This is a genomic window from Pedobacter duraquae (assembly GCF_004362245.1).
GTDB lineage: Bacteria > Bacteroidota > Bacteroidia > Sphingobacteriales > Sphingobacteriaceae > Pedobacter > Pedobacter duraquae.
Genome location: NZ_SNWM01000008.1, coordinates 1 through 115,343, shown reverse-complemented (window position 1 = coordinate 115,343; position 115,343 = coordinate 1). Strand labels below are relative to the sequence as shown.

87 protein-coding genes (1 of these 87 running past the window's edge) are annotated in these 115,343 nt (G+C 41.2%); 24 read left to right on the top strand and 63 right to left on the bottom strand.

All coding sequences use genetic code 11. The annotated features are described in order from the left end of the window. The 7 genes in view from CLV32_RS22895 to CLV32_RS22865 are tightly spaced (at most 55 nt apart) and all read right to left on the bottom strand, a layout consistent with a single transcriptional unit that may run on beyond the window. Window positions 1-343: the beginning of a tetratricopeptide repeat protein gene (locus CLV32_RS22895; RefSeq protein WP_133559305.1), read on the bottom strand. Its footprint begins 1,028 nt before the window's first position; 343 of the gene's 1,371 nt are visible here — the first part of the coding sequence; its start codon is at window positions 341-343; its stop codon lies beyond the left edge, outside the window. Between the two features lie 20 nt (window positions 344-363). Next, on the bottom strand, window positions 364-798 hold the full coding sequence (gene dut / locus CLV32_RS22890; RefSeq protein ID WP_133559304.1) for a dUTP diphosphatase: 435 nt from the start codon (window positions 796-798) through the stop codon (window positions 364-366). Between the two features lie 9 nt (window positions 799-807). Continuing rightward, window positions 808-2,313 (bottom strand): oligosaccharide flippase family protein, encoded by a 1,506-nt coding sequence (locus tag CLV32_RS22885; protein WP_133559303.1) that lies wholly within the window; start codon window positions 2,311-2,313, stop codon window positions 808-810. Window positions 2,314-2,315: 2 nt separating this feature from the next. Beyond that, window positions 2,316-2,588, bottom strand: coding sequence for an acylphosphatase (locus CLV32_RS22880; RefSeq protein ID WP_133559302.1), 273 nt, complete (start codon window positions 2,586-2,588; stop codon window positions 2,316-2,318). A 55-nt stretch (window positions 2,589-2,643) separates the two neighbouring features. Beyond that, window positions 2,644-3,585 (bottom strand): NAD(P)H-dependent flavin oxidoreductase, encoded by a 942-nt coding sequence (locus CLV32_RS22875; RefSeq protein ID WP_133559301.1) that lies wholly within the window; start codon window positions 3,583-3,585, stop codon window positions 2,644-2,646. A 4-nt stretch (window positions 3,586-3,589) separates the two neighbouring features. Next, complete coding sequence (locus CLV32_RS22870) at window positions 3,590-4,759, bottom strand: amidohydrolase family protein (protein WP_133559300.1); 1,170 nt, start codon at window positions 4,757-4,759, stop codon at window positions 3,590-3,592. 37 nt (window positions 4,760-4,796) lie between these two features. After that, entirely contained in the window at window positions 4,797-5,465 is a 669-nt protein-coding gene (locus CLV32_RS22865) for a cupin domain-containing protein (RefSeq protein WP_133559299.1), read from the bottom strand. Between the two features lie 109 nt (window positions 5,466-5,574). On the opposite strand from CLV32_RS22865, the gene CLV32_RS22860 reads away from it, so the two are divergent. From CLV32_RS22860 to CLV32_RS22830, 7 genes are all read left to right on the top strand, one after another. Then, window positions 5,575-6,912 (top strand): M23 family metallopeptidase, encoded by a 1,338-nt coding sequence (locus tag CLV32_RS22860; protein WP_133559298.1) that lies wholly within the window; start codon window positions 5,575-5,577, stop codon window positions 6,910-6,912. Window positions 6,913-6,963: 51 nt separating this feature from the next. Further along, on the top strand, window positions 6,964-7,653 hold the full coding sequence (locus CLV32_RS22855; RefSeq protein WP_133559297.1) for a helix-turn-helix transcriptional regulator: 690 nt from the start codon (window positions 6,964-6,966) through the stop codon (window positions 7,651-7,653). A 10-nt stretch (window positions 7,654-7,663) separates the two neighbouring features. Then, a complete protein-coding gene (locus CLV32_RS22850; RefSeq protein ID WP_133559296.1) occupies window positions 7,664-8,536 on the top strand; it encodes an FkbM family methyltransferase in 873 nt (290 codons plus the stop codon). 73 nt (window positions 8,537-8,609) lie between these two features. After that, on the top strand, window positions 8,610-9,110 hold the full coding sequence (locus CLV32_RS22845; protein WP_133559295.1) for a DinB family protein: 501 nt from the start codon (window positions 8,610-8,612) through the stop codon (window positions 9,108-9,110). Between the two features lie 80 nt (window positions 9,111-9,190). Next, the gene (gene rluF / locus CLV32_RS22840) at window positions 9,191-10,180 is read left to right on the top strand and encodes a 23S rRNA pseudouridine(2604) synthase RluF (protein WP_133559294.1); all 990 of its coding nucleotides are present in this window, start codon (window positions 9,191-9,193) and stop codon (window positions 10,178-10,180) included. Window positions 10,181-10,210: 30 nt separating this feature from the next. Further along, window positions 10,211-11,278, top strand: coding sequence for a 23S rRNA (adenine(2503)-C(2))-methyltransferase RlmN (gene rlmN / locus CLV32_RS22835; RefSeq protein WP_133559293.1), 1,068 nt, complete (start codon window positions 10,211-10,213; stop codon window positions 11,276-11,278). Between the two features lie 37 nt (window positions 11,279-11,315). Next, entirely contained in the window at window positions 11,316-12,014 is a 699-nt protein-coding gene (locus CLV32_RS22830) for a ComF family protein (protein WP_133559292.1), read from the top strand. A gap of 161 nt (window positions 12,015-12,175) precedes the next feature. Here the strand turns inward: CLV32_RS22830 and CLV32_RS22825 are convergent, their stop codons facing one another. The 4 genes from CLV32_RS22825 to glyA all read right to left on the bottom strand — a co-directional run bounded on the left by CLV32_RS22825 (window position 12,176) and on the right by glyA (window position 17,087). Next, window positions 12,176-12,580: a helix-turn-helix domain-containing protein gene (locus tag CLV32_RS22825; protein ID WP_133559291.1), complete on the bottom strand. Its 405-nt coding sequence runs from the start codon at window positions 12,578-12,580 to the stop codon at window positions 12,176-12,178. Window positions 12,581-12,590: 10 nt separating this feature from the next. Next, window positions 12,591-12,884: a type II toxin-antitoxin system HigB family toxin gene (locus CLV32_RS22820; RefSeq protein ID WP_133559290.1), complete on the bottom strand. Its 294-nt coding sequence runs from the start codon at window positions 12,882-12,884 to the stop codon at window positions 12,591-12,593. A 159-nt stretch (window positions 12,885-13,043) separates the two neighbouring features. Then, window positions 13,044-15,812: a PAS domain S-box protein gene (locus tag CLV32_RS22815; protein WP_133559289.1), complete on the bottom strand. Its 2,769-nt coding sequence runs from the start codon at window positions 15,810-15,812 to the stop codon at window positions 13,044-13,046. Window positions 15,813-15,815: 3 nt separating this feature from the next. Next, a complete protein-coding gene (gene glyA, locus CLV32_RS22810; protein ID WP_133559288.1) occupies window positions 15,816-17,087 on the bottom strand; it encodes a serine hydroxymethyltransferase in 1,272 nt (423 codons plus the stop codon). A gap of 135 nt (window positions 17,088-17,222) precedes the next feature. On the opposite strand from glyA, the gene dxs reads away from it, so the two are divergent. From dxs to CLV32_RS22795, 3 genes are all read left to right on the top strand, one after another. Beyond that, window positions 17,223-19,151, top strand: a complete 1,929-nt coding sequence (dxs, locus tag CLV32_RS22805; RefSeq protein WP_133559287.1) for a 1-deoxy-D-xylulose-5-phosphate synthase — start codon at window positions 17,223-17,225, stop codon at window positions 19,149-19,151. 181 nt (window positions 19,152-19,332) lie between these two features. Further along, window positions 19,333-19,641, top strand: coding sequence for a hypothetical protein (locus tag CLV32_RS22800; RefSeq protein WP_133559286.1), 309 nt, complete (start codon window positions 19,333-19,335; stop codon window positions 19,639-19,641). Between the two features lie 88 nt (window positions 19,642-19,729). Further along, entirely contained in the window at window positions 19,730-21,058 is a 1,329-nt protein-coding gene (locus CLV32_RS22795) for a sigma-54-dependent transcriptional regulator (protein WP_133559285.1), read from the top strand. On the opposite strand, the gene CLV32_RS22790 is transcribed toward CLV32_RS22795, so the two are convergent. The 9 genes from CLV32_RS22790 to CLV32_RS22750 form a co-directional block, all read right to left on the bottom strand. Continuing rightward, window positions 21,043-23,454, bottom strand: a complete 2,412-nt coding sequence (locus CLV32_RS22790) for a hybrid sensor histidine kinase/response regulator (RefSeq protein ID WP_133559284.1) — start codon at window positions 23,452-23,454, stop codon at window positions 21,043-21,045. The genes CLV32_RS22795 and CLV32_RS22790 overlap by 16 nt on opposite strands. Next, a complete protein-coding gene (locus CLV32_RS22785; protein WP_133559283.1) occupies window positions 23,455-24,651 on the bottom strand; it encodes a glycoside hydrolase family 88 protein in 1,197 nt (398 codons plus the stop codon). Between the two features lie 147 nt (window positions 24,652-24,798). Beyond that, entirely contained in the window at window positions 24,799-25,935 is a 1,137-nt protein-coding gene (locus CLV32_RS22780; RefSeq protein ID WP_208111089.1) for an alpha/beta hydrolase, read from the bottom strand. A gap of 93 nt (window positions 25,936-26,028) precedes the next feature. Further along, window positions 26,029-27,972, bottom strand: coding sequence for a DsbA family protein (locus tag CLV32_RS22775; protein WP_133559282.1), 1,944 nt, complete (start codon window positions 27,970-27,972; stop codon window positions 26,029-26,031). Next, entirely contained in the window at window positions 27,969-29,138 is a 1,170-nt protein-coding gene (locus tag CLV32_RS22770) for a pyridoxal phosphate-dependent aminotransferase (RefSeq protein WP_133559281.1), read from the bottom strand. The genes CLV32_RS22775 and CLV32_RS22770 overlap by 4 nt, the downstream gene beginning before the upstream one ends. A 6-nt stretch (window positions 29,139-29,144) precedes the next feature. Next, window positions 29,145-29,531, bottom strand: coding sequence for a response regulator (locus CLV32_RS22765; protein ID WP_133559280.1), 387 nt, complete (start codon window positions 29,529-29,531; stop codon window positions 29,145-29,147). A gap of 7 nt (window positions 29,532-29,538) precedes the next feature. Then, window positions 29,539-31,194 (bottom strand): sensor histidine kinase, encoded by a 1,656-nt coding sequence (locus CLV32_RS22760; RefSeq protein WP_133559279.1) that lies wholly within the window; start codon window positions 31,192-31,194, stop codon window positions 29,539-29,541. Window positions 31,195-31,867: 673 nt separating this feature from the next. Beyond that, window positions 31,868-32,758, bottom strand: coding sequence for a PorP/SprF family type IX secretion system membrane protein (locus tag CLV32_RS22755; RefSeq protein WP_133559278.1), 891 nt, complete (start codon window positions 32,756-32,758; stop codon window positions 31,868-31,870). Window positions 32,759-32,787: 29 nt separating this feature from the next. After that, the gene (locus tag CLV32_RS22750) at window positions 32,788-41,964 is read right to left on the bottom strand and encodes an MBG domain-containing protein (RefSeq protein WP_133559277.1); all 9,177 of its coding nucleotides are present in this window, start codon (window positions 41,962-41,964) and stop codon (window positions 32,788-32,790) included. A 246-nt stretch (window positions 41,965-42,210) separates the two neighbouring features. Between CLV32_RS22750 and CLV32_RS22745 the strand changes: the two genes are divergently transcribed. After that, a complete protein-coding gene (locus CLV32_RS22745) occupies window positions 42,211-43,188 on the top strand; it encodes a helix-turn-helix domain-containing protein (RefSeq protein WP_133559276.1) in 978 nt (325 codons plus the stop codon). A gap of 41 nt (window positions 43,189-43,229) precedes the next feature. Here CLV32_RS22745 and CLV32_RS22740 read toward each other — a convergent pair whose 3' ends face one another. Beyond that, window positions 43,230-44,120: a PorP/SprF family type IX secretion system membrane protein gene (locus tag CLV32_RS22740; RefSeq protein WP_133559275.1), complete on the bottom strand. Its 891-nt coding sequence runs from the start codon at window positions 44,118-44,120 to the stop codon at window positions 43,230-43,232. Window positions 44,121-44,161: 41 nt separating this feature from the next. Then, on the bottom strand, window positions 44,162-53,452 hold the full coding sequence (locus CLV32_RS22735) for an MBG domain-containing protein (RefSeq protein ID WP_133559274.1): 9,291 nt from the start codon (window positions 53,450-53,452) through the stop codon (window positions 44,162-44,164). A 237-nt stretch (window positions 53,453-53,689) separates the two neighbouring features. On the opposite strand from CLV32_RS22735, the gene CLV32_RS22730 reads away from it, so the two are divergent. The 3 genes from CLV32_RS22730 to CLV32_RS22720 all read left to right on the top strand — a co-directional run bounded on the left by CLV32_RS22730 (window position 53,690) and on the right by CLV32_RS22720 (window position 56,235). Then, on the top strand, window positions 53,690-54,661 hold the full coding sequence (locus CLV32_RS22730; protein WP_133559273.1) for a helix-turn-helix domain-containing protein: 972 nt from the start codon (window positions 53,690-53,692) through the stop codon (window positions 54,659-54,661). Window positions 54,662-54,832: 171 nt separating this feature from the next. Further along, complete coding sequence (locus tag CLV32_RS22725) at window positions 54,833-55,801, top strand: helix-turn-helix domain-containing protein (protein ID WP_133559272.1); 969 nt, start codon at window positions 54,833-54,835, stop codon at window positions 55,799-55,801. Window positions 55,802-56,022: 221 nt separating this feature from the next. Continuing rightward, entirely contained in the window at window positions 56,023-56,235 is a 213-nt protein-coding gene (locus CLV32_RS22720; protein ID WP_133559271.1) for a response regulator transcription factor, read from the top strand. Between the two features lie 25 nt (window positions 56,236-56,260). Here the strand turns inward: CLV32_RS22720 and CLV32_RS22715 are convergent, their stop codons facing one another. The 7 genes from CLV32_RS22715 to CLV32_RS22680 all read right to left on the bottom strand — a co-directional run bounded on the left by CLV32_RS22715 (window position 56,261) and on the right by CLV32_RS22680 (window position 65,381). Beyond that, on the bottom strand, window positions 56,261-56,824 hold the full coding sequence (locus tag CLV32_RS22715) for an outer membrane beta-barrel protein (protein ID WP_133559270.1): 564 nt from the start codon (window positions 56,822-56,824) through the stop codon (window positions 56,261-56,263). 9 nt (window positions 56,825-56,833) lie between these two features. Then, window positions 56,834-57,073 (bottom strand): hypothetical protein, encoded by a 240-nt coding sequence (locus tag CLV32_RS22710; RefSeq protein ID WP_133559269.1) that lies wholly within the window; start codon window positions 57,071-57,073, stop codon window positions 56,834-56,836. Window positions 57,074-57,147: 74 nt separating this feature from the next. Continuing rightward, window positions 57,148-58,791 carry a glycoside hydrolase family 28 protein gene (locus tag CLV32_RS22705; RefSeq protein WP_133559268.1) on the bottom strand — a complete coding sequence of 548 codons (1,644 nt, stop codon included), beginning with the start codon at window positions 58,789-58,791 and terminating at the stop codon, window positions 57,148-57,150. A gap of 12 nt (window positions 58,792-58,803) precedes the next feature. Then, the gene (locus CLV32_RS22700; RefSeq protein WP_133559267.1) at window positions 58,804-59,727 is read right to left on the bottom strand and encodes an alpha/beta hydrolase; all 924 of its coding nucleotides are present in this window, start codon (window positions 59,725-59,727) and stop codon (window positions 58,804-58,806) included. A gap of 9 nt (window positions 59,728-59,736) precedes the next feature. Next, entirely contained in the window at window positions 59,737-60,729 is a 993-nt protein-coding gene (locus tag CLV32_RS22695) for a pectinesterase family protein (RefSeq protein ID WP_133559266.1), read from the bottom strand. Window positions 60,730-61,060: 331 nt separating this feature from the next. Next, entirely contained in the window at window positions 61,061-63,271 is a 2,211-nt protein-coding gene (locus CLV32_RS22690) for a TonB-dependent receptor (protein ID WP_133559265.1), read from the bottom strand. A 631-nt stretch (window positions 63,272-63,902) separates the two neighbouring features. Beyond that, complete coding sequence (locus CLV32_RS22680; RefSeq protein WP_133559263.1) at window positions 63,903-65,381, bottom strand: TlpA family protein disulfide reductase; 1,479 nt, start codon at window positions 65,379-65,381, stop codon at window positions 63,903-63,905. A 174-nt stretch (window positions 65,382-65,555) separates the two neighbouring features. Here CLV32_RS22680 and CLV32_RS22675 point away from each other — a divergent pair, with 174 nt between their 5' ends. Next, window positions 65,556-65,948, top strand: a complete 393-nt coding sequence (locus CLV32_RS22675) for a hypothetical protein (RefSeq protein ID WP_133559262.1) — start codon at window positions 65,556-65,558, stop codon at window positions 65,946-65,948. A gap of 216 nt (window positions 65,949-66,164) precedes the next feature. Here the strand turns inward: CLV32_RS22675 and CLV32_RS22670 are convergent, their stop codons facing one another. The 6 genes from CLV32_RS22670 to CLV32_RS22645 form a co-directional block, all read right to left on the bottom strand. Then, entirely contained in the window at window positions 66,165-66,701 is a 537-nt protein-coding gene (locus CLV32_RS22670; RefSeq protein ID WP_133559261.1) for a hypothetical protein, read from the bottom strand. Window positions 66,702-66,759: 58 nt separating this feature from the next. Next, window positions 66,760-67,689: a hypothetical protein gene (locus tag CLV32_RS22665; protein WP_133559260.1), complete on the bottom strand. Its 930-nt coding sequence runs from the start codon at window positions 67,687-67,689 to the stop codon at window positions 66,760-66,762. Further along, window positions 67,686-68,588, bottom strand: coding sequence for a hypothetical protein (locus tag CLV32_RS22660; RefSeq protein WP_133559259.1), 903 nt, complete (start codon window positions 68,586-68,588; stop codon window positions 67,686-67,688). Before CLV32_RS22660 ends, CLV32_RS22665 begins: the two co-directional genes overlap by 4 nt. 14 nt (window positions 68,589-68,602) lie before the next feature. Then, a complete protein-coding gene (locus CLV32_RS22655; protein WP_133559258.1) occupies window positions 68,603-68,845 on the bottom strand; it encodes a putative periplasmic lipoprotein in 243 nt (80 codons plus the stop codon). A gap of 72 nt (window positions 68,846-68,917) precedes the next feature. Next, on the bottom strand, window positions 68,918-70,135 hold the full coding sequence (locus CLV32_RS22650; RefSeq protein WP_133559257.1) for a hypothetical protein: 1,218 nt from the start codon (window positions 70,133-70,135) through the stop codon (window positions 68,918-68,920). A 20-nt stretch (window positions 70,136-70,155) separates the two neighbouring features. Continuing rightward, window positions 70,156-70,929: a hypothetical protein gene (locus CLV32_RS22645; protein WP_133559256.1), complete on the bottom strand. Its 774-nt coding sequence runs from the start codon at window positions 70,927-70,929 to the stop codon at window positions 70,156-70,158. An 85-nt stretch (window positions 70,930-71,014) separates the two neighbouring features. Between CLV32_RS22645 and CLV32_RS22640 the strand changes: the two genes are divergently transcribed. Then, window positions 71,015-72,022 carry a hypothetical protein gene (locus tag CLV32_RS22640; protein ID WP_133559255.1) on the top strand — a complete coding sequence of 336 codons (1,008 nt, stop codon included), beginning with the start codon at window positions 71,015-71,017 and terminating at the stop codon, window positions 72,020-72,022. Further along, window positions 71,952-74,168, top strand: coding sequence for a hypothetical protein (locus CLV32_RS22635; protein ID WP_133559254.1), 2,217 nt, complete (start codon window positions 71,952-71,954; stop codon window positions 74,166-74,168). The genes CLV32_RS22640 and CLV32_RS22635 overlap by 71 nt, the downstream gene beginning before the upstream one ends. 6 nt (window positions 74,169-74,174) lie before the next feature. Here the strand turns inward: CLV32_RS22635 and CLV32_RS22630 are convergent, their stop codons facing one another. The 9 genes from CLV32_RS22630 to CLV32_RS22590 all read right to left on the bottom strand — a co-directional run bounded on the left by CLV32_RS22630 (window position 74,175) and on the right by CLV32_RS22590 (window position 86,438). After that, the gene (locus CLV32_RS22630; RefSeq protein ID WP_243732389.1) at window positions 74,175-75,848 is read right to left on the bottom strand and encodes a gliding motility protein RemB; all 1,674 of its coding nucleotides are present in this window, start codon (window positions 75,846-75,848) and stop codon (window positions 74,175-74,177) included. A gap of 6 nt (window positions 75,849-75,854) precedes the next feature. Beyond that, window positions 75,855-76,547 carry an SGNH/GDSL hydrolase family protein gene (locus CLV32_RS22625; protein WP_133559253.1) on the bottom strand — a complete coding sequence of 231 codons (693 nt, stop codon included), beginning with the start codon at window positions 76,545-76,547 and terminating at the stop codon, window positions 75,855-75,857. Between the two features lie 66 nt (window positions 76,548-76,613). After that, window positions 76,614-78,497 carry a tetratricopeptide repeat-containing sensor histidine kinase gene (locus tag CLV32_RS22620; protein WP_133559252.1) on the bottom strand — a complete coding sequence of 628 codons (1,884 nt, stop codon included), beginning with the start codon at window positions 78,495-78,497 and terminating at the stop codon, window positions 76,614-76,616. Window positions 78,498-78,669: 172 nt separating this feature from the next. After that, the gene (locus tag CLV32_RS22615; protein WP_133559251.1) at window positions 78,670-80,295 is read right to left on the bottom strand and encodes a hypothetical protein; all 1,626 of its coding nucleotides are present in this window, start codon (window positions 80,293-80,295) and stop codon (window positions 78,670-78,672) included. 33 nt (window positions 80,296-80,328) lie between these two features. After that, window positions 80,329-81,033 carry a hypothetical protein gene (locus CLV32_RS22610; RefSeq protein ID WP_133559250.1) on the bottom strand — a complete coding sequence of 235 codons (705 nt, stop codon included), beginning with the start codon at window positions 81,031-81,033 and terminating at the stop codon, window positions 80,329-80,331. Between the two features lie 131 nt (window positions 81,034-81,164). Further along, on the bottom strand, window positions 81,165-82,559 hold the full coding sequence (locus CLV32_RS22605) for an undecaprenyl-phosphate glucose phosphotransferase (protein WP_133559249.1): 1,395 nt from the start codon (window positions 82,557-82,559) through the stop codon (window positions 81,165-81,167). A gap of 122 nt (window positions 82,560-82,681) precedes the next feature. Continuing rightward, window positions 82,682-84,073 (bottom strand): undecaprenyl-phosphate glucose phosphotransferase, encoded by a 1,392-nt coding sequence (locus tag CLV32_RS22600; protein ID WP_133559248.1) that lies wholly within the window; start codon window positions 84,071-84,073, stop codon window positions 82,682-82,684. Window positions 84,074-84,184: 111 nt separating this feature from the next. Continuing rightward, window positions 84,185-85,036, bottom strand: a complete 852-nt coding sequence (rfbD, locus tag CLV32_RS22595; protein WP_133559247.1) for a dTDP-4-dehydrorhamnose reductase — start codon at window positions 85,034-85,036, stop codon at window positions 84,185-84,187. 1 nt (window position 85,037) lies between these two features. Beyond that, window positions 85,038-86,438: a UDP-glucose 6-dehydrogenase gene (locus CLV32_RS22590; RefSeq protein ID WP_133559246.1), complete on the bottom strand. Its 1,401-nt coding sequence runs from the start codon at window positions 86,436-86,438 to the stop codon at window positions 85,038-85,040. Between the two features lie 266 nt (window positions 86,439-86,704). Here CLV32_RS22590 and gmd (CLV32_RS22585) point away from each other — a divergent pair, with 266 nt between their 5' ends. The 5 genes from gmd (CLV32_RS22585) (at window position 86,705) to CLV32_RS22565 (ending at window position 92,466) form a co-directional block, all read left to right on the top strand. Next, the gene (gmd, locus tag CLV32_RS22585; RefSeq protein WP_133559245.1) at window positions 86,705-87,817 is read left to right on the top strand and encodes a GDP-mannose 4,6-dehydratase; all 1,113 of its coding nucleotides are present in this window, start codon (window positions 86,705-86,707) and stop codon (window positions 87,815-87,817) included. Window positions 87,818-87,819: 2 nt separating this feature from the next. Next, window positions 87,820-88,905 (top strand): mannose-1-phosphate guanylyltransferase, encoded by a 1,086-nt coding sequence (locus tag CLV32_RS22580; RefSeq protein WP_243732388.1) that lies wholly within the window; start codon window positions 87,820-87,822, stop codon window positions 88,903-88,905. A gap of 40 nt (window positions 88,906-88,945) precedes the next feature. Beyond that, complete coding sequence (gene gmd / locus CLV32_RS22575) at window positions 88,946-90,058, top strand: GDP-mannose 4,6-dehydratase (RefSeq protein WP_133559245.1); 1,113 nt, start codon at window positions 88,946-88,948, stop codon at window positions 90,056-90,058. Window positions 90,059-90,095: 37 nt separating this feature from the next. Next, window positions 90,096-90,824, top strand: coding sequence for a WecB/TagA/CpsF family glycosyltransferase (locus tag CLV32_RS22570; protein ID WP_133559244.1), 729 nt, complete (start codon window positions 90,096-90,098; stop codon window positions 90,822-90,824). Between the two features lie 97 nt (window positions 90,825-90,921). Beyond that, complete coding sequence (locus tag CLV32_RS22565) at window positions 90,922-92,466, top strand: capsule assembly Wzi family protein (protein WP_133559243.1); 1,545 nt, start codon at window positions 90,922-90,924, stop codon at window positions 92,464-92,466. Between the two features lie 4 nt (window positions 92,467-92,470). Here the strand turns inward: CLV32_RS22565 and CLV32_RS22560 are convergent, their stop codons facing one another. From CLV32_RS22560 to CLV32_RS22480, 17 genes are all read right to left on the bottom strand, one after another. Beyond that, complete coding sequence (locus CLV32_RS22560; protein WP_133559242.1) at window positions 92,471-93,385, bottom strand: glycosyltransferase family protein; 915 nt, start codon at window positions 93,383-93,385, stop codon at window positions 92,471-92,473. 13 nt (window positions 93,386-93,398) lie between these two features. Next, window positions 93,399-94,268 (bottom strand): hypothetical protein, encoded by an 870-nt coding sequence (locus CLV32_RS22555; RefSeq protein WP_133559241.1) that lies wholly within the window; start codon window positions 94,266-94,268, stop codon window positions 93,399-93,401. Then, window positions 94,259-95,107 carry a glycosyltransferase family 2 protein gene (locus CLV32_RS22550; RefSeq protein ID WP_208111088.1) on the bottom strand — a complete coding sequence of 283 codons (849 nt, stop codon included), beginning with the start codon at window positions 95,105-95,107 and terminating at the stop codon, window positions 94,259-94,261. Before CLV32_RS22550 ends, CLV32_RS22555 begins: the two co-directional genes overlap by 10 nt. Beyond that, complete coding sequence (locus CLV32_RS22545) at window positions 95,108-96,427, bottom strand: hypothetical protein (protein ID WP_133559240.1); 1,320 nt, start codon at window positions 96,425-96,427, stop codon at window positions 95,108-95,110. Next, entirely contained in the window at window positions 96,420-97,046 is a 627-nt protein-coding gene (locus CLV32_RS22540; RefSeq protein WP_208111087.1) for an acyltransferase, read from the bottom strand. The genes CLV32_RS22545 and CLV32_RS22540 overlap by 8 nt, the downstream gene beginning before the upstream one ends. Then, window positions 97,043-98,215 (bottom strand): glycosyltransferase family 4 protein, encoded by a 1,173-nt coding sequence (locus CLV32_RS22535; RefSeq protein WP_133559239.1) that lies wholly within the window; start codon window positions 98,213-98,215, stop codon window positions 97,043-97,045. The genes CLV32_RS22540 and CLV32_RS22535 overlap by 4 nt, the downstream gene beginning before the upstream one ends. 2 nt (window positions 98,216-98,217) lie before the next feature. Next, a complete protein-coding gene (locus CLV32_RS22530; protein WP_133559238.1) occupies window positions 98,218-99,177 on the bottom strand; it encodes a hypothetical protein in 960 nt (319 codons plus the stop codon). Between the two features lie 8 nt (window positions 99,178-99,185). Further along, window positions 99,186-100,409 (bottom strand): glycosyltransferase, encoded by a 1,224-nt coding sequence (locus CLV32_RS22525; protein ID WP_133559237.1) that lies wholly within the window; start codon window positions 100,407-100,409, stop codon window positions 99,186-99,188. 114 nt (window positions 100,410-100,523) lie between these two features. After that, on the bottom strand, window positions 100,524-101,363 hold the full coding sequence (locus CLV32_RS22520; RefSeq protein WP_133559236.1) for a hypothetical protein: 840 nt from the start codon (window positions 101,361-101,363) through the stop codon (window positions 100,524-100,526). Between the two features lie 245 nt (window positions 101,364-101,608). Next, entirely contained in the window at window positions 101,609-102,151 is a 543-nt protein-coding gene (locus CLV32_RS22515) for an acyltransferase (RefSeq protein ID WP_133559235.1), read from the bottom strand. Window positions 102,152-102,162: 11 nt separating this feature from the next. Continuing rightward, window positions 102,163-103,704, bottom strand: coding sequence for a lipopolysaccharide biosynthesis protein (locus tag CLV32_RS22510; protein ID WP_133559234.1), 1,542 nt, complete (start codon window positions 103,702-103,704; stop codon window positions 102,163-102,165). A gap of 51 nt (window positions 103,705-103,755) precedes the next feature. Further along, the gene (locus CLV32_RS22505; protein ID WP_133559233.1) at window positions 103,756-104,787 is read right to left on the bottom strand and encodes an acyltransferase family protein; all 1,032 of its coding nucleotides are present in this window, start codon (window positions 104,785-104,787) and stop codon (window positions 103,756-103,758) included. A 2-nt stretch (window positions 104,788-104,789) separates the two neighbouring features. Next, on the bottom strand, window positions 104,790-106,055 hold the full coding sequence (locus tag CLV32_RS22500; RefSeq protein ID WP_133559232.1) for a protoporphyrinogen/coproporphyrinogen oxidase: 1,266 nt from the start codon (window positions 106,053-106,055) through the stop codon (window positions 104,790-104,792). Continuing rightward, window positions 106,052-107,104, bottom strand: coding sequence for a hypothetical protein (locus CLV32_RS22495; RefSeq protein WP_133559231.1), 1,053 nt, complete (start codon window positions 107,102-107,104; stop codon window positions 106,052-106,054). The genes CLV32_RS22500 and CLV32_RS22495 overlap by 4 nt, the downstream gene beginning before the upstream one ends. Window positions 107,105-107,116: 12 nt before the next feature. Then, complete coding sequence (locus CLV32_RS22490; RefSeq protein WP_133559230.1) at window positions 107,117-109,486, bottom strand: GumC family protein; 2,370 nt, start codon at window positions 109,484-109,486, stop codon at window positions 107,117-107,119. A gap of 27 nt (window positions 109,487-109,513) precedes the next feature. Continuing rightward, entirely contained in the window at window positions 109,514-110,323 is an 810-nt protein-coding gene (locus CLV32_RS22485) for a polysaccharide biosynthesis/export family protein (protein WP_133559229.1), read from the bottom strand. Window positions 110,324-110,409: 86 nt separating this feature from the next. After that, the gene (locus CLV32_RS22480; protein ID WP_133559228.1) at window positions 110,410-111,138 is read right to left on the bottom strand and encodes a tyrosine-protein phosphatase; all 729 of its coding nucleotides are present in this window, start codon (window positions 111,136-111,138) and stop codon (window positions 110,410-110,412) included. A 686-nt stretch (window positions 111,139-111,824) separates the two neighbouring features. On the opposite strand from CLV32_RS22480, the gene CLV32_RS23505 reads away from it, so the two are divergent. Both CLV32_RS23505 and CLV32_RS22470 read left to right on the top strand, forming a co-directional pair. After that, entirely contained in the window at window positions 111,825-112,865 is a 1,041-nt protein-coding gene (locus CLV32_RS23505) for an acyltransferase family protein (RefSeq protein ID WP_133559227.1), read from the top strand. A 35-nt stretch (window positions 112,866-112,900) separates the two neighbouring features. Next, window positions 112,901-113,923: an acyltransferase family protein gene (locus tag CLV32_RS22470; RefSeq protein WP_166642013.1), complete on the top strand. Its 1,023-nt coding sequence runs from the start codon at window positions 112,901-112,903 to the stop codon at window positions 113,921-113,923. Between the two features lie 85 nt (window positions 113,924-114,008). Here the strand turns inward: CLV32_RS22470 and CLV32_RS22465 are convergent, their stop codons facing one another. Both CLV32_RS22465 and CLV32_RS22460 read right to left on the bottom strand, forming a co-directional pair. After that, window positions 114,009-114,908 carry a nucleotidyltransferase family protein gene (locus CLV32_RS22465; RefSeq protein WP_133559225.1) on the bottom strand — a complete coding sequence of 300 codons (900 nt, stop codon included), beginning with the start codon at window positions 114,906-114,908 and terminating at the stop codon, window positions 114,009-114,011. Between the two features lie 108 nt (window positions 114,909-115,016). Continuing rightward, window positions 115,017-115,343: NAD-dependent epimerase/dehydratase family protein (locus CLV32_RS22460; protein WP_133559224.1), on the bottom strand; the 327-nt coding region annotated here is incomplete at its 5' end.

Here is a 115,343-nt window from a genome sequence, read left to right as displayed (position 1 = left end):
GCATGTCACCCTTACGTTTATAAATTTCGGCGAGTGTTTTCCAATACCATACATTCTCTTTATTTAGTGCTACAGCCTTTTTGATCGCATTTTCTGCTTCAACAAGTTTGTTTTGGCGATAGTTCAGGACACTAATTTCATAAAAGGCCGCAGCATTGGTCGGATCCAGGGTTACAATCCTGGAAAAACTCTCTGCTGCACCAGCATAATTCTCTGCGAGCTTATCCCGAAGACCGGAGAAGAAGAGCGTTTTGATCAGATTATTTCCTGCAGCATCTGGCAGTTGCTGGGCATTTACATGCAGCATTCCAAAAAACAACAAACCAAATACTAGCTTTCTCATCAGGAGGGAAATTACATTGATTATTGCTTACCGGTATGTCCGTAGCCACCTTCGCCGCGGGCAGTTTCATTCAAGGCATCCACAGCTTCCCAGGTAATTGTTTCATGTTTGGCAATTATCATCTGAGCAATACGGTCGCCATTATTTACCACGAAATCAGTATCAGAAAGATTAACCAGCAAAACCTTGATTTCTCCGCGATAATCTGCATCAATGGTACCCGGCGAATTTACAATACTAATACCATGCTTATACGCCAGTCCGCTTCTCGGCCTGATTTGCGCCTCGTATCCCACAGGAAGTTCAATGTGTAAACCTGTTGGCACAAGTACGCGTTGCAAGGGTTTGATTACGATTTCTGCAGGTGTAAAAGCGCGCATATCCATTCCCGCAGCATGTGCAGTTTCATATTGAGGTAAAGCGTGTTCTGATTTGTTGATGATATTAATTTTCATAAAACGATTTTAAGATTTAGCTAACATGTTTTTGATATTGTTCTTTTCGAAATACACTACGGCGGCTATAAAGATAAGCAACAGCCCGTTTCCGATATAAATGTTGCTGTGGAATACCCAAAAAGAAAGACTCACGAGCATTGTTGAAGAAAGAATGTAGGCTATAATCCTGTTTAATTTGTAAGGGATTGGATAGTATTTTTGTCCCAGCAGATAAGAGATGGTCATCATCACCAGGTAGACGATCATCGACACAAAGGCCGATCCCATATAACTGAATCTAGGAATCAGCACCAGGTTAAGTACAATAGTGATTACTGCTCCGATCACTGAAATATACAGTCCAAAGCGCGTTTGATCTGATAAACGGTACCAGATAGATAAATTCATATAAATACCCAGGCACATATAACCAAACAATAGAAAAGGTACAGCTGGAAGACCCGACCAGTATTCAAGCTGCATAGCATGGTTTTTACCGTGAATAAAATGCTTTAATATTTCGATGTTGGCAATCAATCCTATAAAAATCACACAAAGCGCAATCACGAAGTACTGCAAAATAGTAGCGTAGGTTTCCCTGGCATTTGTCTGTTTGGCGTGACTAAAGAAAAAGGGTTCTGCCCCGAGCCTGAAAGCCTGAATAAAGATACTCAGAAAAATAGCCAGCTTACAAACAGCACCATAAATACCTACCTCCCGATCTGCTATTGCATCGGGCAGATAACTTCCCAACATCAGCTTATCCAGATTCTCATTGAGCATAAAAGATAAATTGGCTACCAGGATGGGCCAGCTGTAAGAAAACATCTTGGCAAAAAGAGCGGTATCAAATTTAAACCTGACTTGCAGAAGCTGTGGCAGCAGTAATAATAGCGTCACTACACTGGCGGTAAGGTTAGCAATAAAAACATATCCGATCCATTGAAACCGGTACCAGGAAGCAAACCAATCGGCGCCGGCTAAATGCTGTTTGATGATCATCGGGATCAGGAACAGGAAGATCAGGTTTAGCCCAACAAAAGTTGCAATGTTGATGATCTTGATAATCGCATACTTAAAAGGTTTCCCGTCAGCCCGCAATCTCGCAAAAGGGATAACAGCCACCGCATCCACAAAAGAGAGCCAGATAAAATATTTCACATAACGCGTCTGATCCTGCAGCTGACTGTAATCGCCATTCAACATCGTCTTGGCAATAGTGGTGGCAGAAAGTAGACCCGCAATCAGGAAAATAGTGGCAACACCTAGGATGGTCAGGAAAGAATTATTGTATACCTCGTGTTTTCGATCCTCATATTTGTTCAGGTACCTGAAATAAGTAGTTTCCATGCCGAATGCCAATACTGCATTGACCAGCGAAACAGAACTATACATCTTGGTAAAGATCCCGTAAACTGCGGGATTAAACACCGTGGTAAATATGGGTGTCAGGATAAAGTTAAGCAGCCTGGCAACGATGGTGCTTAAACCATACACAGCTGTTTGCCCGGCAAATTTCTTAAAAACCGACATGCTTATTTCTTTACGATTTCAAAGTTCTGGTAGTTCTTTAATACCCCTTCGGTGACGTTTACATTTTCTATAATTGAGCGGTCGGAACCTTCATGGCACCACTCCAGAAAAACCTCCAGCAATACATCGTCCCCTTCGGCTTCAATATACAGAGAGCCGTCTTTTTCATTTCTCACGAGACCCCGCACGCCCATCTGGTCGGCTACAGCCTTAGTAGTTGCACGGAAAGATACACCTTGTACCCTACCTGTTATTCTAATATCAATATGCTTCATCGTAATGTTTTTGTATGAAACTAATCATGTTTCATGTACTTTTATCTAAATCAGGTTATAGCGTGCTTAACCTTTTTTTACCTTCCAAAAATTCCGTCCAAATCTTCTGGAAAATCTCTCCCGCAGGCCGAATTTGCCTAAGCATGGCCGCAATCTGTCCGATCTCCAGTTCCCCTTCATCCATATCTCCTTCAAACATACCTAATTTTGCTCTGGAGCGGCCCAATAATTCCATCAAAGTGGTCCGGTCTGCACCTGCCGCTTCGGCTGCACCTACTGCTAGCTCAAATTTATTTTTAAGCAATCGCACAGGAACAAGTTTCTTCATGCGCAGTGCTGTATCGCCTTCGGCAGAATCCAGAATCTTTTCCTTAAAATGTGGATGTGCTGAGGATTCTTCAGCAACTGCAAATGCAGAGCCTACCTGCACCCCTTCAGCGCCCAATGCAAAAGCGGCTAGCATGGCTTTTCCACTTGCTATTCCACCTGCAGCAATAACAGGTATTTTGACGGCCTCAAAGATCATTGGAATCAGGCACATTGTTGTGGTCTCCTCACGCCCATTATGACCACCCGCCTCAAAACCTTCGGCTACGATAGCATCCACACCTGATGCTTCTGCCTTTAACGCAAACTTAGTGTTCGCAATCACATGCACCACTACTATTCCCTTCTCTTTAAGAAAGGCTGTCCAGGTTGAGGGGTTCCCCGCAGAGGTAAAGACTATGGGCACCGATTCTTCTACCAGGACATCCATAATTTCCGCCACATTTGGATAGAGCAAAGGTACATTCACCGCGAATGGTAAGCTGGTGTTCGCTTTATATTTTCGAATATGAGTTCGCAGTACCTCAGGATACATAGATCCTGCACCGATAATTCCGAGTCCGCCAGCATTAGAAACAGCAGCAGCAAGCTTCCAGCCACTACACCATACCATGCCGGCCTGTATAATTGGAAATTCAATCTTGAATAAATCGGTAATGCGGTTTTTCATAGCGCTAAAATAATCTTTTTACCGTGGTGCTGTCAGTTATCTTTCCTTGTTCAAAATGCTCAAGCAACACAATCCCGGGATTTTTACCAACTTCGATACTTCCGTATCGTGCATCAATGCCTAAAAACTCGGCACCGTTATATGTTGCCCAGCAAAGGACCGTATCAAAATCAACAGCCTTTTTTTCCTGTAGTGTTTGCATCTCCTTTAAGATGCTCAGCGCGGCATTACTTGCAAGACTATCCGTACCGAGCGTAATTTTTAGTCCCTGATCGCGTAGCAGCTGTACATCGGGTAACCTGTTTTCAATAAACAGATTGGCATTTGGGCAAAGGCACCAGAACAAATCTGCGTGTTGCTGTTTGGCATAGCCTATATCTGATAAGTTACTTTCTGTGTTATGTACCAATAAAGCTTTCCCGTTACTTAGTTTTGGCAAGATGGTTTGCAGTGACGATTTTCCTGATGGCATGTAGAAGGAAAGATCGAGACCCAGAAAATTATAGAGCTGCAAGAAAGCACCGGTTTTGCTTTCGAAAAATTCGTTCTCTGCAGCCGTTTCCTGACTGTGCATAGTTTGCAGACTGTTTCCAGCATCCGCCCCCGCTTTGATCAGCCCAAAGAGCTCTGTAGATACAGAGTAAGGTGCGTGTGGCACGACCGACGCATCTAATGGTTCAAATGAAACTTTCAGTGCCGCCGCAGCAGTATAAATTTCTGATGCCCTCGCCGGGTTAAAGCCCATGGCCTCCACGAAGGTGTAATAATACAGATCACTACCTAGCTTAACAGGCCTTGAGGCGGCAAGATTTGAGATATCACCAACGGCAATAATACCATTGTCACGCATTTCCTGATCTGCTGCTTCCATTGCTTGAAGCACAGCCTCTTCGTCGAACCCCCTGAATTTGATTACCTGTTCCACAAAAGCCGGTAGCCCGGTATGTTGCGCTATCTTCCCGCGCAAATGCGAAAGTTCCAGATGGCAATGGGTATTGACCATTCCAGGAATTATTGCCCCTTCAAAAAAAACAACTGGTTTATTGAGTCTGGCAAATGCTTCGGCCGAATAAATAGCCGATATAGTACCATCAGGCTCTAATGCGAGCACACCATTTTCTAAAGGTGCTGATGTAACAGGATAAATTTTTGATGCAGCAATATAAGTCAGCATAGGCACAAAGTACGGCTATACAAGCCAATCGAACAAATTATGCGGCTACCCTTTGTAAAATAACCTTACAAGGGATTTCTGACGTGATGATTACCTCGTGGCTTTTGTGCAGGGGAATCTGGAAAAAATTACCGGCCTGGAGGGGATAAATGTTTTCTTCAACAACAATATCGCAGGTACCTTCCAAAATCAGGAAACGTTCATACTGGTCGTGGTGCACTTCCTGGGGAGCCATTTCCGTAATCCAGACAATAGCAGTCATCGCCGTCGCATTAGCGCTTATAATTTTAGCAAATATACCATCTATCTCTGCAGGGGGTACGATATCTCCCCGATCCAGCCAAACGCTGAAATCCGAAGCTACCGAACGTTCATTTAGTAAAGGCGCATCCAACAGCACTTCTCCCGCCATCATACGATCCTGCAGATCAATTGTAGATAACAGAAAAGGTTTGATAATTGGATCTGGAGCTACAGCGTCAAGCTGTGCAAGTTCTTCAGCAACAAGCTCTATAAGTAAAAGCGCTTCACGCACATGGCCTGACAACTTAAGCGCAGCATGTACAGCTTTAACTTCATCATCCGAGGCAATACCGTAGACATAAAGTTCCAAAACACCCGAGTCTATAAAGGCCTCGTGATCGAAACCTCTACTATTATCGTTTCCATCAGTGGACGGCGAATTATCGGAATTGTTGTCTAACATGAGTTTTACAAAACTAAACAAAAATTGCTAGTTTTTCAAGCATATAGGCCTGACTACCAAAAATAAAGCAAAACATTTTTTATTCTAAAAATGTATCTATTAAGCACCTATGAAAATTATAACGATTAAAACCCCTCAGCTAGTACTCTGCGGTATCGCAATGGCATTATTTTTAAATTCCTGTAAAACCGCGCCATTAAATTTATTTAAAACCGGCACCCCACACGAGCTCTACCAGCGGAAACTAAGCGCTGCAGGGCTCGATCACACTGCTATGGGTAGAGCCTGGATCAGCGCATCTTCGCAAAGCCTCACGCAACCTTCTGCGATCAGATTACCGTACCGCGAAAGCGGATACTTTGCTGCCGAACGGATTCCAGCAGTTACATACAGCTTTGATGCGACAAGGGGACAGCAGATTACCTTGCAGCTTAGCAAAACACCTGCAACAGATTTTATGATCTATGTAGACATCTGGATGCTCCGTGATGGGAATAGTCCAAAAAGGGTTGCAGCTGCAGATACGCTCAATAACCCGGTAGTTTTTGAAGCAGATCAAACGGCAAAGTACATGCTTCGCCTGCAGCCAGAACTACTAAAAAGTGGTTCTTACACACTGGAAATCACCACCGGACCGTCTCTCAAAAACCCTATAAAAGCGATGCGCCGAAATCAGATCCAAAGCTACTGGGGCGACGGGCGGGACGCCAATGCACGCAGGCATGAGGGTGTAGATATCTTTTCCACCTTTCGTACACCCGTACTTGCAAGTGCTCCAGGAACCATAACACGCGTAAATGAAAATACCCTGGGCGGGAAAGTCGTCTTTTTGCATCCTTCAGGAAAAGATTACTCGCTATACTACGCACACCTGGATGAGCAGCTGGCTAGAGAAGGTCAGCAGGTAACACCCGGCGACACGCTCGGCTTTATGGGAAACACCGGAAATGCGCGGACTACCCCGCCACACCTTCACTTCGGCATTTATACCAATTCTGGCGCCATAGATCCCTTACCTTTTATCGATCCTGCAATACCCACACCCGCACCAATAACCGCAGCACTAGCTCAGCTTAACGCGACCTCCCGCACGGCAGTATCCGCCAACCTGACAAGCGGACCTGAACGCAATAGTCAGACGCGCGAGAAGCTTGCTGCCGGCACAATAGTGCATATCGATGCCGCGGCAGCAGAACTCTATAAAGTAAGCTTACCAGATGGCAGGACCGGATTTCTGAGAAGTCGTGATCTGAATCCTGTACTAAAAGCTATCCGGAAGATAAAGCTCTCCCAAATGCAACAACAGCTTTTCGATCAACCAGCAAATGTGGCAGCCGTAAAAAAGAACCTAAATGCGGGCGCTACTGTAGATGTATTAGGGAGTTATCAGGACTTTTATATGGTTAGGGATGCAACACAAGAGATTGGCTGGGTAAGGGCAAACTAATCAAACTGTTTTGATATATTTGTTTCAGGCTTAAAAAGCTCTTGAAACAGCATGAACCGCATCGACCGACTTTTAGGGATTTTAATTTTACTGCAATCCAGGAAGTATGTTTCTGCGGAAAAAATTGCTGACCATTATCAGATCAGTATCAGAACAGTTTATCGCGATATCCGGTCCTTAACAGAGCAAGGTGTTCCCCTGAGCTTCGAACCAAATAAAGGATATTTTATTATACAAGGATACTTCCTTGCCCCTGTTTCCTTTACCAACTCAGAAGCTAATGCGCTACTGCTTATGGAGCGACTGGTTTCGGGTTTTGCTGACCAGTCTATACAAACGCAGTACACCTCAGCGCTAAACAAGGTAAAATCTGTACTCAAGGGTACTCAAAAAACGTCATTGGAACAACTCGATGAGCAGATCAAGATCCAGCTTCCACCCTGTGTCAGCAATGAATTCGAACATCTGTCAGTATTACAGCAGGCCATCTCAGCCAAACTAATCATCAACATTGGGTATACAGATTTAAAACAGGATGTTAGCAGCCGGGCCATAGAACCTATCGGCCTTATATTTTACGCCTTTGGCTGGCACCTTATTGCCTGGTGCCATAAACGAAGTGCCTATAGAGACTTTAAGATCTCAAGGATCAACAGCATCAATGTCACAGAAGAACCCTTCCACATTGATACCCATATCCCCCTAGGCAGCTACATGACGCAACTTCCTGTAAACTTCTAAACTAAGCCCGATGTTGAGAACCTTGAAATTTATCGCCAGTCATCCGCTAACCAGAACCAACAAGATTCCTGCTATGCTCCATTTTTTAAGCTGGCAGCTGGGTTCAAGACTATCAAAAAAACCATCCATCTGCAACTTCACAGAAAGTACTAAGCTCATAGCATGGCCGGGATTAACGGGAGCCACAGGCAACGTGTATTGTGGACTGCATGAATTTGAAGACATGGGTTTCCTGCTTCATTTCCTTAAACCTTCCGATCTTTTTGTGGATATTGGCGCCAATATAGGCAGCTATACCATTCTCGCTTCCGCGGATATAAAGGCCACAGTAATTGCTATAGAGCCTCTGCCAGCCACATTCCATATCCTTTTGCAAAACATAGCCATTAACCAGGCAGCCAAACGTACTGAAACCTTGAACATCGCTTTGGGAGCGAAGAAAGACACCCTCAAATTCACGAGGACACATGACACAGGAAACCACATTGCCGCCGCCGGAGAAACAGATGTAGTGGAAGTTCCTGTGAACACGCTTGATAATGTGCTCTACGGCAAAGTTCCATCCCTAATTAAAATTGATGTCGAAGGCTATGAAGCCGAAGTATTAAGCGGCGCGACAAACACCTTAAACGACCCAGCCCTGAAAGCAATCATTATAGAGCTCAATGCCAGTGGGGGCAGGTACGGGCACAACGAGGAACATATTCACAACAACCTGATTAAACTCGGATTTACTCCTATGCAGTACGACCCATTTAAGCGGGCGCTCAGCGAAGCCGCGTATTTTGGCACCCACAATACAATTTACATCAGGGATCTTGAATTTGTAGAAGCGCGACTGCAGCAGGCCCAGCCATTTCATGTCCGCGGACAACATATTTAATTTCACATCATTAAATCAGACTGACATAGGGTTGTCAGTAGCCCACGTTTTCTTTGTTTAAAATTAAACAATCATGAAAACGTTAATCGACATCTACCGCGAAGAATTGGAGCAGGAAGCCCTAACAACCAGAAAAATGCTGGAGCGTGTGCCCACAGAACATTTTGGCTGGAAGCCGCACAAAAAAAGCATGGACATCAAAATGCTTGCAACCCATATTGCCGAGTTGCCTACCTGGGTAACCATGACACTCAAAACTGACGGGCTTGATTTTGCAGCGAATGCCTACAATCCTACGGATGTAAAAAACACAGAAGAGTTGATGCAGCATTTTGAAAGCAGCCTTAAAGATGGCCTTTCAGAATTAACTCCTGATAAACTCGAACACCTTGAAGAGGTCTGGACACTGCGTAACGGCGAAGAAATTTATAGCGCCTCTCCAAAGTATGCTTTTATACGCACAACACTGAGCCAGATCGTTCACCACCGTGCTCAGTTGGGTGTTTACCTGCGTTTACTCAACATTCCCATCCCTGGAAGTTACGGGCCGAGCGCTGATGAAACTAATTTTTAATCAGCCACATTGCACATTTTGATAGTTAATATGGGTATAAATTGATTTCTTTGTATATTAATTCAATTTATACCCATACTATGCCTGATTTGACTACGAGATTAAATAAATATATAAGTGAGAGTGGTTTATGCTCCAGAAGAGCGGCCGATCGCTACATCGAGCAGGGAAGTGTATTTATCAATGGCAAAAAAGCTAAAGTTGGGGCACAGGTAATATTTGGTGATGTGGTAACCGTAAACGGTCAAACCATTGATCCCAAAGAAGTAGACAATTCTATTCTAATTGCGTTTAACAAACCTGTTGGAATTACCAGTACTACCGAAGCCGGTGTAAAAAGCAACATCGTGGATTATGTTAACCACAGCGAGCGGGTATTCCCAATCGGAAGGTTAGACAAGGATTCTCAGGGCCTTATTTTCCTAACAAACAATGGAGATCTTGTAAACAAGATCCTTCGGGCAGGCAATAACCACGAGAAAGAATACCTGGTAACCGTCAACAAACCCATTACAGAACAGTTCATTGAGAAGATGCACAAAGGAGTTCCTGTACTTGGCGTAATGACAAAGAAATGTAAAGTTAGTCAGGAAAGCACATTTATTTTCAAAATCACCCTGATCCAGGGATTGAACCGTCAGATCCGGAGAATGTGTGAATATTTAGGATATGAGGTTACCAAACTGGAGCGTGTACGCATCATGAACATTAGCTTAAAAGGAATTCCCTCGGGCGAATGGAGAGAACTTACGCCAGAAGAACAGACTGACATTTTTAACCTCGTTGCTAAGTCAAGTTCACTTGAAGCGGCTTCAAAACCTAAAAAAACAGCTAAAGCAGGTCCCGCTGTTGCTGCTGAGAAGGCCCCATACAAAAAAGCATCAGCTAAAAGAGCCGAAACAAAACGGCCGGCAGCTAAAGGAAATAATGAAGACAAACGTGGTGCTTCACGCAAAGCAGCAGCAAGCAACGCTACACCAGATTGGTTTAAAACCAACGGACCCGCCAAGCGCCCCGCTAAACCAGGAAAAGGCAGACCATCGCCACCCTTTAAAGGCAAGGGTAAATAACATTAAAATTTTGGTTACCTTTGTAGCCTAATGGTTTCCACTAAGAAAACAGATATTCGCGCGCTGGATTTAGCGCAATTGCAGCAGCACTTCAGCACTATGCAGGAACCCGCTTACCGGGCAAAGCAAGTGTATCAATGGCTATGGGAAAAATCTGCCCGTAACTTTGACGAAATGAGCAACCTTTCTAAGGACCTTAGAAAGAAACTTGATGAGCACTTTGCCATCAATGTTGTTGAGGTAAACAATTCCCAATTCAGTAACGACCATACCATCAAAAATGCCTTCAGGCTTTATGATGGCAACATCGTTGAAGGTGTGCTGATTCCAATGGAAGAACGGATGACTGCCTGTGTGAGTTCGCAGGTGGGCTGCAGTTTAACCTGCAAGTTCTGTGCTACCGGATATATGGATCGCAAGCGAAACCTCAATGCTGATGAGATTTATGATCAGGTAGTGTTGATCGATCAGCAGGCGAAGAAAAACTACAACGCCCCCTTAACAAATATAGTATACATGGGTATGGGAGAACCCCTGCTCAACTATGCCAACGTACTGAAGTCTATCGAGCGCCTTACCGCTCCTGATGGACTAAACATGGCCTCAAAAAGAATTACGGTATCTACCGCAGGTATTGCGAAGATGATCAAAAAACTTGGAGATGATGGCGTAAAGTTTAATCTGGCACTTTCACTGCATGCTGCTAACGACAAGAAGCGGAATGAGATCATGCCAATCACTGAGCATAATTCATTAAAAGCTCTTGCGGAGGCATTGAAGTATTATTTCTCCAAAACAAAAAATCCGGTTACCTACGAGTATATCGTCTTCAATAATTTCAATGATGAAATTGAAGATGCGATGGAGCTCGCAAAGTTCTGTAAACACGTTCCATGCAAAGTGAACCTGATTGAGTACAATCCAATCCAGTTTGCAGACTTCATCAATGCCGAAGGCGATAAGATCGATGCTTTCTCAAAATATTTGAAAAGCCAGGGAGTAAATACCAATATCCGACGGAGCAGAGGCAAAGATATCGATGCTGCCTGTGGACAGCTCGCTGTGAAAGAAGGCGAAAGCGACACTTCGGTAAATTAAATAACCACTATTTGGCCGTCCGGATATACATTAGCAGATGTATATCCTCAAAAGTCTCGCATCCAACCTACTTAGTCTCCTATTTCCGAGGCTCTGTTCGGCCTGCAGTACGCCACTGATTAAGACAGAACGACACATCTGTTTACATTGTCTGCAAAATTTACCCTATACAGATTACCACATTTATCAGGACAACCGGGTGGCGAGGCAGTTTTGGGGACGTGTTCCAATATACTCTGCCATGGCAATGCTGCATTTCAAAAAAGGAGGCAGCGTACAGCAACTCGTTCATCACCTTAAATACAAAGGCCAAACTGGATTGGGCATTCAACTTGGAGAATTGATCGGCGCCCGTCTGATCCAGAACGTGGCATTTTCAATACCAGACCTCATCATACCTGTCCCTTTACATCCGGCAAAACAAAGAAAACGGAGTTACAACCAATGCACATATATTGCCGACGGTATTGCATCCGTTTTAAAAATACCTGTGTACCATGATATCCAGATCAAGCATAAAAATACGGGTAGCCAAACCCGCAAGGGGCGGTTCGAACGCTCGCAAAACCTTAAGGATGCCTTTAGCATAAAGAACCTGCAATTGTTATCAAATGCACACGTATTACTTGTCGATGATGTAATAACAACCGGCGCTACGCTTGAAGCCTGCGCATTGCTTCTTTTAGAAGAAAGCGCCAAAAGCATCAGTATCGCAGCAATTGGCTTCTCCGATTAAAAGCTATACAAATAATTTTAAATTTATTTTGCTCGTTTTAAGCACATTACATAAAACTTAAAATTCTTTTATAACAAACGCATACCAGACGCGTTTATATTACCGAGAGCGTTAATTTAGATGGTAGGGGTCGATATTTCCAAAATATCGGCCCTTTACTTTTATGCCTGATCTGGCTGTTGAATATCTTTAAGGCTGTATTCTTTAATTAAAGATTCAACCGGAATATTTAGTAGCATACTAAATTTACGAATCATAGTAATCGATAAAGATTGCTTGTAGTTAAGCACTTTGCTTACTGTACCCTTATCACCGTATAGCTTAGCAAGGTCTGCTGATTTATAGCCAAAATCAGACATCCTGATTTTAATAAACGTTATAGGATCAACTTCAGGAAGTGTGCTTGTTGCTTTTTCATATGTTGAGATCAAATGAACAAGCAGCATTTTTTCCCTGTGATCTTCAGTTCCTTTAACAGCGTGTTTAACCTCAGCGTAACGTGCCATTGCATTTTCATACTCCGCTTCATTCTCAATCAGGAACCATTGGTGTTTTGTATTTCCCATATAAACATGATTAAATTTGCTGAGCATCAATACGATCATATTCAGCATGCGTCCCTACAAACCGGACCTCAACAATTTCGTCGTCATAATCCACCTCGACGATTAGGCGGTATTTGTTTCCGGTGATCTTGAACCTTGCCCTGTTGCCCTTGATGATTTTTGCATGGGGAAAATCAATGATTACATCAACACTTCTTGTCCATGCGGCAATCTCGACAACACCAACCCAGGTGCTCAAACTCTTACGTGCATCAGCATGTTTAATACCGAATACATCCAGCCTGCGTAAACCAATAATTTCCATGTGCTGATTTTCAATAATCGTTATGGTAAATCCACGCTGCTATTGTATATATTCTGAACAACCTAAACAAGATTATTTTCCTATCACCTTCCAAAGGTAACACAATGTTGGCATAATACCAACTTTTTACTAAAATTTATTTATTTTCTTTTGCCGTTATTACTTTTCGGAAAGAAAAGCAACCAATACCTTCTTAATCTCTTCTGGATTAAATGGCTTAAGCAAATGCCCGTTCATGCCACTCGATTCAAACTTATCGAAGTCGTTATGCAGGGTAGACGCTGTAAGTGCAATGATGGGTAGATTTTTGTAGTAATTACCGTCCAGTTCTCTGATAATGATTGTCGTTTCAAAACCATCGATGCCCGGCATCTTGATATCCATAAATACCAGGTCGTAGTTTACCGTAGTAATTTTATTAATTGCCTCATGCCCATTAGATGCAGCATCAATTTCCAGGTCCCACTTACCTAAAATACGTCGTGCAATCAATATATTGATTTCATTGTCGTCTACAACAAGGATTTTCTTCCCGTTAAAGGTAGTTCTTGCGTTACCCGCTCTACTCTGGAGCTGCTCCTCAGAAAGCTTCAGGAAGCTGATCGGGAATGAAAAAGTAGTTCCTTTTCCTTCTACGCTGTGTACCTGGATATCCGACTTATAAAGCTGTAACAGCTTCTTGGTAATGGCCAACCCCAATCCTGTACCTCCGTATTTTCTGGAAATATCGGTTTTAGCCTGTGTAAAGGTCTCAAAAATATAAGATTGTTTATCTTCCGGAATCCCGATTCCGGTATCCTTAACATGAAATATAATCCCTATCTGTTTGTCATCTTCTTGTGCCAGTTCGAGAATCAACTCCACCTTACCCTTATCTGTAAACTTTAATGCATTCCCTAGCAAGTTCATCAAAATCTGATACAAACGGGTTTTATCACCTACGATCATTTCAGGAATCTGATCGTCAAATACCAATGACAACACATTGTTATTCTTACTTACATTAACCTGCAAGGAATTGATGATATCCGTTGCCAGTACCCTCGGACTAAATGGGATTGCTTCGAGCTCCAGATTTCCAGTCTCTATTTTCGTAAAGTCCAGGATATCGTTAATAATATGTAACAGGTTCTCACCAGAGAACTTCAATATATTCAAATCCTCCACCTGTGAGGGCTTAGGATCATTTTCCAGCAAAAGGTGCGTCATCCCAATCACCGCATTTAGTGGGGTACGGATCTCATGGCTCATTACAGAAAGGAACATTTCCTTCGCGTCGCTCAGCTGCAAAGCCTGCTCCTTCGCATCAAACATTTCCCGCTCCACCTGTTTGCGCTGGGTGATATCGGTGATCAGGTCGATCTGCCGATCAACTTCTCCATCTACATTCAGTACCGGTGTATTCGCAACAGAAAGCCAGATTGGTGTTCCATCTTTCTTTGTCGCCTGGACTTCTATAGAATACGACTCCTTATTTAAGGAGCGATTGCGTGATAGCTCAATCAACTCCCTGTCGGCAGGATTATCCGACAGCACATCACCAAGCAACTTGCCCTGAATATCGTCCAGACTATAACCTGTGAGCTTCTCCAGACTTTGATTCACCCAGGTCGTGTTACCTTGTTTATCAGTAATGTTAACCCCGGTATTTGTTTTACTTGCCACCAATGATAGCACTTGTAATTCTTCTTCCGCTTCTTTTTTATCGGTAATATCAATAATGATCTCAACCTCCATATCTACCTTACCCGCATCATCCAACACAATCGTGTTGTATACAGAAAGCCAGATCGGTTGTTTATCTTTTCTGTAGGCAAGGATATCGACGGTAAAGGATTGGTTTTGCTTGATCAATTCCCGAGCCTGATTAATCAGCTTAGTATCAGTTTTGGGCCCAGCAATCAGATCACCTAACCTTTGGCCTTTTAAATCCTCCAGATTAAAACCTGTAATCTTTTCAAAGGCATCATTAACCCAGGTTACATGATTATTGGCATCGTTGATTACCACACCGTTGTTGATTTTGCTGGCTACAAAAGACAGCTGCATCAACTCATTTTCTACCCTTTTATTCTCAGTAATATCCCGCCCGTACGTAAACCAACGTTCATTTTTTGTTACCATGCTCCAGCTTAGCCAGCGCACAATACCGCTTTTGCTTACAATGCGGAACTCTATCTTAAACTCCTTGCGTTTATTCCGCAAGCCATCTTCAATTGCAGCAATCAGTCTTGGTACATCTTCGGGGAAGCAAACTTCCCACATCCGCATACCAACAGCCTCATCAACAGTATATTCTAACACTGCTGTTACAGCTTCATTGATAAACAGGATTTTTCCGGCAAAATCAAGCACACAATGAATCTCCGGAGATACCGCGGAGATATTGAGCAGCTCATCAAAGTGCTTGGTTTTTGTTTCCAGCTGCAGACTTTTCTTTCGTATCGTAAGATGCAGCAACACCTCACCCGCCAATGTTTGCAACATCTCCCGTTCTTTTTCGGAAAGTGTACGCGGTTTGGTATCCAGGATACATAAAGTTCCGAGTACGAACCCATCTTCATCTATTAATGGAGCGCCTGCGTAAAAACGTACGCCAGGTTCTTTACAGATCAGTGGGTTATCAACAAAACGCGGATCGAGCAGCGCATCAGGGAATTCAGTAACACCTGGCTGCAGCATGGCATACTCGTCAAAAGAAGTCTCACGTGGGGTTTCCCTAACTGGTCCGCCAACAACAGCTTTAAACCATAAGCGATGCTTATCGATCAGTGATACAAAGGCAAAAGGCACATCAAAAAGATGAGCAGCCAGCCTGGCCAGGTTATCAAAACCTGGCTCGGCTGGCGTATCCAGAATTTCATAGGCATACAGGGCGCACAATCGTGCATCTTCAGTAGCTAATGTTGTTCCGGTCTCTATTGTCATATTTTATTTATATAATGGAAATTCAGCAGCAAGCGCGCGTACCGCAGTTCTAACGTCAGACAGGTTACTTTCGTCTTCAGCATTTACAATTACGCGATCTATTAGTTCTACAATTTTCTCCATCTCAGTTTCTTTGAATCCTCTTGTTGTGATCGCGGCAGTACCCACACGGATACCCGACGTTACAAAAGGAGATTTATCATCAAAAGGAACCATGTTTTTGTTTACAGTGATATCTGCTTGCTCCAGTGCGTGCTCAGCCAGCTTACCTGTAATGTTCTTATTACGTAAGTCAATCAGCATCATGTGGTTATCTGTACCACCAGAAATAATCCCATAACCTTTAGCCATAAAAGCCTTGGCCATGGCCTGAGCGTTTGCTTTCACTTGTGTAATATACGTTAAATATTCGTCACTCAAAGCCTCGCCAAAAGCGATTGCTTTAGCAGCAATGATGTGTTCCAACGGACCACCCTGAGTACCCGGGAATACAGCCATATCCAATACCGACGACATCATTCGCGTTTCACCTTTAGGTGTTTTCAATCCGAAAGGATTTTCGAAATCCTGTCCCATCATGATCATACCTCCACGTGGTCCACGAAGTGTTTTGTGTGTTGTAGTAGTCACGATATGGCAATGCGGCAATGGGTTATTTAAAAGGCCGCGCGCAATCATACCCGCAGGATGAGAAATATCAGCTAGCACCAATGCGCCAATTTTGTCGGCAACACTTCTGATAAATGCATAGTCCCATTCGCGCGAATAGGCCGAAGCACCACAGATAATTAATTTCGGACGCTCTGCCAATGCTACTTCTTCAAGTTTTGCATAGTCAATCAGTCCATCTTCCTTTTTAACTCCATAAAAGAAAGGTTGATACAATTTACCAGAAAAGTTTACAGGAGACCCGTGGGTAAGGTGACCACCGTGAGAAAGGTCAAAACCTAAAATCTTATCGCCTGGCTGGATCACAGCAAGCATCACCGCTGCATTGGCCTGCGCACCAGAATGTGGCTGCACATTTACCCATGCTGCACCAAATAATTCTTTGGCACGTTCTATTGCAATATTCTCAACTTCATCAACTACCTGACAGCCGCCATAATAACGTTTTCCTGGCAAGCCTTCGGCATATTTATTCGTTAGAACAGAACCTGCAGCTTCCATAACCTGCTTACTCACAAAGTTTTCTGAAGCAATCAGCTCAAGGCCATTCTCCTGACGGTCTAATTCCCTGTCAATCAAATCAAAAATTAATGTATCTCGTTTCATTTATCGAAGTATATTTTTGTAAAATTAAGTATTTTAAACTTTAGTTACCGAACCAAAATGTCGCTATTACTTAAATAGTTGACGGATATATTAAACAAAATACCGTACTTTGTATCTCTATTCTACTAAAACTACATGGAAGAATCTACCCATCCATTGCTGCCAAACATTAATTATCCCGCTGATTTAAAGCGCTATACTGAAGATGACCTGGAGCAAATCAGCCAAGAGCTACGTCAGTATATCATTGATGTAGTTAGTGTTAACGGCGGGCATTTCGGTGCCAGCCTTGGTGTAGTCGAATTAACAGTTGCACTGCATTACGTACTCAATACCCCTTATGATAAATTGGTATGGGATGTTGGCCATCAGGCCTATGGACACAAAATCCTTACCGGACGTAAGTCTGTGTTCCATACCAACAGAATCATTAACGGTATCAGTGGCTTTCCAAAAATCAGCGAAAGTGAATACGACACTTTTGGTGTAGGCCATTCTTCCACCTCTATCTCTGCGGCATTGGGTATGGCTGTTGCATCACATTATAAAGGGGAGAACGACCGCCAGCATGTTGCCGTAATTGGCGATGGCGCCATGACCGCCGGCCTTGCTTTCGAAGGGCTCAACCATGCAGGCATAGAGAATTCCAACCTCCTGGTAATCCTGAATGACAACTGTATGTCTATCGATCCCAATGTTGGTGCACTTAAAGAATATCTGGCAAGCATTACCACCTCAAAATCATATAACCGCTTTAGGGAAGACATCTCTCAGGTGCTCATCAAACTTTCTGAACTTGGCCCTAATGCGCATAAGTTTGTTAAGAAAATTGAGAAAAGCATCAAGGGTACCCTGCTTAAACAAAGTAATCTTTTCGAAGCGCTTAATTTCCGATATTTCGGACCTGTTGATGGACATGATGTAAAAAAACTGGCCAGCATCCTTAAAGACCTTAAAGATATTCCCGGACCAAAGCTTTTGCATTGTGTTACCGTAAAAGGTAAAGGTTTTGCCCTGGCTGAGAAAGATCAGACCAAATGGCATGCCCCCGGACTATTTGATAAAATAACTGGTGAAATAAAGAAATCAGCTTCAGATAAGCCACAACCACCAAAATATCAGGATGTGTTCGGACATACCCTGGTGGAACTTGCTGAAACCAACCAAAAAATTGTGGGCATCACTCCCGCTATGCCTTCAGGATCTTCTATGAATATCATGATGAAAGCAATGCCTAACCGTGCATTCGATGTAGGGATTGCTGAACAGCATGCGGTAACGTTTTCTGCCGGACTGGCTACACAAGGGCTTGTACCTTTCTGTAATATCTACTCCAGTTTTATGCAACGCGCTTACGATCAGGTAATCCATGATGTAGCGATTCAAAACCTCAATGTTGTGTTTTGTTTAGACAGAGCCGGACTTGCTGGTAGCGATGGTGCAACACACCATGGGGCTTATGACCTGGCCTATATGCGCTCTATACCTAATATGGTTGTTTCAGCCCCTATGAATGAAGAGGAGTTGCGCAATCTGATGTACACAGCACAACTGGAAAATCAGGGCCCTTTTTCTATCCGTTACCCTAGAGGCAATGGAATGCTGGTTGACTGGAAACGTCCTTTCAAAGCAATTGAAATTGGTAAAGGCAGAAAGATCTGCGATGGAGAGGATGTCGCTATCTTAACTATAGGCAACGTAGGAAATTTCGCTGTAGAAGCCTGTAAAGAATTAAACAGCGATGGCATCCACCCGGCACATTACGATATGCGTTTTGTAAAACCATTGGATGAAGCCTTGCTTCACGATGTATTTAAACGCTATAATAAAGTGGTTACTGTAGAAGATGGCGCCTTACAAGGCGGCATGGGCTCAGCAGTACTTGAGTTTATGGCCGATCATAATTATAAGGCAGATGTTATTCGTTTAGGTATTCCTGATGAATTTATCGAGCACGGAGAGCAACCCGAACTATGGGCGCTATGCGGATACGATACCGCCTCCATTATTAAAACAATTAAGACCGTAGCCGTTAGTCGCGCTACAGCTACCATAGCTTCTTAGCAGAGATTTCCCACAGAGTGTAGACAATGTCTACACTCTTTTTTTTAACCTTTTTTTCTAAAACACTGTTTTTCAATTGATTGATTTTGGCACGTACCAATGGCACAGTTATGTAACATAGCTAATCATATTACGAACAAATCAATTATTTAAAAATAGTAATCAATTAAAAAGAATAGTTATGAAAAAGATCATCTTATCAGCAGCGTTCCTTGCATTCGCAGGATTAACAACAGTAAAAGCAAACACTATCTCTACTTCAGCTATCGTTATACAACAAGACAGCACTACAAAAACTCCTGTTAAATTAGAAGAATTACCTGATGCTGTAAAAACAACCCTAAAAGGCGATAAATATAAAGACTGGGCTCCTGCTACAGCATTCCTTGTAACATCAGCAGATAAAAAAGAATGGTACCAGGTAGATTTGACTAAAGAAGGCCAAACAGCTTCTTTAAAAATCGGTAAAGATGGCGTTGTAGTTGAATAAACATCCCCATAATAATAGACAATTAATAACCCTCAAAAGCCGGATCTTCATCCGGCTTTTGTATTTTTGCCTGTATCACACCTAAGCTATGGCAAAAATCCTGATCGTCGAAGATGACCTTACCTTTTCCCAACTTCTGGAAGGTTTTACCCGAAAACATAAATACGAACCCTTTCCCGTACATACCGTAAAAGAAGCCCTTAAGCTCCTTAGCCAGGAAAATTTCGACCTGTTGCTTGTGGATTATCGTCTTCCAGACGGAACGGGTCTCGACATCCTTGCCCAGCTAAACGAAAAGGGTGCTAACATCCCCCTGGTAATCATGACCAGCTTTAATGATGTTAGAACCGCCGTAAAAGCGATACAACTTGGAGCATCAGATTATATCACCAAGCCTGTAAATCCCGATGAGCTGCTGATGATCATCCAGAATGGCCTTAAGCGCGAAGATCCAAAAGAAGAAACAGCCGGAGCAAAACATGCCGACACCATCCAGGGCAATAGTGAAACCGCACAAAAATTATATGAACACATCAACCTTGTGGCACCTACAGATATGTCGGTCATTATTCAGGGCGAAAGCGGTACCGGCAAGGAGTACGCAGCGCGGATGCTGCACCTCCAAAGCAAACGTGCAAGCCAGCCTTTTGTAGCGATAGATTGTGGCGCCCTTTCTAAAGATCTTGCCGCAAGCGAATTATTTGGTCATGCCAAGGGTGCCTTCACCGGCGCTATAAATGACAAGAAAGGACAGTTTGAGGCTGCCAATGGGGGTACACTTTTCCTTGACGAAATTGGAAACCTAAGTTACGAAGTACAGGTAAAACTCTTACGTGCGCTACAAGAACGTGTAATCCAGCCGCTCGGCACAACAAAAAATATCTCTGTAAATGTCAGGATTATCGCTGCTACTAATGACGACCTGATCAACTCGGTAAGCAATGGCTCCTTCCGCGAAGATCTCTACCATAGAATCAATGAATTTAAGATCCAGCTGCCCGCGCTGCGCAACCGGGGCAAGGATCTGGAACTTTTTATCCAGCATTTCATTACTTTATCCAATAAAGAGCTTAACAGAAATGTAAAAGAGATTTCTGCAGAAGCTAAACAGATATTAAACCAGTACGACTGGCCCGGTAACCTGCGTGAATTAAAAAACGTGATTAAAAGAATGGTATTGCTGAGTCCTGATGGCATTGCAGGCATCAGCTCATTACCCGACGAAATGATCCTTGCCATCCACCAAAGCCCTAAACCCGGAGGCTCAGACCTTAAAGCAATTAATGAAGCGAATGAGAAAAGTCTGATCCTGGAAACACTGATGAAGGTAAAATATAACAAGTCGATGGCAGCAAAACTGCTCAATATAGACCGAAAAACGCTTTACAGTAAAATGGAGCGCTACGACATCGAATAAGCGTTAACCGAAGAGATCAGGTGTTCCAACTGCCCAATCAATAATCCCAATTCCTCTTCTACAGCATCGGCAGGTAAGCCCGCATCGATATCTATTTCCAGCTCCCTGAACGCTGCCGCTAAATCGCGGGATCCAATCTGTGCAATGCGCCCTGCCAGGCGATGTACCAACAGGCGCTGCGTTTCGGCTTTCCCTTCCTTCAATGCATTGATGTCCGCCAGGCTGTCCGTCACAAAACGATCCAGTACTTTACGCAATTGCTCCTCATCACCAAAAGTCATCTTCTCCAGGTATCCGGGATCAAAATTACCCTCAGCAGATTCATCAAACAGCGCAATCAACTCCTGTTCTCTAAAAGGCTTAATCATAATGCCATCAAAGCCCTGATCCAGTAAACCCTGCTGCTCTTCAGGCAAAGCCTGAGCAGTAACGGCATATACTTTCACCTCCGGCGATAGCCTGGGTTTCATCAGGGTGTACAATTGTTTTCCAGACATCTCAGGCATACGCATATCCATTAGCAGATAACGCACCTGCCCATGCAGCTCTGCTGCAAGCATAGCAGAAGGTGTATTAAAACATCTATAACTGATATTATGGCGCTCAAAAATGAGGCTACACAAATCAAGAATCAGCTGGTCATCATCTACTACCCAGATCTCAGATCCTACAACTGGAACAGCGGGTTGTGCTTTTAACGCGGTTACTGGTTCTGTATTCAGCCTGAAAGTGAGGTAAACCGTAAAGCTGCTGCCCATACCAGGATCGCTTTTCGCGTAGATGCGACCATCCTGTCCTTCCACCAATGCTTTAACAATAGCGAGCCCCAGGCCGGAGCCCTCCTGCTCCATCCCTTTTTTTCCTGGCGATTCACTCTGCTCAAACTCACCAAAGATATACTTGCCTTCTTCTTCAGAGAAACCAATTCCAGTGTCCTTCACAGCAAAAGTAAAGTGCAGGTCGTCGCCCTGTCTTTTATAAAAAACCGTTAGCAGCACTTCACCACGATCAGTAAACTTAATGGCATTACCCAAGAGGTTGAGCAAAATCTGTTTCAACCTAAATGGATCACCAAAAACACTCCTGATACCCTGCAGTTCAATAGCACTATTCAGTGTCAGGCCTTTTTTTTCTGCCTGCGGCTTAACAATCAATGCTACCTCATCCAGCAAGGCACACATATCAAAAGTCTCGTTACTAAAGGTAAACTTGCCCGAAATGATCCTGTTATAATCCAACACCTCATTCACAATCTGGAGGAGATGTTCCGAAGAATGGTAGATCGCATCAATATCTTTACGCTGGGGCTGCAGTTGCTGCCTGATAATCTCGGCATAGCCGATGATAGACTGCAGTGGCGTCCGGATCTCATGACTCATATTCGATAAAAACCGCTGCTTGGCCCGTCCATGGAACTCCGCCTCGTCTCTGGCTTTCTCCAGATCTTTCCTGTATCTATTTGTCCGCGTAATATCCGTTAATATCAGATATAACAAAACGATAGTCAGTACAAAGAAAACCACCATGATCACAGTAATTCTGGAAATCCCAGTATTCACCACTTTCTTTGCCAGTACCGCATTAAGTTCAATCTGCGCTACGGCCTCCCCTTCTACCTTGCGTAAAATATCCAGCATCTGGCTAATTAGCCTGCTATTGGCATTGGCTAAAACTGCCTCCCTGTTCAGGAAGCTTGCACTCTTCAGCTTCTGCTCTTTTTCGATTGCCCTTAACGATTCTTCCAGGTTCTTCACCATATTCGCATCGTTACCCAGGGCAATCGTATCCCGCTTTACATTCTCTTCATTAACAATCCTGAACGATTTACTGTCTTCAGGTTTCTTCCGTGTAAACAACTTACTTAAAAAACCCCTGTTATCTTTCTCTTCAGGTATGACCGTTGTTGTAAGCGTTTTCTGCTCTGAAGTAACAACCGTACTATCACTCAAGGCGGCATTTTTATTTACCAGCTCGTTAAACTTCTGTACCTGTGTAGAGAAGGTCTTGTTATTCACCAGTCGCTCGCGCACCTTTAAATAATTCACAAACTGCTTATCACGTTCCTTCAGCAGTTCGCTAATCGAAGCAATGCGTTGTAGCTGCACGGTATCCTGCTGATATAAATACCGCAGCGTATCCAGGTTCATACGCAGCTGTTTGGACTGTTTAAAAAACTTAGTATAATTTCCGGGATCACGTAAGGCCTGTTTCTTTTGCAGCTGATCCAGTGCCGAAATCTTACTACTCAGCTCATGGACAATCCGCAGGCGCTCATTAGGCGCCGTAATATTCTCCACAGTACTCAACATGTCTCTAAAAGCCACCCTACTCACTCCCCAGGCCAGCAATAAAGCACAGCAGGCCAGAACAAGCGCTATGATGATCTTTTGACGCATTTAGTCTACTATAGGTTTATGTTTGGACAAGCGCAAAGCGCGACTCATTGCTTCCAGGTAATAATAATCTGCATAGCTCAATGGCGCATCCACTTCAGTATTGGAAGGCTTAGAGCCTGTACTATGCAAAAGAATAAAACCTTTAGCAGTTCCCGGAGCCGCCATGTAATTGGAAGTTATATTTTTCATCATGGTATTGGCTTTAGCCAGGTAACTTTTTCCCTTTTTACTATAAGTACTCAGTTCGTATAAACCAGAAGCAATTACCGTAGCCGCCGATACATCTCTCGGCTCATTTGGTATTCCCGGCGCATTGAAGTCCCAATATGGAATCAGGTCTTTAGGCATGTTTGGGTGACCAAAAATATAGGCAGCCACATGTTCCGCCTGTGCCAGGTATTTAGGGTCGCGGGTTTCCCGGTAACACATCGTATAGCCATACAGGGCCCAGGCCTGCCCACGTGCCCAAGCCGATTCATCGCTATAGCCCTGGTGCGTTTGTTTCTTCTGAGGAATGCCTGTTGCAGGATTGTAGTCTACCACATGCCAGGTGCTGTAATCCGCACGAAAATGATGCTGCATGGTCTTGTTCGCATGGCTCACCGCAATCTTATAAAACGAAGAATCCCCGGTTAATTTAGTAGCTTCAAAAAGTAATTCCAAATTCAGCATATTGTCAATAATCACAGGATAGTCCCATTGTTCCTTATGGTGATCCCAACTGCGGATCAATCCTATTTTCGGATTAAAACGAGTACTCAAAGTTCTTGCCGATTCTATCAGCACATCCTTATAATGTGGATCTTTTGTTAAACGGTACCCATTACCCACACTGCAGTACACCTTAAAACCCATGTCGTGCGTAACGCCATTAGTCTTTTCCTTTTCAATAAAGGCGGTATATTTTTCTGCGGCCGACTTATACTGTGCGCCAAGCCCCATTTCGTAAAGATACCACAACTCACCCGGAAAAAAGCCACTGCACCAATCTTTGGACGCCACCAATTTAAGTTCACCCTTTTCCAGGGTACGCGGAGTTACCAGATCTCCCTTCGGAATGCCTATGGCATCAAGCTCTTTCAGCATCAGGTTGGTTTGCGTAATAGCATTTGAAGTAGCTTTAGGAACATAGTTTAACTGTGCCGCTGCAGACAAGCACAGCATCCCTAAAGAAAGGGCAAGTAGGTTTCGTTTCATCATCATTTGGTTTGCCCTAAAAATAACAAAAAACGGATACCTAACCGGTATCCGTTCCATGTGATCCAACGTTCCTGCGCTGAAACGCAATTTCAAACGTTTTCAATTCTCCTGCAAATCATTTCAGGAAACGAAATTGCTGATCAATTATTTCTTGAACGCGCTTTTCAGCTGATCAGCAGCATACGCCTGAGCCTCTTTCGCCTGAGGCACTACAGCCGCCATTCCAAAAAACTCGTGTGTAACACCTTCATAGTTTTTACTATCAACACTAACACCTGCTGCTTTCAATTTATCGGCAAGCATTTTACCATCATTGTTCAACGGATCAATCTCAGCTGTTATAATTGTAGTGGCAGGTAAACCTTTTAGGTTAGCCATTACGAGCGACATGCGTGGGTCTTTAGCTTGCCCCATATTTACCAGGTATTTGTCAGTAAACCAGGCCATCATTGCTTTGTTCAAAGGCTTCGCATTGGCATACATTTTATAAGAATCTGTGTTCATATCGGCCTGCGCAATAGGATACACCAATACCTCGTGTACAGGAACCATGATCTTTTTGTCCCTGGCCATGATGCTTACATTTGCAGCAAGGTTACCACCGGCACTCTCACCAACAACAGCAATTTTCTTAGGATCACCTTTGATGCTTGCGGCGTTTTTAACTGCCCATTCATAAGCCGCAAAAGCATCGTTGTGTGCAGTCGGGAACTTATGCTCAGGAGATAACCTGTAAGCAACAGATACGACTACTGCACCTACTTGCTCGGCCAAGCCTTGTGCCGATGCATTGTAAACATCCAGGTTGGCAATTACAAAACCACCACCATGGTAGTACACAATAACCGGGAAGGGACCCGTTCCAGCTTTGGGTGTATAGATCCGTACATGGATATTTCCTCCTGTTACCGGAATCTCCTTACCTACAGTATCCACTTGTGGAGCAGGCAGTGTAATGTTATTTTCCTTCATCAGGTCCATCACCGCATCTGTAGGCGTATGATTTTTGCGCGCGTCAACAGCACTTAAAGTTTCAATTGGTTTATCACCGTAGCTGGCAAGCTTTTCAATCACGGCCTGCATCTCTGGTTTTATAGATTTACCCCATTCAGGCACAGGACCAGTGGCTTTAATTGCAGTCATAGATGCTGTTGCTGCGGTGCTGGTATCAACGTTTGTAGAGTCTGTCTTTTTATCGGCCGAGCTATTTGAAGAGCAGGAAGCAACAAACGCCATTCCCGCCAACAATGCCAATTTTGAAGTTAAATTAATGATTTTCATACTGGTAGATTTAAATGTTTTAAGATAAATGTATACCCGCAACAACTTAAATCTACCAGATGTTTTCTGCCACAACCCTAAGGAGTAGCTATTCTATATGCAGTTTAAGCAATCAAACTTGCTAATCCAGATCATGCCATTCTTACTGGCATACTTCTCAATACTGCCTTCACCATGCAGGCTGTTCAGCATATCTGCCGCCTCTTCCCTGCTCAAATTACTTAGGGTTACAAATTCTTTATCCGTCATGGTAGGGAAATGCGTAAATAAACTACGGGCATCTGTATCTATCTGTAGCTTCTGTGCATCAGGCACAATATCAAGAATCAGCCGTTCAAGCACCTCATACGGTTGCACGCCCTTCACCATCACAGGTTCCGAAACGCCATCAGAGAAAAACAACGTCGGGAAGCTCACCACGCCGCGTTGTTTTACCAGCTCCAGGTCTTCTTTAAACAACTCTACAGCTTTACCCTCATAGTCGCGGTATAAACGCGCAGAGTCCAGCCCATTATCGAAGGCGGCCTGTTTCAGGAATTCCCATTTAATAATATTTTTCTTTTCCAGGAACACCATCTCCTGAATCCTGCGCAAAAAGGAAACTGCCTTATCCGGGTCCTGCAATTGTGCCGCTTTGAATGCAATTGAAGGTGGATACGAAGAGCTCAAAGGATCTTCCAGCCACACGTCACCATCCATCGGCATCTCATGCTGGGCACCCGCTTCCTCCCAGTGCTCCGCAGCATCTGAAGGTTTCTGGATCTTCCCTTTCGTATAAGCTTCCCAGGAAGGCAAAAGCCCACCCATTACATAACGCAGGTTGATATAAGCACCATATTCAAGTTTCAGCTTTCTAATCAGCGGCTGAATAATCCAGCAGGTAGAACAGATCGGATCAGTGAAATAAACGATCTCCACCGGCTTTTTCAGCTGAGGATTCACCTTGCGCACCTTATCATCAATCAGTGGAATCGGAAACTCTTCATCATCATGACCCAATGGATCCAAAAAGAGATCGCGCAAACCCCGACCGAGGTGAAGATGTTCGACCACTTCTGCCGAACGTAAGTTATAATATTCAGAAAAGGCCTCAGCATAACTGTTTGTAGCTAATAACTTCGTGGCAAGCACCTTGGCATCTACCATGGCATTTGTAGTTCCTGCGCTGGTAAAAGGCAGTGCAAGATGAGCGGCATCACCAATTAAAACCACATTATCATCAGAGAATGCCGGCAGCACATCAAAGTCGCGCGTATTCCAGATATAACTGGTAGAAAAATCATTGCTGTTCAATACCTGATGAACCTCTGCAGGGAATGATTGCAATAGCGTATTGCAAAATACCTGCAACTTTCCTGAGTCGCCATCTTCAACATCAGAAATCGCCGGGTCGTACTGCATAAACCAAACCAGTTCCTGCTCAGAGGTAGGGATCATGCCGAAGGCAAGGCCACTTGTATTCCGCTGGAACTTATTGAAAACACCGATGTTACTTTGTGCGAGTTCAGCATTGTAGGCGATACCTACAATCTCTTTTACGCGGCCTGGTTGAAACTCCACCGGACCAAATATTGCCTGACGCACTTTAGAGAAACCTCCATCAGCACCAACAAAGATATCTCCATACTCAACATCACCATTTAAAAAAGCTGCGGCAACAACCTTTCCTTCTTCCCTGATGAAGTGCGAGAACTCACGGTTATCTTTCACCTGTCCGGCAGGTAAAAAGTCATATAGGAAGCGCGTTAAATCGGTCCGTTTAATGCAGCGCCAATTGTCGAGCTGCACACATTGCACCTCATCCCCATCCGGGCGTTTCAAGCTAAACTTATCTACACCTTTACCGGGTAATTTCGTTTCAGTTGCGGCGATCAGCTCGCGCAAAATGGCTAGCCCGTCGGTATGCATTAAAAAAGCATGACCACCGCCCTTAGAACCTACAGCGCGCTCGTTAACTACAACTTCTACGTTGTTGTTATGCAAATAATTTGCTAGTGTTAAGCCGCCTATGCCGCCACCAATAATAACTACTTTCATCGTGTACCTATTGTTTTTTTAACCCTATCCAGTGCTTCTCTCAATATATGTTCGGAGGTCGCAAAACTCATCCTGATATAGCCTTCGGCACCGCCGCCAAACCATTCTTTTAATCCCGGAACCACAGAAACCCTAGCATCATTGAAAAGGATCTCCTGAATTTCCTTACTGTTTTTTCCAGTGCCTGTGATATTTGTGAAGGCTACATAGCAACCTTCGGGAGCAATGCAATTAAAGCCCTGCACCTGATTCAGCTCCCCCACAACAAGATCTTTCATTCGCTGCAGATGGGCTACAAAATCACTCAGCCAATAGTCACACTCATCAAGCGCTGCACATACTGCAATCTGCGAGAGCAGGTTTGCACCGTGAATTGTTGAGTTGTGTAAAGACACTTCAAACAGCCTGCTGTACAAATCCGCATTGGTGGTCATCACCGTACCGATACGCAATCCCGCAAGACCGTAAGATTTGCTATATCCTGTTACCGTAACGGTTTTTTCTGCAATCTCCGGACTGATTGATGCAATGCTTGTAAACACGTGCGGTGCATAAATGATGTCGCTCCAAATCTCATCAGACAGGATAATCAGCTTATGTTTAACTGCCAGCTCACCAATCAATGTGAGCTCTTCTTTCGTAAACACCTTACCCGTTGGGTTTAGCGGATTACAAAGGCAGATCATTTTAGTTTTTGGGGTAATCAACCTTTCCATCCTGTCCATATCAACGGGGGCATCCCCTGGCGGGATAGAAAAAGGCAAGGCCACGGCACCTAATGTTTCTACCGAATAACGGAATAAGAAATCTACAGGATCAAAAATGATAGCTTCATCACCAGCATTTAAAAAAGACTTACAGATCAGGTAAATGCCAAAGGCGGCACTATCTACAGGAAACAGTAGTTCCGGCGTAGCGGGGATATTGCGTTTTTCGACAAAAAAGCGGGCTACACTATCCTTAAATTCTGGAAGCCCTGCCGGCGGACCGTACGATAGATAACGGTCTTTGGTAAATTTAATAATGGCTTCTGCAATTTCAGGAGCACTTGGAAAATCAGGATCAGCCGCCGTCAAAGGGATCACCCCTTCAGGCACAGTCGCCCACCTTAGGTTATACGCTCTTTTTCTTAGAATGTCCAGGTTAATGGAACTTTGATCAAACATGGGTAATTATAAATTGGAGATGATTTCGATAAATTTCTCTTTGGCAAGGGGTTTCACAATAAATTCATTCACGATTTTAAGGTGTTTGGCCCGCTCAATTTCATGCGGCGATATAGATGAGGTTACGATGTATAAATCGGGTCTTTTATTGGCAAACTCAATATATTGATAAGCTTCAAGAAACTCCCATCCATCCATAACAGGCATATTGAGATCCAGCAGGATTACATCCGGCAAGGCATCCTTGTCAAGCGCGATATCCATCAAATGATCAATGGCATCCTGTCCGTTGGTAAACACCTGGATCGACACATTGGCATTCGACTTTTCTATAATCCGCTTAGTCAGGAAAACAAAAACTTCATCATCATCAATCAGGTAAACTTTCTTCATATCGTGGTTACTGGTCAATAAAAACTACAAAAAATGTGGCACCATGGTCTGGCGTACTTTCTACCCACATTGTGCCGCCCATGGCATCAACCTGCGTCTTGGTCATATATAAACCGAGACCTTTAGCATTGGGATGTTTATGAAAAACCTTCCCGATTTTAAACACATTATCATGGTGCTTAATCAGGTCTATTCCTAAACCATTGTCCTTCACTGTAAGGATTACGCGGTCATTAACTTTTTCGGCCTTGATATCAATGGTGAGTTGCCTTTTCGGCGAATGGTATTTCAGGGCATTACTAATCAGGTTATGAAAGATGCTACCCAGGTATTTCGGAGGATAACGGATTACGGCACCATCAGCAAAGTCGATAGTGATAATGGCTTTTGATTTTTCAATTTCCATTTCCAAGCCATCCAGAGTCCGCTGCAGGCATTCCTTCAGTTTGATCTTTTCAGACCTGATCTCCAGATCCTGCTTAATCTGTATCGATTCTACCAACTCATTAAAGGTAGTATTCAGACTTTCGATTACGGGATTAAGTTTCGAAACCAGTAAGCGCTGTTCCTCAACATCCGTACTCTCTTCAATAAACTCTACCAACATCGACATATTGATTAGCGGTCCGCGCAGGTTATGCGATACGATATTACAGAAATCCAGGAGCTGGGTATTTTGTGCAGAAAGCTGTTTTACCAGGGCCGACTGCTTTTCTTCCATCAGCTTCCTGTCGGTAATGTCAATTCCAAAACCAATCAGTAAAGACAGTTCTCCTTTATCATCATATACCGGAAACAAGCGCCGTAAAGTAGTGATGGTCTGACCCTCAGGATTCTTGAGGCTATCCTCCCACCGTATCTCTTTTCCAGTAGCCTTAGCCTCCAGAAATTGCTCCCTGCGCTTGCGGGCAACGCTATCATCACGGTGACGGTAGGCGGCATATTCAAAATCATCCTTTCCGATGATATATTTCCTGAGTTCGTCATTTTTAATCGCGCCGGGATTTACAAAAACATACCTGTGATTTACATCAAACACTGCAATATCAGTAGGAATTTTATTCAGGATATTCTCGTAAAAAGCCTTCTGCTTATCAAGTTCAAGGGTTGTTATATTCGTTTGGTCGAGCTCCATTCTGGAATCCGACTCCATCTTTTTGGATTTAATTAGCTCTACCCTAAGTTTCAGCAAACTCATCACCTGGTTGGCCAGCATCCGCAACCCTTCCAGTGTACGTTCAGACAGCTCGCGTGGCCGGGTATCCCCTATCGCCAGGTGACCCAGGATCAAACCATCTTCTGTTACCAGCGGCACCAATACCGCAAAACGCAAGAAGGGCGGCCCCGTTACAAAAGGGTGATCCGCAGAGCGCGGATCGCTATCCATGTCGTCCAATATAAAAAGTTCTTTATTTGGCTCACGAAAGGCCCAGAAAACCTGATCATGATAACCATCTGCCACCGGCAAACTCAATTTCGACTTATACCAGACACGGTTCTCATCCAGAAACACAAGCATCCCCAGCTCAGTATCTGTAATCTGACCAGCCAGGGCAACAATATTATCATAATCCTCTTCAGGAGTAGTATCAAGAATATCCAGCTCATAAAGCGCGGCTAAACGCCTCGCCTCTTCGGTGGATTCTGTAATTTCTAAACTCATTAGGTAGCTTTTATGATAATAACCGTCGGGGACACAATTTGTTACATCTATAGTTTCCTGAACGTAAACAACAGTTGATCCCCGAATTAAAGATATAAAACAAAATGAGTTTAACGCAATTTATCCAGGAAATTATCGTTTGGCTGCTTATTATCAATCGCTAAAGTCAAAGACGGTCAGCTCGATTAATCTTAGACAAGATATTATCGAAAGCAGCTACATAACCAGTTAATTTAGGGTCTATCCATGACAAAATATCTTTGATATCATTAATTGCATCTTGGTTGCGAAAGATGTAATTCCAATAGTTTATATTTCATAAGAAAGTTTTGTCTATGTTAAAAATTTCTCTTAATTTTATGCCGTTAGGCCTGGTAAAGCCTCCTTTTCTTAGAAAAAGCGTAACCAGGTAGGGTTTAAAGCCCTGGGATTCCCAGGGCTTTATTTTTTATTTTGTGTTCAAACACAGTGTTCCCCCAGCAATTCATTTATTTTGCTCAGCAAATTTGTTCGAGCAATTCAGGCCACACTTCGACCATCACGTCCATGTCACATTCTCTAACACACCAATGTCGATAAACACTATTTCCCAAAAAAATAAATTTCAACCACTTAACAAAAAAGCCCTTTAACTTTCGCTAAAGGGCTTGAGAGCTGGTCTCGAAACCAAATATTATTTACCCAGAGAAAGTCTTAAGTTCAATTCAAAACTCCCGTTGGTATAACCAGAAAGTGCGGAAGTTTGCGTGGTATACATCCCGGTAATCAGATACTTCCTTTTAAAGTCCATACCCAGGCCATAGGTTGTGCTCTTGGTGCTATGGTATAGTCCTGTTAACAAGATCTGACGATCTAACAGTGTAAGCTGTGCACCGGCATCCCAGATATTATCATAACCCTGCACACCGCGATAAGCAACCTTTGGCTCTAACCCTACTGCATTGCCTCCTTTATCAAAAACAAACTGGTAGCTGGCGGCACCATAAAATGTAGCCACATCAGCAAGCCTTACTGTTTCCTTTTTAAAGAAGCTTTTCAGGTTCGGAATTGCTGCCTGAATGTTCAGTCCATTACTGGTAAAAGCAACCCCAAAATCACCATCCAGGTAAGTACGACGGGTATTGTACATCCCCACCATGATATCGTTCGGATCTCCGTTGATATCAGAATTTTCCAGACGTTGGTTGGCAAAGCCCAATGAAACGCCGAAGTGCAACTGCTGCTCCGCATCGGCACTCAAAGGCAAATGGTAAGCATAACTTCCCACTACGCGTACCTGTCTTTGTAAACCAGCACTTTCATTGTTCACATTCAAACCCAAACCCACCTTGTTAAAACCATAATCGGCAGTCAGGTTTTGTGTTAGCGGCGATCCCGGAATGTTGTTCCACAGCTTGCGGTACACACCATTAACCTTCAGTCCCTGGGTAAACCCTGCAAAGGCCGGATTGGCAATATATTGATTGGTATAAAACTGTGCACCTAAAGGATCAAGTTGTGCTTTAGCCGAGAAGCCGGCTAAAGCGCAAATTAAACTTAAAGTGATTTTACGATATATGTTCATGTTATTGTTTCTTGATATTAAAGTCTGCATTAGTTATCCCTGATTACGGTGATGAATCCTTTTTTCTTCAATTGGTTCGGGCCAAAATCAATGATGTAGTAATACGTACCTTCTTTGAGTGGAGAACCTTTAATCGTTGCATCGAAAGTATTGTCGTATCCTTTCTTGCCATAAATAATCCTACCTGCACGGTCAAATACTTTCAACTCGTTATTTGGATATTTATCGATGTTTTCAATGATGAAGAAATCGTTCTTACCATCACCGTTTGGCGACATGATATTGGTCGCTTTAACAGCGATATAATCAGACAGCACTTCGATCGTGATGGTCTGAACTTCAGAACATCCGCTAGCGTTGGTAGCTGTAACCTCATATGTTGCTGTCACATCCGGACGGATCGTTAACGATGCCGTATTCTGTCCGCTAATCACGCCAGCCATGTTTCTCCAGCTGTAGCTTACGCCTCCAGTTGCAGTCAACACTGCTGTAACACCTTTACTAATAGACAAACCTTTGTCGCTGCTAATCGCAACAACCGGCAGTGCATTCACTGTGATTGTAAATGTTCTTGTAGTAACATCTACCCCACCATTTTCAACACCTCCATTATCACGTACAGTAACCGTTACTGTTGCCGTTCCTGTAACTCCGTTCTTAACACGATAAGTCAAGGTTCCAGCCGTACCGTTTCCTTTTGCTACCGTTAACGCATCAAACAATCCGGCATTTGTGCTACTTACCGTTAACGCAACAGTTTGTGATGCCTCCTGACCGGCTGTAACACCTGTCAGCGCTACCGATTGTGCATTGGTAGTATAGCAGATCGTCTGGTTCGCAATCGCTGCGATTGTAGGGATCTCATTCACATCAGTCAAAGCAACTGTAAACACCTGGTCAAGGCTAAAACCATATTGTGTAGTACTTCTTACCCTAACGCTGTAGTTGGCTTTACTTTCGTAATCCAGGGCAGCGGTAGTTTGCAAGCTCGTACCAACAATTTTGAACAGGTTGTTATCCGTATCGCCAGATCCATTTACCAGACTGTACGTAAATGTTGCAGCAGGATCATCAGATGTACTGCTTAGCGTACCGGCATTAGTACCCGCAGCGCTGTTTTCAAACACCGTAACACCAGCAAGCGCAACACTTGTAGGCGCAGCAGGTTTAACCGTTAACGTACCGTTTATATAGCTAATGCTATAGTTGGCAGCCGCAGCACCAGTTGCAGTAATGGTATACGTCCCAATCGGACTTGCTGTGGTAGCTGTAGTCGTAATAGCTGGCTGTGTTGTCAATACCGATCTTGTTTCATTATTTACAAAACCTGCAAAAGAAACCGTCAATTCAGGATTTGCTGTTCCTGCAAACTTCTCTTTGTTGTCTGCAGTGATCACCAATCCTTTTTTCGTAATCGTTAATGCACTTGGTGCAAATGTTAATGCATAGTTATTATTTAGTGCAAGTGTACCCTGATTAATCGCATAGGTATTTACGGCTTCGCCGGATACCCTACTCAGCGCACCTGTAAAACTGTCGCCATTAACCAATGCCGGAGCAAAAGTATAAGTCAGCGCAGGATCCCCTTCACCATACACCTTAGTTTTGGCAACGGCTGTAGCAGCAACTGCTTTCGGTGTGATGCTAAAGTTAGCACCAGTGTATGTAATCGTGTAGTTTGAACCTGCAGTTAGTGTTCCCTGGTTAATCGCGTAAGCGTTACCAATGTTCTCTCCCGCTGCACGTGATAATGCACCAGTAAACACATCGGCACCTACCAATGTACTTGCTGTAAAAGCAAACACAGGATCTGCAGTACCATATATTTTAGTCTGACCAGCCGTTGCAGCAACTACAATTGGCTTAGCGGTAATGCTAAAGTTATCCCCTACGTAAGTCAGGGTATAATTGTTACCCGCAGTCAGGGTGTTCTGGTTAATGGCATAAGTAGTACCTATGTTTTCTCCATCTGCCCTGCTCAATGTACCGGTAATCTTATCGCTACCTACCAGCGCACCAGAGGTAATGGCATAAGTTAACGCAGGATCTGTTGCACCGTATACTTTAGTCTGACCAGCATTTGCAGTCACCGTAATTGGCTTAGCCGTGATGCTGAAATCACGCGGTCTGTAGGTAATGGTATAGTTTGAACCCGCAGTCAGTGTTCCCTGGGTTATCGCATAAGCAGCACCGATATCTTCACCGGCATCGCGTGTTAACGCACCGGTAAGTTTATCGTTTCCTGCTAAGTTCCCTGCGGTAATGCTGTACGTAAATACAGGATCCGCAGTACCATACACTTTAGTCTGTCCGGCATCAGCCACCACAGTAATTGCTCTGTTGGTGATGCTGAAGTTAGCAGGTGTATAAGTTAAGGTATAGTTTGAACCTGCGGTTAATGTTCCTTGATTTATTGGATAAGTTGTTCCGATGTTTTCACCAGCTGCCCTTGTTAGCAAGCCTGTAAACTGATCATTACCAACCAGTGTACCTGAAGTTATTCCATAGGCAAATACAGGATCTGCCTCACCATAAACTTTAGTCTGTCCGGCCGTAGCCGCTACAGTGATTGGCTTAGCAGTGATTGCAAAGTTTGCACCGGTATAGGTAATGGTATAATCGCTACCAGCGGTTAAAGTACCCTGGTTAATCGCATAAGCGGCTCCAACGTTTTCTCCTGTAGCACGGGTAAGCGCACCACTAAAAGTATCATTATTTACCAGTGATCCTGCAGGAGCGGTATAAGCAAATACAGGATCTGCATCGCCATACACTTTACTTTGACCAGCTGTTGCTGCTACCGCAATTGGTTTTGCAGTAATGGCAAAGTCGGCAGGCACAAAGCTGATGGTATAGTTGTTACCAGCAGTTAAAGTACCCTGATTAATTGCATAAGCCGTACCTACATGTTCGCCGGCAGCACGTGTAAGTGCACCTGTAAAACCATCTGTCCCAACAAGCGAACCTGCCGGAGTGGTGTAAGCAAATGCCGGATCAACAGATCCGTATACTTTCCTTTGTCCCGCTGTTGCAGTAACAGTAATGGGTTTTGCCGTAATTGCAAAGTTGGCAGGCACAAAGCTGATGCTGTAGTTGGCACCCGCACTTAAAGTACCTACGTTTATAGCATAGTTAGTGCCGACTCCCTCACCAGCAGCACGCGCCAATGTACCTGTAAATGTATTTCCTGTAGCCAATGGCGCATCAGGGGTATAAGCAAATACCGGATCCGCAGCACCATATACTTTACTTTGTCCTGCAGTAGCAGTTACCGTAACTGTTTTAGGCGTAATCGCAAAATTGGCACCGGTAAAGGTGATGGTATAGTTAGAACCGGCAGTTAAAGTACCCTGATTAATGGCGTAAGTATTTACCGCTTCACCAGCAGCTCTTGCCAATGCTCCTGTAAAGAAGTCACCAGTTTTTAGAGAACCTGCAGGCGTAGTATAGGCAAGCGTAGGTTCAGTACCCAGGTAAACTTTCGACTGACCGGCTGTTGCTGTTACCGTAATTGGCTTGGCAGATATGCTAAAGTCTGCGCCAACAAAGTTGATGCTGTAATTGCTGCCAGCACTTAAAGTACCTTGATTAATAGCATACACATTTACATCCTCACCCGCAGCACGCGCAAGTGCACCTGTAAAGGTATTTCCTGTGGCTAAAGCCGCATCAGGTGTATAAGCAAATACCGGATCGGTGGTGTTAAACACTTTAGTCTGACCGGCTGTTGCCGTAACCGTTACTGCTTTAGGTGTAATGGCAAAATTAGCCGGTACAAACGTAATCGCATAGTTTGTTCCTGCGCTAAGTGTTCCCTGGTTAATCGCGTAGGTAGTCCCCACGTTCTCACCCGTTGCACGTTGTAATGCACCAGTAAAGCCATCGCCCGTTTTCAACGAACCCGGAGCGGCAGTATAGGTAAGCGCAGGATCTGCAGCCAGGTAAACTTTAGTCTGACCGGCATTGGCAGTCACTGTAATTGGTTTAGCCGTGATGCTGAACGTTGCCGGAGCAATAGTTAAGGTATAGTTGGCTCCAGCGGTCAATGTACCGATGTTCACCGCATAATCACCTACAGTTTCTCCAGTTGCTCTGCCAGGTGCACCGGTAATCTGATCTCCACCTACCAGCGTGTTTCCTGTAGAAAGTGCATACCCAATTGTTGGTTCTGCAGCTGCATATACTTTGGTTAGTCCAGCATTTGCGGTAACTTCAATTGGTTTGGCAGTTACTGTAACTTTTGCCGAAACTAAAGTAAGCGCATAGTTGGCGTTGGCCAAAGTTCCAATCGTAATATCATAAGCACCAATACCCGTACCCGCTACACGTGATAGCGCTCCCGTTAAGGCATCTGTTCCTTTTAATGGTGCAGATACGGCATAAGTTAATGCAGGTTCTGCAGCACCGTAAACTTTAGTCGCTGCCTGTGCAGTTACCGTTACCGGTAATGCATTAATGGTTAGCGTTTGTGTTACCGGTGTAGCAGCATTATAAGAAAGATCGCCAGCTTGCGAAGCAGTAATACTTACCGTTCCCGCTTTTATAATGTGTACTTTGTTATCTACTATCGTTGCTACATTGTCGTCGGCCGAAGTAAAGGTCACCGTTGTTGCTGTATTTGTACTGCTGTAAACCGGTGTAAAATCTGCCGCTCCATACGTTGCTGACTGTGCAGCAAAAGTAATGACCGAAGCCGCTTTAATTGTTCTGAAAGCTAAAGTAGTTTTGTTGCTGATTCCTGCATACTCATTAGCCGAAGGATCTTTGATTGCCGTAGCATCTACAGTTACATAGTATTGGTTACCCGCAACAAGATTTGCTGCCGGATCAATAGTCACTACATTAGTCGCAATAGTTACCTGAGCGCTGGTTACAGAAATAGTTTCTACTACCGCATCATCAGCTACTTTTTTGATTGTGATGTTTCCTGTTCCTTTAACAACATCCTCACTAAAAGTAAGTACAATGTTTTGGGCAAGGGCTACATCCACCGCATTGTTTAATGGTGCAAAGGCAGTAACTGTTGGTGCAGTAACATCTGCAACCGCAATGGTAAAGCTTTGCGTAACGTTAGCTTTTCCATCAGATACATTCAACACTACGCTATTGTTACCCACATTGGCATGTAGCGGAGTGCCTGTTAAGGTTACTACGTTACCTGTTTGTGTTAAAGTTAACCAGGAAGGCAAAGTTGTTGCAGTATAAGTCAACGGATCACTATCCGCATCTGTTGCGGTTACAGTATAGCTATAGGCTACATTTTCGTTAACCGCAGTAACGGCTGTTGAAGAAAATACGGGAGACTGATTTAAAATTGTTTTAAAAGTAAATGCTGTTTTAGCAGTAATACCTGCATAGTTATTTGCCGAAGCATCTTTCAATGCACCCGCATCGATTGTTATGTAGTAATTACCACTTGCCGCAAGATCTGCCGCCGGGTCAATTGTAACTATATTATTGTTTGTGATCGTTACTTTATTGCTGGTTACATCGATGGTCTCAACAACCGCATCGTTAGCAACATTTTTGATTACAATGTTTCCCGTTCCTTTAACAACTGTTTCGTTAAAAGTAAGCACCAGGTTTTGAGCCAAAGGTACATCAATCGCGTTATTCAGTGGACTATAAGCCGTCACCGTTGGTGGATTCGGATCTGTGACAGTAATGGTGAAAGCTTGTTGAACATTGGCTTTTCCGTCGGTTACATTGATCACTACCGGATGGTCGCCAACATTAGCATGGGTAGGTGTTCCTGAAAGGACTGCACCTGTTTCAAGCTTGTATGCTTGCCCTATAGAGTAAGTTGCATAGGAAAGCGTTCCCTGCGCAGATAGTGCCATGCCCAAAACATCACCCGATCCAACGGTAATAAAACTGCTTAGATCTTTTGTGTAGCGTCGCACGCCAACGCTACCACCATAGAAAGACACATACACATAACCATTTTTATCAATCTTAACATCAGAAGGCGCTCCAGGCAAACCACTTAATAAAGTCGTCGGATTTGTTGTGGTTCCCGCCGCGAACTTGATAAGCGTATTAGTATACATCATCGCTACATAAAGATCACCGTTTTCTGCAAAGTCAAGTCCCCATGGCCCAGCATTAGGCAAGCCAGAGGCAAAAACAGATGATTGCAAAGTTGTCAGATTCAAACGTCCAATAGACCTGCAAGAATATGCTGAAAAATACATATATCCGTCACGAAAGGTCATACCCATACCGCCAGAAAGATTTGCATTATTAACTACAACTTCTTCTCCCGCAGCTGGATCATCTAACTTCATTCTTTTTATAAGACTGCCGCAACTACCATAATATCCGATGTAAAGATAGTTTCCATTTATAGCTAGATTATACGTAATACCAGAAGTCTTAGTAGCCCAAAGTGTTTTCACTCCAGCAGGAGTAATTTTATAAATTTGATTACTAGTTACGATGTACAAGTTTCCCTGGGCATCAACAGCAACACCCGAACCTCCATTTGTTGGCGTCCCGATTGCAGTACCGGTACTTGCTCCCTGCGCAATGGTTAACCAAGAAGGAAGGGTTGTAGCGGTGATTGTTAATGGATCTGTGTCAGCGTCAGTAGCCGTAATAGCATAGCTATAAGGCACATTTTCAACAGCAGCAGTAATGCCAGTGGAAGTTATCACAGGCGCATTATTCACCGCAGCCGGTGTAACCGTCAAATCATCTCCGTAAATAGTCGTGGTACCATAAGTGACATACGCTCTGAAATGATAAACTGTATTTGTTGTCAACGCAGTTACCGAAGCACTAAACGGACCATCAGTTGTACCTACGCCCACCTTTGTATTTGTTATTGTTGGATTCAAAGCAGTACCATAAACAATACCACGCTCGGTGATCGTGGCGCCTGTAGCGCTTACCAGATTACCACTAAGTGTTGCACTTGTTACAGCAATATTTGTTGCAGCAACAGTAGTTATGGTTGGCGTAAATGCAGTTACACTTAGTTGTGTTGCTGCCTCACTGGTATTACCAGCAGCATCTGCTGCAGCCGCCGCAGCAATATTAACCGTTACAGCACCTGCTGCAGTAGGTGTTACATTAAAAGTATAGCTGGCACCGCTTCCGGCAAAACCACTAATGCCTCCATTGGCAACATTAACTTTAGCCGCTGTAAAACCAGTAACACTTTCAGAGAACGTTACTGTAACCGGGATAGTGGTTGTAGCTAATACCGGACTAACTGCAGTGGTCGTAATAGCTACCGTAGGTTTTGTCACATCAGGTGCCGCAACCATGCAGGAAGGGGTTACTACAAATTTTGTGTTTTTATAGCCCAGTCCTTTAAAGTCAGTGCCTTCAGGCAGCCAAGCTTTTATAAATCCATCAGCATCTGCCATAGCATTCACCGTCCAGGCTGTGCTGTTATCGCCGGTTGTTAAAGTTACTGGAAGATAATTTCCATTGTCAGTCTGACCCACTATGTAAGCACCATTCTGATACGTGATATCGCCATCATAATAAGCATCATAGAAATGAACATTGCCAGCGGCAATTTTTTTACCAGTGTAACCTGTTGTAACCGCAATATTTGTTGTATTAACAGAGAAAAAATTGAAATCATAGTTAGCAGCATTTACTGCTTCGATTCCGGCAAGCACATATTTACTTCCCGTCCACACAACACCCGAAAAGCCCGCCACCACAAAATTTAATTGCGGAGTTATGTCAGTCCAGTTGATACCATCTGTAGAGGTCTTTACAAAACCGTGCGTGTCAGGATAACTGCTTAGATCCTTATACCCTACCGCAACAAAACGGTTGTTCAGATACTTTACATTCCTGAAGTTAAAGTTAGCGTCCGTAAGCCTTCTAGTCCACGTTAACCCATCTGTCGACGAAACAATTCCATCTTCACCAACGGCAACAAAAACTGTCGGACTGGCAGCGATAGCGGTACCGTTAAAATTGGCAACTGTCGTTCCGGTCGTCCAGGTTACCGCATCGGTAGATGTGGCCAAAGTTCCAAGGTTACCAACAGCAACATATTTATTTTGTGCATATACAATACCATTCAGGTTCTTTGCCCCAGAAGCCGATCTGCCCGTCCACGTATTGAAATCTGTAGAGGTTGATATAATTCCTGTACCACCGTAGTCACTGCCAACACCACCGACAGCAACATAGGTCATCCCATTTTTTACTACGCCAGCGATGTTCAATCCCAAATAACTCCAGTCAGTACCGTTTTCGGTATATGAAATCCCTTCATCAGTTAACAGATATCCTTTATTATTAAAATAACCAGCTCCTCTCGGAACAAGGCCGTGTTTTTTCGTTTGCTCCATCGTCCAGCTATTGCCATTCGTAGAGTTAAAAATTGCAGTATAACCATTGATTGGCGAACCACCCGAACCAAAGAAATAATATTTTGACCCATCGTAATACCCTGCGAACACTTGTGCCCCAGTACCTGTAAGTACAGTACCGGTTAGCGCAGTCCATGTTGCACCGTTAGAAGACGTATAAATCTTATTACCAGCATTAAAAGTCCAGAATTTATCGTTGATAAATACAAGATTATTTAAATCTGTCGCATTGAAAATTGTCGTTCTAGTCCAAGTGTTTGCATTTCCTGATGCCGAGCTGTAGGCAACGGATAGATTTGTAGCTCGTATTTGCTGACCAATTACGAATGTATTATTGCCATATGCAACATCCTTTACGTAGTCATCAGCATTAGTTGACATTCCAGTAGCTATCGTGGTCCAGCTTACACCATCCGGCGAACTAATTGCCACTCCGCCGCCTGCTAAAGCTATGTATTTTCCATTTCCATAGGCAATAGAGACTAATGGATTTGTGGTTCCCGATGTTCGGATCGTCCAGTTTGTACCATCAGGAGATGTGGCAATTTTGCCCCCAGATCCGATCGCAACAAACTTGTCCGCACCATAAATTACCCGGGTATATTCTGTCGCTAAAAATGCATCAGTCTTAATCTGCGACCAGATCTTACCATCCGCCGAATTTAATATCGAACCATTGATACCCACGGCAACATAAGCCGAATTACCATAGGCAATACCCGAAACAGCATTATTCTTAAGCCCTGTTTTTGATACCACTGTGGCTGCACAATCCTGCGCCTTCAAAAGGCTCGTCTGACTTAACATCAGCAAAAACAGCAGCACAACCCGAAGGTTAAACCTTGATTTGTAGAATTTATTCATATAAACGATTTAGAAATTAAATACTTTGAAAAAACATACGCTGGAGGAAGCGGCACGATAGCGGGTTAAAGACAAACCAGCAGAAAAAGGGTAAAACATTTGAATAAGCGATAATTATCAATGTGTAAAACTACGTTTGTCAAAGGTTATGGACAGCATAAGTAAACAAACAATTAGTCCGTTTTTATAAAATCGGATTAATTTGATAAAACAATATTTTACTACCTTTATCCCCAGCCATTTATTATGCCTTCAAGATATTACCCACATACAAAGCCCAAAACCCACATACTAAACGGGGTGTTAGCTACGTTAAATAGCTTCTCTCCTATGTCTGGCGGACTTGAGCAAGCATTCAGGGATAAGAGTTTTGAAGTCGCACTAACAAAAGGAAACTACCTGCTCAAACAGGGCGAAATCAGCAACTACCTATATTTCCTGATATCTGGTATTGTGGCTGGCTATAGAAACAATGGTAAAGAAAGACTAACTACATTCATATCCGTCAGCGGCGATTTTGTATCGGCTATCGATGGCATGTACGGCAGCACCCCGGTCGAAGACAGCATGGTGGCCGAGTCCGATTGTTACCTCATCGCCCTCCGTACAGAACACCTCCTGGATTTTTTTGACACCTTCCCGGAGATGAATATCATCATGCGTAAGGTGCTGGAAACTTATTACCGCGTTGCGCATCAGCGCTCAGTAATCATGCGCATGGGCAATGCCAAAGAAAAATATGCCTATTACCTGCAAAACCTCACCAGTAATATCGAAGATATACCGCTTCCACTGGTGGCCTCTTTTCTTGATATAAAAACAGCAACGCTAAAAACGATCATCCGCGACCAGTCTAAGGCGGGCGCAGTTGTATCAGATATCGAAAACTTGTACAAACTTCAAAACCTGATCAGCACTGACCAGCTGTTCCTCGAAAAGAAACTCCGACTAAAAGATATCGCCCAGCGGGTGGAGCTCACCCCACACGAACTTTCGGCATTACTCAATAACCACTACAGAAAAAGCTTTGCAGATTTCATCAATATCTTCAGGATAAACTATGTTAAACAGAAGTTACGCGGTAGCAACGAACTGCAACAACTAACCATCGAAGCCCTCGGTGATCAGGCAGGCTTCTCCTCCAAAAGCACATTCTTCTTTGCTTTTAAAAAACATACAGGAATGAGCCCATTGGAATATATCAAAAACAACAAAGCCCTTTAGTAAAATACCAAAGGGCTTTGAAAGCATAATATAGCTACAGCTTATTTACCAATAGAAAGCCTTAGGTTTAACTCAAAACTTCCATTTGTATATCCAGACAATGCAGAAGTCTGCGTAGTGTAGAGACCTGTGATCAGGTATTTCCTCCTAAAGTCCATTCCCAATCCAAACGTCGAGCTTTTTGTACTGTGGTAAAGTCCGGTAAACAAAATCTGACGATCAAACAGCGTCAATTGCGCCCCTGCATCCCAGATATTATCATAGCCCTGCACACCGCGGTAAGCTACCTTTGGCTCCAGACCAACAGCGCCAACACCTTTATCAAACATAAACTGATAACTGGCAGCAGCGTAGAACGTAGCAATATCCGCCAACCGTACCGTTTCCTTTTTAAAGAAGCTTTTTAGGTTAGGGATTGATGCTTGCAGATTCAGACCATGACTTGTTAAGGCAACACCAAAATCACCATCCAGATAGGTACGACGCGTATTGTACATGCCAACCTGCGCATCCGTTGGATCACCATTTATATCTGAATTCTCTAACCGCTGATTGGCAAAACCTAATGAAACTCCAAAGTGCAGCTGCGTAGCATCATCTGCACTTAATGGCAAATGGTAAGCATAACTGCCAACCACGCGAAGCTGCTTCTGCAAACCAGCACTCTCATTGTTCACATTCAACCCTAAACCAACTTTGTTAAATCCGTAGTCGGCCGTAAGGTTTTGCGTAAGCGGCGATCCTGGCACATTGCTCCACAATTTCCGGTAAGCGCCGTTAACTTTTAATCCTTGCACAAATCCCGCAAAAGCAGGATTGGCAATGTATTGGTTGGTATAAAACTGCGCTGCCAGCGCATCTATCTGTGCTTTAGCCGATAAGGCGACCAAAGCAAAAATTAAACTTAAAATGATTTTACGATATATATTCATGATGTATTTTCTGATGTATTGTGATTAAAATGCAAATCCCCTTAGTTGTCCCGCACTACAGTGATAAATCCTTTTTTCTTTAACTGTCCCGGACCGAAGTCAATGATGTAGTAATAGGTTCCCTCCTTCAATGGAGATCCCTTAATTGTTGCGTCAAAGGAATTGTCATAATCCTTTTTCTCGAAAAGCACACGCCCACCCCGATCAAAAACTTTCAATACATTCCCTGGATACTTATCGATATTATCTATCACAAAGAAATCATTCTTTCCATCACCATTAGGTGTCATCAGGTTTGTTGCCTTAACCGCAATGTAATCCGAAACAACTTCAATGGTTATCGTCTGCACTTCAGCACAGCCTCCGGCATTTGTTGCGGTCACCTCATAAGTTGCGGTAACATCAGGGCGTACCGTCAGTACCGCGGTATTCTGCCCACTAACAATTCCCGCCGCATTTCGCCAGCTATAACTTACCCCACCTGTTGCAGTAAGTACAACGCGGTCTCCCTTGCTTATCGACAAACCTTTGTCGCTACTAATCGCAACTATTGGAATAGCATTTACAGTAATGGTAAAGCTGCGGGTAGTCACATCCACGCCGCCATTATCGGTACCTCCATTATCACGTACGGTAACAGTAACGGTTGCTGCGCCCGCAGCGCCAGCTTTCAGCCGGTAAGTAAGCGTTCCTGCATTACCATTTCCCCTGGCAACACTCAGCGCATCGAAAAGACCGGCATTATTACTGCTCACTGTTAAGGCAACAGTCTGCGTAGCCTCACCAGCACTAATATCTGATAGCGCAACAGCTTGTGCATTTGCCGTATAACAAATTATCTGGTTGGCAATAGCAGCTAGCGTTGGCGCCATGTTGACAACAACCGGCGTTACAATGATCACATCAGGATTCACCGTCATCACGCCATTCACATAACTGATGTTATAATTTCCTGCCGCAGCGCCCGTAGCGGTAATTGCATAATTACCCGCCGCACTTGATGTTATTGCTGTAGTGCTGAGCACAGGCTGGGTGGTTAATACTGCTTTTGTCTCACTATTAACAAATCCAGCAAACGTAGCTGTAAGTTCCGGATTAACCGACCCTGCCACCTTCGTCTTGTTTTCTGCTGTGATTACCAGTGCGCGCTTCTCGATCTGTAATACTGCCGACTTAAACACTAACACATAATTACCACCAACACTGAGCGTACCCTGCCCAATTGCGTAGCTCCCGGCGTTCTCTCCCGCTTCGCGTGATAAACTACCTGTAATGCTGGCTAGGGATGGTTCGGATGTATAGGTAAACACAGGGTCAGCAGCACCATAAACTTTTGATTTCGCTATTGCAGTAACTACTATTACCGCCTTCGGCGTGATGGTAAAGTTGCCTGCAGCAAGCGTAATGGAATAATTGGCGCCAGCACTGAGGTTATCAATGGTGTAACCGTATGATCCTGGCTCCTCACCTGCACTACGACCAATTGTGCCGCTAAACACATCCCCGCTTTCCAGTGTGCTGCCAGCTGCCAATGCGTAACTAAATACAGGATCCGCAGCACCATAGGCTTTTGTTAATCCACTGGTCGCAGCAACAGTAATAGGTTTAGGAGTGATCGTCATTTTAGCTGCCGACTTAAACACTAACACATAATTACCGCCAACACTGAGTGTGCCCTGCCCAATTGTGTAGCTCCCGGCGTTCTCTCCCGCTTCGCGTGATAAACTACCTGTAATACTGGCTAGGGATGGTTCGGATGTATAGGTAAACACAGGGTCAGCAGCACCATAAACTTTTGATTTCGCTATTGCAGTAACTACTATTACCGCCTTCGGCGAAATGGTAAAGGTACCTGCAGCAAGCGTAATGGAATAATTGGCACCAGCACTGAGGTTACCAATGGTATAACCGTATGTTCCTGACTCCTCACCTGCACTACGACCAATTGTGCCGCTAAATACATCCCCGCTTTCCAGTGTGCTGCCAGCTGCCAATGCGTAACTAAATACAGGATCCGCATCACCATAGGCTTTTGTTAATCCACTGGTCGCAGCAACCGTAATAGGTTTAGGAGTGATTGCCATTTTGGCCGCCGCCAATGTTAATACATAATTCACATTCCCCAGATCACCAAGTGTAATGTCGTAAGTGTTTACCGCAATACCTGCAGTTCTCGCCAAAGCTCCGGTCAACCTGTCAGAACCTTTTAAAGCTGCAGATAATGTATAGGCCAATACCGGATCGGAAGATCCGTAAATCTTGGTCGTAGCCAAAGGAGTAACTATTAGCGGTAACCTGCCAATAGTCAATATTTGCTGCTTAGGTGCAGCAGCAAAGAACAGCTCATCCTCAGCCTGCCTGGCAGTGATAGTAACAACACCAGCTTTTAGAATATGTACTTTTCCAGCTTCAATAGTAGCAACCAGAGGATCGCTACTTTCAAGTACAACCGGGCCAGATACATTTGTACTCGTCATTACCGGCGCAATATCCGCATCGCCATAAGTTGCGGTAGCGGTTGCAGCAAGCGTAATTGCCGATTCTGCTTTGGTTGTTTTAAATGTAAAATCTGTTTGATTTGAAATGCCTGCATAATTATTTCCCGACAAATCTTTGATCACTCCCGATGCTACATTAATATAAAGATTTGCATTGGCCGGAAGTCCTGATGTTGTCTTGATAGTAACAGTATTTCCTGCTATAACTGCTGAGGCAATATCAACAGACAACTCAATGTTCCCTGCGGATGATTTAACCAGAACTACGCCAGTACCCGCAGCCACAGTCTCGTTAAATGTAAGTACCAGTTCCTGTTTCAGCGTTACCCCAACCGCGTTGTTCAACGGGCTCAAAGTAGTAAGTATTGGTGGATTGGGATCTGCTACAGTAATGTTGAACGACTGGTTTGCTGTAGCCAGGCCATCACTTACATCAATAGAAACAGGAAACACTTTTTGGTCATCATGCGGAGCCGTACCTGATAGAACAGCTCCGGATTCAATTTTATAAACCGCATTTGTCTCCTGATCGGCAACCAACAATGTTCCAGATGCTGTTGTAGCCATACCCCAAACTGTAGCATTAAGGCCGCCGGTAGAAACCACAGTAGCTACTTCAGAACCAGACAGGACTTTATAAATTTTCCCTCCATCCTGAGTCCCTACATATACATTATCTGACGGATCTATCATCAACAGCGAAAGTGATCCTTCCAGACCGGTGATCCTGGAAATCAGGCTTTGTTCTGTAAACCGGGATATGCTACCATCGATACCTGAAACAAATAAATCACCTACTTTATTAAATGCAACGCCAACTGGCATGGTTGTACTAATAACTGGTATGGGCTGATCATAATACTGATCTAATTTTTCCGGATTAATCTTGAAAACTTTATTCTGATCCGGCACCGCAAAATATAAATCGCCGTCATGGAAAGCCATACCAAAAGAACCGAAACCTGAAAACACATTCTGCTCTTCAATTGGATTTTCAAGATTGATCCGGGTAATGCCACCCCGATAAACCGTTCTGGCAGCCGGAGTACCACCAGAAGTATAAGAGATATAAAGATACCGTCCGTAAATTGCCAGTGCAGCCATCTCCCCATCCCCACGAGTTGCAAACTCGGTTGTTTTACCATCAGGATTAATTTTATAAATTTTATTTCCATAACGTTGGCCCACATAAATGTTTCCCGCAGCATCTTGTGCCATTCCTCTGGGAGCAGCTATTGGACTTCCAAAATCAGTAAACCCGGCTTTCCCTGTTTTCATGGTTAGCCACGAAGGTAATTTTGATGCTGCAAAAGTTAACAGGTCATCGTTAACATCACTTGCCGCAAGGATATAGCTGTAAGGAACATTTTCTGTTGCGGTGATTACCGGATTGGAAACAAATAATGGAGCAGAATTTACCGCCGTTGTGAATTGGTAATCTCCCTGCGAAAGCAGGCCAGCAGCCAAAACATTGTTATAAGCGTCTTTAAGCACAGTAGTCTCTACTGATACAAAATATTTCTTTTGCGGAGCAAAATTAGCCGCTGGATCAATGGTAACTGTATTGCCTGAAAACCGGACCTGCAGACTTGGTACTGTGATGGTTTCCACCAGATGATCAGCATCATCCTTAATTATGATCTTCCCACTACCAGCAACAACTTTCTCTGTAAAGGTCAGCACAATATTTTGTTGCACAGATGCGGTAACACTTCCATTCTTTGGATTCAGCAACTTTATTTCCGGCGGAGTTTCATCCAGCACTTCGATAGTAAATTCCTGTTTTACAACTGCCGAACCATCAGTTACATCAATAGCTATTGCATGAATCCCAACGTCGCCCTGATCGGGAGTTCCATAGAGTATGCCATTGGGCTTAATTTCGACAATTTGATTTGAATAATATTCTGATGCAAGGAGTGAGCCTGACGAAGTCGCCACTAATCCTTTATAGTAGTTGTTGTTTTCATAAACACTTTCGGGAGTCGATGACTCCGCAGCATATTTTATTATTCCGGCGTTCCCATAAAAATAGACGTTATCCTCTGCGTCAATGGCAATTTGAGATTGAAAGCCTGTTAACCCTGGCAATTTTGTCAAAACCCGTCCGTCAAATTTCCAGATATTTCCATTTTCTTTATCTACCACATAGAGATCGCCACTTTTATTAAAGGCTAACAAACCCGGTGATGCGCCCGCCATATAGTCCATTGCAGCACTATAAGTCTGGTTTAATACCGATGGATTAATTCTGATTACCCTATTGGCGCTTGATAGTGCCACATACAGATAATCGCCCTTGAATACCATTCCACCCATATTATCAGCAGTAAAGATGACGTCTGCAACACCTGAGGGATTGTTAACATCAATTCTTAAAATATTACCATAATTAATAACATATAAATATTGACCTTTTGATACCATAGCACTGACACCACCATTAACAGTTGTTAAAACCTCAGTTACCCCTGGAACAGTTATATTGTAAATCACACCCTGGTAGTTAGCTGCATAAATATGCCCAGTACCGTCTGAAGTCAACCATTCTGGGTTATCAAGATTTGTATTTCTGGTTACAGGCGTTTCAGCCTTCCATTTTAGCCATGTGGGCAGCGTTGGAGCTGAATAACGTAATTCATCGCCATTTTCGTCAGTAGCAGCTACCGCGTAGCTATAAGGCTGTCCAACAGGAATTGAAGTAGCAGCAACAGAACTAAAAACCGGAGGTAAATTAATCCCGGCACTAAACTGGTAAGCGCCGGTTAAGATACCCGGGAATAACCTTCCAGAAACATCCTTAAACGCACCTGGCTCCACAACAACCCCATAGTGTCCATCAACTACAAAATTTGCCTGCGGATTGATGGTAACGATATTGCCCGCAATTGTAACACCAGTACTGCCAACAGGTATGGTTTCCACTAAACCATTTGCATCGCTGATCACAATATTGCCAGCTCCCGCCACAACCGGCTGATCGAAGCTAAGTACAATATCTTCCGTTAACCCTGCATGTTTAGCCAGGTTAACCGGCGTTAGGCTAGTCAATGTCGGCAGATTAGGATTTGAAACTGCGATATCAAACTCCTGTGGAATGTTCGTTAATCCATCACTTAGGTTAATTACAACCTTATGATCGCCGATATCTTTCAGCCTCGGAATTCCAGTCAACAAGCGTCCAACCGGAACCTTGAAGACTTGGTTTAAGCTCGGCACCCCATAAATCAAAGCACCCGACGAACTGATTCCAAGTCCCGAAACATCCTCCTGGGATGCTAAAATAGATTCTTTCAGGGCTGATGCTTCGTTGTATTTTAAAATTAGTTTTGAATAGGCTATACTGATATAGAGATTATCTTGTTTATCAAGTTTTAAATCTTGAAATGAATGTTCATTATCTGTTAGTACAGTAAACATCCGTTTTCCATCAAACCTGGAAATCCTATTGTTACTTACTTCAACAATATAGAGCTCTCCCTTCGTGTTGAAGGAAATTACAGTAGGACTTTGTAAGCCAGATAAATAATCCATCGAGGCCGCGTACTCTTGATTAGCCAGATCAGGATCAAGCTTGATTACTTTGCCTCTGTCCTCCAATGAAACATACAAGTCATTATCCCTAAAAGCCAACCCGTACGCCCTATAATAATTCAAGACCTGAGTCTGACCGGATTCTGGATGTGGTAAACTTATCCTATATACACCTTCGCCCTGTTCTTCCGACAGATATAAATAGTCTCCATGTATTGCCAACGCATTAATAACTCTGGTAAAAGGCCTGGTAAAGAACACCGAGGTATTTCCATCAGCAGTAATCTTATATATGTTTTTGCCGTCACCAAAAACGTAACTGTCGCCATGTTCGTCCGTAACAATCGCTGTTGGGTTACCTATTGTGCTACCAAATGCGACAGCTTCACCATCTTTAAGCGTCAGCCAGGACGGCAACGTGGTCACACTAAAACTTGACCTTCCATTATTGCCATCCCTGGCGTCAATTGTATACTTGTAGGGTACATCTACCGAAGCTACCGTTATTGGCGTAGAAGTATACAAAGGAGGAACGTATAGTGTTGTTTTAAACGCGAACGTTTCTTTACTGGTTATCCCCGCAAACGGAGTGCCCCAGACCGTTGTCACCGCTGTGGCGTCCAGCATCACATAATAACTGGTATTAAATGCCAGATTGTTATCTGGATTAACGAAAAGCGTTTTATCTGCAGTATATACATTAGCGCCACTTACAGGAATGGTCTCAACCACGGTGTCATCGCTAACTTTCCTGATCACAATATTACCTGTTCCTTTAACTATTTTTTCACTAAAAGAAAGCGAGATGTCTTGCATGGCAGCAACATCGGCAGCATTATGCTCAGGGAGCGTTCCTGTCAATGTTACCAAGGCCGGTTTGGCAATGGTGATTTCAAATTGCTGATTCTGATTCGTTATGCCGTCAGTAACATTTAAATTCACAGCGTTGGTTCCGGCATCATTGTATCTCGGTGTCCCGGTCAGTCCATCAAATAGTTTGAAGCGAAAAACCTGCCATGTGTATCCTTCAAGCACAAAAAAAGAACTCTTGTTCATTGCGGTTCCAAGCAAATAACCATCCCTCGAAGCATAGATCCGCATACTAAGGTTAGTCTCTGGGCTGAATTTTTCCACCGAATATATGCCCTCCGAATTGGATGCTTTAAAGTAGAGGTTATCATATTGGTCTACCGAGATGTTTGACAAACCGACATTCGGTCTGGTCAGCAATGTTTTCCTTTTAACTCCATCAAACTTAGACACATTGCTATTACCTTGCTCAACAAAGATCAGCTCACCGCTTTTGTTAAAGGCAATACCCAACGGATAAACAACATTGGTGACATAATCCGTAACCTGAGTCGGATCGGCGAGGTTAATCCTGACAATTTTAGATTCGTTAGGTAGCGCGGCATACAAATCGTTACCTTTAAAAGCGATCCCAGCAGTTGTTGCACTTGATATGATTACGGATTCCTCGCGAGGATGTTCAAGGTTCACCCGCATCAGGCCACCATAGATATATGATAAATAAATATAGTTTTCCTTAATTGCCATGTAAGAAACTGGCCCGCTTAATTTGCTTGCCGCCTCCGTTCGATCCCCGTCGGCGCTAATCTTATAAATTTTTGTATCACTATCTGCAATGTATATGTTTCCTTCAGCGTCAGCAGCAATGGCTGAGGTGTTGGCAACAGGCTCCCCAAAAGCAGTCGCCGTTCCGGGATTTAATGTTAACCACTTCGGGATTGTCGACTCCCTAAATTCAAAGTCCCCAAAACCTCCCGTTACAACTAAGTTATATTGATACGGCACCCCTACAACAGCAGTTGTTGCTGGCCGGGAAGTAAATACTATTGGTAAGTATGCCAACGTGCTGAACGTTAGTCCAGCGGCGTCGCTGATGCCTGCGTATGGAGTATCCCAAATGCTCTTAAACGTAGCGGGCTCAATGGTTATATAATAGTTTACTTCAAAGCCGAGATCGGCAACAGGATTAATCGTAACTGTTTTACCCGTGATTAATACATTGGCTGCTGTAACAGGGATTACTTCTGCTATGCTGTTATCAGCTTTTTTCCTAATCGTAATATTGCCTGTTCCTTTCTTTATGCTTTCGCTAAATCTCAGGGAGATATCCTGCTTCTGAGTAACACCAATTGCATGATTATATGGATTTGTAGCGGTAACCACTAACGGATCCGGCTCGGCAACAGTAATACCAAAATTCTGCCCATCTGTAGTTGCCCCATCGGTTGCTGTAAGCGCTATTGACGACAAGCCTATGTCCCCATATGCTGGTGTACCTCCTAAACTTGATGAGAAATTCAACTTATAAACCGTCGCTAAGTCAACGGCACTAAAAACAATCGAACCCGAAGAAGCCATATACATCGCTGAAACTGATGACGCTTCCTGCGAAAAAAACACAACAGTTCCAACATTTGAACCAGCGGCATACCTTTTTACGCCTGATCCTACGTTAAAACTAACGAAGATATGATCATCCTGGCCGAGGATGGCACTTGATGGATCTTCGGGAAGCGATTCCAGCAAAGTAGTCTTTACTGTGCCATCAAACCGCAATACACTTCTCGTTCCCAGCTCGGTGTAGATTAAATGTCCAGCTTTATCAAAGCTCAGCCCCCAGGGAACGTTAATATCAGTAACAAAATCCATAGCAGATGTATAACTCTGATTTGTGATCTCTGGATTGATTTTAATAATCTTCCCATCCGAATATAATGCAACATACAGGTCATCACCCTTAAGGGCTAATCCAGCACTACCGTTACCACTAAAAATTGTCACCTCCCCCTGTTCAAGGTGTTCCATATCTATTCTGGTCACTCCCCGGCTTACATACGAAAGATATATGTTGCTGCCTTTAATAACCATTCCATAAACATCTTCTATCGATTTGTTAGTAAAAATAACCTTACTACCGTCGGGAGCTACCTTATATATATTAGTACCCGATCGCTCGGTAACATATATATTTCCTATAGCATCTTCGGCTATTGCCGATGGGGCAGCGATGTTGCTTGCAAAAACAGAAATCGCCATCGTCTCCACCTTTAGCCAGGATGGCAACGCCGTGCCAGTAAATGAGATCACCCCATTTCCACCTGCAGCAACTAACGGATACCGATAAGGCACGCCAACTTTTGCTGTGGTTATCGGCACGGAACTAAATGCCACTGCAGCTCCTTGTCCCTTTACTTCCTTTGCCAGTCCAAAGCACAGCAGCAAAAGCAGGAACAGGGGATAATTGACCCTTGACTTGTAAAATTTGTTCATATGATTACGTAATAAAGATTTAAAGATTGATTAACACAGAAGAAAATGGAATAAAAAAGCCATTATACATATAACAAACTCACATAAAGATCATTAATCAACAAATGGTAGTTATTTTCCCAAAAGTAGTCTCCAATTATTAAAGAATAGTTAAAATTGATCTCCAATTACTCCTCGTTTATAAAACAGGATTAAATTTATAAACTAATATTTTATCTTTAACCAATCATTGCTATCATGCCGACAAGACATCATCCCTATACAAAGCCTGCTGAGCATATTCTGGATCACGCGCTCGCCGTTTTAAGCAACTTCCATCCCGTATCTATTCCCCTTGCAACCGCTTTCAAAACACACAGTTTTGAGGTTGTCCTGCCAAAAGGCCAATACCTACTGAAGCAAGGCGAATTTAGTGGCTATCAATTTTTCTTAGTGTCGGGCGTCGTAGAAGGCTACCGCATTATGGGCAAAACCAGGCTTACTACGTTTATTACTGTAGGTGGCGACTTCCTTTCTGCTATCGACGGCATGTACGGAACCAGCGTGTTGGAAGATAGTGCAGTAGCCGCGACTGACTGTTATCTCATCGGTCTGCATACTCAACATCTGCTTCATTTCTTTGATATCTATCCGGAAATGAACATCATCATGCGTAAGATTCTCGAAATCTACTACCGTATTGCGCACCAGCGATCCGTTATCACCCGTATGGGCACTGCCAAAGAAAAATATGCCTATTATCTCCAAACCAGGACTGGGGATAACGATGGTATACCGCTCTCGCTAATCGCATCGTTCCTGGATATTAAAACCGAAACCCTGAAAGTCACCATCCGTCGCCAATCAAAAAGTGATGCTTTGTTGGTCAATGCCGAGCATATCGCTAAACTACAGCAACTCATTAGTACTGAAAGTCTATTTCTGGAAAAGCAAATCAGGCTTAAATCAATTGCGCAGCGTGTTAACTTAAGTCCACATGAACTTTCTGCACTTCTCAATAATCACCACAAAAAGAATTTTACCGATTTCATTAATATCTTCCGGGTAAACTACGTGAAAGAAAAACTACGTAGCGATACCGAATTGCTACAATTAACCATCGAAGCCCTCGGTGATCAAGCTGGTTTCTCCTCCAAAAGCGCTTTCTTTTTTGCTTTTAAAAAACATACCGGGATGAGCCCCCTTGAGTATATCCGGGCTAACAAATAGAAACGCCTAGATTATCAACACTTTAAAACTTATAGTTGTATGATAGTCTTATTAAAAATTGCGAATTTCCTTCTCCTATTCCGATATTACTAGCTGATTCCCTGCTTGTTTCATTGTGTTTTTTATTTTACCTTCGCTGTACCCTAGTACAAAGAATCTTTACAATACCCTATGCCGACTAGATACTTTCCGAATACAAAACCAGAGCCCCATATCTTGGATCAGGCAATGAGTTTCCTTAGCATTCTCCACCCTATCAGTGATGAGCTAAAGAAAAGTTTCCAGGAGAAAACCTTCGCGGTAACCATGCCTAAAAACAGCAGCCTCATCAAGGAAGGGGAAATAAGCCAATACGTCTATTTTCTTATTTCAGGTATTGTTACGGGCTATCGCTTACGTGGTCCTGAAAGACTTACTACTTTTATTTCGGTTCCAGGAGATGTGATTTCCGCTATACAAGGCATTTATGGTGGCGTACCGTCAAAGGATAACATGGTTACCGCTACCGACTGCTATTTTGTTGCACTGCGCACAGAAGACCTGCTCCTATTTTACGAACTATACCCGGAGATGAATATCATCGTTCGCAAAATCCTGGAAAGTTATTACCTTATAGCACATGAGCGTGCCGTAGTAATCAGAATGGGCAGCGCCAAAGAGAAATACGCCTATTACCTAAAAAATCTAACCACCGCTACAGATGATGTACCGGTAGCTATTATCGCTTCATTTCTTGATCTTAAAACAGCTACGCTCGAGAAAATCATCCGCGATGAAGCAAGACATAAGTTACAGCCCGAGACAGATGTAATTTCCCTACTGGAGCGCATCATGACCGAAGGAAAGGTATTTCAACAAAAGCGGCTCACCTTAAAAGGTCTTGCTGCGGAGCTTGGTATCAGCGCTCACGAACTGTCGTCGCTCCTCAACAGCCACTACCACCAGCGCTTCTCCGATTTCATCAATACCTTCAGGATAAATTACGTGAAAGACCAGCTCAAAAGCGTAGTGCCCCTGCAGCAATTAACGATTGAGGCGCTTGGCGACGAAGCCGGCTTCTCTTCCAAAAGCACTTTCTTCTCCGCATTTAAAAAACACACCAGCAGAAGCCCGCTGGAGTTTGCAAGAGAAACTGCTTAGCAAAGTAATATTTATGTCCTTCGGCTTTTCTGTTAATTACCCAGAATTCTAGAAATTGCTATAAAAAACTAGCAAAATTCGCGAAAATTGAGTGTTCCAGCACTCGATTTTATAAATAGCATGCTAATACCGTGAAAACACCCTTTAACATTCAGTGCAAGCCCCCTCTTCATAATAATCTCTGTTGCTGATCTTTATACCAGATCAAACAGTAACAAATCATGGAAACAGCAACTACATTGAGTAAAAGAGAAATAGAGATCCTACAACTACTACCTGAAGGACTTAGCAGCGAAGAAATTGGATGGCAATTGTTTATCAGCACCTTCACCGTGCAAACACATCGCCGCAACCTGATGCGCAAGTTGGGCGTAAATAACGCGCAACAGGCCATCCGCTGGGCATATTCACAAGGATTAGTAAAAATCAGCTAAAAATATTACGCTGTACTAAGCTGCGCTAACGTTTAAAGTTAAACGCATAAGCAACGCGGATCGAAGCAATCGGCGTAGCCCCGTTACCTACACTACGCTCAACATTTATCAGATCCGTATTGAATGAAAACTCAAACTTATTACGGTTATCAACCATCAGCTGATAACCAACACCCGCGTTGCCACCAATACCAAGGCCAGCTAAATCTTCGTTGCCTCCTGCCGCATAGAAAGTAGGGCCTAATTTAGCGTACAAACTCGGAATGATATAATATCGCGCCGCGAAATTAACCGTCAAAAGATCAAGTGATGACACATTGCTAAAGTAAAACGTTTCAGTAGGTGTGATCCACACCTCACGTTTGCTGTTAATCTTATCGTAAGCTACTGAAGGCTCAATTGCCCATTTATCACCAATAGCAATGGTGCCCTGTAATCCAAGACCACCACCAAACTTGTACGTATCGGCGAAGGGTTTATTTACGCCATAGCGGATGCCGATGCTGCTCCTGGCTTGAGCGTAACTCTGCTGAACTGAAATTAATAATAGTGATAGTGAGCCTAGCGCGACCAGTGAAAATTTTGTCATAATAATAAGTTACTTCCCATCAAGCTTCTTAATGATGGCATCTTTAACCTCTATCGGCCTTCCAGCCTCGTCATAGATAATCTCCAGGGTAACCAGGAACATCTCTCCCGTGGGCAGTTCTTTACGCCAATAACCGCCATCTTCAGCAAACTGCAGATAGAAAGGGTTGCCCAACTCAAAAGCACGTTGCCTGCCCAACTCGTGTATATTCTTCATGTTTTTCAACAAGTCATCAAGTACAGATCCCATAATCAGGAAGATTTATACGGTAAATATACAAAAGCATTAAATGTGCAGCAAATGGAACTCCAGCTACACCGAACCTACTTAAACAATACCGCGCCAGCAGTTGCACCATTCTTCAATTCAAGATCTTTTTTAGCAAGTTTACCATCAGTATTAGAAACAGAAACCTTGGATACATTTGCACCATCAAGGCTCAGCAACACATCTGCACCTTTCACATATTGTAGACCGTCTACAACAAAGTCTTTACTATTATTAACCGATATAACTGGGATATTGCTTTTCGTTACCAGCTTCAAATTCTTCAGGTTAATACCTGCAGTTTCAGATAACTCCACACCTGTATTTGCCACCAAAACAGAGTTGCTTACGGTGATATTTTGAATCGGCATTTCCGACAATCCCCGGATAAATATTCCTTTTACCGCACCGTTACAGAAAATCCTGTCGAACACCATATTCTTAAATACCGGAGTTCCTTCATTAACTACAGGCGTCTGGTCGCGCTTGCTATCTGTAGCGAACTTCACAAAATACCACATGTCAAAAAATATCGCTTCCTGCAATATGTTCTTCATAAAAATATTACGCGCATAGATATTTTCTACCACGCCACCACGACCTCTTGTCGATTTAAACCTTAATCCTTTATCGGTCCCCAAAAACGTACAATTTTCAATAAACAAGTTGCGCACGCCACCGCTCATTTCGCTACCTACAACTACACCCCCATGACCAGCATACACCGTGTTCCCTCTAATCACGCCGTTCTCTGTAGGTACACCACGTTTCCTGCCTTCTTCATCTTTACCAGATTTGATGCAGATCGCATCATCACCCACATCCAATACGCAGTCTTCAATCAAAAAGTTCTTTACAGATTCAATATCCATCCCGTCACCATTCTGTGCATATTCAGGGTTCTTCACCATTACCTTGCGGATGGTCAGATCCTCACAAACTATCGGATGCAAACACCAGGCACCAGAATTCTGGAAAATTACGCCCTCTAACAAAATCCTTTTACAGTTCTTCAGCACCAATAAATTCGGACGTAGAAAATCCTTCATATCCTCAAACTCGTTCAGCTTTTTACCGGGCACCAATAACATGCTTTTACCTTCTTCCTGTGCGGCTTTATATTGCGCGCTCGGATACCATGATTTCCCATCGGTACTTAAAACGCCTCCCGAAGCGATCTTTTTTTTCCAATGTTCTTCTGTCACCTGTCCTCTGCCTACTGCTCTCCAAATATCACCATTACCATCAATTACGCCGTTTCCGGTAATTGCAATATTGGTTAACCCGTTTCCATTGATTGGCGATTCGTTTCTTGCGGCGCTTCTGCCTTCATAGTCGCCGGCAACAATCTTGTATTGCGACTTATCGTCGGTAAACATCAACGTAGCTCCTTTACTCAGGTGCAGGTTCACATTGCTTTGCAGATACAGCGGCCCTGTCATCCACATGCCGGCAGGCACAAGTACCACTCCCCCACCTTTCTTACTACAGTCTAGCAAAGCCTGATTAATTGCCGCAGTATTTAAAACAACACCATCGCCAACCGCTTTATAGCGTATAATGTTTACCGTATCCTTTTTAAAGGAGGTCTTAGCAACAACAGGCAAATTGTTCCAGTTAAAAGCGTTTGCTTTTTTAGCTTGTCCGTTCGCTCCAATTGTTGCAGCAAGCAATACAAAACCGATTATCTTTTTTCTCATAGCATTAAAAGCTTATTTATTTGATGCGGGTATTATATTCATTTCAATCATCCAGCGTTCGCACAGTTGCGTCCACATATCTGCAGAGCCGGGGTTGTTACGAAGCGCGATGGCATGTGCACCCTGAGGAAACACATGCAGTGTGCTCGGCACTTTGTGCGATAGCAACGCTTCAAAAAACATTAGACTGTTGTGCGGATCTACCGATTTATCATTAAAAGCATCAGCAATAAATGTTGGCGGCGTCTTATCCGTTACCTGCAGCTGTGTAGAAAACTGCTTGATCTGTGCTTCAGTCGGTTTCTCGCCCAGTAAATTATTTAAACTTCCTTTATTTGCATATTTGCCCATATCGATAACTGGCGACACCAAAATCATAAAGTTGGGTTTTGGAGAAACCTCGTTGAGCTCATCACCAATTTTAGCCAGATCCGTAAGCACAGTACCCGTCAGCGTAGCCAGATGCCCACCAGCCGAAGACCCCTGGATTCCTATCTGATCTGGTTTAATACCCCATTTCGCCGCATTGCTCCGCACATATTTTATGGCGCGTTGCGCATCTTGTAAAGGCCCGTCTTGTCGTGTTACCAGATCCTTATCATTCGGCAATCTGTAATTTAAAACAAAAGCAGTAACGCCCATGGTGTTAAACCATTTGGCAAGTTGCGTTCCGCTGATGATATAAGCCAGTCGTTCGTAACCTCCCCCCGGACAAATGATTACCGCAGCACCTTTGTTTTCAGTAACCGAAGGGAAAAAAGCGTACATGCCTGGCGTCCCTACTCTAAACACCCGCTCATTGGCAATGCTATCGGGCAGTTTCATCCCTTTTGTATTTGGCATTTTGCCAGCTGGCCAGATCGGGATAAACTCCTGTGCATTCGCCGTACCAACAAAGAGCAATGACAGTACTAAAAAGCTTCTAAATATTTTCATATACCGAGATTAAGATAAAGGATTCCAGTCGCCAAATATATTTTTAAGCGTGTATTTCTTGATGTCAGATTTAGTTAATTTTTTAGCCCAGGATACCCGTTTGCTCTGATCAGAACCCGGACCGCTGCTTTCCCATTCTGCATAAAAAGCAGTTTTTTCTTTCGCGGGAAACATTGGATCGCCCGGCCATGCATGCCAGCCTACAGGAATAATATGTTTGTCCATTTCTGTGCGGATAAAAACAGTTTTTGCGTAAGAACGCCAAGGCCTGCCCAGATAAACCTGATCTACGCCATCTGCCGCAATTAACTTGCAGTCAAAAAACACATAGCCAAATTGCTGTTGCGGTGTTGTAGAAGCAGCAGTAATATAAGAGTTTGTTAAACTTTTGATCGTGCAGTTACGAAACACCACAGTAGCCTCACCAAAAATAAAATCTGTAGTGCCCGTAATCAGGCAACCTTCAAAATAGTTTCTGCCATCTTTAGCCGTATATAACGTATCCTGATTACCAAATATCGAACATTGGATCGCTCTAAACCGGTCAGACTCCACACAAAGGGCTACTGCTTGTCCAACCCTCCCTGCCGTATTTTCAATAGTCAGGTTTTGCAAGGTGCAGTCATTGCCTTGTACCAATACGGTATAAGAAGTGTAGGTGCTGTACTTCGGATTTCCGGTAAAATCTTTCCCTGGAAAGGCCTTGCCAGAATAATCATCACCAGTAATAATTGTCTTCTCACGATCTTCGCCTACCAGTGTGATGTTTTTTTTCCATGCCGGGATCACAAGTTTCTCATGATATACCCCAGCTTTAATCTGGATGCGCACATTTACCTGCGAGTGATCGCGTACAGCGTTAACAGCTTCCTGAATGGTTTTGAATGTTCCGCTGCCATCTTGTGCAACAACAATATTTGAGGGTGTTGTTGCCACCTGAGCACTTGCACCCAGGGCAAGTATCAGCAACATTAAACAGACTTTAATAGATTTTAGGTTCATATCCACAAGTTTAACCATCCATAATAGGCGCAATATAACTGCTATTACCGATGGGATTGTATTTGGTATAACAATCTTACAAACTTTGCGCTGGACTAAGTCCTCAACTCCCGGAATAATTTATGCAAACGTTTGCTAAAAATTTATCAAATTTTTACCAGTTAGATTTTCAGTGCTTAAATTCATTCGAACTAATATCAATTTTGTCGCGATACTTAGTATTGCGACAATTATTACCCTATTTTGTCGCGATACTAAGTATCGCGACAGTATTGCGACAAAATTATCGCGATATCCAAATTTAGACAGCCTTTGCTACCTGATACTTCACTTAGAACCTTACCGAAACTGAAGCCCTGATGCTGAAAGGTGTTCCTGGCGTAAAATGAATCTCTTCAACGCTAGCTGCCTCATTCTGCAGCCTGGATTCAGTAGCAAATTGCGTTTCATTCCATCTTGTGTTAAAGATGTTATCAGTAACTACACCAAAAGTAAATCTGCCTATGCTATAGTTCACATTGCCATCAGTAATAAAATACCCTTTAGCTACTATCGAATTGTCTTCATTTGCCGGGCGACTGGCTAAGTATCTTGAACGAATGCCTCCCGAAAAACGTCCAAGGTCTTTGATACTCAGTCCGCCGGTAAAAGTAAATTTAGGTGCCAATGGAATATAGTTTTCTCCTGAGGGATTATCCAAAGAACGTCCATGTGTATACGTTGCATCCCCGTTCAGGAATAACCAATTCGTCAATTGATAACGCAAGCCCAGGTCAACCCCCTTTCTCGCAGTTCTCCCACTAGGCTCTACAACCCCTTCATCACCAACATAGACAAATTCCTGCTGCAGATACAAATACCACAACGCCGCATTTACAATCAGTCGCTCTGCAGGCTTCCAGCTTGTACCCAAATCCGCACCATACGCTGCCGGCAATATTTTATAACCCTGCTGCGCAACTACAACTCGCGTATCATTGCTGTGGAAGCCTTTTCCTAATTTCAGGAAAAACTGAAGGTCTTTATTTTGATTGTATAAAAAATTTAACTTCGGACTCAGCGTTGCTTTGCCCTGCTTAGACACAGCAGCATTCGAAAGTAAATCTGCATACCGGAAGTTCAGGTAATCCACCCGTACTGCTGGATTGATCATCAGTTTGCCCATTTCATATTCGGCATTCAAATAGCCGTATCCATTGGTCTCGTTTATATTACCCAGCATCAAACGGTCAATTGTCGTTGTACGATTTGTAGTATGGGATAGTTCAATTCCATTAACATCATCATAGCGTAAGCCCACACCACCCTGTAAAGTTAAGTCGGCCTTACCAACGGTATACTTTTTATTCAAAACAGATTCAAAGCCTAAAATATTCCGATCTTCCTTTTGTTTAATCTGATCTCCGTTTACAGGGTCGTTTAAAAAGAATGTAAAGTTAGAATATAACTCAAAGCGATACCTGCTATAAAATGCAGACGTCTTAAGCCAGGTTGCGGCATTAAAGTATGTACTGTACTGCACATTGATATTGGTTCGACCAGTTTCACCACCTTCATTGCTATCAATAGCGCCAAATCGCGTTATCAAACCTTCGTCTACCGCGCGTTGCGGAATCTGTCCAGAGGCATTCCATTTACTGGAAAATGTAGATGCAGAAAACGACAGCTTATCTCCGTTAGCGAAATTAACCCCATACTTTCCAAATAGATTTAGTCGTTTAAAATTCTGTGGCGACTCAAAGTATCCGTCTGTCTTAATATAATCAGCAGCAAGATATGCAGCCTGCTTGGTTGTATTCACCAGATTAAATAGACCCAGCGCTTTATAAGTGTTAAACTTTCCGGCTTCCAGGGTGATGCTGCTGTTGTCTAACCTATCTTTTGTTTCAAAAGCTACGTAACCCGCTGTAGCCAGGTTTCCTTTATTCGCATGATAAGGACCTTTGTCAAAATCAATCTGACCAACGGTTTCAGGAATTAGAAAGTGTAAATCAGCGTAGCCCTGCCCGTGTGCGTGACTAACCATATTGACCGGCATTCCATCCACAGCGATATTGATATCTGTTCCATGATCTAAATCAAAACCTCTTAAAAAGAGTTGCTCGGCCTTGCCACCTCCGGCATGCTGACCAATAAATAATCCCGGCACCTTGCGCAGCAGTTCCTGAGATGAACTTACCGGACTGGTCTGCAGATCTACCGCAGCCACAGTTGATAGATGATTGATTCCTTCAGATACGATAACTTCGTTTAACTGGAAGGCAGATCCAGCTAATTTAACCACTACCCTTTCTTGTCTATATGATAATTTTACCGGTTTATAACCAACATGACTGATGCGGATAGAATCCCCGGGCTTGTTATTTTTCAAAACAAACATGCCTAGCTCATCCGTATGTGCATGACTGCCTGATCTCAGGTTAGACAAATAAACGCCAGAAACCGGAATAGAATCGCTATTAAGGACCACGCCCTTAAAATCTTGAGCGAGAGCAGATGATAAAGCTATAAAAAGAAAAAAAGACAGGTAAAGGTATTTCATGCGTTGAATTAAAATATCGAATCGACGCGAAAATAGTAAAAAACGGTTACCCCTAAAGGAGCAACCGCCATTATAAAACAACCTATTCTAACCACTTATTTTACCTGCACTACAAATATCTGCTAATCCTGATCAACAAAATTTAAAGAATCGACGAATAGCAGATTTGTAGCGACGAATACCTACTTGAAAATCTAGTCCTAATACAAAACTTTCCATTTAAATAAATAATGCAAAAAATCTGAAAGTATTGGCTTCAAAATAAATATCGAGTAAATTGCACCAGATCTATTACATCTACATGATAAGTCAGGCCAATCTCGCAAAAAAGGAATCCCTATTAAGAGAAATTGAACGTAGCCTCAATGAAGTCAAGCTGATTCGCCAAGGAAAAATCAGATCCCGCGCTATGTCTGATCTTTTAATTATTTCCAAATAATGTCAGAAAACTTTCAAGAAAAAGACGCCGGAGAGCAGTTCGAAAAAATCATAGATTGGAACAAAGTTAAAAAAGACTTCAAGAAAACGGTTTGCGTAATCATGGTTTGCATAGCATGCCTGGCTGGTTTTATCACTTACAACACTGTCCAAGAAAACAAACTTAAAAATGCGGTTACCGCAAATAACACCATTACTTCGCTTCAACAAAAGATTCAATCTGCTTATACAACTTTTCCTTATCGCTAGGTTGCATTGCAGTATCATTTAAAATCTTTCCGTTCTTGATGATCATGTACCTCGGAATAGAATAACTCTTCCCATCATAAAACCTATTAATGATATCTTTTTGGAGTGATGGGCTTACACGAATATGTTCACCGGTTAAGCCGTAAAACTTGATCATATTTTTCCACTGTTCATCAGCATCATCCCTATCCATTGAAATGTATAACATAGCTATGTTTTTCGACTTCAGGTACGACTTCAGTTCCTTACCAAATGCAAATTCCTCCTTACATGGCGCACACCATGTTGCCCATAAGTCAACATACACCGTCCTGTCTTTATAATTTTTTAACAGCGCATCAAAAGACGCATAAGCGTTCCTGTCCAGCACTTGCTCTTCAGCGTTCAATTCAGTTTTTGACCTGGCGTGAAAAGCGATCGATTCATTAATTAAGGGTGTTAAAAAAGTAGTGTACTTGCTATTCGGAAAACGCGTTGTAAAGCGATCATAAAGTTTCACCAGTTGCTGGTTATAGTCGCGCTCCATAGCCTCATTAAAAAGATAATGTGCCAGTAAATATTCTTGCGTTGATCCAGAAAAGCTGCGTTCAATTTCAGCATAATAAACCTCATGATTGTTCTCCTTAGTCACAGGGCTTTTCAGGCCTGCCTTTTCCTTTAAATACACAGCCTTGTACCAGGAAATATAATCCCGTACATAATCATAAAAATCAGAAGCTATAACAGCATTTGGATCGTCGAGCGGGAATAACTTAAATACCTCCGGCCAGGCTTTCTCATACTCAGGATCCATCGTCGCTTTATAGTCCCTATGGCCCTTCGGAAACGAGCCACGAGCATATTGAACAAAAACTGCAGCGCCATACACTGCTCCATAATAGTACCGAATCTCTGTGGAGGCGTACTTATAAAAAGCAGGTGTTATCTGTTTCAGCTTCAAGAGCGAATCCATCGGCGTCAGCTCCTTTTGCATGTCACGCAGTACAGCAGATTTAACCGCCCCAACAGCACTATCCTGTTTAAAGTAAGAATTAGCCTTATATTGGTAAAACGGATGATTTAACTTATTTAACAACAGATTTCCGGCAGCATTTTTACCGGTAAAAGAGACTACCTTTTGCTTAGCAGAATAATCAATCTTTACTTCAATACTTTCCCCTGGCTCCACAAATACATTTTCAAAACGCTTACCGCTAACCACAAACACATTGCTGGGTTTGCTGAGTGTATTTGCATATACGGCAGTACGGTTTTTGTCTAATGCCTTCGGCGATCCGTTCTTCCAAAAGAAATAATTGACATCACCTGTTGGAAAACTAACCATAACCGTGGAGTCAGGATTTCCGACTACAGTAACCTTGATCGTTTGTGCCTGCGTAGCGCAGAACGTAACCATCAGCAAAAAAAGGAACAAGTTCTTCATTATCGTTGATTTTAAGGGAGTTTAACACCTTTAAGGTATCAATATCTATCTACAAAATCAAACCAGTTTTAAAAATTCGCATGAGCTGGTTCATGTGTGAATCATTTCTGTTACCTGTTGCAAATTTCATTTGCTATGAATAACTTTCCTTACACACAAATAAAACCAAATAACATGAAAAAATTACTCACGCTAGCAGCGGGTACATTGCTATTTCTGAGCAGTTGTGCCACCCGGGTCAATTACATTGGCCGAACCTACAACCCAACAACAGATGTGGAACTGTTTTTTAACACGAATGATGTTCCTAAAAAATTCGAAGTAATCGGCAAGATTCAGGGAGAAAATTATGGTTTCAGAAACTTCGAAAGGCTTCAGACCAAGATCGTTGAGGAAGCTAAAAAACATGGCGCAGATGCGATCATCATTTCAGGAATGGGTGACCAATTTTTAGGTAGCGAAAAGAAAACTACTACAGAGACCAAAGGTACAACAACCACATCCACTACAACCCGTGCAGATGCAACGGTACCTACAATTACAGCCGACTTCATTAAATATAAATAAACCGAATTTTGGAGCAGTGTGAAACTACACACTGTTCCTTATCCACAAAGGAACATCAAGGTAAGACTAAAATAAAAAAGCCCCTTAGGGGCTTAAATGAGACTGATCAAAAGAAACTTCTACCTTCTAAGGGCTGACCAAATTTTCCTTCTATCTCCAATTCTGAAGTAAATATAAATAAAATATTTCTAAATACAAAAATACCTTACCATTTAATCAGTCAAAAACACCCATAGCTACCAAATTTCGACCGTCAAATTTTTTCAGCGTTGATGAAACTCCATGAGTTTCCAACACATACTGACCAACACTAATTTTAAAATCATCTTTTTGCATGGCCGTAATAATCGTAACTTGGTATTTGTTGCTTTCCAAATGATGAAACTCAGTAACAATGTTCAATACGCCTGTTTCCCCAGCTTCTTGAAGAACAGTCCTAATAGCCCTAACCGATCTTTCAAAATTAACGAATGAAAAATTCTTTACCTTAAAGGAATAATAAATAAGATGCTGTATTGATCTCAACACCAAACTTTTAACATTTTCGACCTCTATACCCGCTCTTTTTCCATACTGGTCACCCAGTTGGACTCGATTATAGTAATGTTGATCGCACCAGATTTCCAAATCAATACGCTCTATACTATTTAAGATTTTTCTCGCTCTATTGGAACTCTTATTTTGAACATATTCAAGTTTATCAATAACTATCTCGCCAATTAGCTTATTTGTTATTCGTGGTCTACTTCCCATAGTATAGTACTAAACCCCCAATAACGTAAATAGAGAATAAATAGAAAAATAAACTTCTTTAGACAGGATCCTGCGTCACAAAATCTCCCCCTGTCAACAACAAAGCAAACAAAACACTTCCGATCCCAAATACAGCAAACACCATAAACAGTGTATTACCGGTACGGTCTTCAAATCGTCTATAAACCGGTCTCAGCACCATGTAATCTTCAGGAACGCGGTTCACCTTGTAACCAATCGCATGCTTATACGACTTCTCGTCGTAACTCTGCGGATAATTCTCAAAGTGATCAGGACGTTCATACTTGAACTCTGCTGCCTGTTGCTCACCATAACTATTGAGCTCACGAAATCGTAATTCTTTTTCCTGTTCCGGAATATTATAATCAAACCGTTGCGCAAAATCCAGTCCCAGCCAATATTTGGGTGCCTTAAAGTAATTAAACTGCGTAGTATCCCCCATCATGGGTGTCACTACATAAGCAGCATAATTAAGTTTTTTATTCGTCTCCCCTTGCCTGCGTTTTTCCCCTTTCTTATAACTGGAGCTATAAGATACATCAATATAGGTACCGGTGCCCCCTAAGGCTAATTGATACTGCTTAATCCTATAAAATCGCACACGGGGATACCTGGCTATATCTTCCACACGATTTACTTCCTGCAGCTTCGCGAAATACGAACTCATAAAATTCTGCGAAAAAACAATCATCAGCAGCGTAGTAAAAAAAGCAAAGCCTAACACCGCATGGCGGGCGCGAGGCTTGTCATATACTATCTTCTTCGTACGACTCCGCAATAAAATCAAGATTCCCGGCAACGGCATCAATACCGCAAACAACAGCTCCCATACTTTATCACTATACACAAAAACTTTAAAATGTATCGCAAACACCCAACGCAACAGCATTAACAACAAGACTGTTCCCCAGCACACATACACAAACATCGGCCCGGTGTGTTTTATTTTCGCCCAGTACGCACTCATGACTTTAACAATTCTTTGCTATAAAACTCACCTTCGGTAAGCTGAATGGCAAGCAATATAGTCCCAATACCAAAAGCACCAAACACCCATAACAGCAAATTGCCCGTACGCTCATCATAAGTTTCATAAACCGGACTTAGCACTACCGCATCTTCGGGAATAGTATAGAATTTATCACTCACTGATTTTAGATATAAAAATTGATGATCGCCGGCATTGAGATTCTCGAAATGATCTGGCTTTTGATATGCCGATGCGCGCGCCTGCGTTAAAAGGTACTGTACAAAATGAGTATAATACTCCTTTTTATGAGCTTCAGACACCGTATTGCTATAACGCTGATTGATGTGGAAGCCATACCAGTACTTAGCTGGTTTCTGCAAATCAACAATCGATGTGTCGTTCAACATCGGGAATACCGCATACCCATCAAAATTCAACCGCATACGTCCCCTACCACTTGTAGACACCCTTACAAAACGTCCCATCCATCGCTGCGGCAGGGCATAGTGACCAATCTTATAATATTTTACCAGGGGATGTCGATCTATCTCATTCACAGTCTTCACTTGACGGAGTTCTCCAAAATAGGCTGTAGTAAACATTTGAGAAATAACAAGCATCGCTACAATAACTATATAACTTATCATGGGCAACCCACGTTTATACTTCTTGTTCCGATAAACAATTGCCTTTGTTTTGATTGGCAGTACTAACAAAACCCCAGGTACAGGTACCAAGAAAGGCATCCAGATTTCCCAGAATGTATCGCTAAAATCAAATACCTTAAAATGTATGGCAAACACCCACCTCAACATCACCAACATTAAGGTCGTTCCCCAGCACACATACACAAACGTGGGCCATATATGCTTTACCTTAACTAAATAATTACTCATTTATTGAAATCTCCCTATTCCTCGTCTTCATTCGGCCTCAAAAAAATCGCATAGTAGATCACATAAAACCAACCGAATAAACCAGCAAGAGCAGAAACTAAAATAGAACCTGTTCTACCCCAGCAAATTGAAACAGCAAGCGCTGCGCCAATTACTACAAAAAGATTGGTAGAGTTCTCGGCCACATTGTTTTGCACATCTGCAAAACAAGCATGTCCAACCAATAGGAAGGAGAGCATTAAAAGTATTTTTTTCATATCATATTAAACCACGATATCAAGAGCGATTACATCGTAAATCTAATATTTTTTTTCGCTTAAACAACAAAACTATTCCAAACGCGAAAGCTGATAGTTACGAACCAATTTTCCGGCCTCAGATATCACCAATGCCCCATGCACATAATCGGCGTCGTCATCTTTACGGTACTCAATGGCAAAGCCCTGCTTACATTTACTCGCCGAACTCAGCGTATAATTATCCGGGGGTAGCGCCCACTCCAACTTTCCGGTTTGCACATTAATGCTTTGTACGATGATAGGCGAATTCGTGGCAGCAGTACTGGTTACCACAATCAGCAAATGACTCCCATCCTGATGTAGGATCTGAGGATTGAAATATTTCCTTCCCGGTGTCAGGTTCCGTCGCTGTGTTGATCTTGTTTTAGCTACATAACTGTTTTCAATCAACTGACTTTCCTTTCCCTCGTCAAAGTAATCACCCAAATAACCAAAGGTGAAGTCGTGCCGGTCAAACGTACTTTTCCAATATTTATCGGCCTCCGTAGCATCAGCGATCAATTTTCCCGTTTGCGGAAAATAGTTGTAGTTCTTGCCGTCATTGGTCATTATGTTGATCATCGGCTTCGTATAATCAAACTCTATCCGCGCTACGCCCGAGCCGAGCTCAGGAAAGTCTGCAAACATGCTTTTTGTCACATTAATCAGCTCATTAGTCTTGGTGTCTATCTTAAATAGCCTGTCGCTACAACCAACGGCCAAAATCAGATCTGGCGCAAAAGTCCGGAAGCTCAAGGAACAATTGTCTTTCCCCTGATTGCCACTTTTGATGATGTGGTCTGACAGCAGTTTACCATCCAGCACATTATTAAACTGCGCATGCACCTCCAACTCCGATTTATCGTTCCCCTTGTCAATATAATCAGTGCCCATTCTCAAATACACCGGATCGCCGGTTGCGGTATTTGTATAGACAAAGCTGTTGTAATAAGACCGCGGCATTTGATAAGGTGCAGGATCAGTATAGGAACTTATTTTTTGCGTCCTCAACACCATTCCCCCGAAATAAACGACCACGATCAATAACACCATGCCCAACAGAATATAAATGGGCGTTTTTGATTTGGTGGGCGCAAAAGAGTGTGTCGCAGGTGCTATCCTTTCATGGTGGTGATAAATATGCTTGTCATCATTATCCAGGAAATATTCAGTACCGCAATTCTGACATCTGTAGAATTCAGGCTTAATTTCTTGTTTGTTAACACTACCACATTTAGGGCACTGTATTGCTTTGATATCTTTGGCCATTTTTTAATTAGATGCTAACTTTATTTCCACCACTGGCGCCTCTCCTCGGCAATAGCAGCTTTAGACGCCGGCCTGTTATCATCGGATATCGCATTCACATAGTTTTGCCAGCCATATTTTTCATATTCCGGCGGAACAGTGATACCATCTACGTCACTAAAGGGCGAATCCGTGATCGTAATATCGCCAAACTGAAGTTGCTGCACAACATTATTGCCATAAGCAGTCCTATTCCCGGTAAATTGATTATTCCCATAACCGTCTATACCAAAATCCAGGGTGTCATAAAGTAGTTGATTCCGGCTATCAATGCAAAAATCGGTGGTCAGCTCGCCGCGAATCACACCGGCTCCAGGTGCCTTTTTATCTTCATCAATTGCCAGCGCGCAAATCATTTTCCCACGCTTATAGCCTTTATAGGTGTCGGGCGCATACGCGCTGCCCGCCTTAAATATCCCGGCTTGTTTCACGGTTAAAGTTCCCGTAAAAGTACGCACCTGATTGCCCACCCGCGTTTTCCCCTGCACATGGTATACATAAGGGTTGCTTTGGTCTTTGGTAACAGTAGTATAATGAATGTAAAACCGCTGATGGTTCTTGCCGAGTATCCCCAAAGGCTCAGGGAACGCTTCATACTTCTTTAAACTCAGCAACAATAACTGATCCGCCCGCCATAAGCCCGATAAATTATAAGCTTTAATACCCGTATAAAAGTTAGTCGTGCCCGCAGGCTGCGCTACACTTTTTATACTCAGCAAAAGCAGCAACAGGGATAATTGGTAGAGACGTTTCATAGCGATAGTTTGTACCTGTTAAACAACCACTACAACAAAACGTTTGCGCCAACATTAAATCCTAAATACTTATTATTGTGACGCGATGAGAATACCCTGGTTCCTTTGTCTGTTTTTGTTATGTATTTCCTGTACGCATAAGGAAGCTCCAACAGCAGCTTTTTATTATTGGAAAACGGTATATCAGCCAGATCGCACACAGAAAGAGCTGTTAGCCAAAGCTGGCGACAATAACCTCTACCTCCGGTTTTTCGATGTTACCTGGGACGAGCAGTTACATCACGCCCAGCCAAATGCAGTTACCCGCATATCCGCCAACTTAAAAACCGTAAACCTGACTCCGGTAATCTTTATAACCAACCGTGTTTTTGAGCGCTTACAAACATCAGAAACAGACAGTCTGGCAAAAAAATGCAGCACCCTGATATCCCAGATGGTTTCCAAGGCAAATTGCACCTATCGGGCAGTTCAGGTAGATTGCGACTGGACGGATACCACCAAAGACAAATACTTTGCTTTTTTAAAGGCTTTTCAACTGTATAATAAACATAGTCTGCAAGCTACCATCCGCCTCCATCAGGTTAAATACCGCGAACGTACCGGCGTCCCACCAGTAAACAAAGGCGTGCTGATGTATTACAACATGGGCAAAATCAGTTCAGGCCAATCCAGAAGCTCCATTTTTAATGAGCAGGATGCAGCCAAATATCTGGGCAGGTTAAGCACCTACCCCTTACCCCTGGATGTGGCCCTACCCCTGTTTTCCTGGGTCATCCACAGTCGCAATGGAAAAGTAATCCAGGTATACACCCAGATCAGCAGGAATGAATTAACAGATTCCAATTTGTTTGAGCACATCACCTCCGGTTACCGTGCGCGTACTAATTTTTTCATGAAAGGTGTTTACATCAAAAAAAACGATATTTTTAAGCCAGAAGAAACGAATATGGAGGTACTGCAAAAAGCAGCCGGTCAACTGGCAGATCAGCTACCTCCACTCCATAAAAGAACAATCATCTACTATGAATTGGCTACTATCAGCTTGCCGGAATTTACGCCCCAGGCGATCCATACAATCACTCATCGGTTTTAGTGTATTACTTTCTACCTGTGCCGGCGTGGTTTGGGCCTGCTCTGATTATGGTTACGATGATCCTTCGTCTTTTGCTCCGGAGTTTTTTGTCGACCAAAAATACAGCCCCTTTTTCTACGATAGTTACAACAGCTATTACCTCAATGCAGACACTGCCATAGTTGTTGACAATATCGACCGCTTTGCCGGGCCTATGGAAAAGGAATGGTCTGCTTACCTCGGCGGCCAGCTTAGCGCACAGCAATTACAATTCCTGCTCTTTAAAGCCAGCAAGACACAAATTGACTCTGTAAAAACAGAAGTCGTTGCCAACCTCAATGCGCAGGGCAAAATGTTCTTCAACTATCTGCCCCTTGCCAAAGATTGCGAGGTTTATAGTCTCAGCAAACCCGACTGGTATGATACTGACCATCAATCGCCTAAACCGGAACCCATAAACCTCGAAGACCGGCTCAACAATGCGCTTGCTGCCACCAAAGATCCCTTTATCCGGCAGCGACTATGGTTCCAACTCGTGCGGTATCAGTTCTTCTGGGATAAAACAGGAAAAAAGACGGCACAGGCATTTGACACCTATCAACAGGAATTTCCCCGTAACCTGATGTATTACCGCAGCCTCGGCTACCTGGCCGGCGCCGAATATGCACAGAAACGGTACGCGCAGGCCAACTATCATTATAGCCTCTGCTACAATTATACCTGGCAGATGTATCTGCCAAGTCAATGGAGCTTCCACCCGCAGGAAGAGGCCGACTGGAATGAGACTTTAAAGCTGGCTAAGAACCCAGAAGAAAAGATTACCTTATGGCATCTCCTGGGCATTCAATATGATGCACCACGCGCCTTGCAGGAGATCGTTAAACTTAATCCACGCTCTGATAAATTGGATCTGCTGCTCAGCAGAATGATTAACATCCATGAACTCGAGAGCGCTGCAAGAAGTAACGATGTCATAGACACCAGTCTGACTGAAGATATTCGCCTCGTCGATCGGATCGCCACCCGTACCGATCTGGCCAAACCATTGTACTGGCACCTTGCTGCAGGTTATCTGCATTACCTCAATAAAGAGTATCGCGCTGCCGCAACCTGGTACGCCAAAGCAAAGGCAGAACTACCCGCAGCAGATATTGACCTGCAGGCACAGTACAAACTGTTAAAGACCCTGCTCGATGTCCGCGAGCTCAAGAAACTGGATTATGCTGCCGAACAAAAACTAGTGGAACCACTGAACTGGCTGGCCGACCTCCGCGACAATAAAAAGTCTGTGCCTAATCTTAGGTTTAGCAACGCCCTGTCGGCAGTTACCCAAACCATCGGTACCTTATATCTAAAACAAAACAACAAACTAAAAGCGAATTGCTTTACCGAGGTCGATCGCTATTACGTAGATAGTATCCGGGTAGACTCCACAGAAAAACTCTTAATAAAAAGGGTAAAAACTCCGTTTGAGAAAGTCATGGTGCGCTATTATCCGCTAACTGCGCCGGATCTGTTTTACCACCAGGCACTACTGGCCATCTATAAAGAAAATATACCTTCGGCCATGCGCTTTATGGCGAAAGCACCCGGCCTCAAAGATCAGGTTTTGCTGGCTGATCCTTTTTACAGTCGACTGAGCGATTGCCACGATTGTGAGTTTGAAACACCAGTTAATAAATATACTGCAAGCACCTTCTTACAGAAAATCAGTGTACTCAAAGCCAATTTAAGAAGTGGCAAAAATCAATACCAAAATGCGTTGATGCTGGGCGGTGCCTATTATAACCTCAGTCATTACGGCACGGCACGCCAGTTTTTTCAAACCAAGATTACCGGAACCTATAGCTACGTTCCTGATGATTATCCCAAAGAATACAAGGGACTATTTATCAGACAGCGCCTTGCCATTAAATATTATCGCATAGCTCTAAATAACGCCAAAACCGCAGAACAAAAAGCCCGTGCTGTTTTTCTGTTGAGTAAATGCGAGCGCAATACCTACTACAACAGCTTTATTGGAAAGGAAGGATCGCCTGATGAAGTTCCTCCTGCCGGCCAGTGGTTTCAACTGTTAAAAAACAAGTTTAAGCATACCGCATACTACAAAGAAGTATTAGCAGAGTGTGGGTATTTCCGCAGTTATATAAATGCCCAGATCAGGTAGCGGCTATTAAAAATCGCGGTATAAGTTCCTGAAAGAACTGCGCAAACCGATAGTAATCAAATTTGTCTGTAAGTTAGTTACCGCACTCTTTTCGTTCCGGTAAATCCCGCTCAGCTCCACACGCAGGTTATATTTTGGATTGATCACGTAGGCGGCACGGACTTCGCCGAAGTATAGCTTGGTGGCTATCCCCTGACCAACAAAGTTCCCATACTTGTTTACATGGGTATTGTAATCCTTAAAAATATCGCCACCATAATTAAAACCTTCAGGATCGGTACCATAAAACGCATATAACGCCTGGGCCTGGAAATCAAACCTGCCGAAACTATAGTTCAGTAAACTTACAAACTCCCTGAAGTTAGCGCCTAAAGGATGTGCCAACGACTGGTTCATTTGTGCGTAGTTGGATACCCTGTTATAATGCGCATAGGTATACGGCCGGGCAGTATTAAACTCCAACAGGTAGTTCAGTTTATCAATATGCAAGAGGTTTGATCCACGGACACCCAGCTGTATGGCCGACTTGTTTGCCCAATAGCCACTTCCAGAAAAGAACTCTTTTGCCGTAAACTCATCAAACATAAACTGCCCGTAAACAGCTGTGTTTTCCGCCACCTCATACTTCGCATTAAAACCTATCCGCATTTTATCCGGAGAGGTGGTGTTTGCCCCTTCCAGGGGACGTAAAAAGATAAGCGGATGGATGTAATTGAAATCGAAGCCGCGCTTCCCCTCAGGATAAGCATCGGCCCAGGTTACCGCCTGGAAAAAGCCAAAAGAAAACCGCTCCGTTGCATTCCAATCCAGATAATGTATAGCTGCCCATTTAGCACGATCGCCCAGGCTCCTCACCTCCGTCAGCTTCTCCGCACCGGGATCCAGCATATACGCAAAGATCGTTTGATAGGTTACGTTGCCCAGATTGGCCCGCAAACGCAAAAACGTATAGTTGGCAGCATTGTCAGAAAGCAACATCGAGCGATAGCCATCTCCAATAAAGTTCTTGTCGTAGCCCAGCGCGATATTGAGGTGTTCAATAGGCGTATAAGAAAGCAATGCCGTTACATAAGTCCAGTCTTTGATCCGTTTATCAGGTTCCAGCCTGCCGCGAAGCTCACTCGGCACCACCTGATTTTTATCGATAAATCTGGTCATGTAATTACTGAATACACTCTGGTTCTCAAAAAAGTTCATGTAAAAAGAGAACTGGTCGCCAACGCTTCCTCCAGCCTGTGCACCCCTGCTATTCAACCAGGTTTGCGTACCATCTTTAAACTCCTTGCCTATCTGCCCATCGGGCAACAGATCCGCATAAAAATCATAGTCGTCGCCATGTGCGTTTAGCAGATGTTCGTCAGTCAGCTTCCTGCGCAACCACGACCTGCGTACCCGCAGATCGACATTCTCATTCATCAAGTTATAATACTTTTCCTGCAGCAGTGGGTCATCACTAAAATAGCCCCTGATGGAGCTATGAAACCTTGTTTCCGGACTGTACACTTCCGGATTCAGCTTTTGATAAAACTGATAGGAATAAGGCATAATCTGGTTTGGCGTCTCTTGTGCGTTCACACTAATTGTAAGCCCAAGTACCAGCAATAGCAAAAAAATACATGTCACGCTCTCAACGCTCTTAACGCTCTCGGCGTTCTCAACACGCTCCCGGCGTAATCTCATATGGTATTATTTTCGTAATGCCGCAGCGATAGCCTGCTGGGCAAGAGGCTCCATGACGCTGTATCCAGCCTTGGTGGGATGAATCCCATCGGCGGCATACTCTGGCTTCATGCCTTTCTTATCATCAACTAATGCGTCGTAATAATTCAGGTAAATATGTTTGTTTTGAGCAGCGTAAGCTTTAATCCAAACATTCAGTGCGATTACTGAATCTGCAGGCATCACGTTCTTGTTCCAAGGGAAAGCGTTTGCTGGCAAAACAGAACTGAGTACCACTTTAATCTTATTAGCTACGGCGATTTCGCACATCGAGGCAATGTTATCCTGAATCATCTCCAGAGATGAAGGACCCGTATTGCCAGCAATATCATTGATGCCGCACAAAAATACAACGACCTTAGGTTTAAGCGCTACAACATCAGCCCTAAAACGCACCAACATTTGCGGCGTAGTTTGTCCGCTTATCCCGCGGTCGATATATGTATTAGTACTAAAAAAGTCAGGTGAACTCCTGATCCAGCCATCAGTAATCGAGTCGCCCATAAAAAGCACTCTTTTTTCTGAGGACGTTGGAGCAGGTAAGGCCGCATTTGCTGCGCGATAGCGTCCAAAGTTAGGCCAATCTGCTTTATCTTGGCCAAAGCCAGAAAAACCAGTTAATAACAGAGCTACTACAGAAAGAATATTTCTTTTTTTCATAACGAGGCGTTAGACCTGATTCAAATATAATAGAATATTTGAAAAAAGCGAATGTAGATTTGAAATTTATAGCCTGTGTAAATACGGAAGTAACACACAGAACACCGTACCTCCTCCCGGAGCAGCATCTACACTGATCTTGCCCTGCATCTTCTGCATCATCTCCCAGCTCACACTCAAGGCCAGTCCGGCGCCCTTCTTATCCGATGCAGCATCCTGATCGGCCATTGCCCTAAATAAGCCCGCACGCTGCTCGGCCGTCATCCCCGGTCCGTGATCGGCAAAGGTGATACAAACATGCCCATCCGTAAATGCAATTGCTACTTCAATAGCCGAGTGCTCCGGTGCATACTTGGTCGCATTGTTCAGGATGTTCCTAAACACAAACAACAACATATTGCGGTGTGCCAATACCACCAAATCCAGGGGAACTTCTGTAACGAGCTTCAACGACTTACGGCATTGTTCCAATTCAAAAAAAGCATTGGCTTCCACTAGCATCTCAGCCACGTGGAGTTCCTCGGGTTGGTATTCAAAACCACTGTTCTTAGATTTGATCCAGGTGAGCAGGCCATCCATAAACATCATGCTTTTCTGTGCCGTCTCTTTCAGTTGCCCCATGATGTTTACTTTCTCTGCATCCGTAAGCACGTCAATAGATTCATTAAACACTTCAGCAGTCATGAGCACCGTACTAAAAGGCTGCCTGATGTCGTGCGCAATTACTGAGATTAGCATGGTATTAAAACGATCCACTTCTTCCAGTTCCTGCGTACGCGCTAAGGAGGCTTTATGTAGTTTAGCCTGAATCCGCATGTTTCTTCTTTTAATCTGGAAAGTACGATACGCAAAAAACACGACAACCATAACTACTACAAAAAGGATCAGCAGTAAGATCATGACGGTATTCCAGAATCGGTCTTTCGATTCCAGGTCGGCCACCTGTTTTTCGCGAAGCGCATAGGTTAAAAAATTGTAGCCTGCCTTACTTGCAGCGTCATTAATTTCGGCACGTTTAGCAAGTAATAAATTCGCATATTCGTAGGCCATGGCAGGCATGTGTTTAGCGCGATAGTAGCTATACAGTCGTTCGGCCAGTTGCAGGTAACGCTCCGGGTAACCATAGTCGGTAGATATCTTTAAGGCACGCTCATAATAAGAAATGCCATCAACATCGCGTCCCATGTCGAACATGATTTCTCCCAGAGTCATGAAAGCGGCAACTTTCATATATTCAGATCCCGTTTGGTCTGCATCCTTTACTGAAGCGAGCAAAAGCTCCAGTCCTTCTTTCTTTTTACCAGCATTGTAAAGCTGCGTTCCTTCATTATTGGCGAAAGAAATCAGCAGGGCAGTATCTCTGTATTTCGTGGCTATCGCTTTACCTTTTGCAAATAAAGCATCCCGGTCAGAAGCATCCATTTTCTGATCTATGGCTAACATATCCGTTATTACAATACTTTGGATAGAATCATGTTGCAAGTCTTTGCCGAGGTTATAAGCCTGGCGAATATATTTTAGGGCTTCATTCTGATTTTTATTGGTAAACAAGAGCACACTGAGGTTCATCAGCAACTGGGTCTCATTCTCCTTATCGCCAAGCTCCTGGTATATGGAAAGCGCTTCGTTAAAGTAACGTGCAGAGAGGTAGTTGTTGGAGGAAAGATAATAGATGCCTTCGTTATTCCTGGCGTCAGCTATCCCTTTCTCGTAGTTGTGCCTTTCGGCGATCGCTTTTGCTTTTAATGCATAAAAAAGGGTTGTATCCCGGTAGCGGTAATGCGCAAGCATTGCCATCCGGTTTAGGGCGTCTACATACCTGTTGCTATCTGTAATCGCTTGGAGCGACCGCTGCAGGTTTCTAAATTCGTGCAGCTGCGCCGAGGCTTGCAGACAACACACAAGAAGGACCATGCTGGTTAGGCACAATCTGTAGAACGTTTTGATCATGAGGTTAATAAAGTCGTACTAAGATAACATTTCTATTACAAGGGACTATGCATCAAAAAAATATTTTAACAACTATTAACAACTAAAAGTTGTAAAATGAATAGATGGGAATATTATGCACAAAAAAAGCCCTGGCTGAATGGCCAGGGCTTATATAAAATTCTAGCTTGTTTTAGTTTTTACAAGCTTCGATTAGTAACGCTTTGTTTGCAGTTGGTTTTTTATCACCTAAATACACACCGTCACCAACAGTAGTCGATAAATCGGCAGATGTGATAGTTTTGTTAAGAACTGTTTTAGTTTGAGTACCCCAGTTTGCTCTGAAATCATAAGCAGATCCAACTTGTAATAAGATCGATCTCAATTGACCATTTTTAACCGTTCCTAGCAAAGTATAAGCTGCAGTAGAACCAGCTGGCTTGTAAAACAAGTCAAAGTCAGGAACTGAAATGATTCCTTTTCCTGGGCAAATTACACCCAACATTAAACTCACACTTACAACAGGAGCTGTACCTGGAGCAGCAACAGTAATCGTATAAGCAGTACCGTCGCAGCCATTGGTCACAGAACCTTCTGATAAAGTCGCACCAGTTGCTGGCCAGATTATCCTGTATTTATAAGCAGTTGGAGGTAAACCCGACCAGATATCAACACCACCATCTTTAACCAACACAGTACGCTCATCTAAGATACTGTTATCTCTTGGATCCAAAATTTGAACTGTTAATGGCGTAGTAGCAGTTTGCATCCATGCAGCACTAAAAGTAACTGACGTAGGTTTACAGTTTGCAGTTTTAACCACATCACCAGCAATAAATACTGTTAAGTGGTTTGTTTGGAAACTAACAGCCAATTTACCAGCAGCATCTCTAATTACAGTAGCATTAGTTTCGAATTGGAAAGCATTATCTCTGTAAGAGTAGATACCAATCTGGTTTCCAACAGCTAACGGCTGACCAGTAGCTTGTGGTCTGAAAGTTTCGTCCAATTGCATTCCGATTGTAATAGGCGTAGTGAAGTTTCTCACAGCTACACCACCAACATACATATTGATATCAGTAAAACCAGCAGGATAGAAGAATGCTGATCCTGTGGTACCATCAGCCAATTTAACATTTGGGGCACTTAAATCTCCACCAGGGAATAAAGCAAGAGCAACAGGATCTGAAGCATCAAAGTTAACTGCTTGAGCAGTAACTGTACCAATCAATGTTGTACCAGCAGCATCTTTGAAAGATACACCTGCAGGAACAGTAATTGCCGTTTGTTGTGGTACGTTACCAGTTGAAGGTGTAGCGAAAGTTACGGGAGCAGTTGTTGCACCAGCAGCATTAACTGGGATAGTAGTAGACACAACTGAAGAAGCAGGTGTAGGAACTACCGTTTTCAACAACGGAATGTCGATGATCTGACCAAATTGATTTAAAGCGATTGAAACTGGAATAGTCCTGGTGTCATAACCTGGAGCAGCAATCACAACGTTAAAACTTAACGTTTTAGCTGATGTAGGGATATCTTTAGGAGTTACACCTAAAGTAATTATACCATTCGTTACTGGAACAGCTTTAGTACCTGAAAAATCATAGATACTCGCAGCATCAGCTCCAGTGATGGTAGCGGTAATACCCGTAGTTGGTAAAGTACCACCGGCAGCATCTGATAAAATCAAGGTAGCTTTGTACTGAATTACAGCAGCATCAAAAAGGACATTAATGTCGTAAGCAGGGTTCCTGCAGCCACTAAACACAAATCCAATGAGGACTGTCAGGGCGGTTAATTTGTAGATTAATTTTTTCATATGAAGGGTTGTTTTTTAAGGACGCGGAGCGGATTATAATTGGAAATTTAAGTTAATTTGAACAACCGGTAAGAAGCGGTAGTAAGACATGTTTTCTTGAAACTGCGCTGAGTTGCTTGTATTAGCAGCAAGGAATTTTGTTCCCGTTAAAGTTGCTTCTGGTTTACCCATATAGTAAGTACCTACAGCAAAACCAATGTTGAATTTGTGTTTAGGGAAGGGTTGCTCAAAACCGAAACCAAGGTAAGGAGCCACTTTGTTCCATCTAACATCACCGATCAATACACCAAGGTCAGAACTAGGGATCAGGATATCGCCATATTTATAAGTTCCACGGTAGCTCACAGTAGCTGTACCACCATTTTCCCAGAAGTAACCAGCACCAGCAGTAACAACTACTTTTTTAGACCACTCATAACCGTTGATCCATGGATGCCAATCCAACATAATATGCGCATTGTTTAATTTACCATCTAAGGCAACATCTGTAGGTTCAGAACGGACACTGTAAACATGCGTTCCACCTATAGGCAGAATACTTGCTCCACCACGAATGGCAAAGTCAGCTCTTGGCGCAACTTTAATATCTAAACCGAATCCTTGTGTAGCTGCCGTTGCAGACAAATAAATCTTAGTTCCAGTTTGTGTTTTTACGGAGTCTGATTTCACTTGAGCATTAACCTGCGCACAGATTAGGATTAGGAAACTCAAGGCTAAAAATTTGTAGCTTTTTTTCATGTTCGAAGGGTTGAATGTAATAATAGAGTGTTTATTTTTTTATAAATACAGCAATCGCTGCTATTCGCATTAATATCCCGGGGCTAAGTTAATCATTTTCTGTCTTTTACCCATTTTTTATTGATTTTTTTTTAATATGCGTTCTCATGTCCCGCAATTACCTGCCAGACGGTCAGAAAAGCAATCTTTAAATCCAAGAAAAGTGACCAATTTTCCAGGTACCAAATATCAGCTTTTACTCTAGCCTCCATGCTTCCTTCAGCATTGGTTTCTCCACGATGACCACTTACTTGCGCCCAACCGGTAATACCGGGCAAAACTAAGTGCCGCACCATAAACTGATCTATAATTGCCGAATACTGAGAAGTATGCTGTAACATGTGAGGCCTTGGGCCCACCACGGACATTTCTCCCCGTAATACATTAAAAAACTGTGGCAGCTCATCTATGCTTGTCTTCCGCATAAATGCACCTAATTTGGTAATCCTGCTATCGTTTTTGGTTGCCTGTAATTTGTCAGAATCACTATTAGTTCGCATGCTTCTGAACTTAAAACAATAAAAAGGCTTATTATCCTTTCCAGAACGTATTTGCATAAAAAACACAGGACCTTTGCTTTCTAATTTGATTAATATTGCAATGATGGGTAACAACCAACTCATCACACAGATAATAACGAATAAGGAGAACACCACATCAAAAGCACGTTTTAACAACTGATTACCAGGAATTTCCAATGGCTCAGTCCTGGAACTGATTACAGGCAGATGTCCCATCATCTGTACATTTACGTTCTTTTTAAAATAATCTTTAACATCAGGCACTAACTTAAACCGAATGAGTGCCTGATCAGCTTCACGCATTAACTTATTAATTTTATCAATCGCCCGATCTGGCAGGGCGCAATAAATGTCTTTAATTTTATAACGCTTAACAAAGGCCATAACTTCATCTACACGCCCTAGAATTGACGCATCGCCAATTTCTCCTGAAGCTTTATCATCAAAAAATCCAACCACACGATATCCAGAGTGTAATTTACTATGCATTAAGGTGTAAAGCTCTTTGCCAACTGGACCCGCTCCAACAATTACTACCCGAGTGTAGTTAACCATTTTTGCCCTGTGGGATCTTCTCAATAATAAAAATCCAATTTTGAATGCAAAGAAAATAGGCGTAAAAATCGCCATGGTTAAGTATATCAATTTATGCGATAAATTTAACTCATCAAGCACTAACAGTAAAAAAACAATAAAGCCAGCAAAAAGTAATAACGATCCGAGTGCTTCTTTTACAGTAGGAATTGCATCCTTGATAAACATGTTTTGATACAAACGTGTTAATTGAGTAACGTTGAACCAGACAAAATTGATTACCAGAATATGCAACATATTTAAATGTGCAGAGCCAACATAATGTATTGAGTGGTAAATGTATATATAAGCAATAAAACCGGAAAGGTTCAGCAGAAATAAATCCAATAAAATACCTGATATTCTATACCAGGCAGCGTATTTCTGAGTCATTGTTATTTATTTGCGATCCCTCTGTCGTCTTTACTTCTATTAAGTATTGATAACAAGGCGACAAAGTTCTGCTAATATAGCCACAAGTAACGAAATATTTACTCCAGTATTATAATATTGGATTAAAAGGCATTATCCTCACCTCTTAATGCATTTATTACTGTCAAAAATATAATTTTTACGTCCAGCATAGAACTCCAATTTTCCATATACCAAATGTCATGCTCAACTCTATTTTCCATTGCAGCGGTACGTTTTGTCTCACCTCTAAAACCATTTACCTGTGCCCAACCAGTAATACCGGGTTTTACAAAATGTCTAACCATAAACTTATTTACTATTGCTTTGTACTCCTCTGTATGGCTTAACATATGGGGTCTGGGCCCTACCACACTCATGCTACCATAAAATACATTAAAAAATTGTGGCATTTCGTCTAAACTGGTTTTTCGTAAGAAACGACCTATTTTAGTTATCCGATCATCGTCCTTGGTTGCTTGTTTCTTATCACTGTCGGCGTTCACTTTCATACTTCTAAATTTGAGGCACCAAAACGGCTCATCATTTCTACCGCTACGTAATTGCCTAAACAACACTGGTCCTTTATTCTCTAGTTTAATTAGCAATGCAATTAATGGATAAAGCCAACTTAAAATAAACACGATTACAAACCCGCTAAATAGAAAATCGAAAGCCCTTTTCTTAAACCGATTCCCCATATTCTCCAGAGGCTCATGACGAAGCGTAATTATTGGGAATTCACCTCCCATATAACTAATGGTGTATGGTGCGGCAAGTTTAGCCTCTAAATCGGGGATAAACTTGAGTCGGATTAATTTCGCATCAGCCACCTGTAAAAGCGACTTCACCTCAGGCATTCGTTCAGGAGCGACTGAAACATATAGGTCCTTTACACCATTCTGAGCCGCAAGGTCTAATTGAGCTATAGTAATGTCTGACAAATTACCTGACTCAGTATCATAAATACTGGCTTGCTCATCTAAATACCCATAAAAGTCAATATTCCGCTGTTTAGTAAGATAAAGTGCCAGTCTGCTGCCCATCGCGCTATTACCGATTAAGGCAACCTTCTTCGTTACATGAAATTTATTGACTAAGATAAATTGAAATGCCGTGCCAACGAAACGATTTATAAGAAAACCAATAACTAGTAGCCCGTAAAACACCAGAAGAAATGTCCTTGAAAAATCCACATCTTTAGCTAACATTAAGTATACAGCAAACAGGACGGCGTGGAGTAAAATGCTTTTGTAAGTCCCTCTGTAAATCCGCTCAAGCCTGCGGGCACCGTACTCAGTATATAAGCCAAAAATAGCAGAATTAAACATCCAGATTAGGTTACAAACGACAATGTAATGTTGCCATAATTCGTAGGAGACAGATTTACCGAGGTATTCTGTAAGGTAATAAGAAACGATATAGATCATGTTGAGCATGATGATATCGGTAATTGGTAGAATATATTTGAGAAGGTATAAGTAACGGGTCTGCATGGTATCTTAATTAGGATAATTAATCAATACTCGGTAGTATGCTTAAGTAATGCTCATAGTGGTTATTATTTTAATATCTATTGCAATTATTTAAAAAATGTATCAGTAAGCTTATTCTAGCTGACTGATACATTTTTCTAAACTATCCCGCCAATACGGGATAGTTATAGAAAACGTGGTCTTATATTTAGTTTTGTCCATCACTGAGAACTTAGGTCTTACGGCTCTTGTTGGATAAGCTGAAGTTGGTATTGGCAAAACGTTCACTTCAGTTTTACTGATATCAAATATCCCCTTAGCAAAGTCATACCAGGAAGTTACTCCTTCATTGCTGTAATGATAAATGCCGTATTCAGTCTTACCAGACTCAATGATATCAAGAATGGCGTTTGCCAAATCAACTGCATAAGTTGGCGTACCAATCTGATCAGCAATAACACTTAGTTCATCTCTATCAGCACCAAGCTTCAGCATGGTTTTAACAAAGTTATTCCCAAATTCGGAATATAGCCAACTTGTCCTGATGATAAAATGTGCAGCTAACTGTTGGGCAACAACTTGCTCACCCTCCAGCTTTGTTAAACCATAGATGTTAATTGGATTCGCAACATCGGTTTCTTTGGCTAGATCAACGGTATTACCTTCAAAAACGAAATCAGTAGATACATGAATCAGCGTAGCTCCATTTTCCTGGCATAAACCCGCGATTATCCCCGGCCCATCTTTATTCACTTTTCTGCAAAGATCTACGTCATCCTCTGCTTTATCTACCGCGGTATATGCGGCACAATTAATCACAAAGTTCGGTTTCTCCAAATCAAATAAGAGTTCCAGAGCCTCAGTATTCAGGATATTGCTTACCGCTTCTTCTGGAAAAATTAAGCCGTCAAAATTTCTAATGCTACCTGCTTTTTTCAAGCAAGAACCTAATTGACCAGATGCACCTAATACTAATATTTTCATATTATGAGGTTGTTCCTATAGACTGCACTTTAAATCCGATTTTCCTTAATTTATCGGCATCTAAAAGATTTCTTCCATCAAAAACTTTTGCCGGCTTTAACATGCTATCATAAATGCGCTGCCAATCATAATCCTTGAATTCGTCCCATTCAGTTAAAATGGCGATGGCGTGCGCATTTTCACAAGCGCGATAGGGATCTTCAAAAACCTTCACATTCGATGCATTTTCCTCAGGTTTACGGGTTTGCAGATAATTCAAATCGCCAAAAATTTGGTCTGAATTCACTTTAGGATCGTAAACTCTAATGCGTGCCTGTTCATTCAATAATTCATCTGCAACATAAATTGCCGCTGATTCCCGCGTATCATTAGTATCTTTTTTAAATGCCCAACCGAGGAAAGCGATTTTTTTACCTGATATGGTATTGTATAAACTTTTGATCATATTCAAAGCAAAACGCTTTTTCTGATGATCGTTCATAATAATTACTTGTTCCCAGTAGTCAGCGACTTCTTGTAAGCCAAAGCTTCTTGAAATGTACACCAGGTTGAGGATATCTTTTTGGAAACATGATCCACCAAAACCAACCGAAGCTTTAAGGAATTTCGATCCGATGCGGCTATCAGTACCAATTGCTCTTGCTACTTCATTCACATCAGCTTCAGTTTTCTCACACAGCTCAGAAATTGAGTTGATAGAAGAAATTCTTTGTGCTAAAAATGCATTCGCAACCAGTTTAGATAACTCTGAAGACCAAACATTAGTAGTCAGAATTCGCTCTCTAGGAATCCAATTGTTATAGATATCAACTAAAGCTTGAATAGCTTCTTGACCTTCTTCTGTAGAATCACCACCAATCAGTACTCTGTCTGGATTGAATAAATCTGCCACTGCAGTACCCTCCGCCAAAAACTCTGGATTAGAAAGGACCTGGAATTTAACACCTTTACCTGTATTATGCAAGATGTCGCGTACTGCTTCTGCAGTACGAACAGGTAAGGTAGATTTTTCTACAATAATCTTATCAGTCATTGAAACACGTGCAATTTGACGTGCACATAATTCAATATATTTTAAATCAGCACCCATCCCTTTACCGGCACCATATGTTTTGGTCGGCGTATTTACCGAAATAAAGATCATATCCGCCTCTGCTATTGCATCGTCAACTGCAGTAGAGAAAAACAAGTTCCTACCTCTGGCTTCAGCAACAACTTCGCTAAGACCCGGTTCGTATACAGGAATATTATCAGTATCCACATCATTCCAGGCAGCAATCCTTGCCTCATTCAAATCCACTACAGTAACCTGTATGTGTGGACATTTATTTGCAATTACAGCCATCGTAGGGCCACCAACGTATCCTGCACCGATGCAGCAGATTTTAGTTATGTTCTTCATTAATGCGTTTTTTTTGGGTCAAATTAGTCAGAATCTATAAGATTATCAAAGTTAAAAGAATAAAAATGAACTTGGTGTATATTTAACACTAATGTAATGTTAATATTCTTCGAGAAATGATATATTTGTACTGCAAAGGTGAGCTTATTTACCTTTATAAGCGGGTCAATGTACTCCAGTATTATAAAACCGGACTGTTACAACCCTAAAGCTGACATTTAATTGAGGTATTTTTACCCGAGGATATTACTTAAACAAAAAAATATATGAAAAAAGCATTAATCACAGGGATTACTGGTCAGGATGGCGCCTATTTGGCAGACCTATTGTTAAAAAAAGGCTATGAAGTTCACGGTATCAAACGCCGTAGTTCATTATTTAATACAGATCGTATTGATCACCTTTATCAGGATCCACATGAGGCTAATGTTAAATTTGTGTTGCATTATGGAGATTTAAGTGATTCAACCAATTTAATCAGAATTATACAACAAGTTCAACCTGATGAAATTTACAACCTGGGTGCGATGAGCCATGTACAGGTAAGTTTTGATACTCCTGAATATACTGCTAATGCAGACGGTATCGGAACTTTAAGAATTCTTGAGGCAGTTCGTATCCTTGGTCTAATTGGCAAAACGAAAATCTACCAGGCATCAACTTCAGAATTATACGGATTGGTACAAGCTGTTCCACAATCGGAAACAACTCCGTTTTATCCACGTTCACCTTATGCAGTGGCTAAGATGTATGCGTATTGGATTACAGTAAACTACAGAGAAGCTTATGGCATGTTTGCATGTAACGGTATCCTGTTTAATCACGAAAGTCCATTACGTGGAGAAACCTTTGTAACTAGAAAAATCACCCGTGGTACTTCTAAAATAGCTTTAGGCTTACAAGATAAATTATATTTAGGTAACCTTGATGCCCGTAGAGACTGGGGCCATGCCAAGGATTACGTAGAAGCCATGTGGTTAATTCTACAACAAGAAAAACCAGAAGACTTTGTAATCGCCACAGGAGTAACTACTACCGTACGTGATTTCATTAAAATGGCTTTCCTTGAAGTCGGTATTACGCTTGCATTTAATGGTGAAGGTGCAGATGAGCGTGCAACTGTTGTTTCTTGCAGCAATCCAGATTTCCAGGTTGAGATTGGTAAAGAAGTAGTAGCTGTTGATAAAAAGTACTTCCGCCCTACCGAAGTAGATTTATTGATCGGAGATCCAACTAAATGCAATGAGAAATTAGATTGGAAACCTAAATACGATCTTGCTGGATTAGTAAAAGAAATGATGGCATCGGACGTTGAGCATTTCCAAAAAGAGAAAATGCTGAAAGAAGCAGGTTATTTCATTAAAAATCAGTTCGAATAAACATGGATTCATACAAGAATACATACGCATTAATTATGGCCGGAGGCGTTGGAAGCCGTTTCTGGCCAAAAAGTCGCACCAATTATCCTAAGCAATTTTTAGATATATTAGGTATCGGCAAGTCGTTACTTCAGTTAACGTATGAAAGGTTTGCTAAATTTATCCCTGCAGAGAACATCTACATTGTAACCAATAGCCAATATCAGGGTATTATACTGGAGCAATTAAAGGGTTTAGGAGCTGGGCAGGTTATCTGTGAGCCAAGTAGAAACAACACCGCTCCATGTATAGCTTACGCCTCTTTTAAATTAGCCGCATTAAATCCAGACGCCAATTTGATCGTTGCGCCTTCAGATCATTTTATCCTTTACGAGGATATCTTTGTACAAAAGGTTCAACAAGCACTTGCATATACTGATCAAACAGATTCACTGGTTACTTTAGGTATTTCACCTACCAGACCAGACACGGGTTATGGCTACATCAAATATGGAGCAGATGCTGGCGACGGCATTTTCAAAGTAGAACGCTTTACTGAGAAACCAAACCTCAGTACTGCACAAGAATTTCTTAACGAAGGAAAATATGTGTGGAACGCAGGAATTTTCATCTGGAAAGCAGAATCAATCTTAAAAGCTTTGGCAAAATATACACCAGTATTATTTGGTATCTTTGAGGTTGGACAGGCAGTATATAATACTGAGGCTGAACAAAGCTTTATCGATGAGCATTATCCCAATTCTCCTAACATTTCCATTGATTACGCGATCATGGAACAAGCAGACAATGTTTATACTATACCTGCCGAATTTGGATGGTCAGATCTGGGAACCTGGGCTTCTTTATATGAAGCTGCAGACCGAACTGAAGGAAATAATGTCGTGTCTGCAAGTCAGATTAACATCAGCAACACCACTAATAGTATTATACATATCCAAAACAATAAACTTGCGGTAATTAAAGGCCTTGACAATTTTATTGTAGTAGATGAAGGAAATGCCCTTTTGATCTATCCAAAAGAAGACGAACAGGAAATTAAGGAAGTTGTTAAAAGAATGAGCTTAGAATTCGGAGACAGTTTTATTTAAGATATACATTACAGTAACTTACAAGCACTCAAATAATTTTATGAAAAAAGCATTAATCACAGGAATAACTGGTCAGGATGGCGCCTATTTGGCAGACCTATTGTTAAAAAAAGGTTATGAAGTTCACGGCATTAAACGCCGTAGCTCATTATTCAATACAGACCGTATTGATCACCTTTATCAGGATCCACATGAGGCTAATGTGAAGTTTGTATTGCATTATGGCGATTTAAGTGATTCTACCAACTTGATTAGAATCATCCAACAGGTTCAACCAGATGAAATTTACAATTTAGGTGCCATGAGCCATGTTCAGGTAAGCTTCGATACTCCTGAATATACTGCAAATGCAGATGGAATCGGAACTTTAAGAATCCTTGAGGCAGTTCGTATCCTTGGTCTAATTGGTAAAACTAAAATCTACCAGGCTTCAACTTCAGAATTGTACGGATTGGTTCAAGCTGTTCCACAATCAGAAACTACACCTTTCTATCCACGTTCACCGTATGCTGTAGCTAAAATGTACGCGTATTGGATTACAGTAAACTACAGAGAAGCTTACGGCATGTTTGCTTGTAACGGGATTCTATTTAACCATGAAAGTCCATTACGTGGAGAAACATTTGTAACTAGAAAAATTACCCGCGGTACTTCTAAAATAGCGCTGGGTCTTCAAGATAAATTGTACCTGGGTAATCTTGATGCCCGCAGAGATTGGGGACACGCTAAAGACTATGTAGAAGCGATGTGGTTAATCTTACAACAAGAAAAACCAGAGGATTTTGTAATTGCAACTGGAGTTACTACAACAGTACGTGATTTCATTAAAATGGCTTTCCTTGAAGTCGGTATTACTTTAGCTTTTAACGGTGAAGGTGCTGACGAACGTGCCACTGTTGTTTCTTGTAGCAATCCAGATTTCCAGGTAGAAATTGGTAAAGAAGTTGTAGCCGTGGATAAGAAATACTTCCGCCCTACCGAAGTAGATTTATTGATCGGAGATCCAACTAAATGCAATGAGAAATTAGATTGGAAACCTAAATACGATCTTGCTGGATTAGTAAAAGAAATGATGGCATCGGACGTTGAGCATTTTCAAAAAGAAAAAATGCTTAAAGAAGCAGGTTATTTCATTAAAAATCAGTTCGAATAACATAGTTCAAATGCTACCAAAGAGAAGAATCATATCAATGAACGTAACCAAAGCTACCTATGAGCAGGTGGTTAAGGATATCATGGAATGTGCCGCTATAAAGGAGTCTTCATATGTTTGCGTAGCTAATGTACATATGCTATTAGAGACCTATTATTCCAGAGATTTTAGACAAATAGTAAACAATGCGAATATTGTAACTCCCGACGGGATGCCAATTGCAAAAAGCTTCAAAATGCTATATGGTGTTCAGCAACAAAGAATCGATGGAATGAGTTTATTACCTCGTCTCCTGGCCGAATCAACAAAAGCTGGGACTTCGGTATACTTCTATGGAGGATCTCAAAAAATGCTCGATATCACCGCCAATTTTTTAAAGGATAAATACCCGGCATTGAGAGTGGCGGGAATGTATTCCCCACCCTTCAGAGAGTTAAACGCCGATGAAAAACTGGAGATTGCGAAAAACATTAATGACTCTGGAGCAAATATGGTTTTTGTTGTTCTTGGATGCCCAAAGCAGGAGACATGGATGTCTCAAATGAAGGGAAAAATATCCGCAGTAATGATTGGTGTAGGTGGTGCTTTACCTGTGTTAGTAGGACTTCAGGAAAGGGCACCAAAATGGATGCAAGATAATAGTTTGGAGTGGTCTTTTAGGTTAATGCAAGAACCAAACAGACTATTCAAAAGGTATTTCAAAACTAATAGCCATTTTCTATTCTTATTAACAAGAGAAAAACTAAAAAAGAAATTTAAATTTTAGACAAAGTCGTTTAAATTAGTAATTATAGACTTAACTCTCCTTTTTATCTTGTAATTCGGACTATATTGCGAAATATCCATTCAAAATTACTTCATACATGTTAAAATTACCAGCGACCACATATCTAAGAACCTTTGCGATTTCTCTAGTTTTATTAACGGCTGGTACATTAAAAACGAAGGGCCAAACTGACGATATAAAGTACGAGTTGGAGTCTCAAGCAGGATATACATCAAATAGCACTGTACCATTTTGGCTAAGATCCAACCAGTATGGATCAATACCCATATCCGGGGCATCTGGAAGCTTCATCGGACGCGCGTTCAAAGACTATGATCGATCGAGGAGAAATAGGGGGGAATTTAATTGGGCTTTTGGATTAGAAGGTAGAGCAAACGTTGGCAAAAACTCAAATTTCAATATAATTGAAGCCTATTTAAAAGGGAAATTAGGAATTTTTCAACTTAAAGCCGGGCGTTCTAGAGATGTAACTGGCTATAACGGTGATACTACACTGAGTTCTGGAAACTTTGCCGTGTCCGGTAATGCGTTAGGTATCCCCAAAGTTGAAGTATCAATTCCAGATTACTATCGGATACCCTTTTTAAGCGGCCTGTTCTCATTTAAAGGAAACTTCGTACACGGCTGGCTTGGGCAGAAAAATATCTATGTTGTAACTAATTACGACAATCCAGCTATAAAAACCTCGAAAGACGCTTTTCCTCAAGGCTATTATCATCAAAAATCTTTATATGTAAGATTTGGTAAAGAAGATTGGAAATTAAATCTGTTTGGTGGATTTAATCACCAAGTATATTGGGATGACCAAAAAGCCGCATATGGATCCTTTTTGACCTTATCTAAATTAGAAACATTTTTCTATGTAGCGACTGGAAAAACTTACGGAACTGGTGCAGTACCCAGGTCTAAAATCGGAAATCAATTAGGTTCTATAGATATTGGTGCAGAATATAGTTTCGAAAATGTAAGGGTCATTCTGTATCGCCAGTCCTTTTACGATGTTGGAGCACTTTCTAAACTAGGAAATATTGCTGACGGCCTCAACGGCGTGAGTTTTGAAAATAGAAATTTCGAAGATCAAACTGCTACTTTCAGGTTTAAGAAAGCAACACTTGAACTTTTTTACACCAAGAATCAAGCAGGTTATCCCTGGTCTGTAAAAACTTTATCAGGAGATGAAGATTACTACAATAACTACTACTTCAAACAAGGTTGGTCCTACAAGAACGTAGGAATGGGTAATCCATTAATCACCAGAAAAGCAGATTCAAGGGAAGGTCAAGCATCTAACGCGCAGGACTATTTCATAAACAATCGTGTTTTGGCTTTCCATGGAGGTTTGAGTGGTTCTATTGGAAAATGGGATGTTATAACAAAAGCAACATACTCCAAAAATTTTGGCACCTTTGGAACTAGTATATATGGCAAGTCCGGGAATGGGCATTATACGCCAAATACAACAAATGTCTTCATTCCTGTAAATCAAATTTCATTGTATGCCGAAGCTCAAACTGCTGTATCGAGAGGATATGTCATTGGTGCAGCCGCTGCGGTTGATCGAGGAAAACTATTGGATAACTCGGTTGGCATCCAATTTAAGATAATAAGAAAATTCCAATAATTCCCTATTTCACCATTTTCAATTTCATAAGTATAGTCATTCCTTTACCCCAAAATATCCTGGTAAAGATTGAGAATTTAGCTTGCATCAACTTTTGGTAATAATTATCTATTGCAACGACAGGATCAAGATTAAATTTGGTTAGCTGTGAATCCATTAAATTGGTCTTATATCTATTAAATACTTTAGTATGAGTAGCATCATCATCAAAGCCTTGATTATCTATTAATGATCTGACAGGGTATACCGTCAATCCATTCAATTTCCATTGATTATAATACCATCTAATTGCCCATGAATCTATCAAGCCGTCCCTTTGTTTGAGAAGCATACTTGTCAAATCTGTTCCTGACTTATTAAACGATTTTTTAAAAGCAGCAGATTCTATATCTGAGTAATTAGCAATATTCCAGTCTACTTTATTCCACCTATCAGCCCAAGTAGCCCATCCCCAAGAACATCCTCTTGTTACAAAATAGTTGTCGTAAACCCCATTCTCTCGAACTTTAAAATCATAATTATATCCACTAATTGAATAAACATTACTTTGATCTTTATAAAATGATAAAGCCTGGTTAGTAAATTGCAAAAAACTAGGTACAGTCAGCAGATCATCTTCAAGAACTATAGCCCTTCCATAATCATTAATTACTTTTGTGACACCCTCTATAATAGAGCGCGCAAGCCCCTTATTATTGCTGGATTCATAAATCGATACCTTATTGAAGCCGTCTATTTGCTTTAGAAATTCCCTCACTTTTTGAACAGTAGGTTGATCATGATCAGACTTTGCTGCGTCAGAAAAGATAAAAAGATCGCTTTGAGCTGCTAACTCATTTTTCTTTAAAGCAGTTACGGCAGCCTTTAAAGTATCTAAACGCTTATAAGTGAACAATAAAATTGGAGCTAAATCTGACATAAAGTATAGGTTATTATCTTTTAAGTTTTAACAAAATTTTACCAACAACCGCCTTCAGTGCAATCTTAACCCCATTAACAGTTTGTGCTAATCCTACGATCTTCAATGAGAATAAGATTGGATGAAATACCATTCCGGATAACTTTAACAAATCCGGTTCTGGAAGATTTAATATTACCGGCAAATTTGTTTTCAAAAATGGAATTCCGTGATTACTAGTTTTAAATGCATAAACATTTATGGCTCGATTGGTCAGATGTGCGTGTTGTTCAATATCCCATTGACTGGCGGTGGAATAAAAATAAAAAATGGATTTAGGATGTGTGATAAAATTTAACACATCAAAAAAAGGCAACAATTTAGAATTGTCCTTATTTCTAAACAAAATTGGATTAACAGTTGATGCATTAGGCTTTGCAAGCAAAGATAATATCTCAGATTGACCATTAAAAGAGTAAATCTGCTCTGCGCCTAGTGACTGTCCGATAATTGTTGAAATGAAGCCGCCTGCAGAACTTCCGACAGCGATAATTTTATAACCCTGGGTTTCAGCCTTTAAAAAAGCAATTAGTTTTTCAGGGTCATCAATATCGTTATTTATTCCAGTCAAATACCACTGCTTTTTTATATCACGAAGGAATATGTGCTTAAATCCTTTATTAATCCTATTGCCATACCACTCATAACGCCCTTTATCTATTATACTTTCAGTAAAGGCCTCCGAAGTATTAGGGAAGTAAATATTGTTGCTACTAAAATATAAAACACAATATTCCGGATCTACAGTACGATCATATTCAATCAGGTAATTCTGATTTGTTAAGTATTGTCTATTAACAATTTCAGAGTCTGTCTGAAAAACATAGTCAGCATTTAATTCCATAAATTTGGTAATAACATCCGCAAATGAATTGACAGAAAATGTTTAACCGCTACCGTTAATCCAAAATGCCTCTTCTCATATATAAAAAAATACTTCGGATGGGCATTCCCCAAAGGAGAATATAGAGCGGCTATCCGTTTTTTTAAATTAATGTCACTATAGCACCAGCTCGGGAGTTTATCATTCCTTTCACAATGTCCTATGTAAGTTTTAGAAGTCAACACCTTGCCGCCGCTTTTAATAACTCTCAGACCATAATCATGATCGCCAATCGCATGAGGAAAAACAGGGTCTAAATTCCCAACAGATTTAAATATAGCTCTACTAACTAGTACACAATTTCCATTGACAATTTTACAATACTGTAATTTCCCGTTCGGCAGTACAGGAGTATTATCCGATTTGAAGCCACCATACGTGAAATGTCCGGTAACATCTGAGCGCACGGCCCCTACTACTATGTTGTCCCCAGGTAAAGCATTAATACAAGACAACATCTCTTCAAGGGCATGAGATAACATAATAGTATCATCGTTTAGCCATAGATAATAATCAAAATCGTACTGATCTCCTGCTTTCTGCCAAGCTAAATGCATTCCACGATTCCAAAACAATTCACCATTTCCTTCGATAATGTTAACATCAGGAAACAAACGGGACACCTCTTCTGAAGTACCATCGGTTGAACCATCATCTACTAAAAATACGCTAACCCTAAATGTGTCATTAAAGCCATTTTGTTGATACAATGCATTCAAGGCTTCTAGTGTCTTTTCTTTTCTATTGTGACAAGTGAGCAGTACGGCTACGCTTGCAATTTTGTCTAGTTTAGGTACCATCTACTTAGAATAAATGTTAATACTGTTAGCAGTCTGTTCATTTTTAAAATGGAACACCCTATATTTCTTTTCAAAAATTCCTCTTATCCAGAATTTCACTTGGTTATTATTCATATTTCTAAACGCCTTTGATAGACATAAGCCCAACATTAACCATATGAAAAATGTAGTTAAACTGAAATAGTTTATATCTTCAATCCACGCATATAGCCAACGAAACGCAACGAAAATGCCCAACATTTTGCTATATGTATTCTTGGAACGATTAATCGACAAATACGAGGCTTGGTAAAAAACAACTAGATATAATACAACTCCTATTGCTCCCGTCCATGTAAAAATGTTTAATATTGCTACCTCATTTCCAATCCGCTCCTGCCTCCCGGTTGCCTCTGCGAGCGCAGCGAAAACCTCAGTTTCATTTCCCCTGGCCGGAGTTCTTCCGAAAAACCAGGTGTTGTATTTGTAAGCTGTATTCAATACTTCCACATAAAGAATAGTCCTTGTATCCGCTTTTAGATTATCTTCTACTACTTGCCCACTTTCATCTCGCTTAACTTCCACATAATCATCTTTAATATATTCGTCCATTTTAAAAATGTTGAACGCACCAGATATTGCCAAGCCAAACAACAAAATTGGTAATACAAAGAGGATTTTTCGAATGATTTCCAGAAGTCTCACGCCAACAACAGCCCTTCCCCAATAAATTGACAATAGTAAAACCGGCATTAGAAACTTAATTACATTACTCCGCGCTGATAGATCCGCTGTGATAACCAAAATGGTGATTGCGCCAATAATCATTTTCCACTTAAATTCTAAGGTGGGAAAAAAAAGCATTAAAAATCCTACCGGAACGAGATAAAATCCATATGCACCGCGATTAATTATTAAAATAAAAAAACAAAATAATGGTAAACCAATTCGAAAATAACACCTCAAAATAGCTTGTGTTACGTATATGTTTGTAATTGCATATGCTATAATAGGAAGTGACAATGCCATACCATTTTCTAATAATGCTTTCCAGTCCCAATATGTCTCGGCGATAAAAAAACCTCTAAAAACCTGAAATAGATTCCAAGATAGATATGCCATAACAAAGTGCATATTTTGATTATTGCTTTTATCATAAAAATATTGCTTCGATAGTACGTAACATGTCAAAATCCCCAATAATAAAACCCACCATATTGCGGTATTACCCAAAATAGATAGCACATTAGTTACTGCCCCAGAGTAAGGTAGTACAGAATAAATCGCAACGAGTATTACTGTATACGGAACTGATTTCTTTATGAGCTCCCTTTTAGTCATTCACAATATTTTTAATAAATCTGGCAGGATTTCCGGCCCAGATCTCATTTTCAGGAATACTTTTTGCAACTACAGAGCAAGCTCCTATTATGGAATTTTTCCCAATCGTAACGCCCTTCAAAATTGTACTGTGTGCGCCGATAAAAACATCATCATGAATAATCACTTCTTTGGTCACAGTGTTTTTTTTGTCTTGAATACTATCTCTTCTGAACCGGGCATCTAGGCTGTGGAAGTCGGTATCATATATTGCTACATTCCCTCCCAACTTTACATTATTGCCAATAACTATCCTGTTATGGCAAACTATAGCCACCGAACTAACACCAACATTGTTTCCAATTATTAACGTTGCTCCAGAAGAAACTACGAATACACAGGTTTGTTGCCTACCAATTGGGTTTTTGTTCTTGCCGTTGTTCATTTTGAAATTTTCACCAATACGAAAAATGCCTCCCTCCCAAATATCCAGATACGGAAAACCTTTACTAAAGAATCCCTTGCTAAACTTTACTTTGTTGGCCCTAAAATAGATCTTTGTTAGCGGGCTATCAACTATACTTCTGATATCTCTTTTGATCTTGCGAATTATGCGAAATATAAAGGAAAGAATGTTCACGCGATAGGATTTAAGTACAACTCACTATACAAATTTACTACATTATGCGCTGAAAAATTATCAAAAGCTTGACGTCGTGCACTCACTCTGAAATCTGAGTATTTGCTTTCATTTTCAACAATCCGTTCCATACCTTCAAATATCTTTTTAGGATCTTCAATATCTACCAATAAGCCCCCAGTTTGGTCTAAACCTATGACCCAAGGAACAGAACCACTATTTATTCCCCCTATAACAGGTACACCTAATGCCATGCTCTCTGTAAGTATATTTCCAAAAGTTTCCTCCCTTGACGGATGAACTAGCAGTGTAAAGGAGCTTAACTCCTCCATCAAATTCACAAAACTCATGTAACCGCGGTAGTAGACATTTTCATTCAGATTTTTTGATGTAGCCCAAGCATATGCTGCACCTTCTATATCATAGCCATTACCAAACAGATGCAGTTCGGCATTAGGATATTTGTTTCTAAACAGCTGAAAAGCGAGCAAGCCCGATGTTACATTCTTTCTGTCATCAAATCCGTTATTGATCATTATAATCTTAGGAGACTGTAAATCTGCCTTATGCATCTCCTTTTCAAAAAGCCAATCCGGTTCGAAGTTTGGGATTACGTGAATTTTCTTTTTGATGCCGAGTTTTTTCAACTCTGTAACAAGATAAGCAGATGTTGCTGTTAAAACTGTACTTTTTCTAAACACTATTAAGGCAATTAAAAGGCGAATAAAGCGATACAGATTTTTATATAATAAGAAAACTTTGATAGGACTATCCCTGCAAGTGACAATAGTAGGAATTTTAGTATCTAATGCTGCCCAGGCATACTCATATTGCCAATGTGCATGCAAAACCTCTGGTTTAACCTGTAATATCTTGTTTTTTATAAATTTACGCTCCTGATTAAAAAAGCTCAAGGCACTTTGTCTTATTCGTTTCTGATAAGCTCCAAAGTAAATAGTCAATTGTTCACCACGAACCACACATTCCATGCCTTCCTCCAGGTCCTTTGTTAGACTAAATACAGAAATGGAATGACCACATTTTAATAACTCAATGATTAAAAGATTCGGTGCCGTTGCCCCATCTGTACCAGAAGGTTCTCCACCAGAGAGTTCTAAATAATCCGCTAATTGTTCTGTTGAAACGTGACTAACAATACCTATATGCATATCTACCAATAACAACCATCTTCAACCTTGTTAATATTTTTTGGGGTATCAATGTCCATAGGTCTAACCCAATGCTCATTGTAAAACAACTTGTCGTAATTATATGGATCACCATCCCATCGTTTTCCTTTTATCCCAAACATAATCTGTGTTTCTCCTCCTAAGTGAAAAGCTTGTTTCCCGAGCCGCTTAATATGTGCAGCGAGCGGCATGCCATAAGCACCACAGCCTAAAATTGCTATGTCAAATTCGATTTTATTAATCTGTTCCTTCATGTGCTCCAAGGCTTCAAACCAGTCTTTAAATCCAGTATCATACCCGTTGCCTGCAACTGACTGGACTGCTTTCAAAGTGATTAGATCGAAATTTGGCAATAATGCTTTATTTTTAAATAAAAGGTCCCGTTTTAAATACTGCATTTTTATAGTCTCTTCAAAAGGCTGCACAATTAAAACCCTTTTCCCCTCCAAGGCAGTTGTCCATGGCTGATCAGGATACTTTACCGGTGTCAAATCACCAAGTCTCACCCTTTGATGATTGGGATTCATCATTGGATACAAGAATTTTTCATGTGTCATCCATGACCCCAAGATATCGATATCCGGTAAATCCGCTATCGACAGTTCACAGTAACGCGCGATATTGGATGTCGTAGGGGGAAAAAATCCAGAATAAACATTCATATTTCTTAATACCCCTTCTTTTAACTTTAAAAAATAAGGTATTCCGCTAGCAAGGTTTTTCAAATTACCCAAAAGGCCTCGGTTAATGAAATAATAATTCAGTATACAATTTAACTCTGTTGCTCCAAATCTAGCGATCATCAACGGCTTACCTTCCAAAATTTTATTCCGGATTAAATCGGGCGCTGCTTGGCCAGATATTTGAACATTATCGGCAGATCTACCAAACAGCTTGTCTGCGCCAATAACGCCCTTATAAAGATCGAAAATATTTTTCATAGCTTACTCTATAATAATCTATCGTACAACTTGATAAGGTCTTTTACTACGATCGCAGAATCAAAATTCTGTTCAACGAAAGATCGGCCTTTTATGCCCATTCTATTACAAAGATCTACATCCGTACTGAATGCAGTTAACTTATCATACAGAGAGTCTGAGTCTTTCTCCGGCACCAGATAACCTGTTTCCCCATCTAAAATACTATCGGGAAATCCATTGTGAAGAGTGGCTAATACCGGCAAGCCTATGGCCTGCGCTTCCTGAAGAACTAAACCCTGTCCTTCTGTATCTCCGTCAGCAGCGGTTACACTCGGCAACATAAAAACATGGACAGTATTGTACAGATCAACGAGATCCTCTTGTTTCATAGCGCCATGAAATATCACATGGTTTTCAAGTCCCAATGTTTTAGCGAACTCTACCATCTCCATTCTTAATGGACCATCTCCAACAACATGATATTCAAATGGAATATTATTTTGAAGAAAAAGATGAGCTGCTTTTAAAGAATATTGGTATCCTTTCTTTTCAACAAAACGGCCGACAGTCAACATCTTAAATACCGTTCTGGAAGGAGCAATTGTTCGAAATTTGAATTTTGACACATTCAAACACTCGGGAATCTTAAAAGTACGTTCTTTCGGACATCCATTTGCAAGCATCTTATCGATTATGAACCCTGAATTTCCAGTGAATAAATCGAATGACCGATATAGTCTAGCATAATAATTCTCACCAAATTTCCTCGGATAAACTGTAATATCTGCTCCATGAAATGATGCCAGCAGCTTACCGTTAATAACACCTATATCTTTCAAATCCGCAATAATCCGCGCATTTGGCCCAAAATGGCAATGAAAAATGTCTGCATGAACTTCTTTCATCCCATTTGCTAGGACCAGGTAATTTAGGTTCACAGAATTTCTGCCAAACTTTACGAAATTAAAGGATTTTAAAAGAGATATCGGATTGTGAAATAATAATCCGAAAAATGAATTTACACCAGATTTCACACGGTTTACTAAAGTTAAACGACTAGGTAATATGATTTCATGAACAAGATCATTTAAAGCTTCGTAAGCCTTGTGAATCTGCTCTCCGGTCCGATTGAAAACAATGATTTTGACCTCATAACTTTCATTAGTCGCTACCTCCAATATTTGATTATATAGAAACGGCTGTGATATTACTGGATATGACCCTAGAATAAAAACAATCTTTTTTTTCATAAAATTACCTTGATGCAAGATTAGACATCATCTTGAAAATAATGATACTAACTTGTATATTAAAATACCTCAACAAAATCAAACATCTGACATTTAGAATGATGTTTTAAACTACTATTTATTCAGAATGATGTTAAGGATTTTTATCCTGTTTTTGATTCCTTTTGGAGCTCTTTTAATTTTATTTTTCAAACGAGTCGGAAAGGACAGTGGCACTCTAGGCTCGTGAAATCCACGTTTAGAAAAATCCACTACTAAATTATGTTCATCGAATAAAGATACCACATCTCTTTTCCATCTACCTAAAATAACACCAGTCAAAACATACGGCACTGCCTGATTTCTTTGGAATCCAAAAAAATCCTTGTTTATCTTGAATATTTTATGCTTTACGAAATGAGCCCGTTTTGTACCGTAGGTCTCAAACTGCCAGCCAGATTCATCATCCAGAAGATAATATTTTAACACGTCTTTTTTCCACAATGCAGCCTGGCAACTTATTCTATCACTAGCTTTTTGACTAAATTCCAATAGGTTGGGGTATTCCTCAGACTTTAAGAATGGACCATTGCTGCAAGCATCAATAAGATGAATAACATCAATCGGCGTTTTCCGTATCATTTCACCAAATTCTTCAACTACGTCATTATTTACCTCTTCTTTTAGAAAATAGTCTTCTTGCAAATAAAGTACAACCTCGTTTGGAATAAAGTCGAGTGCCCGCTTCAAGCATTCGCTCCAGCTTGGGCGATATCCTTTATTTATCTTATCATTTTGAATACTGACAATGTCAAGCCCAGGAAATGTAAACACCTTAGTTTCCGTATTCAAATAAATCTTGCCCTGATAATTAGGCCAGTATTTTTTGAATAAAGTAAAAAAGGGTAACCAGCAATCTTCGAAACTATCTGTGGTGTTCACTAGAATAGCGAAATTCTTAGTTTGGTCGTCCATTAGTTATTTTTTCAATTTATCTTTTTAAAATTTAATGATTAATGTCCGTGAAAGTTAGATAATACTTTAAAAGATAACCCAGAGAATACTTAAACTTAACATCTCGCTAACAAAATAGCTCAATTTTAAAATAATTCTCAACATTTAAACTGTGACTAACTTTAATGCCACAAAATACGTAAATTAATCTATTTATTGGCAGCCTTGAGTCATCAACTCGGTAATAATCGCAAGCCTTTATCAAATTACCCATTTTTTCTAAACTCAATTTCTTTAACAACCTTGCAAGGATTTCCTACAGCGAAAACTCCGGATGGGATGTCTTTGGTTACTACACTACCGGCACCTATTACAGTATTACTTCCTATAGTAACACCAGGTAAAATGGTAACGTTCGTTGTGATCCATACATAATCTCCAATTACAACTGGTTTGGCAATTACCTCACTAAAATCATCAAGATTATGTGTAGATGTAATTATCATATTTCGATACGAAAAAGACACATTTTTTCCTATTGTAACAGTTGCGTAATCTAAAATGAACGTATCTGCGAAAGACACGTTCTCTCCTAAATTGAGTTTACCGCTTGTACAGTAAAAACCTTGCCCCATCTGAGTTGATAATGGAATATTAAGTTTTTTGCAAATTGTTTTTTTTAGCCATCCTAATTTGTTAACAAATGGAAGTGAATAAAATTTCAAAAGCAATCTTACGTTACCGGGCAGTGTCGGTAAAGAGGTATGTCGCAAATTGTAAAATTCTATTCCTAGATTATTGTTGCCCATATTGATTGATGTTAAACATTAGGTGCTAGTCTTTTTGAGGGAATAAACTTTTGCAGGTATTTAATCTCCACTCTGAAATTCGAACTTAGAATAATTAATAAAGAAACGTATCCTATTACAAACAATGCCGCCCCAACTACCAGCCAAACGAATGAACTAACAAAGGGAAAGAAACAAGTTATCAAAACGCAGCATAATAATATGCCGCTTACAACTCCTGTATCCAAAAGTATACTTCTGATATCTGATTTAGTATATTCTGCCTTTGCAAATAGTTTACGGGGGTAATAGCCGATCAAGATAAAAATGGGTAGTGTGAAGGCTAGTATAACTCCAGTTAGTCCTAGGATTTTTGTCAAGAGATATAACAAAACTAAGTACAAACAATTCCTAACCACGTTAATTAAACTGTTATTTTTTATGTCCCCCATCGAGTAAGTAATATTTGACAAATTATAACCTATACTCAAAATGAAGAAAGAAATACACAATAGATTATTGTTTAATGTGCCAATCCAAAATTCTTTCCCTACCCAGTTGATCATGAAACTGTGATTAAACAAAACAAAGCCGCCGATGATTAAACCTGATAACCAAAGGATGATTCTCCATATTCGTATGGTAATTGCTCGGATCCTGTCCTTGTCGTCAGTTCCGAATAAATGTGACAATGCAGGGAGCATAGAGATCGATACATTATTAGCAAGTCCAGTGACAATTTTTACCGGACGTCTTGATAAATCTAGTGCTGTCACGAAATGGGGTCCTAAGTAACGGGATACCAAAACTAAATCTATATTAGAGGCAATAGTATCGAAAAGTCGGCTGGAAAAAGTATATGCAAATATTTTCGAAAAAGATTTTAAATATGGAAGTTGAAAACTGAGTTGTATATCATTCTGTTTAATTAACATCACAGACATTATTACAGAATATAACAAGGTAGAAAAGCCAGTAAAGAGCATATTATAAGCCAATGCTCGGATACCAAACCCGTTAAACAATAAAACTACAGTCACGATTATCGATAATCCCATTATACTATTAACAAACATCCCATGTAACTTCGTCTTCTGGTAGGCTAAAACAAAATTGGTAAAAGTATTCGATAGCAATGAAAATGCTGTACCCCAAACCCCAATCCTAAATGCGTCTATTACCTCAGAACGGTATTGCACGTTAATATTTGCTATACCCCCAATAAAGAATGAGGTAATATAACCAACGGCTATACACACAATAAATAAAGCTAACGATATCAGCGTACCGGAAGTAATTACTTTCCCTATATCATCTTTATCCTCCTTACCAATAGCGTAGCCAACTTTCTGAAGCAGCACACCTCCAACGCCTGGATCTACTATTGTAATCCACGATAATATGTTCCCCGTGGCCAGCCATGCCCCATAAATTGCTGTGTCGATATAATGAAGGTATAGCGGTATAATTAATACACCATTAATCATCGAAACGACAAATCTGATGTTTAAAAAGAAAAAATTCCAGATAGTAGCGGCCTTCCTGCTGCCTATTTTCTTGTCAACTTTTGTCATCTTATAAATCCTTTTACTTTAAGTTATTACTTTGCTTATGCTAAAATGCAATTAGGCTTTTTTTGCCTTTTTGTCTCTGTGACCATATAAAATCAGATTCAACAAAGGATTAAGCTCAACAAGCGATAGGACAGCCATACAAGCTGTAATGATAATAATGGATCCAATTAAACTAATCAACACCATTGGCAGTAAAAAAAGATTACTCATTATCGTAAACCCCGCTAAAAACTTAATCATAGTAAAATGCGTTGTATAGATTACTATAGAATTTCTCCCCCAAAGGCGAAGATACTTTTCTACATAGGGATGTAGAACAATCGTGTTCGCAAGGTAATATAGCGAAGCAATGGCAGTCATTGAAACTACCATTTTTATTACTTTATTCATCGAACTGGTATCAACATAATTATATCGTCCGGAAAACACGAAAAAAATCAATAACACCAAAGAGAACGTGAATTTATTTAATATCAACCCACTAAGGAGCGGATATTTTGAGATAAATATCCCGGTGAAAAAAAATATGAAATATAGTAAAAATGAATCTATATCTGCTGGGAACGGCAACCTAAAGAACTTAATTACAGCCAGAATAGCCATTATAAAACTGGTCACAATAATATCCATTAGCAAAAGCCGCTTTTTATTTATTAAGTTAGAAATCGCATAAAACGCAACATATGCTAACAGTAAAAAAAACAAATACCAAAGAAACCATAAATGATTCCATTTATGAGTTAGATCAACTGCAACTTCAAGAAGATCGGACTTGCGGTGGCTTGTGAAGAAAAAGTTGTCTACGATGAGAGGCCATGCGAAATATGGAACTAATAACCCTAATGATCTATTTTTCAAAAAACTCAGAAAGTCAGTAAAATTGTCAACCCTTGTAGTTTTAAATGCCATGTACCCACTTATAAACATAAAAAGTGGCATATGAAATCCGTAAATCCATCCAAATAGCGGGGATGATGCAGACTGCACACTATTTTCTTGAATAAAATGTCCAACTACCACCAATAAGATAGCCATGCCCCTTAATAGATCGACATATAAAAGGCGACTCTTGAGATTAGACATGATTAATTTTCGATTGCAATTTGTTCCCGTATTTGCATCGCACCCTCAATGCATTTATCCATATTATAATACTCCCACTCTGCAAATCTTCCTAGTAGGTGGATATTATATTTTGATAATAACTCCTTTACAGATGTAATGTCTGACCTAGTTTCTTTGTTCTGAATGATGTATGAATTTGGCTCAAAGTTGAAAGCTAATGGTTTAAGATTTCCGGGTAGTCCTTTTAATTCAGCAAGCATCAAATCTTCCTCTTGTTTTCCAGAAAATTCTACGACACACGTTTTTCTAGTAGATCCCTCATTGTTAGAATCGCTAAAATTACCAGTATAAATTATTCTATGCGCTTTAAATTTATCTTCTGGGAGATATAACCAAGAAAGATTGTTATCATCCGTTTCACACAAGACATTCGACGTTCCGTTAGAAGGCAAATTTACTACCCTTTTCAGAGCCTCATGTAGGGCAACATCCTCAATTTTTATAATGGAGGATAGCATCCTTACATCCCCGCAGTAAATCAATATATCAGCATCCAAACTATTATTAATAACTAATTTCCCATCTACCCAATTAATTTCAGAAACTTGATAGGAAGTGCGAATGTTTAAGCCTTCTGCCAGTCTGTTTACAATAAACTGAGACCCATCACGCTTTGGATAAAAGAAAGTAGCGTGTACCATTGTAGACTCTTCTTTCTTGTAGATATTACTTAAAATAACCTCTTTGATTTCTGGCATTGGTAATTTACCGTCTAGCCATTCTAACGGTACCTTGCTTATATCAGTGTTCCAAATTTTGGAGTTGTATGGACCGAAATATAAATTGTATAGATTCTCGCCAAAGTTGCCTATTAAAAAATCCCTAAAGTTATCATATTCATGAATTTCCTTTTTTTCTTTGGTTAACATATCAAGTAATTCAGAAATTACTGATTTTGACTTCTCTTCTGGAAGTTGGTATAAGTAGTTTTCTAAGGGATAACCAATAAGATCATCATTCATTAAAATTTTGGCATTTCTGACCGCTTTAAGAAATTCATGCTCCTGATCAAAATGTTTCCAAAACCAATCCAACACCGCAGTATTTCTACTGTTAAATACATGGCCTCCAACACGGTGGAAAAGATTACCATCAATTCTTTCACATTTGATCAGACCACCGATCTTGTCAGATTTTTCTAAAATTTCCACCTCGAAATCAGGAGACAACATCCTGGAAACACTTAATCCTGATATTCCGGAGCCGATGACTAGAGCCTTTTTCATATAAATTTACTTTTCAATTTTTGCTGCTCAAAATTCCCATTATTATCTGCCATGATATATTGATCTGTTTCTGGATAAAAGTGCCAAAAAGTCTTCGGCGCAATTTGTATTCCGTTAGAAATTAAAGCTGGCTTATAAGAAAATGAACTTTTACTACTTATCAATAGATCAGCATTAATCATGTGCAGAACTGATTCGACTGGCCCCATGTCGACGCAATAATTTATATTTTCAAACTCAGCGAATTCGGGAAACTCTGAAACTTCACCTTGGGAAAATAAATATATTGCTACAGTTTTTTCAGAAGGAATGTTCTTTAAAGTATTACGTAGCACGGTTGCAAAATATTCGTTTCCTAAACCACGTGTACTCCATACCTCTGGAGTTTCGATCTTCATTCTTCGTCTAATGTGTACAGCGATATTAAATGTGTCTTCAGAGAAAATTAAACGATCATCCGCTCTCGATCTCGCATTAAAAAATTTGGCCTTTAGTAAGTCGCTGGTACCACATTGCGCTTTATAACCTTGATCCTGTTCAAGTAAGAACAGGATATTGTTTTGAGTGTAAGAGCGTATTATGTTACGGACTAATTCTATTTCTTCAGGTCGCGTGGAATTAAAAGATGGAAGCCTTACAACTTTGAATTTTGGATCATTTAGTAGTGAGTCAGCTAAAATCTCATCCTGACCAAATCCCAAGAACTCGTCCCATTTTTTTGTTGAAAAAGGACTATGAGCATATTTTAGACCGAAAAGGCCAGCATAATAAAGACCAGAATTCCAGTTTGCTAACTGATGTCCGATTCCCGCACCATAATTAGGCTTTTGAGTTAAAAATCGGTTCAAATTTACTGGTGCGCGCCTATCTCCTTTTCCCTGAAACCGGTAATGCCAATAAGCTGGGTATAACTTAAATTGCAACGGAGTATCGACAATCTTTTTTAAGATGATCGATTTAACTTTTCTTTTTAATTTATCCCATTTGGAAAGTTTTCCATAGTTAGGACTGACAACAAGATTTTGAGAGATTTGTGGGTGTTCGGCCATATTAGATTATCACTATTTTCTATTAAAGAGTCGTTGCAGAAATGATGGCTTCTTCGCAACATCATATGAACCATATCCATAGCCATATCCGTAGCCATATCCATAACCGTAACCGTATGTACTATTAACCTCAATGTCATTTACAACAATCCCGATTTGCTTCATTTTTTTGTTGCGATACAAATCGTCTACTATGTTGAGTTGCTGTTTAAACGTATATTTCTGTCTAATGAGATATAAACAAATACTTGAGTATTTTTCCATTAACTGGGCATCTGTTACGATTCCTACTGGTGGCGCATCTATTATGATATAATCAAATGATTTTTTTAACTCCTTTATAAGCTCATTTGTACGATCGCTCATCAATGTCTCCGCAGGATTAGGAGGAATAGGGCCTGAACTTACTATAAATAGCTTTTCGTTAAGACTCAATTTCCTGATAATATCTTCCGACTTCAATTCAGGATTGATTACGTAATTTGTAAATCCTACATTATTTGGAATTCCAAGTTTAGCGGATAATCCTGGTTTACGCAAATCGAGCTCCATCAATAGAACTTTTTTACCGGACAGTGCCAAAATATTTCCCAGATTAATCGCAACGAACGACTTGCCTTCGCCCGACATACTAGATGTAAGCAAGATAACATTATCATCCGCCGATTTCAAGTAAAAGGACAAATTAGTTCGTAAGGCTCTAAATTGCTCTGCAATAGCCGATCTGGAGCTATTTGCAACAACTAAATTATCCTGCTCCAAATTATGGCTTATTTCTCCTAAAACCGGGACGTTCGTTTTAACAGTAATATCATCTTTAGTCGCAACTTTGGTATTCAAAAGTTCCTTTAAATACATTAATCCAAGCGGAATTAATATACCAAAAACAAATCCTATAATTTGGATATACCGCCTTTTAGGGCTGAACGGTTCCACCTCTGACTTAGGTGGGTCGATAGTCCTAGAGTTGGCAATATTAGAAGTCTTAGATATTGCAGTTTCTTCACTTTTCTGCATTAAAAATATAAAAAGCTCCTCCTTTATATGCTGCTGACGGGCTAATTTCAGATAATTCCGTTCTGTGGCAGGAACTTGCTGTATTTCCCCTTCAGCTTTGTTCATTTGACCCGAAATTCTATTCCTTGAAATCTTTAATGAATTGCGTGTGCTGTTAAGATTTGAAAGCATATCTTTTCGCATGTTAGATATCTGCTCGTCAAGATTGATGATAACAGGATTGTTCTCTGTAACACTTAACAGTCTCCTATCACGTTCCATCAATAACGTATTGTATTTTTCAATTAACCCATTGAAAATCATATCATCCGGCAGTAATGAACTTGGCAGTACTCTTTTAATCGTAGCATCACTTAAGTAGCCCTCTAAACTATTTAATATGCTGATCTGAGTTTCCACCTTTGCCAGATCAGTTACGTACTGGCCAGTAGTCGCTACCAATAACTTCCCTTGTTCGCTCATATCGGCAAGGTTATTCTTCTGCCTGAAATCCTGAATATCTCCTTCTACGCCGCCTAACTCATTACCAATTAAAAGCAGCCGGTTTTTAATAAACTTAATAGTGCTGTCTGCAACTTCATTCTTATCCCTTAAATTGCCTTGAACATAATTATAAATTAAACGATTTAAAATGTCTTCCCCCTTCTGCGGAATAGCATAATTGAGATTCAAATCAATAATTGTGTTCAACTTATTAGTTACCGCAACGCTTAAATTATTCATAAGTTGCGCGACTTTAGTATCAACCGGAACTATCTCGAAACTATAATTGTCATACTGAATAGGAACTGCAAAATTTCTTTTAATCTGCAAGTTTCCAACGCCTTGAAGATTAAATGTAGAACCGTATGTAACCGTAGTATCCTTATCATTAGCCTTGACAAAAAGCTTGTTATTTTTTAACACCTCAACGCCAACATGTGTGGGTCTGATAGTATCTGCCAAATTCACTCCTTCAACAGTAAACGGAGAGGCATACAGTTCAATTTCACGAACGGTACCAGCTTTAAAATACGTGATATTCAACTTCATATCCCGTACAACCTGCTCCATTAAAAACCTGGTTTTGAATATCTCTGCTTCGTTATCAACCGTACTTTTGCCACCTAATAGCCCGCTTAAGTCGAGAACATTCGCGCCTCCTCCCATTCCTCCACCTTTTTTTTCATCATTAACCAAAACTCTTGCCGAAACCTTATAAATAGGAGTTTGATATCTTAGATAAAGATTAGCTAGCAACAAGCAAACTACTATCGAAAGGAGGATCCAATACCAGTTAGCAAACACCATCGAAAGCGTACGTCTTATATCTATTTGTTTTTCGTTCTCTTCTACACGTAGAAACGGGTCTTCTTGCAAATTCATCTAATGGAAATTGTATTTATAGTATGGTTAGAGCCTGGCTATCAAGGTAATTAATACTGTTAATGCTGTACCGATTATAGCAATAGTTTGCGTTCTTGCGACATTCAATGAAGCCGCTTTTCCTTTATTAGGCTCAACGTATAATACGTCGTTTTGCTTTAAATAAAAATATGGGCTATTAAATAACTGACTTGAGTTTAGGTTTAATCTTACAAATTCTTTTTTTCCGTCGTTATCGCGAATGAGCAAAATATTTTCTCTTCTACCATAAATTGTAAGATCACCAGCTAATCCTAACGCATCCAGTACTGAGACCTTTTCGTTTGGAATTGTATAAGGGGCAGGCCTGACAACTTCCCCCATTATTGTGACTTTAAAATTTGCAAATCTCACCTGCACGTTTGGCTTTTGAAAAAATAACGCCGCTTTGTCCTGAATAATGTTTTTTGCCTGGGAAGAAGTTAACCCTAATACCTTGATTTTTCCTACTATTGCAAGATCGATTTCGCCATTCTTGTCAACCAGAAAACCTGAAGTAGGCGGAGTAGCAGCCAAACTAGAAACCTGTCCTTCTGCAGAACTGATTGCTTGACTAGCTAATTGGTTTACAATCATTGAGGTTTTCTCATCTATTGTGAAAAGAGAAATTGATAAGATATCGTCAACTTGTATCTTAGGCTCAGTAAAAACCGCAGTATTCTCCATCACCGAGCTACCAGTCGCATTGATGTCCTGAAAGTACGGAACGTTCTTTGTGTTAGCACAAGAAGATATCATTAACACAGAAATTATAGCTATAAGAAAGTAGCTGTTTTTTTTTAGGTAGTGTTTATTCATTAGGTCAGCTTTTATTATCTAAAAATTGATAATAGACAAATTTAGGTTTTTAATTGCATTTCTGATATACAAGATATTAATAATGGCTAAGAGAATAACTGTTTGTTTTTAAAAGGATAAGTGCCAATTTTTTCATACAGATGACCTTTTTTAATTGCAACAGATAATGCAAGTAAATGCTTATCATGGTGTAGATCGGTCGAAGCAAAGTCATAGCACTTTTTCTGGAGCAAATATTCCGAGATTCTTTTTTCTTCCTTACCATAGTAGCCGACCACAGACAATAAGTTCAATTGAAAAAGAACCCCCATGTCTTTGAACCTATGAAACCGCTCGATATTGTGGTGATAAAACTTGTAGCGCTCTGGGTGTGCAAGTATAACGTGATAACCCTTGATCTGTAAATCAAAAATTATTTGCTCAATATTTGGAGTTTCATTTAAATAAGACATTTCCACTAAAATGTGATTACCTGGTAAAGTAAGATGAGCCTCTTTAACTTTAAAGGTTTCGTCAATCATATATTCTGCTGCCGCCGAAACCTCAACATCCATGTTTTTATTTTTAAGAGCATCCTTTATCAACATAAGAGCCGGTAATATTGTTTCGTTGGAATTGGGATATAATTCCGTGAAAATGTGAGGGGTAAAAATAAACTTACGAAATCCCAATTCACGCAGATGTCTGATAAGCTCTAAAGAAGTATCTAAATCAGGCGATCCATCATCCAACCCAGGAAGGATATGAGAATGCAAGTCTACACCAAGCCATTCGATATTATCGATATGGGGTTTTTTCTTAAAAATAGAGAACATAAAAGTAATTGGTGGATTTAACTATATATTAATCACGAAAATATGAAAAAAAAACGGCTAAAATCATTTTAAAAGCGACAAAAACAATAATTGTATAAATTACACTATCTAAATACTCATACAAAAAATCAATAGCCCAAAGCTAGCTTAAAACTATTAATTAAAACTCCCGAATTATAATACTGGAGCAGTCTTTAAAAGTAGGCAGTTCGGCATTAAATAATTTAGTAGAGTTCAACAACATAATGTTAAATTCCATTTGGAATTAATCGTTTAATTTCATAGATATGTAACCCTAAGAATGTCAACCCCATTCTATTAAAAGGCTATCTAACACGTAATTGTCAATTATGAACGCTAAAGTAAGAAAACAGTCTTTTTGGAGCAAGTTTGCCAAATATAAAACAGCTTTAAAAAATGCATTTTTGGCATTGTAATTTTCTAAAAACTCAGGTTATTTATAAATCTATTTTAAAGAGTAGCTAGACCTTTATTAACAAGGTCCTATTAATTGAGCGCTATCTATTGTTAAGCTCGAACAGCACACTACAAAATATGCTTGAGGTAGATTATTATTATGCTGTGATTTATAATCATCATACTCAATTTTATCCGTGAAAGAAATTTTCAAACATTAACATTGCTTGTCAGCCAATTATTATATACATTTACTTAACGTTTCCAATATGAACTTAAACAAAAGTCAAAGACTTTTCGAAATTGATCTGTTAAGATTTATTGCGGCAATGTCCGTTGTCCTTTTCCATTTCACAATATCCGTAAAAAACTCACATGGGTTTTATCTCTTAAAATCGTCAACATTGAATAAGATATTCAATTATGGATATCTAGGGGCAGAACTTTTTTTCATGATAAGCGGTTTTGTTATATTAATGAGTGTCAGAGCGACTTCGCCTATCCAATTCGTTAAATCCAGAATTATTAGATTATATCCATCCTTTGTTCCAATTTGCCTTTTCTGCTGGGTAATGGGTAATTATATATTGCACACATTAAATATCGGCCTATTCGGATTGCTTTTAAACATCTCCATGATCGGACTTATGTTCACAAACAAATACATAAGTGGGGTATATTGGACGTTACGGATCGAATTTCAATTCTATATCCTTGTTTTTCTGCTACTAGTCACTAAAAACATTGGAAGAATCAGAATCTTCTTAGTTTCATGGCTTGTCATATCGATAATTTGCCATGTTGGTATTAATTATTTGCCGCAGATAAATATTTTCAAAGTCCTAAACATATTACGGTTCGTTCTCTTTACCCAGTTCTCAAGTTTTTTTATAGGAGGATGTTTTTTTTACCTGATAAAATATGAAAATAAAAAAGGTGACAGGGCGGCGGCATTATTTACCACAATAAGTTCATGCATACTATGTCCTATAGGTGCTAACAACTTTCTTATCCAAAGCGGAATTATAATTTTATTTTTTGGAATATTTTACCTCATCACCTTACCAAGGTTCACCTTTAGATTCATTAGCTTTCAGTCCTCATTGTTAATGCTAGGAGCACTCACCTACCCACTTTATCTCATTCATGAAGCGTTTGGCGAACCGATTATACAGATTATGATTCTATTGGGTATCCCTCATGACCTAATTTTTGTGATAGCAATTATCACTGTAATAGCATTGGCCTTTATTATTCAAAAAACGATTGAAAGACCTTTAACAAAACAGCTGAAATCGATACTTCAGTAATTTCATCCATAAATTAGCAATCATTCAAAATGAACATGAAAAGAACGTTAGGAGAGCATGTAAATTCAAAGAACAATAATTTGGATTTTATGCGATTTCTTGCTGCAATGTTGGTGGTTTTTTCTCATTCTTATCAGGTAACAGGTATAATTAAGCAAGAGCCGTTAACTATCTTTTCAAAGGGCTATTTATTTCTTGGGACTTTTTCTGTAATCGTTTTTTTCATTATAAGCGGACTTTTGATTGCCAAAAGCTATGATTATTCGCGCTCTTTGAAAAGCTATGTTATGGCACGCATACTTAGAATTTATCCTGCTTTTGTAATAGCGATCATTGTTACTGTATTTGTAATCGGCCCCATAGTGACAAACATTCCGCTCCAATCTTATTTAACTAATGTAAATACTTACGAATATTTATACAACATTTTTTGTTTAAAAATTAGCTACCACATTAAGGGTGTATTCGAAAGCAACCCGCTACATGTGATAAATGGCTGTCTATGGAGTTTGCCTTTCGAATTATCGTGTTATTGGTTAGTAGGCCTAATAGGAGAAGTAAAAAACAAGAGAATATATGCCGCTTTCGGACTTTTTCTGTTATTACTGGTTGTGTATTATTTCATTGGTTACTCTGCTTGGAAAAACATTGCTTTATTCACTTTTTACTTCTTTTGCGGGGCTGGGTATTATAAATTCAGGAACAAAATTGTGTTGAATAACTATATCGCATTCGCATTGTTAATCATACTCCTAACACTACTGTATTTCAATGTCGGCAAACATATAAAAGACATATATATTGGGCTGGCATTACCTTACATTTTGTTTTCTTTCGCCTATATAAAGTCAATCTTCAATAATTTTTCTAAGAATGGGGATTTCTCATATGGAATCTATATTTACGGATGGCTTGTACAACAAGCCATTGTTCAGTACTTTCCAAAAGCGAACCACTGGAGCAATTTTTTGTTCAGCGCTGGGATAGTCTTATTGATTGCATTTTGTTCCTGGCATTTGGTAGAAAAAAAGTTTCTAAAATTTAAAGCTAAATTTTAGAAACTTCTAAAAGCATAAGATTTACCACTGATTTGGACCACAGGTCACTTCCACATCATCAAACTTGCTATCAGTAATAATGTCCTTAAATCCAAAGATTATCAGGATAATTTCCGTCTTTGATCAACTGATCAATACTAGCCTGCACAATTGGCTTATCTTCTTTATAAGTCACGCCAAACCATTTGCTACTTGTAGGCACCACCTTGAAATCCGCTTTCTTAGATTTAACCAAATACTCCGCTACAAGTGGGATAAAGAATTCAGATTTCGGATTTTCCTTGTTGGCCTCTGCAAACTCCTTGAACAGTTCCAGTGTTATCTCAAAAATATCAGGAGTAAAGCCCCAGAAGTTCATGGACACTCTTGTATCAACATCCAAAGAGTATTTCCTATCGTCTTCTTCATATACGATTACATTCTCAGCTTCGAACACCTTAGTCCGTTCATTGATCTCCTCAAGATTACCGTTGCTATCTACCTTGCACACGCCTCTCGATACAGATCCGTGCTCAGATAAAGTTTTACCAATTTCGTAGCCGATCATACAGTAATTAGCACCACTTACTTCGTTGGTCAGAAAGCTAACCATTTTCTGATAAGCATCTAATCCATAAAAGTCATCCGCATTAATTACACAGAATGGCTCTTTAACTGTATGTCTTGCTGCTAACATTGCGTGTGCAGTACCCCAAGGTTTTGCCCGATCAATTTCGGTATCGATTCCAAACTGTTTCAAATCGAAATTTTGGAAAACATAGTCTACCTCAATCTTACCTTTCAGCTTAGGCTCAAAGATTGATTTAAAGCTATCAAGAAATTCTTCTTTGATAATGAAGACAACTTTACCAAATCCAGCTTGAATAGCATCGTAGATAGAGTAATCAATAATCGTTTCGCCATTCGGGCCAAATCCGTCTATTTGTTTCATGCTGCCGTAGCGGCTGGCCATCCCTGCGGCCAAAATTAAGAGGGTAGGTTTCATCGTGCTAAAGTAGAGAAATCGTTTAAGTTAAATTTATGATCAGAAAGACTTGGCATTCCTGTTCAACAGAATGGCAATTCTGTTCACTTCATTATAATAATATGAGCACTAAATGTGCTTTTCAACGAAGTCTTCGTAAGCAAGTTTGATGCCTTGCTCGAGGTTAATCTGATGTTTCCAGCCCAGGTCATGCAGTTTGGTTACATCCATCAGTTTTCTTGGTGTTCCATCAGGTTTTGTGCTATCAAATACCAGGTTACCTTCATAACCTACAGTCTTCTTGATCAACAAAGCCAGGTCTTTGATCGTTAAATCTACACCTGTACCAATGTTAATCAGCGTAGGCTCATTGTAGCTGTCCATCAGGAAATAGCAGGCATCAGCAAGATCATCAGCAAAAAGGAACTCACGCATCGGTGATCCTGATCCCCAGAT

Coding starts and splice junctions, on each gene's coding strand:
- dut (WP_133559304.1), bottom strand. CDS start 798: ATGAAAATTAATATCATCAACAAATCAGAACACGCTTTACCTCAATAT.
- CLV32_RS22885 (WP_133559303.1), bottom strand. CDS start 2,313: ATGTCGGTTTTTAAGAAATTTGCCGGGCAAACAGCTGTGTATGGTTTA.
- CLV32_RS22880 (WP_133559302.1), bottom strand. CDS start 2,588: ATGAAGCATATTGATATTAGAATAACAGGTAGGGTACAAGGTGTATCT.
- CLV32_RS22875 (WP_133559301.1), bottom strand. CDS start 3,585: ATGAAAAACCGCATTACCGATTTATTCAAGATTGAATTTCCAATTATA.
- CLV32_RS22870 (WP_133559300.1), bottom strand. CDS start 4,759: ATGCTGACTTATATTGCTGCATCAAAAATTTATCCTGTTACATCAGCA.
- CLV32_RS22865 (WP_133559299.1), bottom strand. CDS start 5,465: ATGTTAGACAACAATTCCGATAATTCGCCGTCCACTGATGGAAACGAT.
- CLV32_RS22860 (WP_133559298.1), top strand. CDS start 5,575: ATGAAAATTATAACGATTAAAACCCCTCAGCTAGTACTCTGCGGTATC.
- CLV32_RS22855 (WP_133559297.1), top strand. CDS start 6,964: ATGAACCGCATCGACCGACTTTTAGGGATTTTAATTTTACTGCAATCC.
- CLV32_RS22850 (WP_133559296.1), top strand. CDS start 7,664: ATGTTGAGAACCTTGAAATTTATCGCCAGTCATCCGCTAACCAGAACC.
- CLV32_RS22845 (WP_133559295.1), top strand. CDS start 8,610: ATGAAAACGTTAATCGACATCTACCGCGAAGAATTGGAGCAGGAAGCC.
- rluF (WP_133559294.1), top strand. CDS start 9,191: ATGCCTGATTTGACTACGAGATTAAATAAATATATAAGTGAGAGTGGT.
- rlmN (WP_133559293.1), top strand. CDS start 10,211: ATGGTTTCCACTAAGAAAACAGATATTCGCGCGCTGGATTTAGCGCAA.
- CLV32_RS22830 (WP_133559292.1), top strand. CDS start 11,316: ATGTATATCCTCAAAAGTCTCGCATCCAACCTACTTAGTCTCCTATTT.
- CLV32_RS22825 (WP_133559291.1), bottom strand. CDS start 12,580: ATGGGAAATACAAAACACCAATGGTTCCTGATTGAGAATGAAGCGGAG.
- CLV32_RS22820 (WP_133559290.1), bottom strand. CDS start 12,884: ATGGAAATTATTGGTTTACGCAGGCTGGATGTATTCGGTATTAAACAT.
- CLV32_RS22815 (WP_133559289.1), bottom strand. CDS start 15,812: ATGACAATAGAGACCGGAACAACATTAGCTACTGAAGATGCACGATTG.
- glyA (WP_133559288.1), bottom strand. CDS start 17,087: ATGAAACGAGATACATTAATTTTTGATTTGATTGACAGGGAATTAGAC.
- dxs (WP_133559287.1), top strand. CDS start 17,223: ATGGAAGAATCTACCCATCCATTGCTGCCAAACATTAATTATCCCGCT.
- CLV32_RS22800 (WP_133559286.1), top strand. CDS start 19,333: ATGAAAAAGATCATCTTATCAGCAGCGTTCCTTGCATTCGCAGGATTA.
- CLV32_RS22795 (WP_133559285.1), top strand. CDS start 19,730: ATGGCAAAAATCCTGATCGTCGAAGATGACCTTACCTTTTCCCAACTT.
- CLV32_RS22790 (WP_133559284.1), bottom strand. CDS start 23,454: ATGCGTCAAAAGATCATCATAGCGCTTGTTCTGGCCTGCTGTGCTTTA.
- CLV32_RS22785 (WP_133559283.1), bottom strand. CDS start 24,651: ATGAAACGAAACCTACTTGCCCTTTCTTTAGGGATGCTGTGCTTGTCT.
- CLV32_RS22780 (WP_208111089.1), bottom strand. CDS start 25,935: ATGAAAATCATTAATTTAACTTCAAAATTGGCATTGTTGGCGGGAATG.
- CLV32_RS22775 (WP_133559282.1), bottom strand. CDS start 27,972: ATGAAAGTAGTTATTATTGGTGGCGGCATAGGCGGCTTAACACTAGCA.
- CLV32_RS22770 (WP_133559281.1), bottom strand. CDS start 29,138: ATGTTTGATCAAAGTTCCATTAACCTGGACATTCTAAGAAAAAGAGCG.
- CLV32_RS22765 (WP_133559280.1), bottom strand. CDS start 29,531: ATGAAGAAAGTTTACCTGATTGATGATGATGAAGTTTTTGTTTTCCTG.
- CLV32_RS22760 (WP_133559279.1), bottom strand. CDS start 31,194: ATGAGTTTAGAAATTACAGAATCCACCGAAGAGGCGAGGCGTTTAGCC.
- CLV32_RS22755 (WP_133559278.1), bottom strand. CDS start 32,758: ATGAACATATATCGTAAAATCACTTTAAGTTTAATTTGCGCTTTAGCC.
- CLV32_RS22750 (WP_133559277.1), bottom strand. CDS start 41,964: ATGAATAAATTCTACAAATCAAGGTTTAACCTTCGGGTTGTGCTGCTG.
- CLV32_RS22745 (WP_133559276.1), top strand. CDS start 42,211: ATGCCTTCAAGATATTACCCACATACAAAGCCCAAAACCCACATACTA.
- CLV32_RS22740 (WP_133559275.1), bottom strand. CDS start 44,120: ATGAATATATATCGTAAAATCATTTTAAGTTTAATTTTTGCTTTGGTC.
- CLV32_RS22735 (WP_133559274.1), bottom strand. CDS start 53,452: ATGAACAAATTTTACAAGTCAAGGGTCAATTATCCCCTGTTCCTGCTT.
- CLV32_RS22730 (WP_133559273.1), top strand. CDS start 53,690: ATGCCGACAAGACATCATCCCTATACAAAGCCTGCTGAGCATATTCTG.
- CLV32_RS22725 (WP_133559272.1), top strand. CDS start 54,833: ATGCCGACTAGATACTTTCCGAATACAAAACCAGAGCCCCATATCTTG.
- CLV32_RS22720 (WP_133559271.1), top strand. CDS start 56,023: ATGGAAACAGCAACTACATTGAGTAAAAGAGAAATAGAGATCCTACAA.
- CLV32_RS22715 (WP_133559270.1), bottom strand. CDS start 56,824: ATGACAAAATTTTCACTGGTCGCGCTAGGCTCACTATCACTATTATTA.
- CLV32_RS22710 (WP_133559269.1), bottom strand. CDS start 57,073: ATGGGATCTGTACTTGATGACTTGTTGAAAAACATGAAGAATATACAC.
- CLV32_RS22705 (WP_133559268.1), bottom strand. CDS start 58,791: ATGAGAAAAAAGATAATCGGTTTTGTATTGCTTGCTGCAACAATTGGA.
- CLV32_RS22700 (WP_133559267.1), bottom strand. CDS start 59,727: ATGAAAATATTTAGAAGCTTTTTAGTACTGTCATTGCTCTTTGTTGGT.
- CLV32_RS22695 (WP_133559266.1), bottom strand. CDS start 60,729: ATGAACCTAAAATCTATTAAAGTCTGTTTAATGTTGCTGATACTTGCC.
- CLV32_RS22690 (WP_133559265.1), bottom strand. CDS start 63,271: ATGAAATACCTTTACCTGTCTTTTTTTCTTTTTATAGCTTTATCATCT.
- CLV32_RS22680 (WP_133559263.1), bottom strand. CDS start 65,381: ATGAAGAACTTGTTCCTTTTTTTGCTGATGGTTACGTTCTGCGCTACG.
- CLV32_RS22675 (WP_133559262.1), top strand. CDS start 65,556: ATGAAAAAATTACTCACGCTAGCAGCGGGTACATTGCTATTTCTGAGC.
- CLV32_RS22670 (WP_133559261.1), bottom strand. CDS start 66,701: ATGGGAAGTAGACCACGAATAACAAATAAGCTAATTGGCGAGATAGTT.
- CLV32_RS22665 (WP_133559260.1), bottom strand. CDS start 67,689: ATGAGTGCGTACTGGGCGAAAATAAAACACACCGGGCCGATGTTTGTG.
- CLV32_RS22660 (WP_133559259.1), bottom strand. CDS start 68,588: ATGAGTAATTATTTAGTTAAGGTAAAGCATATATGGCCCACGTTTGTG.
- CLV32_RS22655 (WP_133559258.1), bottom strand. CDS start 68,845: ATGAAAAAAATACTTTTAATGCTCTCCTTCCTATTGGTTGGACATGCT.
- CLV32_RS22650 (WP_133559257.1), bottom strand. CDS start 70,135: ATGGCCAAAGATATCAAAGCAATACAGTGCCCTAAATGTGGTAGTGTT.
- CLV32_RS22645 (WP_133559256.1), bottom strand. CDS start 70,929: ATGAAACGTCTCTACCAATTATCCCTGTTGCTGCTTTTGCTGAGTATA.
- CLV32_RS22640 (WP_133559255.1), top strand. CDS start 71,015: ATGAGAATACCCTGGTTCCTTTGTCTGTTTTTGTTATGTATTTCCTGT.
- CLV32_RS22635 (WP_133559254.1), top strand. CDS start 71,952: ATGAATTGGCTACTATCAGCTTGCCGGAATTTACGCCCCAGGCGATCC.
- CLV32_RS22630 (WP_243732389.1), bottom strand. CDS start 75,848: ATGAGATTACGCCGGGAGCGTGTTGAGAACGCCGAGAGCGTTAAGAGC.
- CLV32_RS22625 (WP_133559253.1), bottom strand. CDS start 76,547: ATGAAAAAAAGAAATATTCTTTCTGTAGTAGCTCTGTTATTAACTGGT.
- CLV32_RS22620 (WP_133559252.1), bottom strand. CDS start 78,497: ATGATCAAAACGTTCTACAGATTGTGCCTAACCAGCATGGTCCTTCTT.
- CLV32_RS22615 (WP_133559251.1), bottom strand. CDS start 80,295: ATGAAAAAATTAATCTACAAATTAACCGCCCTGACAGTCCTCATTGGA.
- CLV32_RS22610 (WP_133559250.1), bottom strand. CDS start 81,033: ATGAAAAAAAGCTACAAATTTTTAGCCTTGAGTTTCCTAATCCTAATC.
- CLV32_RS22605 (WP_133559249.1), bottom strand. CDS start 82,559: ATGACTCAGAAATACGCTGCCTGGTATAGAATATCAGGTATTTTATTG.
- CLV32_RS22600 (WP_133559248.1), bottom strand. CDS start 84,073: ATGCAGACCCGTTACTTATACCTTCTCAAATATATTCTACCAATTACC.
- rfbD (WP_133559247.1), bottom strand. CDS start 85,036: ATGAAAATATTAGTATTAGGTGCATCTGGTCAATTAGGTTCTTGCTTG.
- CLV32_RS22590 (WP_133559246.1), bottom strand. CDS start 86,438: ATGAAGAACATAACTAAAATCTGCTGCATCGGTGCAGGATACGTTGGT.
- gmd (WP_133559245.1), top strand. CDS start 86,705: ATGAAAAAAGCATTAATCACAGGGATTACTGGTCAGGATGGCGCCTAT.
- CLV32_RS22580 (WP_243732388.1), top strand. CDS start 87,820: ATGGATTCATACAAGAATACATACGCATTAATTATGGCCGGAGGCGTT.
- gmd (WP_133559245.1), top strand. CDS start 88,946: ATGAAAAAAGCATTAATCACAGGAATAACTGGTCAGGATGGCGCCTAT.
- CLV32_RS22570 (WP_133559244.1), top strand. CDS start 90,096: ATGAACGTAACCAAAGCTACCTATGAGCAGGTGGTTAAGGATATCATG.
- CLV32_RS22565 (WP_133559243.1), top strand. CDS start 90,922: ATGTTAAAATTACCAGCGACCACATATCTAAGAACCTTTGCGATTTCT.
- CLV32_RS22560 (WP_133559242.1), bottom strand. CDS start 93,385: ATGTCAGATTTAGCTCCAATTTTATTGTTCACTTATAAGCGTTTAGAT.
- CLV32_RS22555 (WP_133559241.1), bottom strand. CDS start 94,268: ATGGAATTAAATGCTGACTATGTTTTTCAGACAGACTCTGAAATTGTT.
- CLV32_RS22550 (WP_208111088.1), bottom strand. CDS start 95,107: ATGGTACCTAAACTAGACAAAATTGCAAGCGTAGCCGTACTGCTCACT.
- CLV32_RS22545 (WP_133559240.1), bottom strand. CDS start 96,427: ATGACTAAAAGGGAGCTCATAAAGAAATCAGTTCCGTATACAGTAATA.
- CLV32_RS22535 (WP_133559239.1), bottom strand. CDS start 98,215: ATGCATATAGGTATTGTTAGTCACGTTTCAACAGAACAATTAGCGGAT.
- CLV32_RS22530 (WP_133559238.1), bottom strand. CDS start 99,177: ATGAAAAATATTTTCGATCTTTATAAGGGCGTTATTGGCGCAGACAAG.
- CLV32_RS22525 (WP_133559237.1), bottom strand. CDS start 100,409: ATGAAAAAAAAGATTGTTTTTATTCTAGGGTCATATCCAGTAATATCA.
- CLV32_RS22520 (WP_133559236.1), bottom strand. CDS start 101,363: ATGGACGACCAAACTAAGAATTTCGCTATTCTAGTGAACACCACAGAT.
- CLV32_RS22515 (WP_133559235.1), bottom strand. CDS start 102,151: ATGGGCAACAATAATCTAGGAATAGAATTTTACAATTTGCGACATACC.
- CLV32_RS22510 (WP_133559234.1), bottom strand. CDS start 103,704: ATGACAAAAGTTGACAAGAAAATAGGCAGCAGGAAGGCCGCTACTATC.
- CLV32_RS22505 (WP_133559233.1), bottom strand. CDS start 104,787: ATGTCTAATCTCAAGAGTCGCCTTTTATATGTCGATCTATTAAGGGGC.
- CLV32_RS22500 (WP_133559232.1), bottom strand. CDS start 106,055: ATGAAAAAGGCTCTAGTCATCGGCTCCGGAATATCAGGATTAAGTGTT.
- CLV32_RS22495 (WP_133559231.1), bottom strand. CDS start 107,104: ATGGCCGAACACCCACAAATCTCTCAAAATCTTGTTGTCAGTCCTAAC.
- CLV32_RS22490 (WP_133559230.1), bottom strand. CDS start 109,486: ATGAATTTGCAAGAAGACCCGTTTCTACGTGTAGAAGAGAACGAAAAA.
- CLV32_RS22485 (WP_133559229.1), bottom strand. CDS start 110,323: ATGAATAAACACTACCTAAAAAAAAACAGCTACTTTCTTATAGCTATA.
- CLV32_RS22480 (WP_133559228.1), bottom strand. CDS start 111,138: ATGTTCTCTATTTTTAAGAAAAAACCCCATATCGATAATATCGAATGG.
- CLV32_RS23505 (WP_133559227.1), top strand. CDS start 111,825: ATGAACTTAAACAAAAGTCAAAGACTTTTCGAAATTGATCTGTTAAGA.
- CLV32_RS22470 (WP_166642013.1), top strand. CDS start 112,901: ATGAAAAGAACGTTAGGAGAGCATGTAAATTCAAAGAACAATAATTTG.
- CLV32_RS22465 (WP_133559225.1), bottom strand. CDS start 114,908: ATGAAACCTACCCTCTTAATTTTGGCCGCAGGGATGGCCAGCCGCTAC.